Here is a 115,343-nt window from a genome sequence, read left to right on the forward strand (position 1 = left end):
TAATCAATTTTGGGTATCGCCCGGAACTTAGCAAGACAGGCTGGACAATTGATGCTTTCAGTACGCAGGAAATAGGAGAGAATGGTTATGCAACGAATATACTTGACAATAATTCAACAACCTTTTGGCACAGCAGATGGTCATCATCCCCAACTGGAGCCTATCCTCATTTTATCAGCGTAAACCTTGGAAGCAATAAAACTGCAAATGGTATTGCCCTGCAGCACCGTGCGGGATCGAGCCGTGCGATCAAAGATTTTGAAATCCTCACCAGTACAGATGGCATCAATTATACTTCAGGGGGTAGCTTCTCGACTGTTAAAAGTGATGGTAAACAATATTTTGCATTTGGATCGGCGCTAACATTTAAATTCTTTAAAATTGTGGCCAACACCTCATGGGATGGTACGCAAAATGCTGCTATTGCTGAACTGGGGTTGTATTAATCTCCTGTTAATCCATAACAATGCTCCCCTAAAGTATTTAACTTTTCGGGGGCATTCTGAAAGACCGCATTAACCTGACCTCTATAATCAAAAGAAGGATCCGATGAGGAGGATTCAGCTTCAAAATATTGGCTCGGGCTAAGGGGTTTCCTTCAATTCATTGCTTTGCGGATTGGTGTAACCCAAAATTCAAAATGATCTACGTCGCCTGTTTTTAGGTAGCGTAGATCACTTTGTTTAAATTCATTATTTGACTTGAACAGCGGCAAGCATCTCACTTTTTGCAAGTTCGTGTGCGGTATAATGAATGCTGAGCTCATGATTTGCATGAAGCTTTTCCAAATGCAATAATTCTTTTGCAGGTATTGCCATACTCAAATTGGAACCTGTGGCAGCATCTGCAAATCCGAATTTCTTTAATGTATTTCCCTTTTCGTCTTTTATCACAATGTTCCTGCCAGTGCCGACACCTTTTGTGTTGCAATGTGTATATGTGATATATAATTGGTCTTTGTCATTTGCCTTTGTGAGTTGCAGCACTCTTAAATTCAAAGGCTGGTTTATATTTTGCTTCAGTATCAGCTTTTTGTTCAGGTGGATCTCATAGCTGTCTAATCCCAGGTTTACAGTGAAACTGAATGCTGTAAAACATAATGTAATCAGTGCAAATAATCTTATAAACGCCTGATTGATTGTGATGTGTTTCATAATGATAATTTTAAAATGAATATTTCTGACTTATACTGAACAATATTAGGCTAAAAGACATTGGGGCGGAAAAATAGTAGAGCAACAACGAGAATAATAGACATCCGCCTTTTTATTGTTATATTTCATCTACTTTTTATGTAGTTGGTCGATATAATTTTTCGGGCTTTACCCTTTTGGTTTCCTTTACCCTGAAATGATGTATAAAAGAAAGTACTTGCTGATTCATTTTTGCTACTGGTTGCTAATTACTGGGTTCTTCATTTATGAAAAGAAATACCTGATATACAAGGCAAGCATGCCATATTTTGTGGCCTGTGTGAGCGTGCGTATTCTTTTGCTGATCATGATCGCTTACCTTAACCTGCATTATTTCCTGCCCCGGTTCCTGATGAAGAAGCGCTATTTTATATATGCTTTTGCAGTACTGCTGTCGGTAACCGGATATTTGCTGGCCCAGAGCCTCTTTGATTTTTACCTCTACGGTTATGTAGTGGGGCCACTGCGGAATAGCCGTTTAATGGAAGCCTTGTCCTATAACTTTTTCAGCACCTTATGGTATCTGGGATTAATGCTGGCAGTTAAATTAAGCATGGATTGGTACGAACAACAGGGTATCATTAAAGAATACAGAACTTTGAAAGTTCAGGCTAATAACGTTGAGCATGTTCCGGTGGGTGAAGATTTCATCTTTGTTAAAAGCGGTGTTCAGCGCATAAAGCTTCAGTTTAGCGAGGTCACGCACATCCAAGGACTGAAAGACTATGCCATCATTTACACACAATCAGAGAAAATCATATTGAAGGGATCAATTAAAGCGATGCTGGATATTTTTCCGCATAACCGTTTTATACGTGTACATAAATCGTTTATTGTATCGGTTGAAAAGATTGTCTGCCTGGAGCGAAACCGCATTGTACTGAATGATCATCAAATTCCAATAGGAAGAAATTTTAAAGCTGATTTGGAAAGGGCCGTGGTTACGAAATAGTGATGCAAAACAGCTTAAAAAAGCGTATACCCAATGAACTTGGATATACGCTTACTAATGATCGGTCTTATTGAAAGTACTGAGACAGATCAGTGACGGTAATGCCTAAACTGGTTGACCTGGGTACTGTGGTTTTAAGAAATTTGCCATCCCCGATTACCAGCAACTTTGATTTTCCGGGTTCAAATACGATTGGGTTACCATAGCGGCCAACATTTGGCTGATATGGAAGTGCAGCCGAGATGAAAGGCGCAACTGTTGCAGCAGCAGTATAAGGTAAATTATTAGTGCCTTTTTCGACAATATCGCAACCGTAAACAACAGTTGGACTGTTGGTGCTCAATGGTGGTAGTTCGATGTCGTTAAAATTGCCATTGGCAGAAAGCGCAAATCTGATCTCGGGGGTTATTTTGGTAGCTACCCCTGTTGCCGTGTTCCGCTCGTAAAAAAGAAGGTCGACATCAACTCCGCGATAATAACCCAGCGTTCCATAAAGACTTTGAAATTTAGCCGAAATCAACATGTTGGCCGGGTTTGCAGGTGGCCTTAATGCTACATTGTCGACGATATTTGCCCCATCAAAGAAGAAATTTAATGTCTGTTTCCCCGGCGTGGATGTAATTGTTTTTGAAAATAGTACGGTAGTTTCCCCTTTTTTGCGAATCTCTATTTCTCTGTTCGAACTTTCGTTCATCAGTACGTCCAGGTTCTCTTTGTTGATGCTACCTATTCCAGTATATATGACCTGCCCGCCAACCAAGAATTCCAGTTCACCGGAGAGGGCATAGCCCTTGATGAATAACTTGATTACTTTGTCATAGGCCTGGGTGCCGTCATAGTATAAAGTTAGGGTTTGATCAAACGGAGCAGCGGGAACAGTTTTAGTCTGGACAATTACCCCGGAGTTTTTATTCCTGATTTGAAGTTCCTTCTGCTTATCCTCAAAACCCATTATGGCTTGCGTATTAAAGTTCCCGCCAACAGTTGCTAGTACTTTATTATCAACAACGTATTCCAATGAGTCGGCAGAGTTGCCCTGAAGGGTAAGCCTTATAATGTGAGCCGTGTTTTCATTTAACAATTCTTTTTTGCTGCAGGAGAGCAGAAAGAATAAACATAAGCCTGAGAGGCTGATGGACATCAATTTTGTTTTCATATTATATTTAAAAATTATAGGTAATCACGGTACTGTAAGTGCGGCCAAACCGCTGAACAAATTTTAGGTAGTCACCATCTTCATATTTATCGGTGAAACCTGGTTTTAACCTAAAAACGGAACTGATATCGCCTGATTTAAAATCATAATCCGGATTGCGTTCATAACTCGCCTGGTTGATATAAAATGAAGATGCTGAGTTCAGCAGGTTGCCTGCATTAAATTTTAGCTCACATCGGTTTTTAAACAACTTACAACTCAGCTGTAGGTCGATCTGTTCACGAGGTCTTTCATATTCGATGAGTCCGGGATCAGCACTTACGATATATGTTTTAAGTCCTGATTTATTATATAGAAAATTAAAGCCAAACCGTTTCCCGGTGTATTGTATGCCAGCATTGACTAAATAAGGCGATTGACCATACATTGGCCGTTTTTGTTTGCTGGGTAACTCTATAGTGGATGGGGCGCCGGGTGTTTTGTCAGGATTCGTGATCCTGAATGTACCTACTACATCCGATTTTTGGAGCGTGAGGTTTCCATAGGCTGTCAGGTTTTTTATCAGTTCATTGTCCGCAATAAAACCGAAATTTTTTCTTGCCTCAAATTCGAAACCATATACTTTCGCATTATCGGCGTTTTTAATGTAGTATTGAATATTTCCGCTAGTGTTGTTTACAGTTAACTCTGCGGGTTTATCAAATTCTTTATAAAAGGCTCCGGCTGAAATGATTTCACCCAGACCTGGAAACCACTCAGTTTTGAAATCATAACTGCGGATACGTGTGCTGTATAATCCAAGATTACCAAATTGTGCCCCTAAATATGGACTATATTTAAGGAATTGGCTGTTTTCCATCATCTCCGGGCGTACAATGCTGCTGGAATATGCTGCCCGGATATTTACCTGAGTGCTGGGGCTATAAGTTAAATTGGCGGAAGGAAGCCACTGCCATGCTCTGTCCTTTTTAGGGATATATTCTGATGCCCCACGGATGCTGACTGGGTTTTTAATGTCGGTATAGCTGTAGTAATCGGCCCTTACTCCCCACACCAACCGAAGTTGTTCAAAAAACCGATGATCCAGCATCCCATATAAAGCATGCGTTTTACTTTTTCCTTCAAAGGTATCCAGCCAATAGGAGTTGATGGCATAATTGAGGCCATTAACTCCTAAGTTTTCGGGCTTTTGCATTTCCGAAACCGGAAGGTAGGCAACTGCCGGAGCGGTGGTAAGGCTACGTCCTAATGCGGCAATCTGCCAATTGAAACCCGCGTTTTTGCTGTTGCCGAAATACCCGGTTTTTATAGTGTTGCTGAAACCTGCCATCTTAAAAGGCAGAGTTACTGAGGCTGTCCATGAATAATGGTGTTCATCATTTTTGTAAGTGTGTCTTGAAAGGTTATTGCTGATTTCAGGCTGGTTGAAATTGCCTGGTATATAAAAGTATTGATAATCACCATTAACTAGCTGCGGAGCACTATTTGCTATCGTAAGGTCTTTTTCTTTACGCACGATCAGGGTCTTTGCCAATTCCCACTCAAATTTTGCGCTGCCCAGCTGGTGTTGTCCGCTGAGCTTATTTTGCAGCAAATCTGTAAAAGTAGGGTCATCACTTTCCTGTATACGGTTTGGTGTGTTTAATGGAATAAAATCACCACCTGTAACATTATCATAGCCGACGTTTCGCACCAGGATGTTATCGTACATATGGGTGAAAATATTGCGAAGCGTGATGCGATTTTTGCCGAATTGCAGCCCGGCATTTACTAAAGCACCTATGGTTGTATTAAAGCCATAAGCTTTTCCAGAATTATCAGTATTCAAATTCCAGTCACTTCTGTTTTGACGCTCAATTTCATTGGTATTCTGTGTATTTCGGTAGCTTAACGATGCCGTAAAGCCGAATCTTTTTTTATTCAAAGTATCCAATTCAAATAGTTTTCCTATGGTGAACTGATAGTTTTGCGATGGAGCGGCCTTATATTTATAAACAGTAAAGTTATCATTCGTAAACCGACGGCTCTGGTCTACAAGTTTCTGCTGGTATGTTTCATCAGACATTGATCTGTTAGGCTCAACTTGCTTATCGGTAACCAAAAGATTGGAGGGAGCGCCTCTTCCTCCGGCATCAATCCCCCAATAATCATATTTGCCACGCTGGTGGCTCAGGAAATCCTTCCCGGTACTTTGGTCATTGTATGAAGCACCTGCAGAAAAACTGATGAAGTTTTCGTTAGGGATATCTTTTGTGTTGACCTGGATCAGTCCGCCGGCAAAACTAGCGTTCATATCTGGTGTTATAGTTTTACTAACCACTACGTTGTCTACCAGGTTAGATGGGATCATATCGAAAGAAAAATTACGTGTCTGGGCTTCGGTGCTGGGCAATACCGTTCCGTCCAGCATAGCAGAATTATAGCGTTCGCCGATGCCGCGTACCAATACAAACTTGTTATCCACAGTACTTACACCGCTAATTCTTTTTAAGCTTTCGCCAATATTCTTATCCGGTGTACGGCCAATCTGTTCCGCACTGATGCCGTTGCTGATTTCCGAAGCATTTTTTTGACGGACCAATAATCCGTTGGTTGAGGCTTTTTTATATCCCGAAGTCACTATGACCTCTTTAAGGCCTTTGGCGCCAGCTTTCAGTGAAACATTCAGGACAGTGCTTTTTCCTTCGGTTACGATAACCCCAGTGATGCGCTGTGTTTGGAAGGAGATATAACTGACCTCCAAAGTATAGGTGCCCGGCTGAAGATTTAGAATATAACTGCCATCAACCGCAGATTGTACAGCCTCACCTGATTCTAAGACTTTTATGTTTGCGCCGGGTAAAGTTTGCCCTTTGTCGTCCAGGATCTTACCTGATATTTTTCCGGGTTTCGGAGCATCTGGGAGCTGGTTAACGGCAATCAAACTACCCAGTTGGGTAAATCTTAGGTGTCTGCCAGTGGCAAGTTCTTTTAATAACTCAGACAATGGTTTGTTATCGGCTGCTAAAGATTTGAGTATTATTCCACCTACTTTTTTGGTAAAGGAAAAAGTAAAGTCAGTCTGTTGCTCTATTTTATTCAATACTTCTGTAAGTGTTGTGTTTTGTGCTAAAAGTGTAATGCGGGCCTCATTAAGATTTTGAGATTTCACATCGGCCGCCATTAAGACGACTGTAAATGTCGTTGTGACTATCGTTACCAGCATGGCAAATCTTGTCATAGAGAACAGCAATTTAATTACGTTTATTTTTGTAGAATTGTACATAGTTTTTTAAATGGTTTATTGTCCTGAAAAATGATGGATCAGAAAACTTATGTATGAGCGGAAGTGTCCCACCACTTTCGCTCTTTTGCGTTTAATGATCTGATGATACCTGGATTCTTTTACATATGGCGCTCCCTTCTTTACTGATATTTATATTTGATTGTTTACCATAAGGTTATTTTATTGCCCTCAATTTTATATTGAAATTCACCTGAAATGCTGAGCGCTTTCATTACAGTAGTAATGCTTTGATTTTTTATCTTAAGGTTGATTTGCTTTGTCAGCAATGATTTGTTATTGAACTGGAATTTAACCTTATAATATCGCTGCAGCTCCCTGGTGATGTTTTCCAGCGTTTCATTCCGGAAAATTAATTTGCCCTTTTGCCATGAAGAAATATCCGCTATTGCCGTACGCGACTGACTGAACTTTGAGTTAGACCGGTTCCAGGTTAGCTGATCACCTGGCATCAGCAGGTAAGATTTGCTTTTTGTGGGCGCTGGTAGTATGCCAACCTTTCCGGAAGCGACCGAAACAGATAGCTCTTCATCTTCTCCATATGCCTTAATGTTAAAAGAGGTTCCAAGTACCTGCACCTTGAACTGATCTGTATGTACTTTAAATGGTCTGGAAGGATTGTGGGCGACTTCAAAAAATGCTTCTCCACTAAGAGAAACCTCTCTTACATTTCCTGCAAATCTGGGAGGGTATTTTAACCTGCTTTGGGTATTGAGGGTAATGCGGCTGCCGTCGGATAAGGAAATGATCTTCTTTTCACCGGTACGGGTGATGATTTCGGTCATAGCTATTGGATTGACGACGGACTTTCGGTTTTTGTCATTAAAATAAAAGAAACATGCTATGGCTGAGAGTACCAGCAGACTTGCGGCGATGGAGGGTATCCAGAACTGAAAACGTGTAATTTTTGCAGGCTGAATTTCCGCGGGAAAAAAATGACTTTTTAAGCCGTGTTGTGAAAGCTGTTGCCTGGCCTGCAACTGTTCGTCGCTGAGCGGTTCACTAATATTTAAATGAATGAGCCAATGGGCAATCAACGTTTTTTCTTCCTCGCTTACCAATCCTTGCTGGTATTTCTGAAAAAGTTCTTCTAAGTATTTTCTTTCCTTTTGCATTCTATAAGTAATAAGCAGGAGGAAAGTAAAAGGCCCAGAAATTAATCGTTAAAATTTTGTTATTTAATTGTTAACCAAATTAAGAACAGCAGTTCAAAGGCTGATGTAGATGTGCCTGAAGTTGCACTCCTGATACGATTGAGTGCAATGTTGATTTGATTCTTAACAGTTTTTGGGGAGATATTTAGTTTTTCGGCGATTTCAGCAATGGAATATTCGTTGCTGCGGCTCATGAGAAAAACCTCCCGCATTTTTATTGGCATTTCTTCTATTGTCCTGTTAATTACTTCCATCACGGCTTCATATTGCAGATCCATTTCCCTGATTTCCATTTCATCAAAATGGGTTGAGGCATCATGTTGCTGCTGAAGAAAGCCAGCGAAGTTTTTGAAATGTTTTTCTTTGAAGCCTTTGGCTCTGAAATAGCCGGAAAGCTTAAACCATAGCCGGTTTTTGAGGTAATTAGTTAACGGATTACTGATTGAAAATACAGTTCGCTTATCCCAAAGTTCAATAAACATATCCTGCATCAGATCATAAGCCTCATCATGGTCTCCGATCTTTTTAGCAGCTAAAGCAAAAAGGGACTTATAATAACGGCGATGAAGTTCTTCAAATGCAGCATAATTAGATTCCCTGATTAACTGCAAAAGTTCTTGTTCGCCGATATGTTTCATTTATTATCTGTGATTTACCTGCAGCAAAGGTACTGGCACAGATGTTAATAATATATTAAGGAACAAGGCATAGCAGCTCCACGTTTTATAACACATTTAAACATGATCTGCGTCATGCTTCTCAGGCTTTATCTCAGATTGGATGCTGTCTTTCTCAAATTTTTTCTTGTCTTTTATATTGCGCCTGATCAGCCATGTGATGAAAATAATCAGTGCTAAAACTAACAGACCAAGAAGGGCATAATCAATTTCCATAACGAAAGAATTAATACTTAAATATAGTCATAATTTGTTGGCTTATGTGCTGTAAGTCATTATTTAACAATAGTATAACATAAGTTTCGTGCGAGATGAACTTGGAGTAAATAAAGTCTTGGGGTTACTTTTTAATCTTTGCAGTATTAATGACTGAACTTATATCTAAAACAAAATTTTTATGAAAAATGTATTCAAATCTGGCTTCTTAGCATTAGTAGTTTCTTTAACAGTTGCCGCCTGTGGTGGTTCTGAAAAAAAAGCAGGTGATATGGATTCAACCAAGATGGATTCTACGATGACCATGAGCGATTCTGCAACGACTTCAATGGATACTACTGTTATTGTGGACACTACTGCAAAAGATTCAGTGAAAAAGTAACCTGACTTTGACCAAATTTAAAAGAGCCTGCAGATTTGCGGGCTCTTTTTATATGGGGATATGTTGATCTTCAGTTAACTTAAATATAAAACCATATGGATAGTTAAGGTGTTTATTTTAAATAACTTAGAATATAACTTAAAGACGATTTATATGAAAACTCAGGAAGTAGCTGACAAATTAGTGCAGCTTTGCCGTGAAGGCAAACACGAACAGGCTATAGACGAATTGTATGCCGACAATGTGACTAGCAAAGAACCCAAAGGTTCGCCGATGGAATTTACAGAGGGCAAGGAGGCAGTTAAAAACAAAACTGTACAATGGGAGCAAAGCGTTAAAGAAATACATAGTGCTTCATGTTCGGATCCTATTGTTGCGGATAATCACTTTGCTATGGTCATGGACATCGATGCCACTTATAAGGAGCATGGAAGAATGTCTATGAGCGAAATTTGTGTTTATGAAGTTAAAGATGGTAAAATTGTTGCAGACGAGTTTTTCTATAGAATGAGCTGAAAAAGCAAAGAGCCGTAATTGATGTTTGGTTAATATCGATAACTTACCTAATCTTGCAGAAATTTAGTAAATTAGTAACGGGGAAGGTAATTTAATAAACGTCATGGCTGCTTACAGCACTTATACAGATCAGGAACTGATTGCTTTAATGAGGCATGGGGATGAACGTGCCTTTAATGTTTTGTTTGAGCATCATCAGCAGCTTGTATTTAGTATTGCCATGAAAATGACGCATTCCAGATCTCAGGCTAAGGAAGTAGTGCAGGATGTTTTTTTGAAGGTATGGATAAAGCGGGGAGAGCTTGACGGTGTTGAGAATTTTGGCGCTTACCTGAACAGAACTGCAAGAAATCAGAGTATTGACGCATTAAGACGTATTGCCCGGGAAGCGCTGAGGACGGTGGAACTGAAGGAAGAGCAACTGGAAAATGGTGACGACCTTACTGAACAGATGTTAAATTACCATGAAATGGGGGGGATAATTGCACAGGCGGTTGAAACGCTTTCTCCACAGCAAAGAAAGGTATATCAGCTCTGTCATGAACAGGGATTGAAGTATGAAGAAGCTGCAAGCCAGCTTGGCCTAAGTGCAGGTACTGTTCATACTCATATGAAGGTCGCATTGGGAAATATCAGAAAGTATCTTAAAAATATGGACGCGATGCTGGTGCTGATCTTGTTGATGAATAAATAGGTTTCCTATTATAAATAAAAATATTTTACAGCCCACTACCCCGATGCCCTTATTCATTTCGTCAAGCTGTTGAAAGGCATTAAAATATGCCTGTAATTTATGACTGCTGATTCAGAATTTTCTTTATTGTTCCGTAAGTATGTGGATGGAACTGCATCACATGATGAACGACTGGCATTTTTAGAGCTGGTTAATCATGACAAAGTTCAGGCTGAGCTTGCTCAGCTGGTAGATGCAGAATTGAAATCCAGAAATGTTAGCTATAGTCTGGATGAAGATGAACAACAGGAAATTCTAAATAACATTTATAAGGCAGTTCCTGCGGTGCCGTCTGCCAATAGAAAAATAAAGCTATGGCCAGGTTTCGGGATGACTTTAGGAATGGCAGCACGTATTGCCGCTGTAGTTGGAGTCCTTGTTTTCGGACTCTGGTTTTTTAACTACAGATCTGATGACCTTCGCGATGACCTGAACGACAAGAATATATATGCAAATGATATAACACCGGGTAAGAATGGTGCGACTATCACACTTGCCTCTGGTAAAATAATTCAATTGAGTGGTGCGAAAACTGGAGTAGTAATAGGACAAGACTTAAAATATAGTGACGGCGAGATCCTTCGCGATGCTCTGGATGACAAAAAAGAGGATGACAAGGGGGACGTTTTGTCATCCCGAGTTTCGAGGGATCTAGTCGCTTCTACCACAAAAGGCCAGACCTACGAATTCACATTACCCGATGGTACCAAGGTATGGCTAAATGCGGCCAGTAAATTGCAGATACCTTCCAATTTTTCGCAGGGAGATGTAAGGAAAATTTATTTAGACGGCGAAGCTTATTTTGAAGTGACCAAGAATAAGAAGCGTCCGTTTGTAGTAGAAAGTAACGGGCAGCAGGTAGAAGTGCTTGGCACTCATTTTAATATCAACAGCTATGCTGATGAGGGTAGCGTGAAAACGACATTGTTGGAAGGATCTGTGCGTGTCGCTACACGCTCTGCGGGAGCAGAAAGCAGTGCAGTACTCAAACCCAACCAACAGGCAAGCCTGACTAACGATGTAATTAAAGTAAAAGAAGCAAATACTGAAGAAGTGCTGGCCTGGAAAAATGGCAGTATCGTATTTAGGGATAAAACGCTGGAAGGACTCATGCGGGAGTTGGCCAGATGGTATGATGTGACAGTTGTGTATGCCGATAATGCGCCTAAGAATGTCACTTTTAGTGGCGCAGTATCAAGAACCAGAAATATATCAACCGTACTGGAAAGGATGCAGACTACAGGAAGCGTGAAGTTTAAAATTGAGGAAAGAACTATAACGGTAATGAAATAATAATCAATCAGTCATATAAATCACTAACCTAAACAACCAATTATGAAAGAAATTCTACGCCACTAAGACCAAGAGAAACACGGGGGCTTTTAAATAAAAGGCCGAAAAGTGGTTCGAACACTTTCCGGCAATAGTTTGAGCAACCTTTCCTGAAAAATTTCAGGAAGAACAATTATTTGCTAACAATCAATTCTCAACTCAAACCAATTCAAACTTAGGCATTATTGCTTAACAAAGCAATAACGATGGTCTGTCGTCGACTTCCTGTGTTTGAATACAAAACAAAGACGAAGTATGGAAAACTATGCTTTAAATCGAGGTAAGCCTTTTAAGTGGCTGCCAACCAAAATTCTATTGATTATGAAGTTAATCATAGTGCTAATGACCACTTTTTTGATTCATGCAAGTGCTGCCGGCTATGCCCAGAAAGTTACTTTAAATGAAAAAAATGCTTCGCTTGGAGCGATAATTAATAAAATACGTTCACAAACCGGGTATGACTTTGTATTTAACTCTGAAGAAGTTAAAAACGCTAAAAAAGTAACCATTAGCCTGAGCAATGTAGAACTGAAAGATGCTTTGAGCGCAGTTTTTAGAGGTCAGGATCTTACTTATTCGGTAAAGGATAAATTTATAGTAATAGAACCCGCTAAGCCCTCTTTTATAGACAACTTAACTGCTTTTTTTTCAAACATAGATGTGCGTGGACGCGTGGCAGATAGCGCCGGCGATGCACTTGTTGGAGCTACTGTAATGGTTAAAGGACAAAAACAGGTAGTCAGAACAGGTACAGATGGTTCTTTTCTCCTTCAAAATGTGGATGATAATGCGGTATTGGTTATCACCTATACCGGATATAAAACCAGAGAGCTGGCAGCAACAAAAGATCTTGGAGTGATCCGCATGGAAGTAGCTGTGGGGAATCTCGAAGAAGTTGCGGTAACTGTTAACACTGGATATCAGAAGATCAAGCCAGAACAAAGTACAGGTGCCGTTTCGCAAATAAGCACCAAAGAATATGAATCAAGGGTAAGTACAAATTTTCTTGATGGTTTGGTAAACCGTTTACCGGGATTGTTGATCAACAACAGTGTACAGTTTACAAGTACTACTCCTGGCGTTGGTGAAACTACCAGGCCTTTGTTCAATATCCGTGGTATTTCTACCATGTCAGCCAACCAAAGTCCGTTAATTGTAGTGGATGGTTACCCAACAGAGTTAACGCTGGATATGATAGATCCAAATGAAATAAAGTCGGTGACGATTCTTAAAGATGCCGCCTCTGCCACTGTATATGGAGTAAGGGCGTCTAATGGAGTAATCATTATTGAGAGAAAGCAGGCTAGCCCTGGAGCTGCACAGTTTAATTTCAGGACTACATTGGGCCTTACACCAGAGGAAAATTATAGCCGCTACCGCTGGGATCCGGAGGCGTCGGGCATCAATGCCAGTTACATACGTGAAAGACAAGCGCTAATTGTTACGCCATCCAGCTGGACTGCCTTGTATGCGCCAGGATCTTTAGGGGGTAATGTACGTCGTTCTATTCCCTACTATATCCAGGCTCAGCTAGCCGCCGGTATTATTACACCTGCGCAGGCGGAAAGCTCTTTTGCAGAACTGGCTAATTATGACAATCTGGAGGATTACAGTCGCCTATTCCAGAGGACGGCAGTTGCGCAAACAAATACCTTGAACATTTCGGGTGGTGTGCCAAACGCGCTATATTATATCACGGCCAATTATACGGGTAACCGCAATAATTCAATTCTGAATGACAACAATAGATTTCAACTGACGGGCCGTACGACACTTAAACTCGCAAAACGACTGAGCCTGGAATTGACCACAGAATACCAGGAAAATCGTGCTAATGGTGCTCCGGTACCGGGGGCTGCTTCCTATGCGGGCTATGAACGCTATGAAGATGTAAATGGTAATCCTGCCGCCATCATTTCACAAAGCTATGCACCGGTTTATAATAATGTACTGCTGTCGCAAGGCTTGTTAGATCAAAACTATTACCCGCTAATTGAAGCGAATAAAGTAAGCAATAAAACACGAACACTGAATAACAAGGCCATTGCCAATTTTAACTATGATATTGGAAAAGGATTTAACCTGTTGTTCGGTGGGGTATATGAGACTTCCCGTACGGAGTTCAGGCACCTGGCCGGCCAGGGTTCGAATGAAGTGAATGCGTGGGTTAACAACTACACTGTTACGCCTACTACCGCTAACCCTTCGTTAGTATTCAAAAGAAATATTCCTGATGGAGATTTCCTGCGTCAGCAGAATACCACTTCAACTGGTTATACAGCACGGACGCAATTGAATTATAATAAAAGAATTGGCAACCATTCCCTAAACGGTATCGCAGGTGCTGAAATACGCAGCCTGGTAAATAAAAGTAATTTAGCATCTTATTTTGGCTATAACGATCAGAGTTTGCTACATCAGCCTGTCGATTATGCTTCTATAATTAACGGTGCAACGACAGTCAGAGGTACCTTGGTCACTTCTAATGCCCTTGGGGCCTTGAACAACTTCTTTAACCAGACTTATAGTGACGACCGTTTTTTATCGGCATTTGCTAATGTTGTTTATTCCTTTAAAGATACCTACTCCTTATCGGGAAGTATCCGCATTGACCAATCGAACCTTTTTGGTAGCGATCCAAAATATAAGTATAAGCCATTATGGTCATTAGGTGCAGCCTGGAACATTCATAAGGAAAGTTTTATGAATGATATAAAATGGCTTCACCAGTTGAAACTGCGCGGTGCTTACGGATTTAATGGGAATGTAGCGAAGCTTTCACTTCCGCAGGTAATTGCCCAGGCACAGAACAATACACAGAATACACCTACACTTCCATCGCTCATCTTATTCTCCAATGCCAATACAGGCCTTCGTTGGGAACAGACTGAGAACTTTAATTTGGGACTGGATTATAATGTTTTCAAAAATATCACAGGTAGCTTTGAATATTATACCAAAAAAACAACCGATGTGATGGGTAATTCTTCGATCGACCCAACGCTCGGTGCCAGTTCTGCCTTAGTCAATTATGCCACCATCAAAAATAATGGTTTAGAGTTTAGCCTGAAAGCAGATTGGATATCCACCAGGAATTTTAACTGGAATACGGGTATTGTGGTAGCTAAAAATAGCAGCAAGGTACTGGATGTTTATAGAACGGGACGATATGATCCACAGGTTCTTGATGTACTTGGATATGTAAGTGGTTATCCGGTAGGTGCTATGTTTTCCTATGATACGCGTGGACTCAATAATGAAGGTCATCCAATTATTTACGATCAGAGCGGGGCATCATATGTTGTAAATACCAGCTCTACGGGTACGCCTTTAGTTACCGCGATGTCAGATAAGAATTCAGGACTGGTACAATATTCAGGAACATCTATTCCAACTATTAGCGGTGGACTAAGTAACCGGGTTGATGTGGGCAATTTTTATTTCTTCGCGATGATCAACTATTATGGTGGTTTTAAAGTACGCGTGCCGAGGCCTACGCCCGAACAGAACAGACCTTTGGTAGGGTCAAATAACTATTGGAGGGTTGCCGGCGACGAGGCGAACACAGATATTCCGAACTTAACTGACCTGAATAGCTTTGCTCCGGGACTGGCTTACCGTTATAACAAGAACTATGTGGTTCATGGTGATTATATGACGTTAGGTGATGTAACGGTTTCGTACCGGTTAAATGACGTCAATTTCATAAAAAAGGCCGGCTTCAAGAACTTTGAGCTCAAAGCTCAGGCTTCAAACTTGTACTCCGTTGGATTTAACCGCTATAACTTTAGTATGGCTACGGGAAGTTACGCAAAATCGTATCTAACCCCTACGTATACGCTTGGTTTATTCACTAACTTTTAAAATTTTAAACTGATGAAGAAATTTAAATATATAGCCGTCCAGTTGCTTTTTTGCTGCATGGTTTTTAGTGGTTGCGATAAATATCTGGATGTTGAACCAAAGGGCAAGCAATTGCTGAAAACAACGAATGACTTTGATCTTTGGTTAAACGCATCAATATTCACAACTGAAATGAGCAGCCCTTATTTGGACTATATGACGGACAATATGGATTACTTAAGCGTTAATACTCCGCCAATTAATCTTGCTGACTTTGTTTATACCTGGGCGCCACAGTTTACGAATGACGTGGCAGCACCTGCCTATTTATGGGCTGACCACTATCAACGCATTAGTCTGTATAATACTGTGTTGTTAGGTATTGACGCTGCTGAGGGGGGTACCGCATCGCAGAGGAACAGTCTTAAGGCGGAAGCCTTGCTTGGCCGTGCATATTCTTATTTTTACCTGGTAAATGAATATGCCAAGCCCTACGACGCGGCAACTGCAGCCACAGATTTGGCTGTACCTTTTGTAACTTCAGATAATGTAAGTCAAAAAGCTCCACCAAGAACTACGACTGCTGAAATTTATAAACATATTCTGGATGATATCAATGCGGCTATCCCAAACCTTCCTGATGATAATAGCGGTGCAAGGTTTCGTGGCTCTAAGCCGGCCGCATACAGCGTATTGGCACGCGTTTATTTATGTAGAAGAGAATATACCGAAGCGCTGCGGTATGCAGAGCTGGCTCTGGCCAATACTCGTGCAACGATGATTGATTATACCACTCCTGCTTCCTTTCCCACGACGCAAAATGTAGTGTCTCATCCGGACGCAATTTACGGCAAGGGATATGCCGCCGCCGGTATCCCGATAGCCTTAGATTTTAAAGCTTCGTTTGCCAGCAACGATGCCAGGAGGACAATTCTTTATTCGAGCTGGACAAGTACCGCAAGAGGGGTGACTGCGTTTTACGCAGCTGCGGTTACACCAACTTTCCAGCTGACCAATTCCGGTACAACTGTGCAGGAAATGCGGTTAATTGCTGCGGAATGTGCCGCAAGGGCCAATAATCTTACAGACGCGCTAAACCATTTGAACATAGTTCGCAGAGCCAGGTATACCGGCACGAGCAGAGATTTCAGTTCGGCTGATCAAAACGTTGTGTTTACCGAAGTACTGGCAGAAAGAAGGCGTGAATTGCCTTTCCATAGTCTACGCTGGTTTGACATGCGAAGATTTGATATGGAGAACACGATGCAAGCAGTAACCCGTACCAATGCGCAGAATACAGTAATTGCCACGCTTGAGCCGCATAGCCCGAGATACACGCTGCAAATACCTATTCAGGTGACGGCCTTTAACCCAGATATGCCCCAAAATCCATAACTAGAAAATTAAGAGATGAAGACATATACATTAAATTTATTGGCAATATGCACGGTAGTGCTATTGTTTATGGCTTGCAAAAAAGACAAAACCGGCCGCGAACCCTTACCGGAAAGTAGGGTGACTTTTGATGTGCCGGCTTCAACAGAGGTAGTGGCGAGAGATTATGACATTAGAAGTGTTTCAGTGTTGAGCGTAGAAATGAAAGCGGCGTTACAAGGTAGTACGTCTTCGGATGTTCATTATGTTACTTTTGCCCCCGATACGACTAAAATAGCAGATTATAAGCTGAAGTATGGCAGTAATGCCCTTTTACTTCCAACCAAAAGTTATCTTTATTATAAACCAACGGTAGCCATCGCTCCGGGTACAAACCTTTCAGAAGCGGCAATACTAAACCTTAGTTTTCAGACCACACTGCAGCCGTTCACCACCTATGTGTTGCCGTTGACCATTGCATCTGTAGATGGCGTAGCGCAGGATCCGAAGACACGTAAGGTTGTTTATTATGTTTTTAACACAAAAGAACCACGTTATGTGAACCATACCGGATATACTCCTACTGCTACTGCATCTTCTACATTCGGAACTAACGTAGCAAGCAGAGCAATTGATGCAACTACCGGTACAACATTTTGGGCGAGTTCTAATACCGTGCCGCTGCCGCAGTTCTTGACTATTGATTATGGACGCAACGTTACCTTTCCTGGATTAGACTATTTTTTTCCAACTGCCTTAACCGCCGCCAATGGAGCTCAGACAACCTCTGCTAAAGTGGAAACAAGTATAGATAACGTAACATGGACAGACAAGGGTACGTATGCGATCAATATCAACAATACCGCTAAAATGCACACTATAACTTTGCCTTCATTAACTACAGCCAGGTACTTACGCTTCACCATTTTGGCAGCAAATCCATATGTAGCATCGGCAACAATCACTTATAACATAGGTTTTGTGGGTGGTATTTTGTTGTTAAACTAAAAAAGATAACTCTTAATCTATAAAAATAGAAAGATGAAAAAAACAATATTTTCAGTTTTGATGCTGCTACCCTTTGTGGTAGCAGCTCAAAAAAGCTATACGATATCAGGGAAACTACCTGCCGTAAAAGGTCAGGCTAAGGCATACCTTGTACTTTTGAGGAATAATGCCTGGAAGGAAGTCGATTCAACCGAAATCAAAGCTGGTAAGTTTCAGTTTACCGGAAGCGTAGATGAGCCTCAAAGTGCAATGATGGTCGTGAAGCGCAAAGGCGCAGCAGGTCCGGCATGGCAGCGTGACTCTCAGGGCTTTTTTATAGAGAACTCGAAGATCGCTATGGTTGGTGCCGACTCGATCAGCAATGCTCAAATCACGGGTTCAATTGCTGATTCTGAAGATCGTGAAAGAGAAGCGATGATTAAGCCGGTTACGGCTCAAATTATAAAACTGCAAAATGAATACGGAAAGAAAGCTGCAGACGGGAGTTATGTGAAATCATTGGAAGAACGTAAAATGGCGGGCGACAGTATTCAGAAATTAGTAGCTAAGAATAAGGACATCAGTCTGAAATTTGCAGAGAGTCATTTAAATTCTTTTATGGGGCTTTATACATTTAACATGTATGTGCTGGACAGTAAATTCGAAGCTTCAAAAGTAGAACCTTTGTTTCACCGCTTTTCTGCGGCACTAAAATCTTCTCCGCTTGGTCAACGTACCGCTGAGAAAATAGAAATTGGTAAGCGGCGCCAGGCTGGAGCCAAGGCAACTGATTTTACTCAAAATGATCTGAACGATAAGCCATTTACGCTTTCTTCTTTAAGAGGTAAATATGTTCTTGTAGATTTTTGGGCCAGCTGGTGTGTGCCTTGCCGTGCAGAAAATCCCAATGTGGTAAAAGCATACAATGCATTAAAGGGCAAAAACTTCGAGATCGTAGGTGTATCGCTTGATTATCCTGGTGGTAAAGCTGTCTGGGCAGAAGCGGTTAAAAAAGATGGTTTGCCATGGATTCATGTGAGCGATTTGAAAGGCTGGAAAAATGAGGTAGCTGTAATGTACGGGATCAACTCGGTACCTCAAAACCTATTGATTGATCCGCAGGGAATAATCATTGGTAAAAACCTGAGGGGCGAGGCGCTTACAGAGAAATTGAAGGAATTGATTAAGTAAAATGGAAGCTTACGGATCGTTTTTAAAGCGAACGTACTGAACACCACGTCATCCTGACCACGAAGTAGCTGCGAAGCAAAATAAATTCAGGATGACGATGAGCTAATTATAAGAAAATGATGAACTTAAGAAAAACAGTTGCTTTACTTCTGATGCTTTCGGCAGGGAGTAGTATGGCGCAGGATAAATTTGAAATAGCAGGTAAGCTCTCTGCTGCTGGTGGTGATAAAAAGGTAATACTGAGCTATGTGAATAAAGAAGGGAAGACTGTAAAGGATAGTACGCTGGTGAAGAACGGAAAGTTTGAGATCAAAGGTATTACCGCTTTCGGTAACAAAGCTTATTTATCACTGATGCCGGTAAAAAGAGATACCGCCAAAAAGAATTCAGGCGGAGATTATCAGGAATTTTACCTGGAAAAGGGTAATTATAAGGTGGCAGGTAAAGATATGGCCAATGCGGTTATTACCGGAACAAAGGTGCAGGCAGATTTCAATCAGTATAATGTCCAAACTAAGGCTTTGCTTGCTCAATTTAAAGAGATCACAGAAAGGTTTACCAAAGTATATTATGCGAAAGTGAAAGATACTGTTGAGATAAAAAAGATCCAGGCAGAAGCCAGACCTGTGCATGCTAAAATAGAAACGGCATTGGATTCTTTTATCTTTAGTCACCCCGATTCATATGTGACCCTTGACCTTATTAGCCAAAACAAGACGGCAGTGATCGATCCCGAAACTTTCGGCCGTTATTATGATCCGCTGAGTAAAAGGATACTGGCAAGCCCTACTGGTCAGAAACTGACAGCGAAGTATGATAAAGCGAAACAAATAGCGATAGGAAAGGCAGTTGATTTTACGCAGACAGATGATAAGGGGAATGAGTTTAAATTGTCGTCGCTAAGAGGAAAATATGTACTCGTGGATTTCTGGGCGAGTTGGTGTGTGCCTTGTCGTGCGGAAAATCCGCATCTATTGAAAGCTTATAATCAACTGAAAGATAAGAATTTTGAAATCGTGGGTGTTTCTCTTGATGAAACCAAGGCTGCCTGGCTGAATGCAGTGAAGCACGACGGTATGCCCTGGCTCCAGGTGAGTGATTTGAAAGGCTTTAAGAGCGATGTGGCTATTAAATACGGTATTAGTGCAATCCCTCAGAATTTCCTGATCAATCCGGAAGGAGTGATCATTGCGAAAAACCTGAGGGGCGAAGATGTGAATGAAAAAATAGCTGCTTTTATTAAATAATAGTATAGAGTACAGATTGCACTCTGATTATGGGTGCAATCTGTTGTAATCAAGAAAAGAGGGGGTGAAGTTTGACGGGATAAACCCTAAATATGTCGCAATTACGCCTTTACATTCTTTATAATCTTCCCGACCTTAGGTTAATATAAACCTTAACGATAAAGACATGGAAAGATTAACATTTAATACGACAATTGACGCTCCAAGAGAAAAAGTATGGGAGCTGCTCTGGAGTGATGAATCCTATAGGAAATGGACTTCTGCTTTCTCTGAAGGATCACGTGCAGAGACCGACTGGAAAGAAGGAAGCAGGGTTCTCTTTTTAGGTGAAGGGGAGGATGGAATGGTTTCTAAGATCGCCAGAAATATACCCAATGAATACATGTCCATAGCGCATTTAGGAATGCTAACAAATGGCGTGGAAGACCTGGATAGCGAAGAGGTAAGGAAATGGTCAGGTGCTTTGGAAAACTATACGTTGAAAGATGTAGGTGGAAAAACTGAACTCTTTATAGAAACAGACATGGATGAGAGTTATGTGGAGCAGTTTAAAGTAATCTGGCCAAAGGCTTTAGATAAATTAAAGCGCATGGCTGAGCAGTAAAAAGTACCTGTTTTAGTGTCTGTAATTCATTTTTTATTGGAAGCTTCATGAGTATAATTGTTCCCGGAAGACAACTGATATTAAATGTTTAAGATGAAAGACACAGGTCGTTTTAAAGAGGGAGGGTATATCACGCCCGACAGGAAATTGGTAATAAGACTAGAGGAACTAATTGAGCATTCTTTTAAGTTTGAACATCGCCCTAAGTTCTATGCAGATGAGATGAAAATTTCTATGAAACGTTTGAACAACTATACCATGTTTTATGTTGGTAAAACTGTAAACAGGATGATTGAGGATAGGATTCATGAAGAAGCAATACAACTGCTACGCTCAACAAAGTTTTCGATAAAGTATATTACCTATCAGCTTGGAGTCAATGACCCTTCCTGGTTTAGCCGCTGCTTTAAGAAGTATACCGGATATTCGCCAAAAGAATGGCGCTGTATGAATATGGATGTTTAAAAATCTTTGTTCAGTAATTTTTCCAGTTCCCCAAAAGAGACATTCATCCGCACACGGCCTTGTTTTGCGTATGCAATTTCTCCGGTTTCTTCAGAGATGATGACTGCAACGGCATCGGTAGTTTCGGAGACGCCTATTCCTGCACGGTGGCGCAAACCAAATTGAGGCGGTAGTTTATCATTGTCTGTAAGCGGAAGAATGCAACTGGCACTTTTGATTTTATTTTCAGCGATGACTACGGCTCCATCATGCAGCGGACTATACTTCTGGAAAATGCTTTCCAGTAAACGCTTTGATATTTTAGAGTCTATCATCTCACAGCTGTTGGCAAACAGCTGGTCATCATAAAACTTGACAAACACAATCAACGCTCCTGTCCGCGATTTCTTCATGCTCTTGCAGGCATCAATGATAGGTTTTATGCGAACAAGGTTGTCCCTTTCAATGTTTTTACTGCCAAACAAATATCCCCACCAGGCCTTATTCTGTTGCAGAAATGTGTTTTTACCAATGAGCAGCAGGAAACGCCGGATTTCCGGCTGGAATATAACAATCAACGCGATAATCCCCACACTCATGAATTTATCTATGATTGCAGTAAGCAATTCCATCTTTAGTTGTGTTACCACAAACCATATAATTGTAATGATCAGCATTCCCAAAAGAAGATTTACCGCCAGGGTATTCTTAATGAGGTTGTAGATGTAATAAATCAGCAAAGCGACAAAAACAATGTCTACGACATCTGTCACAGTTATTTTGAGGAAATCGAAATCAATAGTTTTCACTTCGTATTTATGATTTGGCTTGAGCTCTGTTAGCTCGTTTGTACCAAGGTAAGAATTTTTATAGTTTCAACAGCTTCTTTGACATCGTGTACACGCAAAATACGTGCACCTTTTTGTAAAGCGATAGTATTTAGCACGGTAGTTCCGTTTAATGCTTCTTCCGGTGTAATTCCAAGGAATTTATGGATCATCGACTTTCTGGATACGCCGACAAGTAAAGGTAATTGCGGTATTTGCAGATGTTCCATTTGCTGCAATAACTGATAATTGTGTTGAAGGGTTTTCGCAAACCCAAAACCAGGATCTATGATGATGTCTTTTACCCCCAGTTTTTTTAATGCCGCAATTTTATCGGAAAAGTAGTGTAATACTTCTAATCCTATATTTTCATAGTGAGGGTTTTTCTGCATTGTTTGCGGTGTTCCTTTCATGTGCATCATGATGTAGGGTACCTGCAGTTGCGCAGCCGTTTCAAACATGGCTTCGTCCATACCTCCGGCAGCGATGTCATTAATGATATGTGCTCCTGCCTCAATACTTTCTTTGGCGACCCAAGCTCTGAAAGTATCAACAGAGAGTATCGCTTCTGGTAACTTTTTTGTGATGGCTGTTATTACGGGCAGTATTCTTTTTAGTTCTTCTTCTGCACTTACCTCTGCTGCACCTGGTCTGGAAGAATATGCACCAATGTCTATAAAAGTAGCTCCATCCTTTAAAAAAGCTTCTGTTCTGCGCAAAGCATCGTCCACAGAGCTGCTGCGGCTGTTTCCGTAGAAGGAATCTGGTGTAAGATTCAGTATGGCCATAACCGCCGGGGTACTTAAATCTAATAGCCTTCCTTTAACGTTTAATGTGGTCTTTCCGTTTAAAAATGTATCTTTAGCCATTGTTTGAGTACAAACTTAGATAAATGTTTCTATATAAATTATTATTCTTTTGGCAACAAATACTTCACAGGAATACGACTTAGTAATAGCGGTTTGCAAATCGCTTTTTTTGAAGAAAACAAACGATTATGGCACCGCATGGCGTATCCTCAGACCATCATCTATAACAGATCAGATTTTCATCAAGGCACAGCGTATCCGTACGCTTGAAGAGAAAAAAGTATCGAAGGTAGGTGAAGACATTACTTCTGAATATATCGGTATCGTTAATTATTGTATCATTGGAATGATTCAGCTGGAGATGAGTGCTGAAGATCCCAATGAGCTTGAAGTAAAACTCGTGGAGCGTCTCTTTGATGAGAAAGCAAATGATACTAAAGAACTGATGTTTGCCAAGAATCACGATTACGGTGAGGCATGGCGCGACCTGCGGATCAGCTCTCTGACAGATTTGATCCTGATGAAAATTTTCAGGGTGAAACAAATAGAGGATAACCTGGGACAAACACTTGCTTCCGAAGGCATCGATGCAAATTATCAGGATATGCTGAACTATGCAGTTTTTGCATTGATCAGATTAGGTATAAAGTAGATATTGAAATAACTAAATGAAAAAAAGCTTACTAAATTTTTCAAGAATATTTGTCGGGGTACTGTTTATATTTTCAGGCCTCATAAAAGCAAATGACCCGCTTGGCTTTGGCTACAAGCTGCAGGAATATTTTGAGGTATTTCACATGGATTTTTTAAGTGGCTGGGCCACTGGAATAGCCATTCTGTTATGTGTATTTGAAATCGTACTTGGTGCGTTATTACTTTTTGGATTCTGGCGGAAACAGGTAACAACAGGTTTGTTGCTGGTGATCATATTCTTTACGTTCCTGACTTTTGTGTCGGCGGCATTTAAAGTGGTCACTTCATGCGGTTGCTTTGGTGATGCGATTCCTTTAACCCCATGGCAGTCTTTCTCTAAAGACCTGGTTTTATTGGTGCTGATCCTGATCTTGTTTAAGAATAGAGAACGAATCATGCCGGTCACGGAAAATAGGAGTGTTCAGAATACGCTGTTTGGACTGGTACTGGCGGGTTCTTTATTGTTTAGTCAGTATACCTACAGCAGGTTGCCAATCCTGGATTTCCTGCCTTATAAAATAGGCGCCAATTTACCTGAACTGATGAAAATCCCGGCGGGTGCAAAGCCTGATGAATACCAGATCATGTACAACCTGAAGCACAAAGAAACAGGGGAGAAGAAAGTAATGAGTGATAAGGATTACCTGAAAACTGAAATCTGGAAAGATGACAACTGGGAGATCGTGGGGACACCGGAGAGTAAATTGATTAAAAAAGGCTATCAGCCGAAGATTAAAGATCTGCTGATCACAGATGCTTCCGGAACAGATTATACCAAAGAACTGATTGAAAATCCATATTACAACCTGATCGTTGTAGCCTACAATTTAAAGGAAACAAATGATGACGGAATGTCTAAACTAAATGCGCTTGCTCTTAACGCGGCAGAGCAGTTCAACATCAGAGCAGTATTACTGACTTCAAATTCTGCCCAGGATGCTGATGCTTACAGTAAAAAAATGAAACTGTTTATGGAGGTTTTTTATGCGGATGCTGTGCCTTTAAAAAGTATGGTCCGCGCTAGTCCGGGTGTCTTGTTGTTGAAAAATGGTGTGGTAATCAATAAATGGCATTATAATAATGCGCCCGCTATAGATGAACTGGCAAAGGAGTATTTTGCCAAATAATTGATCAATTAGAAAGTTAAGGTAATGAAGATATTCCTGATTGGCTTTATGGGTTGTGGCAAAAGTACGCTGGGTAAGAAGCTGGCGACAAAGCTAGGCTATGATTTCATAGACCTTGACCAGCAGCTGGAAAAGGAGATAGGAGATAGTGTGGGAAATTATTTTGCTGCTCATGGAGAAGATGCTTTCCGCAGACAGGAAAAGAAAACGCTTCAGGATTACAATTACCCCGCTAATATCGTAGTCGCAACCGGAGGAGGAGCACCTTGCTATTTTGACAATATGGAGTGGATGAATGCCAATGGGAAAACAGTTTATATAGAAATGTCACCGGTGGCTCTGGCGAAAAGGCTGGAAAGCGGCAAAGAAAAGCGCCCTTTAATAAAGAATCTTAATGAAGCTGAATTGATCGCTTTTATAGAGGCTAAGCTTGCCGAGCGTGAAGTTTTTTATAAACAGGCGTCAATAAGCGCCAGTGGCATCAGCCTTACGGCCGATGCACTCAGGGCTATATTGTTGTCAGAAAGCTAAATAGCTTACCTGTAAATGGTTTGTTTTCTTTTCATTGCCTGATCTACTGAATAGGGACCCGAGCCTACTACCCAGAACAATACCAGCAGCAGAAGTACAATGATAGATAGCCATAATTCAGAGTTCAGTACTGAAAATCCCTGTGATAGATTGACGAAAAATACTGCGCAAAGAAGAATGGGGATCTGAATCACTACAGCAAATCTCGTAACCAGTCCGATGGCAATTAGAATGCCGCCAACCAGATGTACAAATCCTACGATGTGAATGGCTAAACTGGCCATCATTCCTGAAAAGCCAAAGACATTATTTTGCAGCAGCAGGTTCTGAAGGACTTCAGTATTACTCACGATGGCGATACCCTTGCCGAAAATGAGAATTCCTAAAACAATGCGGATTACATCGAGCCATTTGGCGTGGTGTACGTCGCCCCAATGCTCAATTTTTTGAATAACAGTCATAATGATGCCTCCTATTTATATTGGTCTATTAAAGCTAACGATAATAAAGTAAATTATCAATAGCAATAAATTAACAATCAGGAGCTTATAAAGTTCTCCAGGTAACGTCTGTTTGTTTCTGAAGAATGGATGAAAATTCTACTCTGGGAGGAAGGTTTAAGTAAGGGTAGGTGACTTTTGAAAGATACAACCCCTGGGGATGTGCGGGTGTGATGAGCTCAGGCGTGGTATTGGTGATCAGGTAATTTTCAAACTCATCCACGCTCAATACACCTCTTCCTATTTTCAATAGCTGTCCCATGATGATCCGGATCATTTTACTGAGGAATCGATTAGAAGAGATCTGGAAGCGTAATTTGTCGCCATTGGTATCTACAGCCAAAGATGCCGACATCACGTTACAGATCGTATGTTCGTATTTATCGGGACTGGTACAAAATGCCCGGTAGTCTTTGTATTTTGGTAAGACAGCAGCTGCCTGTTTCATTTTATCGAAATCAAGATGGTCTAACAGGTAGAAGGAACTTAATCCATTCAGAAAAGGATCTTTATAGGTGTGGATAAAGTAATCGTAAGAGCGCTGTACGGCATCGAAACGCGCATGAGGCAGTCCCTTCATGGGAATGATATCAAACACAGCAATGTTTAATGGCAGTAGTTTATTGAGCCTGAATTTGAGATCAAAATCCCATTCCTGTTCGATGTCCATATGAAAAAAGAACTGGCTGGCGTGTACGTGAGCATCAGTGCGCCCACATCCGTTGATGAATACCTCGGTCTTGAGCGCCTGACTCAGGTATTTCTCTAAAACACCCTGTACATTCAATACCCCTGGCTGTTTTTGCCAGCCATTGTATTGTAATCCATTATATCCGATGTGAACGAAGTATCTCAATGTTATTTTCTCCAGGCTCTTTTATTCAGTTCTTCTATAGGCATTACCATCATCCGGCCTACCGGTTTCTTACCTTTATAAGTGATCACTTTTAGGGTAGCAGCATCCTTAGGTTGGGTAATCTTCTCTGTGTATTTTGGATAGAACCGGTCCGGGAAAGAATTGTCAAAGCTATAGTAGATGTCTAGCCCCTGAACCTCTGTACTCAGTTCAATCATCAACTGCTTGTCGGCCGATCTGCTCACCGAGAATATCGGGTCATATACACTTGGTGCATATTTTGTTTCAGCGATATCGAGCCTTTTAAAGTGCTGTTCTACGCGGTTAAAGAAATTGTTCCAGTTCTTCTTCTCTGCAGGTGACCATACGGACTCAGCTATTGCGAAACCGCGTGGCCAGGTCATGTATTCGGCCTGACGGATATTGTAAACTTGTTCAGTCCATAGGTTTGCTTGTCCGCCTTTGATAAATTTAGGATCCACACCCGCAGGTATAGGGTCAAACTCATAGGATTTGCTCAACCTGAGCGAAGCATAAACTTTAGGTTCGGTGATGACATCAGCCTGCATGTAATCCAGGTAAGCATAAGTACTGGGACTCATGACTACGTCATGTTTCTTTTTGGCTGCATCAATACCATATTTCATACCCCGCCAGCTCATTACTGCAGCACTGGAAGGCATATCCCCATCCAGAATTTCATCCCAACCCATGAACTTCTTGCCTTTAGCCTCTACGATCTTCTGAATACGTTTTTCAAAATAACCTTGCACCTGGTGCATATTCTTTAAGCCTTCTTTTTGCATTAGCGCCTTGATGGCATCGCTTTTTTCCCAGAAATTAAAAGGAGCTTCATCGCCACCCATGTGGATATAATCAAAAGGGAACAACTGGGCTACCTGTGTAATGACTGTATCCAGAAAGCTGTATACCAGTTCGTTTGCCGGACAAAGCGTATTATCTACCAAAGCAGTAGGAGGTGCACCTCTGGACCAGTCCATGATCCGCTCACCAGAGCGCACCCTGTAATTTGGTGCGGATGGGGTACATGACAGTTCGGGGTATGAGGCAATTGCCGCGAGACTATGTCCGGGGACATCTATTTCAGGCATAATGTCTACAAATCTTTCTTTAGCATATTGTACCAGTTCCCTGATATCGTCCTGCGTGTAAAATCCTCCGTAGGTCCTGGGTTCGTCAGGGCCGGGAGTACTGAAGTTCCCAAATTCTCCAACCTTCTTTACGTTCCATGCGCCAACTTCAGTCAGCTTTGGATAGCCCTTGATTTCAATTCTCCAGCCTTCATCGTCTGTCAGGTGCAGGTGCAATAGATTGTACTTGTAGCGCACCATTGCATCAATATATTGCTTTACTTCTGCTTTTGTAAAGAAGTGACGGGCCACGTCAAACATCAGGCCTCTCCATCCAACGCGGGGATAATCTGTAATCTCAACACATGGCGCTATCCAGTTGACGTCTTCAACCGGCTCCTTGCTTTCTATTTCCTGAGGAAACAGTTGCATCAGGCTTTGTATGCCGTAAAATAGTCCGGCGGCTTTATTCGCTCTAATGGTGATATGATTGGGGGTCACTGAAAGCTGATAGCCCTCTTTTCCAAGAACAGAACTGGCCTTTTCATTGATGATCAGTTTAATGGTAGCAGCCTGGTTACGCGTATTTATTACCGATACAAAACTACCAGTGGGTATAGAAAGTCTTTCCTGAAGGAATGAGATGGCCTGTTTTAATTCCGGTAGGGCGGGTGCTTCTATTAATATGTTTTCGGGGATGACGAAATGTCCTTCACTTTTAATTACTGAAACAGGTTCAGGGATAATGGCTACCTCAGGGGCATTATTAAAAGAAGGTATGGATTCTGTAGTTGCTGAATTTTCAGGTGCTGCATTCTGGCTGAAGGCAGCATAGGTAATTGCATTAAAGCATAGCAGTAAAAAAAATCTCTTCATAAACGTTCTGCAAGTTATCATTTCTTATTTTAAAGCGTCGAGTACTTTAAACAGTTTTTTGTTAATTCCTGAGCCGGAATAGTTGTTTATATTGATGACGATGATGTATTTCCTGCCTGCATTATCGGTATAATATCCTGCGAATGCAGAAACATCATTTATGGTTCCGCTTTTCAACCTCATTCCGTTATTTTCAGGTAGAGATTCATAGAATGCCGGAAACCAGGTTTCTTTTTGAGATTGAAACAGCACGTTGGCCATTGCAGAGGTAGTCACTCTTGTGCCGGGAGAAAGACCGCTTCCATCCAGGATATTTAAGGCATTTCTATCAATTCCTTTAGACTCCCAGTAGTTGATTACAGTAGCGGCGCCATTTTTGGTGCTCACTTCCTTTCCGGATTTCCAGGCAAGTGTTTTCAGTAAATGTTCGCCGTAAAGGTTGACACTTTTTTTGTTGAACCAATAAACAATCTGGCTCAATGCAGGCGAACTGATGGTCGCCAGTTTCTGGACCCCTGAAGGTAAAGATTTTCCTTCCATACTAAGTAACCTGCTCGTTGAAGGATTTCCGGAAGAAGAAATTCCAATTCTTTCCAATGTATCCTGCAAACGGAAGGCAGCATCAAAAGCAGGATCTGGCAATGCTGCCGATATGCCGGATTTGGAAATTCCCAGCGCCCAGGTGCCTCTCAAATACGCAACGTTTCCTAAAGGGGGGAGATAAGCATAGACCCTGTCACCAGTACCCTCAGCACCTGCTTTCAGTTCGTTTATCACTTTAATATAAGGCATTTCGGGGACAGCTTTCAGAACCGTAACCGAACCATTTCCTCTGTTTGCCCTCAAGTGGAGATCAAATTGATTCTCTCTCCATGATAACGCAGAAGCACCGGCACCATAATAATTGCCTATATCCTGCCATATCCAGCCATCTGGAGTTATTTGCGATCCCCAGAGACTGTCATCACCTATCACGCTCCCTTCTACTTTTTTAATTCCGGCGGCTTTGATGGCTTTCACCCATTGATTCAATACAAATCCTTCTTTGCTACCTTCATAACGCCACGATCCTAACGTAGGATCTCCGCCACCAATAATGATCAGGTCGCCCTTTAACGTGCCATCAGCATCAATTTTTCCGCTGTAAGAAAGGGTCGTTTGGTATTGAAAGTCTTTCCCAAGTAAATTAAAGGCTGTAGCAGAGGTAATGGTTTTTAAAGTAGAAGCAGTTGCCAATCCTATATTTTCATTGCGTGCAAACAAGGTTTTTCCAGTGCTGGCATCCAGCACGCACAAAGAGGTGATTGCATATCTGGCTTGTGGATCAGCAATGAGGTTATTATAAGCTTGTTCCAGTTTTTGGACGGATGTCTGGGAAAAAGCAGTAGAATAAATGCTTACAGTCAGCAAAAAAAGGGTTAATGATCTCTTAAACATAGCTAGGCATTGTAGTGATGGTGTGCATTAAACTAAAAACGGTCGTTATCCTGAATTTTTCAGCAGTATTTGATGACGTTTTTGTCTTCAAGAACACTACGTGATTTATTTCAGGATGACGACCGCTATTGTATGTTTACTAATTTTATTATATCAGTTCCTTGCTTACAAGGTACTCAGCGATTTGAACAGTGTTCGTAGCGGCACCTTTACGCAGGTTATCGGCAACGATCCACATATTTAAAGTATTTGGCATAGACTCATCACGTCTGATTCTTCCAACAAATACTTCATCTTTTTCATGAGCATCTTTAGGCATTGGATATTTCAGGTTTGCGATATCATCAACAACAATTACTCCAGGAGTTTTAGTCAGGATATCCCTTACTTCGGCTACATCATAGTCATTCTCAAACTCTATGTTTACAGACTCTGAGTGTCCTCCCATAACCGGAATACGTACTGTAGTAGCCGTAACCCTGATGCTGTCGTCACCCATGATTTTACGGGTTTCAAGAATCATTTTCATTTCCTCTTTGGTATATCCGTTTTCAGTGAATACATCAATTTGAGGAATTACGTTAAGGTCGATAGGATAGGCGTAAGCCATAGGTCCGTCAGTGATTCCTTTACGCTCATTCATCATTTGTTCTACCGCTTTTACACCAGTTCCTGTTACAGACTGATAAGTAGATACGACCACACGTTTGATTCTATATTTATCATGGAGCGGTTTTAAAGCCACTACCATTTGAATAGTTGAACAGTTTGGATTCGCAATGATCTTATCATCTATTGACAATACATGACCATTTACTTCAGGAACTACCAGTTTTTTGGAAGGATCCATTCTCCAGGCAGATGAGTTGTCGATCACTGTTGTACCAGCTTCAGCAAAGCGAGGAGCATATTCCAAAGAAGTACCACCACCAGCAGAAAACAATGCGATATCTGGTCTCATTGCAATCGCTGTCTCCATGTTTACAACAGCAAACTTCTTACCCTTGAAGCTGATTTCCTTACCAACACTCTTTTCAGAGGCTACAGGGATCAATTCGGTCAACGGGAAGTTACGCTCTTCTAATACTTTTAACATTACGGTACCTACCAGTCCGGTGGCACCTACTACTGCAATTTTCATGTTTTCTTTAATTGTTTGTTGTTTTACTTATTTGTTTTTAATTATTTAATATGGTGTATTTTACGGTGAATAATAAGTCCCCAAAGATGCGGATTTTTTCAACATAAAAAAAGGGGAGTGGCCTTTTGTAAACCACTCCCCCTGTTATTGTTAAGATATTTATCTTAAATCAGTTCGCGGTTTACATAATCAAAGCTTTGCTTGATGCTTACGAATGGATCAATTGAGAAATTCTCCTGCTCCACAATCAGGTGCTTCAATCCAGCCTGTTTGGCCTGTTTATAAATTGGTTTAAAGTCAATTTTCCCGGTACCAACTTCTGTATTGATTCCATTATTAGCCTTATCCATATCTTTTACATGCCACATTGGGAAACGGCCAGGATGCTTCGCAAATAATGCAAGCGGATCGTTTCCAGACCTCACTACCCAATAAAGATCCATTTCAAACTGAACCAGTTTTTTATCAGTTTCCTGAAGCATGATTTCATATCCGGTGGTATCACCAAATTTTTTGAATTCAAAATCATGATTGTGGTAACCAAGCTGTAGTCCTGACTTTTTACAAAGTGCAGCTGCTTCATTCAACCGTGCAGCTGTTTTTTTGAAATCATCTGCAGTAGTTCTTAAAGATGGATCTAACCATGGACAAGTTAAATAGCTCATTCCGGCAACCGTTGCACCATCAATTAATGGCTTAAGGAGATCCAGATTACCGGTTTTGATGAAATCATCGATGCCAAAGTGCCCGCTTGGAGCTTTTAATCCATTACTGTCCAGTAAAGCCTTGAAAGCCTTGGCGTCGAGTCCCCAATAGCCATCTTTTGGAGAATAGCCATAAGTTTCGACCTCTTTATAGCCTGCTTTTGCTACTTTTTCTATTACGCCTTTTACATCCTGAGGGATCTGATCTCTCAATGTGTAAAGCTGAAGTCCAACTGCTTTAGCTGCTGTTGGAGATGTACAGGCAAAAGAAGGCATTAATAATGCTCCTGCAGCTGCAATCCCTGCTTGTTTTAAAAATATTCTTCTAGAATTCATATACTTCAAATTATACGTCACAAATATTTACTGCTTCTCTAAGAGATTTTATGCCATCTTTTTGCTTTGGAATAAATTCCTGTGCAAGATACCCTTTAAAACCTGTTGCCACGATAGCTTTGATGATTGCCGGATAAAATAACTCCTGTGTATCATCAATTTCATTTCTCCCGGGTACACCAGCAGTATGGTAATGAGAGATGTATTTATTGTATTTTTTAATGTTGGCGATGACGTTACCTTCATCGATTTGCATGTGGTAAATATCGTAAAGTAATTTGAAGTTTTCAGATCCTAAACGTTTACACAGCTCAGCACCCCATTCGGTATGGTCACACTGATAATCCTTATGGTCTACTTTACTGTTTAGCAGTTCCATCACCAATACTACGTTGTGTTTCTCTGCAATCGGAAGTATTTGTTTCAATCCTTCCACACAGTTGTTTAACCCTGTTTCATCATCTTTTCCTCTGCGGTTTCCACTAAAACAGATCAATTGTTTATAGCCAGCTTCAGCCACACGGGGAATCATTTCTGAATAGTTTTTGATTAGCGTGGCATGAAACTTCGGATCGTTCCATCCGTCTACCAGGTTAATTTCAGCACCATTGCACATAGATGAATCCAGACCATGCTTTTTTAATATGTGCCAATCATTGGGGCCCACTAAATCGATGGCTTTAATGCCTATTTTCTTTGCTTCTACACATAAAGTATCCAGGTCCAGGCTGCCGAAGCACCATCTGCATACAGAATGATTTACATTTCCTTTTAACATTGTTGATTTTTCTTCTTCAAAAGCAAAAACCGGCATTGCTGCCGATACCCCTAAAGCGGCGGTTCCGGCAACAATGGTTTTTAATGCATTTCTTCTGCTTAGTTCTGAACTCATTTTAATATCAGTTAAATTGCTTCAGCTTCAATTTTCTTGTTGTCGTTAAATAAAAATGTGAACAACAAAAACACGATAAAGGCTATTCCTGCTGGGATCATCCAGACCATTTTATAATCTATCACCCCGTCGGCGGATTTATAGGCGTCAGTAATCATTCCGGCTACTTCAAAACCAATGAGCATTCCTACTCCATAAGTAGCAAGAGTAATTAATCCCTGAGCAGAACTTTTGTATTTCTCTCCAGCTTTGGAGTTGGTGTAAATCTGTCCTGAAACAAAAAAGAAATCATAACAAATGCCATGAAAAGCAATACCGATATAAAGCATGAAACTAAGTTCCGCACCATTGCCAAAAGCAAATAATAAATACCTTACCGACCAAGCGAGCATGCCGACTAGAATCGTTTTCTTAAAACCGTATTTTTTGAAAAATACCGGGATTAAAAGAAGGAATAATGCTTCAGATATTTGACCTATCGTCATCTTACCGGTTGGACTAGGGATTCCTGCGTTTTCTAGAAATGGATGTGCTACCTGATAATAAAAGGCAAGTGGAATACAGATTAGAATTGCCGAAATAAAGAATACAGCAAAATTTTTATCTTTTAATAATTTCAAAGCATCTAGACCAAGGAGCTCACCAATCTTAACTTTCTCCTTTCTATCAACTTTTGGTGGAGTTTTTGGTAATGTAAAACTCAGCAGCCCCAGTGCCAGCGAGGCAATACTTGCCATAAGGAAGGTATTTCTCAGTAATCCGTCTTTAATCCCCTCTTCCGAGTCCCATACAAATGCATAGCTAATTAGTATACCAGCAAGTATCCATCCGATTGTGCCCCAAACTCTGATTTTACTAAATTCCTTTTCCGGGTCTTGCATCTGATTAAAAGATATTGAATTTACCAACGCCAAAGTTGGCATATATAAGATCATATAGCCCAATATATATGGGTATAATACATCTACATTTGGAGAATTGTAAGCTTGATAAAGCAGAACTGCTCCGATAAGGTGAATGACACCAAGAATCTTCTCGGCGTTAAAAAATCTGTCGGCTATCAATCCAATAATAAAAGGAGCAATGATGGCGCCCCATGATTGCGTGGAAAATATAGCGCCTGTATCGGCACCTGATGCAAGCAGATTTTTTCCTAAATAAGTGCCTAATGAAACAAACCATGAGCCCCAGATGAAAAATTCCAGGAACATCATGAAAGATAATTTAATACGGTTACTTGAGTTCATATTTGGTTTTTTGATTTGTCTTTAAATGTATTGATTATAGCTCTTTAATCATAATGTTACGGTACCACACACTATCACCGTGATCTTGCAGGGCAATTTTACCGGTTTTAAAGGTTCCCCAGTTTTCCCAGCCTTTAAATTTACTGCCATTGATCAGGGTTTTCCAATTGTCGTCCCATAATGTGGTAGAAACAACTTTTACGCCATTCAAATACTGCTCAAGTTTACCATTTTTACTAATGATCTCTGCACTGTTCCATTCTCCAACGGCTTTAACCGGTTCAGAACTGCTTTTGATCAGGTCATACAGATCTCCTGCACGGTGCTTGGTGATCTTTCCATCAGGATGACCATCGTTATCCAGTACCTGCATTTCCAGACCAGTGCTATAGGTTGCGCCATATTTGGCTTTATCTTCGTGTACGTAGAAAATCAGACCACTGTTTGCCTTAGGAGCAACTTTCCATTCGTATTTCAGATGGAAATTGCTGTATTCCTTGTCCGTTACAAGATCGCCACCACCGTCGCCAGGCCCATTTGGATCAAGGTGCAAAGCACCGTCTTCTATCTTCCATTTGGCGCCCGCAGTAGTTTTACCGTATGTATGCCATCCTGTTGTTGTTGTACCGTCAAACAGTCTTGTAAAACCTTTGGTGCCAGTTTGGCTTTTTGTACTGCTGCAGCCCAGCATTGCCGTAATGGCCAGCGCAGATACTGCAGAGAAAATGTATCGTTTCATTTATGTATTTGTTTTAAATTTTTAAACTCCCAGTGTCCACCCTTTACGGTATTCACGTTTTACAAATTGATTTACGTCGTCCAGGTTGGTTACCCTCATTTTTTCATTATCCCAAAGCAATTTGATATTGCGTCCAGGATAAATGATATTGCCTTTTTCGTTTTTGCGTTGAACATCAACACCACGAATGGCAAGGTTGGCCATTAATAATGCTTCTGTCAGCGGTCCTGCAATTTCAAAAGGAGAGCTTACTTCCTGTTTGCCATAACCTGCGATTGCAGCTTCAACCCATTGTTTATAATGTCCGTTTGCACCGCCGGGTACGCGGGCAAAGCTTTGTTTTACATTGATGTCATTATTTCTACTCAGCGGAAGCAGTTTAGGGTCTGCACTGTAAGTACTTGCCATCATTTTACCTTTTGTTCCGATAAATAAAGTTCCGTTACCACCATCACCAAAAGTTTCATTAGCCTGCAATTCTTCAGGTCTCTCCGGCTGTATACCTCCGTCCATCCAGTGTACTGTCACATCACCTAATGTTTTATTGGTTTTCGGGAACTTTAAAGTCACGTGACTTGATGGAGGGCAGCTGTCAGGGAAATAACCTCGCTTGAATTCATCTACATATACAGAACCCACACTTGCCTGTACTTCGCTGGCGTATTTTAGGTTAAGTACGCTAAAAGGAGCTTCAAGCAAATGACATCCCATATCGCCTAATGCGCCTGTTCCGTAATCCCACCAGCCACGCCAGTTAAACGGAACCAGTTTGTCTACATAATCCTTATAAGGCGCCGTACCCAGCCACAGATCCCAATTCAGATCAGCAGGAACCTGAGCTTTATTTGCCGACCACGGAACACCCTGAGGCCATACGGGACGGTCAGTCCAGGCATATACGGTATGTACATCACCAATTAAACCTGCGTCATACCATTCTTTCATCTGACGCGGACCATCGTTTGACGCGCCCTGATTACCCATTTGTGTGACCACTTTATATTTGCTAGCAGCAGCAGTAAGTGCCCTGGCTTCATAAATATCGTGGGTTAAAGGTTTTTGCACATACACATGCTTACCGAGCTGCATAGCAGCCATAGCCTGCACCGCATGGTTATGATCCGGAGTAGAAATAGAAACTGCATCAAAGTTTTTTGATTCCTTTTCAAACATTTCACGCCAATCCTTATAATACTTTGCTTTTGGAAAAGCCTTTACACTTTTAGCAGCCCTTGAGTCATGTACATCACAAAGAAATCCAATGTCTGCTTTACCGCTTTTATAAAAAGCATCAATATCTGACTGCCCTTTACCACCCACACCAACACCAGCGATGATCAGCCGGTCACTTGGCGCCAAAAAACCTTTTCCCCCCAGCACATGTCGGGGAACAATCATGAATGCGGAAGCGGCAATAGCCGTCGTTTTTAGAAAGCCACGTCTTGATGTAGCATTCTGATCTTTTTTCGTTTCTTCCATGGTTTCTGGTTCAGGAGTTGAGACTGGTTCTTTAGAAGCAATCTCAACTGGTTTAGTTTTTTTAAGGGTTATGATATTCCTAAGATCTTGTTGTTAAAATCATCATTTCCACCGGATGCTGCAAAATCATCAAATGCTCTTTCTGTCACTTTAATGATGTGTTTTTTTATGAATTCTGCACCTTCAGCAGCACCTACCTGCGCGTCTTTAATGCAGCATTCCCATTCCATCACAGCCCATCCTTTGTAGTCATATTGTGCAAGCTTGCTGAAAATTGTTTTAAAGTCTACCTGCCCATCACCGGGAGAACGGTATCTGCCAGCCCGGTTTGCCCAGCTTTGATAACCACCAAAGGCTCCCTGCTTACCGGTTGGATTAAACTCTGAATCCTTTACGTGGAATGCTTTGATACGCTCGTGGTAAAAGTCGATGTACTGAATGTAATCCAGTTGCTGAAGTACAAAATGCGAAGGATCATACAGCAGACAGGCGCGTGGATGGTTGTTTACCTTTTCGAGGAACATCTCATAAGTGACACCGTCAAAAAGATCTTCACCGGGATGGATTTCATAGCATACATCTACACCACAGCTGTCAAATTCATTCAATATCGGCATCCACCTTTTTGCAAGTTCGGTAAAACCAGCATCAACCAATCCCTCCGGGCGTTGCGGCCAAGGGTGAAACATGTGCCATAGCAAAGATCCGCTAAACGTTGCATGCGCATTTAAACCGAGATTTTGTGAGGCTTTGGCGGCATATTTCATTTGCTGTACAGCCCATTCAGTACGCGCCTTAGGATTGTTTTTATACTGATCAGGTGCAAAAGCATCAAATGCCAGATCGTATGCAGGATTAACTGCTACAAGCTGACCCTGCAAATGCGTAGATAACTCAGAAATCTCCAGTCCGTATGATGCCACTTTACCTTTCAGCTCATCAGCATAGGTTTTACTTTCCGCAGCTTTTTGCAGGTCGATAAACCTGGCATCAAGCGTAGGCATCTGAATTGCTTTAAAACCCAATCCGGCTGCCCATTCGCATATGGTATCTAAAGAGTTAAAAGGAGCTTCATCACCAATAAATTGTGCGAGAAAAACTCCGGGTCCTTTAATCGTTGTCATCTGTTAATTATATCTTAAAATCAAACCATTTTTGATCCGATGCACTTGAAGCTACTACGGCATCTATAAATGCCATTCCTCTTACACCATCTTCCACTCTTGGGAAATCCAGCATGGCTTCAGTAGGTTCTGTGCCATTTATTTTTGCGGATACAGTAAGTGCAAAATTCCTGTAGATGTTTGCAAATGCCTCAAGATAACCTTCAGGGTGTCCGCCCGGTACACGGGTATTGTGTTTCGCGATATCAGATAAATACGCCTGTCCGGTACGATAAACCTGGGCAGGTTCATTCAGCCATTTTAAAATTAAAGTATTTGGCTCCATCTGATGCCATTCCAGACCGCCTTTTTCGCCATATACCTTAATTTTTAATGCGTTTTCCTCTCCGGCAGCAATTTGAGAAGCTACAAGTACGCCATTGGCACCATTGTCAAATTTCAACAATACGTTTCCATCATCATCTAATCCCCGTCCCTGAACTACGATATTCAGGTCTGCACAAAGTTTGCTGATTTTCAGTCCGGAAATGTATTCGGCCAGTTGCGCGGCATGTGTACCTATATCGCCCATACAGCCACTTTTGCCGCTTTTGCTTGGGTCAGTACGCCATGCAGCCTGCGCATTTCCTTCTCTTTCTGTCAGCGTGCTTAGCCATCCCTGAGGATATTCAACCATTATTTTTCTAATGGCACCCAGTTTTCCTTCTTTTACCATTGCCCTGGCTTGTTTTACCATAGGATAGCCAGAGTAAGTATGGGTCAGGCATAAGATCAATCCCGTTTCTTCCACTTTTTTCTGCAATTGTTTTGCTTCATCAAGCGATAAAGCGATAGGCTTTTCAATTACCACGTTAAAGCCATATTCCAAAGCCAGCATTGCGGGAGCAAAGTGAGCAAAATTTGGGGTTACAATCGTCACGAAGTCGATGCGTTTGTCAGCAGGAAGCTTACTTTCCTTTTCGATCATCTCTTCAAAATTCATGTAAATCCTGTCTTCAGGAAGAAATAACATCCGACCTGATTCTTTAGCTACTTCCGGGTTGATGCTCAGGGCACCGCAGCAAAATTCTACCTGCCCGTCCATGTTTGCGGCAATGCGGTGAACGGCTCCGATGAAAGCATCTTTACCACCGCCAACCATGCCCATTCTAATTTTTCTATTCATTATTATAGATTACCTTTTTTTAATTCACTTACAGCAAAATCACAGGCTCTTGCTGTTAAAGCCATATATGTTAATGATGGGTTCTGACACGCCGCTGAGGTCATGCACGATCCATCTGTCACGAATACATTTTTTACCTCATGCATCTGGTTCCATTTGTTCAATACAGAAGTTTTAGGGTCATGACCCATCCGGGCTGTTCCCATCTCATGTATTGCCATGCCTGGAGCAGAGCCATTGTCATAGGTTTTCACATCTTTCATGCCCGCAGCTTCCAGCATTTCAGCAGCGTCATTCATCATGTCAACACGCATCTTGCGCTCATTGTCTTTGAATTCACAATCAATCGCCAAAACAGGTTGTCCCCATTTGTCTTTTTTGCTTTTATCGATGTAAACCTTGTTTTCAAAATGAGGCAGAGATTCTCCAAATCCGCCAAGGCCCATGCTCCATGCACCCGGAACGGTCATCTGATCTTTAAATTCGGCACCAAATGCCATTTCTGCAACATCAGCATGCCAGTTTCCACGACTTGCACCACCCTGATAGCCAAAGCCCCTCAGGTAGTCACGTTTATCGCCGTTCATGTTCTGGTATCTTGGAATGTAGATCCCGTTGGCGCGACGGCCATAGGTGTATTTGTCTTCAAAGCCTTCCGCTTTTCCTGATGCCCCGCAACGGAAGTGATGATCCATCAGGTTGTGGCCCAGTTGTCCGCTACCGTTGCCCAATCCGTTAGGATGTTCATCTGATACAGAATTTAGCAACAGGAAGGTTGATCCCAGCGTAGAGCCGTTTACAAATACAATTTTAGCGAAGTACTCTATGGTCTCCTTCGTTTCAGAATCAATGACCACTACACCCTTAGCTTTTTGGGTCTCTTTATCGTAGATGATCGTATTTACCAAAGAAAATGGACGTAGGGTTAGGTTTCCGGTAGCTACTGCAGCCGGCAGGGTAGAGGATTGCGTACTGAAATAAGCGCCGTATGGGCAGCCTCTGCTGCAGAGGTTTCTGTACTGACAAGAACCTCTTCCGCCATGAGGTACAGTTAAGTTGGCTGTACGTCCCATGATCATGATCCTGGATTTCTTCCACTTATCTTCAATGCGTTTTTTTACATCCTTTTCTACACAGTTCATTTCCATAGGAGGAAGGAAATGTCCGTCAGGTAGTGCCGGCCAGTTTTCTACTGAACCGCTGATCCCTGCAAATTTTTCTACATGATCATACCATGGTGCCAAATCCTTGTAGCGGATGGGCCAGTCTACACCATATCCGTCTTTAAGGTTGTCCTCGAAATTCAGGTCACTTAAACGGTAACTCTGTCTGCCCCACATCAGCGACTTACCACCTACGTGAAAGCCACGGTACCAGTCAAAACGTTTCACCTCAGTATATGGGCAATCCAGGTCATTTACCCAGAAGCTTTCATTAAACTCCTGATAAGGATAATCCCTTTTTTGCACAGGATGGGTTTCTTTTTGTGCCTCCGTTAATTTGCCCCTGTGTTCAAATTCCCAGGGGTTTTTCATTGCGGTGGTATAATCTTTTATATGTTCAATGTTTCTTCCTCTTTCGAGTAACAAAACTTTTAATCCTTTTTCAGTTAGTTCTTTTGCTGCCCAGCCACCGCTTATTCCAGATCCCACAACAATGGCATCATAGGTATTATTGGCTGTAGCCTTAATATTCAAATTGCTCATTTTAATTTTATTGAAGATTTATGATGCCCAAACTCTTTGACCCGGTTTCAGATCTGCACAGCCGTCATATCGGCCTGGAACCTGAATGTATTGATAAGCTTTTGTACAGCCGATCTCTGAAGTGAAATAGCCAAGTAAAGTAAGGTCCCTTACAATCGCAAAAAAGTGGGGTTCCGTTTTAGGCTTGTCCTTCGGAAGAATAGAGATCACCCCGGCATTTTCAGTTTGGGATTTGGCTTTCTCTGCATTTGTTTTCTGCTTTTCAAGCTCTGCCTCCTTCTGTTTGTCTAGGGTTTCTTTCTCTGCTGTCGTTGCAGCGATAGTGGCTTCTCTGAGTTTACCAAGCAATTGCTGACGTTGCTCTACGGAAATTTCAATAAATGATTTCTTAAACTCTTCTTTAGATTGTTTTTCAAGGTCTTCCAATCCTTTAACGAAAGCTTTCTGAGCATCATCCGGGTAACAGTCCTTGACCATCATAGCGATGAATGGCCCTACACCTGCTGCCTTGGCACCTGGTGAACTTGTTGTAGGGATGATGATGTCGGCAACTTCCGTAATCAGCAATTGCTGGTCATCAGTAAATAAGCTGCCATCGGTTTTTGTAGATGGAGAATTGCAACCCTCAAGGAATACTCCGATCGTAGTTGCTGATAATGCGCCTCCCATTAGAAAGGCCATATTCTTCACTGCTGCTCTTCTGTCCATATTTGGCGTTTTAGGTGTTTTGGTGTGCTCTAACTGTGTTTTGTTTTGTAATATTAAGAAAAAAATAATAGTTAGTGTTCAAAATACACAATTAAAGTAAAGATATAATGTTTTTGTTACTAAAAGAATTGAACGCTGAACATGCCCTATATCTTATGTGAAATTTCTATTCATATAGCTTCTAAACAGTTAAATATTAGTGCTTAAATATTGTGTGCAATAAACATTTTTTAATAGGTTTGTCCATTTAATTACTTTTGCCAAAATCCACATAAAATCAATGACAGAAAAAATAGTAGTATTAGGTTCCAATGGTCAGATAGGTACCGAACTGGTAACAGCTTTACGTAAAACATATGGTGAGAGCAATGTTGTTGCCTGTGACATCCGCCGACCTGATTATGACATCAAGAACTCAGGCCCTTTTGAGTTTGTAAACGTGCTTGAAAAAGACATCTTAAACGATATATTTCAAAAATACAAGCCAACTCAGGTATACCTTCTGGCGGCATTGTTATCCGCAACTGGAGAGCAAAATCCGAAGCTGGCCTGGGATCTGAATATGAACGGACTACTTAATATCCTGGATCTGGCAATCACTTATAAAACTGCAAAAGTTTATTGGCCAAGCTCAATAGCTGTATTCGGACCTAATTCTCCAAAGGACAACACACCTCAGTTTTGTGTAATGGACCCCAACACAGTTTATGGTATCAGTAAACTTGCCGGCGAAAGATGGTGCGAATACTACAATCAGAAATTTGGTTTAGATGTGCGCAGTATTCGTTACCCTGGGCTAATCAGCTGGAAAGCGGCTCCGGGTGGTGGTACAACGGACTATGCAATCCACATTTTCCATGATGCGTTGAAAAAAGGAAGCTATGCTTCTTTCTTAAATGCAGAAACTGAATTACCGATGATGTATATGGATGATGCCATTCGTGGTACAATTGAATTAATGGATGCAGAGGCAAGTAAAATTTCCATCCGTTCAAGCTACAACTTTACTGGTGTAAGCTTTACTCCGGAGATTTTAGCTGCTGAGATCAGAAAACATATTCCGGATTTTAAACTAACTTACACAGACAATGATCCGCGCCAGGCAATTGCAAACAGCTGGCCGAGATCTATTGACGATAGTGTCGCTGTAAAAGATTGGGGCTGGAAACCTGAATTTGATCTTGCAAAGATGACAGTAGATATGTTGGATAATTTAAAGAGCAGCAAATAATACATTAAGAAAAATGGGAAGAGCATTTGAGTTCAGAAAAGAAAGAAAATTTAAACGTTGGGCCAAAATGGCCGTGCAGTTTACCAGGATAGGTAAAGATATTGTAATCGCGGTGAAAGATGCAGGTCCGCATCCCGAAACGAATTCGCGTTTGCGTACGGCCATACAGAATGCGAAAGCAGTAAATATGCCGAAAGACCGTGTTGATGCAGCCATAAAAAGGGCTTCTGATAAAAGCATGGCCAACTATGAAGAAATCGTTTATGAAGGATATGCACCCCATGGTGTTGCAGTGCTAATAGAAACTGCCACTGACAATACCAACCGTACGGTTGCCAATGTGCGCAGTTATTTTAACAAAACTAACGGTACTTTGGGGAAAACAGGTTCCCTTGACTTTGTATTCAGCAGAAAATCTATTTTCAGATTCGTACCTGCCGAAAATCTTGATCTTGAGGAACTGGAATTTGAACTGATTGATGCAGGTCTGGAAGAATTGTATGTTGAGGCAGATGAAGATGGAAATGATATTGCAGTTGCGCAGGGCGCATTTGAAAATTTTGGTCCTCTTCAAAAGGCTTTAGAAGAAAAAGGCATAGAGCTGAAAAGTTCCAAACTGGAGCGGATTGCACTTTCTCATCACGAAGTGACAGAAGAGCAGGCTGTAGACGTATTAAAATTAATTGATAAACTGGAAGAGGACGATGATGTTCAGGCAGTTTATCACAACATGGCAGAATAAGTTTACTTTTTCTGATTAGAAAATAACCAGGGTAATAGTTGGGGTTCTGCAAAAGCGGAATCCCAACTATTGTGATTGGCCTCCGGGTATAAAGTGAGCTTAGGCTCATATCCCAATACTTTCAGTTGATTGGCTACGATCAGTGAATTCACAGAAGGTACCACATCGTCTTTCTCTCCATGAAAAATCCATAGTGGAACTTTCTTGTATTTCTGAACATTAGCTACATTATCTCCGCCGCAAATGGCAAATGCCGCTGCAAAGGTTCTTGGCTTTCGTCTTAACATTTCATAAGTACCCATACCTCCCATAGAAAGGCCACCAATATATACCCGCTTTTTATCTATGAATGGTTTGTCCAGAAAATCATCAACCATTCCCAATAGCGCGTGCATGGCTTTGCTGGGTTTTCCTCCTTTTGCAAAATTGAATTCACGTTTACCATTGACAGTAGTGATGTTCACATTGGCCCAATAGCTATCAGATCCGCATTGAGGGAACACTACGATGGCAGGATATTTTTTACGGAATTTATCTTCTAAAAACTGTTTTGCTCCATGAGTCAGTTGTTTCTGATTGTCTTTTCCACTTTCACCTCTTCCATGAAGGAAGAAAAGGATTGGGTATTTTTGCTTCGGATCAAAGTTTTCAGGAAAAAGGATCCTGTAGGAAATGCTGTCTTTCCCTTTAATAAAACTTCCTTTATCGTACTTATTGAGATCCTGAGCTTTACTGTTCAATCCAAAAAGCAAAACTATAATAGTTGTTAATGTAATCTTGTTCATTATACTAAACTAAACAAATTTGAAATGTTTTAAAAATGAGAGGATATGGGCATGACGAGTTCTTAAAGCTATCGTCATCTCGACTATAGGAGAGATCTTTTAAACTATGCATGAACAAGAGATCCCTCGGTTAATCGGGATGACGACGTGTGCTGTAGCATCGGGTCTCAGTATAATGATCGCTTTAGCGCAGCGTAAACTTAATCATACTTACATCCCTTGAGTTAGGGCCAATAAATAAATTGAAGTCTCCCGGTTCAGCAACAAATTTTAATGCAGAATTGTAGAACTTCAAATCTTCTGCACTAATTTTAAAGGTTACCGTTTTACTTTCTCCTGCCGCTAAGCTGATTTTCTGAAAGCCTTTTAATTCCTTGACCGGACGCGTAGAAGATCCCACAAGATCTCTGATGTAAAGCTGTACCACTTCCTTTCCTGCCCGTTGGCCGGTATTCTTAACGCTGATGCTTGCGGTGATACTTTCTCCCGGCTTGAAACTGGATTTACTCAACTTGAGGTCACTATAAGCGAATGTTGTGTAGCTTAACCCATATCCGAACGGATAAAGTGGCTCATTGCTGACATCGAGGTAATTGGAACGGAATTTACTGAACCATTGGCCATCAGCAAGAGGCCTTCCGGTATTCTTGTGTGCATAGTACATTGGTATTTGGCCAACATTCTGAGGGAAAGTAGCGGTAAGTTTTCCTGAAGGGTTAACATCACCAAACAACACATCCCTGATGGCCTTTGCAGTTTCAGTGCCACCAAACCATACGTTCAGGATGGCAGGTACATTTTCATTTTCCCAGTTTAGTACCAGCGGTCTTCCGGTAAAGAGTACCAGTACCACTGGCTTACCGGTTTTAAGCAGTGCCTGCAACAGTCTTTTTTGTACATCAGGAATTTCAAGATTGGTACGGGAAGAGCTCTCGCCACTCATTTCAGAAGATTCTCCAAGCGCAGCAACAACTACATCTGATTTTTTTGCAATGTCAACTGCTTCTTTGATGATCTCCTCTTCGGGTCTGCTGTCTCTCGGAATGTCGCGGCCAAACATGGTCGCTCTTTTCTGATATTCTGCATCTGCAATCAGGTTAGAACCCAGGCTATGCAAAATTTTCACATCAGTACCCAAAGTTGCTTTCATGCCTTCTAAAAGAGAGGCCGTATTGCCCAGGTCACTGTTTACACTCCATGTGCCCGGCATATTCGCACCTGAATTGGCCAAAGGCCCAATTAGTGCTATAGTGCCCGTTTTCTTAAGTGGGAGTGTCTGATTGGCATTTTTAAGCAATACAAAAGACTGAGTAGCGGCCTCACGTGCGAGCTGCAGATGCTCAGGTTTTAATATCTCCGTTTTGGCCCGCTCGTCATTACAGTAACGGAATGGATCATCAAACAGACCCAGTTTGTATTTAGCTTCAAGGATCAGCCGGCAGGCATTGGTAATTTGTTGTTCTTTTACTTTGCCTTTCTGAACTGACTTTTTCAATGTAGTCAAAAATCCTTCGCCCACCATATCCATTTCGACGCCTGCATTTAATGAAAGTGCAGAAACAGTTTGCAGGTCACCCATACCATGGTCTATCAATTCATTTACAGCAGTATAATCCGTCACTACAAAACCTTTAAAGCCCCATTGTTTACGCAGCAGGTCTGTCATCAGCCATTTATTAGCTGTAGCTGGTATCCCGTTAATGTCATTGAAAGAGGTCATGACGCTCCCCGCACCAGCATCTACTGCTGCTTTATAGGGAGGTAGATATTCATTGTACATCCTGTCCAGACTCATGTCTGTGGTATTGTAATCCCTTCCGGCCTCAGCTGCACCATAGAGTGCAAAGTGTTTTACACAGGCCATCATAGTATTGTATTTTGAAAGATCATCACCCTGGTAGCCTCTTACCATTGCTTTTGCAATTTGCGAGCCCAGATAGGTGTCTTCTCCTGAACCTTCAGATATTCTGCCCCATCTTGGATCTCTGGAAATATCTACCATAGGAGAGAAAGTCCAGTTGATCCCATCCGCTGTTGCCTCTATAGCCGCAATACGTGCAGTTTTTTCAATGAGTGACATGTCCCAGGTGCTGGACAATGCAAGCGGAATAGGGAAGGTCGTTTTGTAGCCGTGAATCACATCCTGACCAAATATAATAGGGATTTTAAGTCTTGTTTGTGTAACTGCGATCTCCTGGGCCTTGCGGATCTTTTGAGGGGTGGTAAAACTAAACATACCGCCGACCTGACCTTTTTTGATCTTATTCTCCACATCCATACTCATTACCGATCCGGTGGTTGCTTCACCACCAGTCAGCAGATTCAGTTGTCCAATCTTTTCGTCCAGTGTCATTTTAGACAACAGGTTAGTGATAAAGGTGTTCATTTTCTGATCGGCTGCCGAAACACTCTTTTTTTGTTGTGCTTTTAAGCTTAGCGAACTAAAAAATATGCTCAGGATAAGTAAGTATGTTGCTTTCATTTTATTGTATTTATTCGTGTGTATTTAATTAGGGCTTGATCACTGCGGGCTCATATTTTTTTAATGCCGGACTGGTAAAGCCCAGGCGCATTAGTCCATTTACCGCCGGTAGGCTTTTCATGAAAAGATTCCATAATAAACCTGTCCTGTAATTTTCTATCATCACAATGATAGGCCCCTGATCAATTGCGAGATGCGATTTTGCATACCAGTTTTTCTCTTCACTAAATGCATCTATAAATCCGTATTCACTCCATAGCTTGTCACCAAGATCAAAATAGAAATGTTTTAAAGCCTGCATAGAATATTCCGGTGTATAGGGGAACGATGACAACGCGGCAGTAGGCGTAATTACCCCATGATCATTTGTTGGAGAATGCGCATCGTATCCAGACCAGCTGTCGGAGGCTGTCAGACCCCAGCTGTTGGCACCATAACCCTTAAATTTCTTTGGATTGTCAATGCAATAAGCCCTGTTGATCAGTGTATGGTTTTTGTTTTGCTCCCAGTAATCGGCATATTGATCTTTCAAGCCCCTCGGATCAAGCCCTGTAAAGGAATAATGGCTAAAAAATAGGGGGCCTCCGAAATCCATCCCCAGGGGAAGATTGATGTCGTAATACTTTTTGCCGTTTAAAAAATGTCTGCCCTCTGCCCAGCCATCAGCATATACGGGTCTGTTTACAGGAAAGCGTTGTGCGCCCGCGGCCAGAATGTAAGTAATCAGGCACTCATTGTATCCCCTGATCTGGTGGTTCATTGCCCATCCGTTATTCGGACTCCAGTGCCAGTACAATATGTTCTGATTTTGGGTAAACCAATTCCATTCTATTGCCTCCCACAATTGACTGATCTTACTTCTGATGCTGTTCTCCACCGGGTTCTTTTCAGTATAATATTCCCTTGCGGTCAATAACCCCTGAAATAGAAAGGCAGTTTCTACAATATCGGCCCCATCATCTTTCAAGCTAAAGCGGATGGTTTTGCCGGTAGCCCCATCCAGCCAATGAGGAAAAGCACCATGGTACATATCTGCTTTATACAGGAAATCTACAATCTTTTTAGTCCTGGCTGCCGCCTGTTCACGGGTAATGAATTTACGCTCAGCAGCAACAATAATAGACATGACACCAAATCCAGTGCCTCCGGTGGTAACCACCTCGCTGCCATAATTGAAAGATTCATTGCTTCGTTCCCGCGCCATTCCGCTTACCGGATGTCCAAAATCCCAGAAATACCTGAACGTCTGTTTCTGCACCAGATCCAGCAGCTGATCGTCCGTCAGGTTTTTCTGAATCTTCATTTCAGGTTTTATGCTTTCATTTTTATTGCCCTCCGTTTTTTTCTGGGCGCAGGCAATGTTAGCAAGCAATGTTACAGCAAGTAGCGTCGATGTAAAAAGTAAGTGTCGTTTCATGTTCATAAATTAAAGATTGGGGCTGCTGAAACCCAGTTTTAGCATACCTGCTTTTACCTCAGGTGCGCTCATAAATAAATTCCACAGCAGTTTGCTCCTGTGGTTTTCTATCATCACAATGATAGGGCCCTGATCAATAGCAAGGGTAGAAGTAGCAAACCATTGTTCCTGCAGAGAAAATGCATCTACAAATCCATAATCTTTAAAGAGCTTGTCGCCCAGTTTATAGTAAAAGAATTTGAGCGCCTGCATGGATTCTGCAGGGGTGTAAGGAAATGAAGATAGTGCTGCGGTAGGTGCAATTACGCTCCTGTCATTCTCAGGCGAACTGGCTGTATAGCCATTGGGGATATCGCTGGCGGTAAGCCCCCAGCAATTTTCACTATATCCTGCATATTTTTTTGGATTGGCTACGCAGTATTTATAATTGATGAGTGTATGCGCACGGGTTTGTGTATCGTAATTGGCATAGGCATCGGTTAGACCGTTAGGATTGATGCCTAAAAATGAATAATGAGAGAAAAAGAGCGGACCTCCGTTTGCTGAACCCAAGGGCAATTGCACACCATAGTAACTATTGCCGTTTTTTATGGCCCCGTTTCGTGCCCAGCCATTGTCGTACACTGTTTTCGGGATCGTATGGGTTGTAGAAGAAGCGGCCATTACATAAGTAATCAGGCATTCGTTCCAACCGCCTATAGGCAGGTTCATCTCCCAATTGTATTGCGGGCTCCAATGCCAGTACAGCACATTACCATTGTCTTTTCTATACCAGTCCCATTCCACACCATTGTATATGGCTGTAATGTCATTTCGTAAAGTTATTTCAGCAGCATCAGCGTTAGAAAAATATTGCCTGGCAGTGATGAGTCCCTGCATCAGTAAAGAGGTCTCTACAAGATCGCCACCATTATCTTTCGTGCTGAAAGGCAGGGCAGCGCCTGTATTTCCATCTATCCAGTGAGGATAGGCACCATGAAACCTGGTGGCCTTGTTTTTTAGAAAATCTACGATCTTTTGCATCCTTGCAAGCCCTTCAGCACGCGAAATGAAGTTGCGGTGAACACCTGTAACCAGGGCCATAACGCCAAAACCAGAACCGCCTGAAGTAACGGTATTGCCTGAAGTATTTCTTTCTCTGGCCAATCCGCTTACCGGATGTCCAAAATCATAGAAGTACTTAAATGTTTTTTGTTGTACGAGTGTCAATAACTCGTCGTCAGAGATGCGGGGGAATTTATCGGTATCGTCCATACCGGTATTCAGGATGATGTTGATGGGATTGATCAATTTACCCCCTTTAACTGAGAGGAGTGAATTGCTGACAGATAAGGTATACTTTGAAAATCCGGGTAAATTGTTTTGAGGTGTGATGGTGATCGTTTTATCAGCATCCTGAAAAGTAGAAGTATAGCTTATCGCATTATTGCTATTGTCGGCCATTTTAATTGCTGCAGCTATGGTGGAAGTATTTATTGCTTCAGTAAAGTTGATTTTAATTACAGGTTTTGCACTTACAGCATAATTTAACGTGCCGTTATACACGCCATCAACAGTAAATGACAAGGAAACATCAGCAGAGCCCGATGCAGGTGTGCTGTTTTTTTTACAGCCTGAAATGACAGAAAGCAGGAGATAGCATAACAAAGAAAGCCTGATCGGATTTTTCATAGAATGAATTTTATAAAAAGGTATCCTGTAGTCCCAAAAAGACCGCAGGATACCTGTTGAGGTTGTTTACTTACCGGCTTTACCCAGATTGAATAAAGCTTTAATATGAGAATCAGGCAGGTTTATATTGTATATTCTGAGCTCATCTATGTTGCCAGTCATCGCTGCATAATTGGCATCCGCATTGACAGCTTTGCCAGGTATCACATTATAATTTCCGCCAATAATTACTTCGCTTGGCTCGTAAGATTTAAACAGGCTATTACCGGTTCCCCTGCTTGAAAATGCACCGATTTGAATGCCATCAGCCCAGATATAAAAAAAGCCTGTAGTTCCATTGTAAGTAAGGGCAATATGTGTCCATTTGTTCATCCCTATCTTAGGAGTCAGATAAGGAAAGTAGTTGACATCTCCTGGATTATCCCTTTTGGTATTTACGTTGTCCTGGGTGCCGCCACCAATGGTTGTAAATGTTGGGTTAATCTTCAGTTCATCTGTGTTGGTAGCAGGGAAAGCGTTTGTATTCAGGATAAAGTTGATGTTTCCTGTAAATATTCCCGGTCTAGCCAGTTGGAAAAGCATGGTTCTTTTGGAACCATTATTCAGGATCTGAACCCAGGCACTGATCGTAAAACTTTTAAATGCATCAGTTTTCAGTGTATTGAACTGAGTTGCATAATATAGGTAACCAGCATTCAGGCTGAGCGCCTTGCCTCTTACTCCGGTAGCTACAAAAGCATCATTGGCTGTCGCAGTTGGTGCAGCTCCTGAGATTTTTTCATTTTTTGTATCGTCAAAAGACCAGTAGGCTACCAGGTTTTTGGAGAACACTTCATCAGAAGTTGTAAATCCGTCAACCTTGCCGGCATAATCGTCCGGACTTACCTCTGGGAGATTATTTGGATTGCCATCTTTCTTACAAGATGCGGTGGTAAAGAGTACTATACCCAGTACCCAGCCGATTTTATATAAATTTGAGAATTTCATCTTTCTAAATATTAATTAGGATATCCAAAGTTTTGAGTCAATACATTTTTACTCAAGTCGATTTGAGTCTGTGGTATCGGAAGCAGGTTATCGCGGCTTGCTGAGAAACCAGTTTTACCCGCTGCAGCCATCGCATCTCCTGAAATTCCCCACCTCACAATATCGAAGAAACGATCATGTTCCATCGCCAGTTCGATTCTTCTTTCATGACGAATGGCCTTTCTGGCAACTTCCTGATCGGTGGTTACCACATCAGGTAAAACTGTTGTGCTTGTCCCGCGTGCTCTTTTCCTTACTGAATTTAAAGCTGCAACAGCCTTGGCAATGTTGTCTGCCCCTCCCAGTTCATTTGCGGCTTCAGCGTACATCAGAACAACATCAGCATAACGCAGGATACGCACATTCATCCAATAGCCCATGTTGCTGTTGATCCTTGATCTGAAAGAAGGATTGGTATACACCTTATTATTATATTTAGGATTCGGTACTATAGTAGGATATACAGGCATTGGCTCACCATATATAGTTACATTTGTAGTCGTATTGGTACTTGAGTATAAGATCGTTCTCGCTTTGCGCGGATCTCCCGTCTCATATGCTGCTTCCAGTAATGCACTTGGCATGTTCCATCCCCAGCCCATGTTGAAACTGCCTGTTCCTCTTACGCCCTGAATACTGGTGTACTGAACGCCGTTTTTTTCTTTTTCTTCCGCGCTGGCAGTCGCCTGAACTTCAAATACAGATTCTTTACTGTTTTCTCCATCCTCACGGAAGATTTTGTCGTACGGGGTAGATAGGTCATATTGTCCTGAACCCATTACCATGTTGGCGGCTTGCATAGCAGCACCCCATTTCTGTTGTGTCAGGTACACTTTAGCCAGCATTCCATTTGCCGCTCCGCTGGTTATCCTGCCTGGAAAGCTCGATGGCCATGAAGGTAATAAATTAGCCGCAGCAAATTGAAGGTCTTGTTCTATGAAGGTATAAATCTGCGCAGGCTGACTTTGAGGAACGTTACTTTGTTCGACAGAAAGCAGTTTATCTACCAATGGAACCCTGCCAAACAGCCTCACCAGCATAAAGTAGGAGTATCCTCTGATAAAGCGTGCTTCAGCCTCAGCTGCAGTTTTCTGCGGGACAGTAGCTTCAATCGTAGGGTCATTATTGATCTTGTCCAGCACCGTATTAGCTCTGTTGATCAGTCCATAATAAGCTACCCAAAGTGAATTTGCTCTGCCGCTTGTTGCCAATACTGGGAAATTATCCATACTGATTACATCAGCGCCTCCATCAGAAGCAGTACTACCTTTTTCTGCATCGTCACTCCTGATACTTGTGGCTACAACGAACCCATCTGCATGTACATTATAGTCTCTCAGGAAGTTGTAGGCCGAATAGAGGTAAAGGTCATAAGGACCCGAGGTTCCAGGGTAAGGGTAGTCATCTGTCCGGTAAACTCCCTGTTTCTGAGTGTCCAGGAACTTACGGCAGCTGGTGACTGTTGAAATGAGTAATATGGCCATCATGGCGATACTAAAATTTCTATATGTTGTGTTCAATGTTTTCATCTTTTTATATCTTAAATCACTTAAAACGTCACATTTATACCAAAAGAATAAATTGCAGGTATAGGGTAAACTCCATTGTCAGAACCACCGCCAAGAATATTACCTACCTGAGCTTCAGGACTGTATCCGGTTACCTTGCTCCATGTTTTTATGTTCTGTCCGCTTAAGTAAAGACGGATATTTTGTATACCTGTCTTGCCTAATGCTTTGGCGCCAAACGTATAACCCAGCTGTAAGTTACGCAGGCGGAAATAATCACCTGGCTCAAGGAAATAGCTGCTGAATAAATAGTTGTTCCCGCGGGTGTTATCCAGAATAGGTTCTACGTTTGAAGTGCCGGGGGCAGTCCAGGCATTTAAGCGGTTTGTTTCATAATTTAATACAGCAAAGTTAGAAGTACGTCTTTGTGTGTATATCTTATTGCCTGCAACACCTTGTCCCTCTATTTGTGCATCAAAGCCTTTGTATCCAAAGGTTAAGTTCAACCCATAGCTGTAAGGAGGGAAAGGAGTACCAAGGTAGGTTCTGTCAGCTGTTGAAATCACCCCATCTTTGTTGATATCCTCATAGGCAATGTCACCAGGTAAAGAATTAGACATGGCTGGCATCTGACCAAGATCATATGACGACTGGTAAATCCCAATTTGTTTGTATCCGTAGAAGTAACCAATGGATTTTCCGGATTCAGTGACGTTTACACCACCATTGCCAAGAATTTGAAAGTTGGTGGTATTACCAAGGGAATTTACCACGTTTTCATTGTAGCTAAAGTTTCCCGATACCCCATAGCTGAAGTCTTCTCCGACTTTGTCATTCCATCCCAGGCTCAGCTCGATACCTTTGTTGGTGATTTTACCGAGATTGGTGAAATAAGTCAGGCCTCCTTCAGATGCCGGAAGAGGGTAGGTTGTAATGATGTCTGAAGTTGTTTTGTTATAAAGGTTCAGTTCAGCATTTAATCTGCTATTGAGGGCCCTTACATCCAAACCAAGGTCTATACCCTGAACGATTTCGAAATGGAAATTAGGGTCAGGTCTGTAGGCCGGTTGTATGGCCGGGTAAATGTTATCGCCGAAAACGGCACCTGATGAATTGGCAATCTCAATCTGATACCTATTGTTAGGAGCTCCGTTTGAATTGCCCAGTCTGCCCCATGCACCGCGAAGTTTCAAAAAGTCGATTCCTTTCACATTGTCTTTAAAGAATCCCTCTTCACTCACAACCCATCCAAGACCCACACTACCGAATGTTCCCCACCTGTTTTCCGGAGAAAACAAGGAAGTTCCATCCCTTCTTACTGTACCATTGAACAGGTATTTGTTTTGATACGCATAGCTGATTCTGGCAAAAGCACCTGTATTGGATTCATCAGCACCGCTACCGCCAGCTCTTTGTACATTCTGCTCACCTACAATACCCAGAAACCATAGGTTAGGATCACGTGGGATGACAAGGTTGCTATCTATCCTTGTTCCATTCAATGCAGTATTTGATGTCCTCAGGGTAGTAAAACCAGCAAGGGCTGTAACCCTGTGTCCACCTTCAAATTCTTTATCATAAGTAAGCGTGTGATCTTGCTGATACCTGCGGCCTTCAAAGCTATTCTGACTTACGCTCGTTCTAACTGTATTGTCAATAGAAGTTTGATTCGCTCCACCATTTTCGCCTATATCAATTACTCTATATGCAGCAGGGGAGTAGCTCCTTGAATTGTTAAAACCAAGATCTGTATATACTGTGGACCTCCATGTGAAATCTTTCAGGAATTTTATTTCAGCAAATAAGCTTCCACTAAACCTGTAACCTTTATTGATGGAGTTTCCGCTGTTTCTTTCCAGTGCCAGCATTGGGTTGGCCACCTGTGCTCTCTGGAAAGAAGGCATGCTGTAAAACAGGCCATTTTCTTTTGTCGAAGGAACGATAGGAGCTCCCCAAAGCGCATTGTTTACACTTATTGCCAGCGGATTATTGATCCAGTGAAAACCTGTAAGGTTTGCACCCATTTTGATGTTGTCATTGAGCTTGATCTCCTCATTTAATCTGGCAATGTATTTTTGGTAACCGGTAGTTTTAACAACACCATCCTGTTTGTTATAACCAAGGCTGATTAAAGTAGTCGTTTTTTCGCCGGTATTGGAGATGGTCAGTGAATTTGTATTGATCGCTGCATTCCTGATCAGTAATTTCTGCCAGTCTGAATCTCCATGGTAATTGGAAAAATCAAATGGTGCCGCACCTAAATTCGCCAGTTGTGCTGAATATAATTTTTCAAATCCTGCAGCATCGGCAACAGCAATTGTATTGGTGATACGTTGCATACCAACCATGCTTTGTAAATTGATGCTGGTCTTGCCCTTAGCGGCTCTTTTAGTGGTTACGGCAATAACTCCGTTGGCACCTTTCATACCATAAATGGCAATTGAAGAAGCATCTCTGAGCATGTCGATTGTCTCTATATCACCAGGGTTCAGGTAATCTATGTTATCCTGAATGATGCCATCCACTACATAAATAGGGTTGGCACTGTTTGTACTGTTTACCCCTCTGATACGTACAGTAGGACTCCCGCCCGGTGTACCCGATGGGATTACAGTCAGGCCCGCTACCTTACCCTGCAGTGAAGCAATGGGATTAGTACCAGGTTGTTTGGCAATCTCATTTCCACTCACGCTGGAAATTGAGCCCGTAAGGTCTTTCCTTTTCTGTGTACCATAACCCACCACTACTACAGCTTCAAGATCTTTTGAAGCTTCCGCCATAGCCACATTAATAGTTGTCTGATTGTTTACCGGAATCTCCCTGGTCGTGTAGCCGATGTAAGTAAATACCAGTGTTGCGTTTGAGGGTGCGCTCAGTGTGTAGCTTCCCGATGCGTCTGTTGTCGTACCCGTTGTAGTCCCTTTTACCAAAACACCAACTCCCGGCAGAGGCAGCTTATCAGCTCCGTCGGTAATTACACCTTTCACAGTTATGTTCTGTGCAGATGCCGCGTTCATAAAAAGTAGACATAGAAAAGTAAGAACAGAGAATTTTGTAAAGATTCTTTTCATGCTGCTTGAGTTTATTTTTAGTTGATTAAATTTCCGTTAGTATTAACGCTAAACCAAATAAACTACCTCTACATTAATACATCAGTACGAATATTTCTACTATCTCAAACAAATAAAGGAAGGCTGTTGTTTTGCTGAAAACGTTGTTTTTGATCAATCAGATGAACAACATGCACCACACAACAGCGGCTGGAAAAAGAGAAAATAATTAAAAGAAAAAGGAAGGTATGAGAGGTAATGATGTAGTGTTATAGCTCCATCAGGAACTCAACCAGGTTCTTGTCGTGGGGTACATCCAGCTTTTTACGCAGCCTGTAACGTCTGATTTCGACACCCCTAAGGGAAATGTTTAAAAGAGATGCCATTTCTTTGCTGCTCATGTTCATGTGAAGGTAGGCACAAAGCTTCAGGTCATTCGGCACCAGGTCTGGATGGTTGGCCTTTAATTTCTTAAAGAAGCTTTCATGGGCCTCATTGAAACTGCTCTCAAAAAGATTCCAGTCACGCTCGTCATTCATCCCATCATCAATCACTTTTTGGATTTTCCTCAATTGATCCTCAGCAAGGGGTTTGCCATTTGAATCTTTTAATTTCAGGATTTCCTGACTCAACTTTTGAAGCAGCTCGTTTTTATAAACCAGGCTCATTGCCGAATTGGCCAGCTCCCTGTTTTTTCCGGCCAGCTCTACTTGTAGTTTTTCTGTCTGCAGTTTGATGATCTGTCTTTCCGTAGCTTCTGCCTCCTTTTTAAGGTAGGCTTCTTTTTCTGCCTGCAATTTATTGGTGATCGCCTGTTTGTCTTTTTTTAGTTTCTTTTCATATAAGCGCTTAGATGAAATCAACAGCAGTACAATGACAATAAGATAGCATAAGATCGCCCAATTGCTCGCGTAAAAAGGAGGAAGTATAGTAAACTCAAACTCCGTAACGTCACTTACAATACCTTCGCTGATCTTAGCTTTTACTTTTAGGGTGTATGTGCCCCGGCTTAAGTTGGTGAAATCTTTCTGCGATGCCGGACTCCAGTCTGACCATTGTTTGGAATACCCTTCCAGAAAATACTGAAACTCAATTTTAGCCTGTCTGTAATAGGGCAGTGTGTAAGAAATCCTGATGTTATTTCTACTGAAAGGGATTTCTATCTCTGCGCCAGAGTTCCCAACTTCACTGATCGTGCTGTAAGTATCCGTGACATCCTCAATCTTACGTATCAGTACTTTTGGAAGCCTTATCTTTGATGAAGTTTGTTGTTCGTTGGTCGCATTATAAATCACAAAGCCATCATCCACGCTGATCAGGTAAATGTCATTGCTGATCTTACTGATGTTCTCATAATACTGAACCATGCGCCCATCCAGGATACTAAAGCGGTTGGAGTCTATTTCTATTTTTCCTGGTTCCTTTAGATGTACCAGACCCATCTTTCCATGGTTGATGAACCAATACCTGCTATTTCCCGCCTGGATGATTTTATTGGATGATGAAAATCCCCCAAGTTCTTTATTGAGTTCCTGATAAAGCGAAAAGCGGTTGCTGATTTCATCATAGATGAAAAATCCTTTGGCAGATGAAAAGATCAGCCGGTTTTCAATGGTGAAAATATTGATGTTATAGTCACTGGGAAGGCCATTCTTTTCATTGTAACTTTTTGTACTGATGACCTTTTTCAGATCGGCACTAAGCGTCAGTTTGTAGAGCCCTTTGTAAGCATGACTGACCCATATGTCTCCTCTGGCATCCTGTTCTACATACCTGGAAGGCTCACCAAATCCTTCTATTTTGTGGTGGAATTTCCATTGCCCGGCAGCATCTTTGGCAAATAAGACCAATCCGTTGTAGGTGCCCTGTATCAGGTAATCAGGATTAGATTTCAGTTTTTTAATTGTCCAGCCACCTTTTATAGTGGATATACTTTCCAGGCTATTTCCGTTTACTTTAAACGTGCCATCATTGTGCCCGCAAAAAAGTTGTCCGTCTATTTGTGTCAAGTCCCATACCTGTCCCTGGGAATTAGGAATGATTTTGAAATCAAATGCATTAAATATATTACTACCCGTCCATGCGCTATAAAATAAACCCTGATTGGTACCCAGGTAAATGTTGTTTTTATAGATCAGACTGGAATACACGGTGCCAAACTGCCCGGCTTTGTCGAAATAGAAATATAGCGGGGAATTCAGTTCTATCCTGTCAATGCCATTATCCAGACCGACCCACAGGTTTTGATCATCATCAGCATAGACGCTAAGTACCGTATTGTTTTGTAGTCCGCTGGACTTGTTGATGCGCTGGACCGTATTCCCATCCTCATCTATGATGATAATCCCATTCAAGATGGTTCCAAATGCATAGTACTTATTGAGGATCCTCGTGCCATTGTTGAGCTGATATGTCTTAAGAAAAGCGTTTGCAGGCGTATTTAGCGAACTGAAACTTTGTCCGTCGTAGAGGAACAAACCATCTTTACTCGTCCCGATCAGTAAGCCGCTGTTTTTATAGGGCAGAATAGTCAAAATTGCAGAAGGGTTAATTGCAGAACTGTTTTTGAGTGCGACCAATTTGTTTCCCGACAATTCAAATAATCCTTTACCAAGGGCTTCCACATAAAATTTGCTGCCTACTTTATGCAGGAACAAGAAAGCAGATGGCCCCTTGATGACAGCTATCTTTTGATTTTCATAGATATAAATGCTCGAAAAAGACTGAAAGATCACACGTTTTCCATCAATATGAATCTTCCAGATCTCGTCCTTGATGCTAAAAGGCTTAGGGATTAATTTGGTGAGCGAGGTGTAGGAAAGGTGTCTGTTTTTATTAGACCAGAACCCAAATTCTCCGAAGCCACCTGCATAAATTATCCCCTGTTCATCTGCAGCTACAGCTCTGACGATTTGTTGGTTGGGCATTTGATACTGCTGCCAGTACCTGCCATCGTAGGTGAGGAGTCCCTGTGCATTGCCAAAATACATGATCCCGTTTTTATCCTTTGTGATAGACCAGTTCTGGTTGCCGGAAAGGTATACTGATTTGGGATAATTCTGGATATAAGGTACACCAATGCTCTTGATCTCATCGGCCAGTGTGGTCACTGAAATGAAACAAAATACCGCGAGCAGAAAGTATTTGATGTACCTGTTGTGCATTAATAGCTAAGATAGGTATTAAAAGCAACTATTTCTTTGCTGCGTTGACAGGCTGGGGAACTTTCACATAATAACCCGTGCCATCATATGTACGCTTGCGCGGATTGGTTGTACAAGCTACTGAACAACATCCCTGTAATTCATCACCGCATTCATCACACTGCGTCACATGTTCATTGCATTCAGGATTAGCACAGTTGATCATCTTAGGCGTTACCTTTCCGCAGTTGTAGCAGGTAGATATGACTTTTGGATTCACAGCGTTTACATCAACTGCAATCCTGTTGTCAAATACATAGCATTTTCCTTCGAAATCCTCTCCGCCTGCTTCCTTACCATATTTGATGATCCCTCCGTGAAGCTGGTACACATCATTAAATCCATGATGTAATAACAGTGCTGAAGCTTTTTCGCACTTGATCCCGCCTGTGCAGTAGGTCAGTACTTTTTTGTCTTTATATTTTGCCAGTTCATTGATCTTCTCAGGAAAATCCCTGAAGTTCTCGATATCCAGCGTTACTGCATTTTTAAACTTACCGAGGTTGTGTTCATAGTTGGAGCGTACATCCAGTATCACTACATCTTCCTGATCAATCATTTTCTGGAATTCTGCAGGTTCCAGGTGCTTGCCTGTTTGCTTATTTGGATTGATGATATTGGGGTCTCTTAGTCCTGAATGCACAATTTCCGACTTGTAGCGGCAGTGCATTTTGATAAACGAAGGCTCAGCTACGTTGTCGATTTTAAAGTCAGTTTTAGCAAACCTTTCGTCGGCGTGAATAGCGGCCATATAGGCCTCGCAAGATTCCTGAGTGCCCGATACCGTTCCGTTTAAGCCCTCGTCGGCGACAATAATACGGCCTACAAGATTTAAAGATTTACAAAAAGTAAGGTGATCAGCAGCAAATTGTTCTGCATCAGCTATAGGACTATAGCAATAGTAAAGTAAAGTCTGGAAATTATTCATAATTCATTGATACCGGTGCAAATGGCGTTTAATGCGATGCAAAAGTAGGGAAATTTACATTCTCTTCAAAGACGGAAAAAATTTACGTTCTCTTCAAAGACGGAAAAAATTTACGTTCTCTTCAAAGACGGTGAAAATTTACATTCTCTTCAAAGGCTGCACAATTTCGCTGGAAAAGCGAAAAGGTGCTATGCCTTTTCTGAGAAGCAAATTTTTTAGGGTAACAAAAAATGGCATTTTGAAGAGTTCGTAGCCGGGTTAGATTTTTAGCAGATTTCATACGGATGCTAAACGGGTTTGGAGCGGGTTTTAGCCGTACCAAACCCGCTCCAAACCCGTAGCAAATCCGCTGCAAACCCGTAACAAATAAGAAGGCTTCTACAACACACGTTCCAGCGAGCTTATCTTCACATTTACCGGGCATATATTAGTATATTTATTTGAAATTAATTTTTGATGATGCAAAACTATAAAAATCACATCCGTTATTATGCACCTCACCATTTTGTGTTTTATCCAATTATTGGAGTTTTAATTGCCATTACAGTGAGGCAGGCAATTGTTGATGAAGCCAATTCACTATTGTGGATCTTTCTCTCGATTAGCTTTTTAATAATGGGCTGGTTGTCTTTTATGGTTAGACAGCATTATGCGCTTACACTTCAGAATCGGATTGTAGTTCTGGAAATGCGCTTTCGATATTATACACTAACAGGCCAGAGGTTAGAGCCGCTGGAGGAACGTTTGAGTTTCGGGCAAATTGCCGCCCTTCGTTTTGCTTCGGACGAAGAATTGCCGGGGCTGGTGGAAAGAACTTTGAAGGAACAATTGTCTTCGGGTCAGATCAAAAAGGCAATAAAGAACTGGCTGCCGGATAACAGCCGGGTTTGAAGTTGTTTAAGTGCCGGAATCTCGAAGACTGAAAAGTTTGCAATCCAAATCAAAAAAATATTTTGTTTATCTTTTATTGGTTAAAATATAATTCTAAATTTTTTATTATTTTAAAATAAAATTTTATATCTCAAAGATTTGTTTATCTTTGGATATAATTTAAATAAAATACAATGCAACAAGGAACAGTAAAATTTTTCAATGAAACAAAAGGTTTTGGATTTATCGTACCAGCGAATGGTGATAGCGAAATCTTTGTTCATTCTTCTGGTTTAATGGACAACATTCGTGAGAATGATTCAGTAAGCTATGACATCGAGCAAGGTAAAAAAGGCTTGAATGCAATTAATGTTAAGATCAGCTAATTAGATTTCAATTATAATTGATAAAACACCTGCCAGAAGCAGGTGTTTTTTTTGTCTATCCAGTTTTTTACTGCCTGTCCCAAGGGCTTTTATTTTACCGTTGTAGAATGGATAAAAGATCAATTATTCGGGAACAGGCTCTTTGGGCATTTGAACTTTCAGATATTTCATAATCAGGTTTGCCGTCAGTCCATGCATAATGATGGATAACAACAAGGTGAAAGCGACAATTGCCCAAAGTTCGCCTTCATTTCCAAAGGAGGCATGTCCCAGAGCAAATGCCAGATAATAGACAGAGCCGATACCCCGAATTCCAAAAAAGCTGATGGCAAGTTTTTCCTTCCAGTGAACCGACGTGCCGTATAAGGACAGATAAGCAGATATAGGTCTGATGAGTATTAAGAAGCCAAAGGAAAACGCCGCCATCTTTAAAGTGAGTGGCGATAAAATGCCGGAGACCAGCGTTCCCCCGAAGAATATCAGTAGGATACCCAATAGTGCGCGTTCGATCTGGTCTGTGAAAGCATGAAGTTCCTTATGGTATTTATGTGTTTTTTCTGCATGGCGTAGGGTTAGGGCGGCAACGAATACCGCGATGAACCCGTAACCGTGAAACAACTCAGTTAGCCCATAAGTGAAAAGCATCAGTGAAATGGCCAGGAAGCCGTCGGTGGGTTTAAGTAACCTGTATTTTTCTGAAATGTTGAAGACCAGAAAGGCTGTTAATTTTCCTGATAGCCATCCAAGGAGGAGTCCGGCAGCAATTTTGTAAAAGAGGTGATAACTCAGCCAGTCGAGCACAGATGCGGATTGCAGTCCAGTTGTTGCTGCCAAAATAGCGAGCCAGATAAAAGGGAAAGCGAACCCGTCGTTCAGTCCGGCTTCCGAAGTCAGCGCGAACCTGGCTTCGGACTTGTACTTTTCGTTTGGGGGACCTACCTGCACGTCAGATGCTAAGACCGGATCAGTAGGTACCAGAACCGCTCCTAGCAATAAAGCAGCGGGTAGCGTCAGGTTTAGCATAGACATTCCCAGCAACACGCAGGTTGTGATACACAAGAGCATAGCGATTCCGATCAGTCTGAGTGGAGAAGACCAGTTGCTGAATGAAAAGCGCCTGTCAATCTTGATACCGGTTCCCATTAGTGAGATGATGACAATTATTTCTGTCAGGTGGGTAGTAAGCTCAATGTTTGAAGCGGGTAAAGGAGAAGGCAACCGGTCTCCAAGCAATAGATAAATCACGACGCCGGCTACGAGGTAGATTAAAGAGTACGATACGCCCGTACGCTTGGATATAGCCGGCATAAAGGCCATGCCTAAGCTGGCCAGACCCGAAATTAATAAGACGGGGAGATAATGATCCATAGTAGGGTTGATGATTAACAACAAACCTGGTACGGATATGTTCTACCATGATGATGTTCTTCGGATATTGCACCTCTAATTCCTTTTTAGCAATAAGAACTTAAATCTATTTTCTTCTGTAATTGGTCTATATGGAAATAATTTCAGTACAGATAAGCACAAGCAGATTGCCCAGACCTTCGAAACGAAAATTACCCTGCCATTTTGAAAGGGTATTGTTTTATCATTTTTCCCTTTCAAAATAATTATTGTGCGTTTTTTGAATGTTGAAGTATGTTTTTTGTTCTCAAGGGAAAAGAGGCACCGCTTTTGGAACACGTGTTTCAATCAAGAAATCAAAAATGAACAATCAAATGATATTTGTGCGTATTGCTACCATAAATGATATCAGATACGCTGGTGAAATCATCAGGGAAACAGAGGCCTCAGCAATTGCAAGAGGAACTGGCATTGCCAAACGGACACCTGAATCTGTTGCTCAGAAAATGCGGGATGGAAAAGCCGTTATTGCATTGACCAGCAATGGGAAATGGGTGGGGTTTTCTTACTTTGAAGCCTGGGAGCAAGGAAAATTCGTTTCCAATTCAGGCTTGATCGTTGCCCCTGAATACAGGCATTCCGGTGTGGCCAAATCTATTAAGGACAGGATCTTCAAAATCTCCCGCAGGATGTACCCTTCGGCTAAAATCTTCAGCATTACATCGGGAACAGCAGTTATGAAAATGAATTCCCAGTTGGGCTTTCAACCGGTGGCTTTTTCGGAGATCACCCACGACGAGCAGTTTTGGGAGGGCTGTAAAAGCTGCCCAAACTATGATATCCTGGAACGCAAAAACAACTGCAACTGCCTGTGTACCGCCATGCTTTTTGATCCGTTAGTATCAGCTAGCCATAGCATATTGCCTGGACAGGATCTCTCTCAAGATATGCGCATGATGCAGTTATCAATCATTAATCCTAAAACATTTTGTGTATGAAAAAATTATATGAACAGGCAGTAGCCCTGCTTGAAAAGTTAATCAAAACCCCATCTTTTAGCGGAGAAGAAAGCTTCGCTGCTGACCATGTCGAAACCTTTTTAAATGAACGCGGTGTAACTACCATACGCAAATTCAACAACTTATGGTGCTATAATAAATATTTCGATCTATCGAAGCCCGTTATCCTGCTCAATTCACATCTGGATACCGTAAAACCAAATTCTCAATATACGAACGATCCCTTTACACCACTCATCAGAGACGGTAAGCTTTATGGTCTGGGCAGCAATGATGCCGGAGGTCCGCTAGTCTCACTCATTTCTGCTTTCCTCTATTTTTATGAAAGAGCTGACCTTCCTTTTAACCTTTGCCTTGCCGCGACAGCCGAAGAAGAGAACTCCGGACAGAAGGGCATCAAATGCATCTTAGATGATCTTATGCCAATCAATTTTGCAATAGTTGGGGAACCGACAGGTATGCAGATGGCAATCGCAGAAAAAGGATCTATGGTTCTGGATTGTGTATCGACCGGCCGATCCGGTCATGCGGCAAGAGAAGAAGGGGATAACGCGATCTATAAAGCAATCAGGGATATTCATTGGTTTTCAAGTTATACTTTCCCGATGGAGGCCGATCTTCCGGATCCGGTGAAAATGACCGTTACCCAGATCAATGCGGGGTTACAGCACAACATCATACCCGGGGAATGCAGCTTTACCGTTGACATTAGGTTTGATCACAGCTATACTGCGAAAGAAATCCTCAATACCATTAAAAATCATACTTTCTGCGACACGACTTTGCGTCCGAATGTAATGACCCCTTCTTCAATTGACATTATGCACCCTATTGTAAAGGCTGGTTTGGCCATTGGCAGAAAGACCTACATGTCGCCTACCAGTTCAGACCAGGGGTGGTTAGATATGCCTTCGGTAAAAATGGGCCCGGGTGACTCAGCGCGCTCCCATACTGCCAATGAATACATTTACCTGGCAGAGATCAGTGATGGGATTACCATTTACGTCGACCTGCTGAATTCTATATTTCCGCATCTTGCAAACAATCCCACACTGGATCTGCAGATTTATGAATCACAACACCAATAGAACGCCGGTTATGCAATGCAGCCTAGCGATTTGATTTTATTTTGAATACCTCCGATATGATAAATACCCTTCCATTTTGGAAGGGTATTTTTGGTTTAAAATCGGTTATTTTTATTTTTTAACGAATCAATTATTTGATTTTCAAATGGTTATGAAGTGGTTTAAATAAATGGCATTCGGATTGGCATAGGGTATTCAAAAATAAAATATTATGCTAATAATCCTACTATTTCTGGCCCTGCTGATCTTAAGCTGGGTGTGTTACAAATCCATCGACTGGTTCGAAAAAATCTAAAAATTATGACTGCATTATTTGTTATCGCCATCGCCGTCTTCATTTACATGATCTACGTGCTGATCAAACCCGAAAAATTTTAATTAAACACTCATGAACACTGAATTACTTGGAATCATAGCCACCTACGGACTCACGCTGGTGATCGCTATTCCGCTGGGCAGGTACCTGGCTAAGGTATTTGCCGGAGAAAAAGTCTGGACAGACTTTTTAAAACCTATTGAATCCGGGATCTACAAACTCTCGGGCATTAACCCTAAAGAAGAGATGAACTGGAAGCAGCACATGAAAGCACTGCTCACCATCAATCTTGTATGGTTAGTTTATGGCTTTTTTGTGCTGATGTACCAGGATAAATTGCCGCTAAATCCCGACGGCAACCCGGGTATGACACCTGATTTATCCTTTAACACCATTATTAGTTTCGTAGTGAACTGCAACCTGCAGCATTACTCAGGAGAATCTGGTGTGACTTATTTCACTCAACATTTTGTATTGATGTTCCTGCAGTTTGTAAGTGCTGCCACGGGTATTGCCGCTGCTGTGGTGTTCTTTAAGGCATTCCGGGACAAGACTAGTGTTAAACTGGGCAACTTCTGGGAATTTTTCGTAAAATCGATCACCCGCCTGTTACTTCCTTTATCATTGGTTATGGCAATCATTCTTGCTTTTAACGGTACGCCAAGCAGCTATGAGGGTAAAGATCAATTTATATCGGTTCAGGGAGATACAGTGAATGTATCCAGAGGTCCGGCAGCCGGTTTTGTTGCGATAAAACACCTGGGTACAAATGGCGGAGGTTGGTTTGGAGTAAACTCCTCACACCCATTGGAAAATCCGAATTACATCACCAATACCGTTGAGCTAGTTGCACAGGTAATTATTCCTATTGCCATGGTCATCGCATTTGGTATTTTCATCAGACGCAGGAAACTGGCCTGGGTAATTTTTGGTGTCATGACCATTGGTATGCTGCTCCTGCTGATCCCTACCGTAAGTTCTGAACTTGGCGGAAGCCCGGCAATTGCGAAAATGGGCATTTCGCAAGCTACAGGAGCCATGGAGGGTAAAGAGGTGCGTTTTGGACCGGCCATATCTGGTTACTGGAGTACAGTTACGACTATCATTTCGACTGGTTCAGTAAACAGTATGCACGATAGTACTATGCCGCTTACCGGATTATGGCAGCTGCTGGGCATGATGATCAACTCTTTTTACGGCGGTTGTGGTGTCGGCGTACTGAACTATTTCATTTACCTGATCATAGCCGTATTTATATCGGGGCTGATGGTGGGAAGAACGCCAGAGTTTCTGGGTCATAAAGTTGAGGCGCGTGAGGTGAAGATCGCTGCGCTAATCACACTTTTAAGCCCTTTTCTGATCCTAGCCGGAACAGCTATCGCAAGTTATGTATTTACTTCGCATGGTGAGGCTGCATGGGCGGTACAGCCAAAGAATTGGTTAAATAACCCGGGCTTCCATGGTTTTTCAGAGATGCTCTACGAGATGACTTCATCCAATGCCAACAACGGATCAGGTTTTGAAGGTCTGGGAGACAACAACATATTTTGGAATGTGGCTACCGGTTTTGTTTTGCTGCTTGGACGTTTCCTTCCAATTATCGGGCCTATTGCCATAGCAGGTTTGCTGGGAGCTAAAAAATACATTCCTGAATCTGCAGGAACACTTAAAACAGATACCATGACTTTCGCACTGATGACCTTTGCAGTAATCGTCGTGCTGAATGCACTTTCTTATTTCCCTGCCCTGGCTTTGGGTCCACTGGCAGAATACTTTACCATGCTTAAATAGATTACGAGATTATGAAAACCTCATCAAATAAATTATTTGAACCTGCTTTGGTGCAAACCGCACTAAAACAGTCCTTCATCAAGCTTGATCCAAGGGTGATGATCAAAAATCCGGTCATGTTTACCGTAGAGATCGGAACCCTGATTATGGCTTATGTAACGGTTTACTCTATGAGTAATGCCGGTCAAGGCTCTCCTGCATACAATTTTATTATTTTCCTTATCCTTTTGCTGACTGTATTGTTTGCTAATTTCGCGGAGGCGATTGCCGAGGCAAGAGGGAAAGCACAAGCGGATTCCTTAAGAAAAACAAGAGAGGAAACACCGGCCAAGGTAGTTTTGGCTAATGGAAAAACTGAAATCCGGTCTTCTTCATTACTTAAAAAAGGTGATGTATTTATGTGCGAAGCCGGTGATACCATCCCAACAGACGGAGAGATCATTGAAGGCATCGCAACCATTGATGAATCTGCCATCACAGGCGAATCAGCTCCAGTGATCCGTGAGTCAGGAGGTGATAAATCATCGGTGACCGGTGGTACCAAAGTGCTTTCAGACCAGATTAAAGTGCAGGTAAATACCCAGCCTGGTGAAAGTTTCCTGGATAAAATGATTGCTTTAGTTGAAGGGGCATCCCGCCAGAAAACACCCAATGAGATTGCGTTAACGATCCTATTGGCCAGTTTTACACTGGTATTTATCATCGTGTGCGTGACTTTAAAACCATTTGCAGATTATGCAAATACCCCAATCACGATTGCTGCGCTGATTTCACTATTTGTATGTTTGATCCCTACCACTATCGGGGGGCTGTTATCGGCGATCGGTATTGCGGGTATGGACAGGGCATTAAGGGCTAATGTGATCACCAAATCGGGTAAGGCGGTTGAAACAGCAGGCGATATCGATGTGCTGCTTTTGGATAAAACGGGAACGATCACCATCGGTAACCGTAAGGCTACCAGTTTCTATCCTGCCCCTGGTATTGAAATGAAAGCCTTTATCGAAGCCTGCGTGATGAGCTCACTTGCTGATGAAACTCCGGAAGGAAAATCTATTCTGGAATTAGCCGCAGCGCAGGACTTTAAAGTCACCTCAGCACCGGCAGGATCTACGTTTATCAAATTTACAGCAGAAACACGTTCAAGTGGTCTGGATACGGCAGATGGCAAAAGAACCCGTAAAGGCGCATTTGATTCGATCCGCAATATGGTATTGATGGCCGGAAATCCATTTCCTATGGAGACAGAAGATCAGGTTAAGAAAATCTCCAGCAATGGAGGGACACCACTTGTGGTTGCGGTCAATGAAAAAACAATGGGTGTGATTGAATTGCAGGACATCATTAAACCTGGTATCAGCGAACGTTTTGAGCGTCTTAGAAAAATGGGTGTGAAAACCGTGATGGTAACCGGTGATAACCCGCTGACTGCAAAATTCATTGCTGAAAAGGCTGGTGTGGACGATTTTATTGCGGAGGCCAAGCCAGAAGATAAAATGAACTACATCAAAGAAGAACAGGCATTGGGCAAACTGGTTGCCATGATGGGTGACGGTACCAACGATGCTCCGGCCCTTGCCCAGGCAGACGTGGGTGTAGCCATGAACAGTGGTACGCAGGCAGCTAAAGAAGCTGGAAATATGGTGGATCTGGATAACGATCCGACCAAACTGATCGAAATTGTTGAGATCGGTAAGCAGCTTTTGATCACCAGGGGTACGCTGACTACCTTCTCGATTGCCAATGATGTTGCTAAATATTTTGCTATCGTGCCGGCTTTGTTCATTGCATCGATTCCGGCATTGCAAAGCTTGAACATCATGGGATTACATAGCCCTGAAAGCGCCATTCTATCGGCTGTGATCTTCAATGCGATCATCATCCCAATCCTGATCCCGCTGGCTTTAAAAGGCGTGGAATATAAACCAATCGGTGCCAGCGCATTGCTCCGCAGGAACCTTTTAATCTACGGTGTGGGTGGTGTAATTGCACCTTTCATTGGAATCAAACTCATCGATTTACTGGTAGGCTTATTTGTGTAAGCCATTTAAAAATATAGAAATTATGAAAAAGTACATCTTACAATCCATACGCTTAACTGCAGTTTTAATGGTACTGCTCTGCGTTGTCTATCCGCTTGTTGTTGCTTTTGCCGGAGGGTTTTCTAAAGGCAAGGGTGGTGGTGAAAAGCTCACCAAAAACGGAAAAGTAGTGGGTTATGCCCTGCTTGGCCAGTCCTTTACCAAACCGGAATATTTCTGGGGCAGGCCATCTGCTGTTGGTTACAATGCGGCAGGATCTGGGGGTTCAAATAAAGGCCCGTCTAATCCGGATTACCTGCAACAGGTATCTGATAGGATCGACACCTTACTAAAATACAATCCGACCATTAAAAAAGCAGATATCCCGGCAGATATGGTTACTGCTTCAGGTAGCGGGTTAGATCCTAATATTTCTGAGCAAGGTGCCATTATCCAGATTAAAAGAATTGCAGCTGTGCGTCAATTAGAAGAAAGAACGGTAGCAGAGCTGGTGGTTAAAAATACACAGGGACCTTTGTTAGGTATGTTTGGCCCGACCTCAGTAAATGTATTGAAACTCAACCTTGCTTTGGACGAATTAAAGAAATAACGATAAAAAATAACATGAAAAAACTATTAGTATTAGCTGCAGCATTAACAACAGGATCTATTGCCTACGGACAGGAACAAGAACAAAAGATCAAAGTAAGTGGATACCTGGAAACTTATTTCGGTTACGATTTGAATAAACCAACAGATAACAACAGGCCTGGATTTATCTATTCTCACAACCGCCATAACGAAATGAATTTAAACCTGGGTTTCATTAAGGGGAATTACGACAACGGAACCATTAGGGCAAATGTAGCGGTAATGGCGGGAAGTTATACCAATGCAAATTTAGCAGCAGAACCTGGAGTATTAAAAAACATCTATGAAGCAAATGCAGGGGTGAAACTTTCCAAAACGGCAAATTTGTGGCTGGATGCAGGGATATTCTCCTCACATATCGGCTTTGAAAGTGCTATTTCCAAAGATTGCTGGGTATTAACCAGAAACATCTCATCAGAGAATACCCCTTACTATGAATCGGGGGCAAAAATCACCTACGGTACAGCAGATGGAAAATTTACCGCCGCAGCCCTTTATTTGAACGGGTGGCAAAGAATTGCCCGTCAGAATGGGAACAGCCAACCTGCCGGTGGTGTACAGTTGACATGGAAACCAACAGATAAAATTACGGTCAACTATAGCAACTACCTGGGAACGGAAGGTGCCGACTCTATACGGGTAACACGGTTCTATCATAATGTTTATGGGGTATTCCAGGTAACCGATCAGTTTGGATTAACCCTTGGTTTTGACTATGGAACGCAGCAGAAAACAAAAGGAAGCAGCGATAAAAATGAAGTGCTTTCGCCTGTTGCCATTGCCCAATACAAGATCAACAGCAACTGGGCGATTGCTGGAAGAGCCGAATATTACCAGGATAAAAATGGTGTTTTTATTGCCACAGGAACACCTAATGGCTTTAAGACTACGGGTTATTCACTGAATCTGGATTATGCACCGGTTAGTAATGCGGTGATCAGACTGGAGGGAAAAATGTATAGCAGTAAAGACAAAATATTTACACGCAATTTAAACGCTGTGGACAACAATGGTGCAATTACCGCAAGCATTGCAGTCTCGTTTTAAACTTAGCTCATTGTAATTCAGACTTACGGAACTCCTTTAAAAACAGGAGTTCCGTAATTGTTAAAATAATGTATATGCTATGAAAAAATGGACATTCCGGGATTTTATTAACCACCCTTTGGGCAAGCTGATACTTTGTTTTGGTATCGGGTTGATTATCGGTGGATTATGGTATTTAACGAGTAACCACTATATCATTATTAAATGGTAAATTAATACATGGAAGAAGAAGATAAAGCAGGATCTGTAAGGAAATTCCTTGACCTGGTCAAAAAATCCAGACGTGGAAAATTTAAGGTGTATATAGGCATGAGTGCAGGCGTAGGCAAGACCTACCGCATGCTGCAGGAAGCCCATGCGCTGTTGAAAAATGGCATTGACATACAGATCGGCTATATTGAAACCCATAACCGGACAGAGACACATGCGCTTCTAGATGGTATTCCGTTGATTCCCAGGCGGCGGTTGTTTTACAAGGGAAAAGAACTGGAAGAAATGGATGTTCAGGCGATCATCAATAAACATCCTGAAGTGGTGATTGTTGATGAACTCGCCCATACCAATGTGGAAGGCAGTAAGAACGGCAAAAGATGGCAGGATGTTGCAGATATTCTTGATGCAGGAATCAGTGTGATTTCCGCTGTGAATATCCAGCACCTGGAAAGCATGAACGAGGAGATCGAGACCATTACCGGTATACCGATTACTGAAAGGATACCAGACAAGATTCTGGAAACAGCTGACGAGATCGTTAATATTGATTTAACTGCTGATGAGCTGATAGATAGGTTGAGGGCGGGAAAGATTTATGACCAGACCAAGATCAAGCGTGCGCTGGATAATTTTTTCCAGCCGGAAAGGATATTGCAATTGAGGGAATTGGCATTGAAGGAAGTGGCGCACCATCTGGAAAGAAAGATCAATGTGGAAGTCCCCAAACAGATCAAGCTGCGGCCCGAAAAATTCCTGGCCTGCATTTCCACCAATCATGAAACAGCAAAGATCATCATCCGTAAAACAGCAAGACTGGCCTCTTATTACCGGTCGCCCTGGATCGTACTGTATGTGCAGCGCAGCCATGAGGGAGGAGACCGGATCAAGCTGGATCTGCAGCGGCACCTGATCAATAACTTTAAACTTGCAACCGAACTTGGTGCGGAAGTACTTAAAGTAAAGAGTGAAGATGTGACAGAGACGATAACCAGGATTGCAGCTGAAAAAGAAATTACGACGATTTGTATCGGTAAGCCACATTTGAATTTGTTTCAGGTGATCATGCGAACCGCTATCTTTAACAAACTTTTAAAAAACATAGCTGAAACGGAAACGGATCTGGTGATTTTGAGTTGAGTGATATTTGCAGCATGGTAGAAATTGGATAATTAATAAAAATATAATCATGAAGATAAAAACTAAACTTCGCCTCGGATTCGGATTCTTATTCGTGGTAGTCATCTTCTTCGGGGGCATATCCCTGTATTACATGAATAAGATCTCCATCAGCTCGAAAGTTATTCTGAAGGACAACTATGAAAGCCTGAAATATGCCCGGGAGATGCGGACGATACTGGATGACAATGAACTGCCGCTTGTCCCGACTGTTAAAAATAAATTAGCAGCCCAGCTGCAGCTCGAACAAAAAAACATCACGGAGAAGGGAGAAGCCAGGGCTGTTGCCGCACTTGCCAAAGCCTTTGGAGAATTGACACTACCGGGCTTAGGGCTGGAAGCCCAGCGGGCGGCAGTCCGTAAAATGCACCTGCAACTCCGGATTATTGATGAAGTCAACATGCAGGCCATAGTAAGGAAAAATGATGCTGCCCAGGCTAGTGTAGAGAAAGCAGCTACTTACCTGATGTTTGCCGCCTCGTTGTGTTTCATCATTCTGTTCTCTTTTAGTGTGAACTTCCCGGGTTTCGTGGCCAATCCTTTGAGAGAATTCTCTGAGGCGATCAAAGCCATCAGCAGGAAAAATTACAAACAGCACCTGGAATTTAAGGGCAATGACGAGTTTTCCGAACTGGCAGAAGAATTCAATGCCATGACTGCCCAGCTCAATAAATGGGAGAACAGTAACCTGGCCAAATTGCAGTCTGAAAAGATGAGGATAGAGGCCATTATCGGACAGATGCAGGATGCGATCATTGGGCTGAACGAAAAAAACGAGGTGCTGTTTTTGAATCAGGTAGCGGGGCAGCTTCTGAATCTGAACGAGAAAGATGTAATTGGGTCAGATGCGCTGGAACTCATGAAAAAAAATGACTTGCTCAATACCCTGATGCAATCAGGAGGTAATACCAAACCGATGAAGATTTATGCAGACGGTAAGGAATCTTACTTTAAGCTGGAGCGCCGTGAGATCCTGGTACCTGTTTTTGAGGACCAGCATGACACTGTGATCAAAGAGTCGAGAAGAACAGCAGGTGAAGTCTACATTCTTAAAAACGTAACCGAATATAAAGAACTGGATGAGGCCAAAACTAATTTTATTGCTACCGTATCACATGAACTCAAAACCCCGATCTCCTCTATCAAAATGAGTCTAAAGCTGTTGGATGACGAGCGTGTAGGTGATATGAATAAAGAACAGAAAGAACTGATCCAGCACATTAAGGAGGATTGCGGCCGTTTGCTGAAGATTACCAGTGAGTTGCTGGATCTGTCACAGGTAGAAACCGGCAACCTGCAACTGAATTTCGTGAAGTCCGATCCGCGTAAGATTGCCATTTATGCGATGGACGCGGTCAGGTTCCAGGCAGAACAGAAAACTATAGAACTGGAGCTGATTTCAAGAAATGACTTGCCGAAGGTAAATGTAGACACCGAGAAAACGGCCTGGGTACTGGTCAATTTCCTGTCCAATGCGATGCGTTACAGTTCCCAAAAATCAAAAGTAGTTATCCAGATTATAGAGAGCGGGAGCGACATCGAGTTTTCTGTGCGGGATTTCGGGAAAGGTATAGATGAACAATATCAGAAACGGTTGTTTGACCGCTACTTCCAGGTGCCGACTGATGGCAACAACAAGTCCGGATCGGGACTGGGACTGGCGATTTCAAAAGATTTTATTGAAGCGGAAGGTGGGAAGATCTGGGTGGAGAGCGAGATTGGTGAAGGAAGCAGGTTTTGCTTTTTATTACCAATAGCAGAATAGAAAAAATGAACCCTATAGATGAGTTTGATTTACAGATTTTAAAGCAACTGGAGAAAGACGGACGTATGGCGTATTCAGTTATTGCCCTGACTTTAGGTGTATCGAACACCATGGTCCATCAACGGGTTTCAAGGTTGTTGGAGAACGGGATATTAACAGGAATTAAACCCACTGTAAATGAAAAGAAACTAGGCTATGACTGGGGAGCTTTTACAGGCATAGCACTTGAAAAGGATCATAATTCAAACGAGATCATTGAAACTTTAAAGAACATTCCGGAGGTAACAGAGTGTTATTATATTACCGGCGTTTATACCTTATATATAAAAATTGTTGCCAAAAATCATGAACACATGAGACAACTGCTATCGGAAAAAATAGACAACATTCCCGGGATTGCTAAAACAGATTCTATTATTGAGCTTGGCTGTGCATTCAAACGAAATATTATCGGATAGTATTGCCGTCTTAGAGAAACGGCGGGGTATAAATATCCCGAATAGCGGTTATTTTAGTTTGCTCAAGATATGCTGGTTTCGCGTTGTCTTTGATGTCCTTTCGGCCTGTGTTCGTGTAACTACACTCAAAATGAAATCACTATGCAATTCCTACATAACCGTTTGAAAAGCCGTAGCCCTTCCAACCCTTGAGCAACTCCTATGAAGGGGTTGTGATGTGCTCTTGTCGATACGAATGCATACCGAAGGCATGTAAGAAGGACAGCGAAGCTACAATCTGATCCTTGGTCTTTTTTTTCTCGGTAAATCCGTCTGGGTTTCTTTTTGTAGATTTTGTAAAGCCGGTACTTCAGTCTCCTGTAAGGACATTCTTTTAACTGGTTTTTGTTTATTGAAAGCGGCTTTAACACTAATTTTCCTATCCCCTATATTTGATCCGTCTAATGCTTCTATCGCTTTATCTGCTGCATCTTTTTCCGGGAACATCACAAATCCATAACCCAAACTTTTACCTGTTTCCTTGTCTATAATTATATTCACCCAGCCAATCTCTCCAAAAGGATCAAAAAGTGCTTTTAAGGCAACCTCATCCGTCTCAAACGGAAAGCCCACAACAAAAACCTTTGCCATTACCGTATTCTTTTATGATGCAAATATAAGAATTCTAGTTTCTCGTGTAGTTTGTTTTCTAATCCGTTTTAGCAATAAAAAACTAAAATTTATTTTTCGTTGTAGTTGGTTTATGAGTAAGAACTTATATAATCTTGCAAAAGAAATTGCTTAACTTTAAAGTAACGGGGCTTATTCATAAAATTCATGGCGACTTACAGCGCATATTCTGATCAGGAACTGGTAGCATTGCTAAAGAATGGAGATCATATGGCTTTTGGAGAGATCCATAAGCGGTATTATCCTGTGTTGTATAGCCATGCTTATAAACGCTTGCCTTATCGCGAGGAAGTTAAAGATATATTGCAGGAGCTTTTTGCATTTATCTGGACTAATCGTGAATCTCTTTATTTTACCTCCGGACTCTCTGCCTATTTGTATACTTCAGTTCGTAACCGTGTGATCAATGTCTTTTCCAAGGATAAGATCAGGCACGAGTATGCGAGTTCTTTTGCAAAGTACAGCGAGGAGGGGGATAATGAAACGGACGAACTGCTAAGGCATAAAGAACTGATCGCGCTTATAGAGAAAGAAGTAGCGGCTCTTCCTGATCAAATGCGCAAAGTTTTTGAGATGAGCAGATTTCAGCACCTGTCGCATAACGAGATTGCAGAGATCACGAATACCAGTCCGCTTACGGTAAGAAAACAAATCCAAAATGTGCTTAAGATATTGAGGACAAAACTCAGTTCGGCGATATTCTTCATATTATATTAATTTTTTTTAATCTTCAATACTCTATACCCCGGTTTGACCTGTCTAATATGTATAAAGCGGGATAATGTATTTTACAAATTAGGTTATGACAACTAAACAGGCAGAGGAAATCATCCTGAAATTCGAAGCAGGAACTGCAACCGAGGAAGAAAAATCAAGGTTGGAAACCTGGTATGCCCGCTTTAAAGACAAATCAGGGAATGTTCCGGTAGACGAATTATTGCAAGACCAGCGCGAAAGCTGGATGCTTCTTGAAAAAGAATATTTAAATAGTAAGCAAGTTAGCTTGTGGCCAAGGATCGCTGCGGTTGCAGCGGCCGTGACGGCTATCACTTTAGGCGTATGGTTTTACAACATCTCTAACACACCACGTCATCCTGATACTGAAACAAGTTCAGCACAGGCTGCGGTCAATGACATAGCACCGGGTAAAAACGGTGCGACGATTACCCTGGCCAATGGTAAAGTCATTCAGTTGAGCGATGCGAAGAGTGGGGTTGTGATAGGGGAAGACTTAAAGTATAGTGACGGTGAGATCCTTCGCGATGCTCTGGATGACAAGGGGGGCGTTTTTTCATCCCGAGTTTCGAGGGATCTAGTCGCCAGCACTACCAAAGGCCAGACTTACGAATTCATTTTACCCGACGGTACACATGTATGGTTGAACGCCGACTCAAGAATTTCGTTTTCTTCTCAATTTATTGGAAAAACACGCAAAATTTTGTTAGAAGGTGAGGCATATTTTGAAGTGGCAAAGAATAAAAAAGTTCCTTTTATAGTACAGACAGATCAACAAACTGTTGAGGTGCTGGGCACTCACTTCAATATAAATAGCTATAAGGATGAGGGAAGCGTAAAGACGACGCTGCTTGAAGGCTCAGTACTTGTCTCTTGTCTTCCCGCTACTGCAAATAATAACAACTCCTCTCTCCATAAGGGTGTCTCTCCTCAGGGAGGAGAGAGTGGCGTAGTGCTTAAACCCAACGAGCAGGCCAGTTTAACTGCCAATAAAACTATAACAGTAGATGAAGTAAACCCAAATGAAGCCATTGCCTGGAAAAACGGCAAGTTCATGTTTAATGATGAGTCTTTAGAAAGCATTATGCGTAAAATAGAAAGATGGTATGATGTGGATGTTGAATATCAAGGGGTAGATCCGAAGGAAACCTTTGGTGGAAGTGTTTCGCGATTTGAAAATGTTTCTAAAGTGCTGAAAAAGTTGGAGCTGACGGGAGGTATTCAATTTAAAATTGAAGGAAGGAAGATTGTAGTGAGTAAGGGCAGGAAATAAGAATCATCAAAGATGGAGCTAACCACTCCTGTAACTAACATAAGTATCAACTAATCTTAACCAACTAAGAAATGAAAAAATTCTACAGAAATGATCCTTGAATGGACGCTTTAAAATAACAAAGCCAAATCCCGGTAACCGGAACCTGGCTTTTGTTTGGATTATTAATAAAAACAAGTTTATCAATTGAACTGCGAGTGCCCCTGCTTCGAAACTAAAGGCATTTCGCATCACCAAACTAAACACTAATGTACAGAATAAATCTCAAAGAAACAGGGATACCAATTGGGTATGTCCATAAAATATGGCTTGTTATGCGCTTAACCACCGTTATATTGATAGCTACTTTGATGCAAGTGAGTGCCGCAAGCGTGGCTCAGAAAATAACTATGCAGCAGAAGCAAGCCAGCTTAAAAGAAATATTTACTCAAATTAACCTGCAAACAGGTTATGATGTAGTCTGGAAATCTGAGCACCTGAAAAATACAAAACCAATAACAGTTAATTTCATAAACAAGGAAGTAACTGCCGTATTGGATGAAATATTGCCTGATCAAAGTTTAGTCTATACTGTAGAGGATAAAACCATCGTAATATCTAAAAATCAGGATAAATCGCCGTCAGGCCCGAATAAGATATTACCAATACGTATAAAAGGCCGCGTGGTGGATGAGCAGGGACAGCCTCTTGTTGGTGTAACTGTTAGTATCGTAGGTACCAATATCGGGACAGTTACCGACCAAAACGGAAATTATGAAATTGATGGAGAATCCGATGGCATCTTGATCTATACATTTGTAGGATTTCAGGCCATGCAGATCAAGATCAACAATCAATCAGAAATAAACTTAACATTGATCGAATTCACTAGTGAGTTAAAGGAAACTGAAATTAAAGGATATTACAATACAACCAAAAAACTAAATACAGGCAACGTAATTACTGTCACGGCAGAGCAGCTACAGCGTCAACCAATTAGCGATCCTATTAATGCACTTCAAGGATTAGTACCAGGTCTTTTCGTGCGCCAGACTTCCGGCGTTGCTGGAAGAAAAGTGAATACTAGGATTCGTGGCACAAACAGCCTTGCCAATGGAAACGACCCCTTATTTATTGTAGATGGTGTGCAGTTTACCTCAACTGAATTTAACGCAGGCAGTGCAAATACATTCACAGCGGGTGGAACAGCGAGTCCCTTCAATTACCTCAACTCTGCGGATATAGAGTCCATTACAATATTAAAAGACGCAGATGCTACGGCGATCTATGGTAGTCGCGGTGCAAACGGTGTTATTCTCATCACCACCAAAAAAGCAGAACTAGGTAAGCCGAGACTCACATTGAACATCTACACAGGGCTTGCCAAGGCTGATCAACGATTGCAGTATATGAACACCGAAGAATACTTGAACATGAGAAGGCAAGCATTGAAAAATGATAACCAGCCCGTTCATGACTATGACATAGATTTAAATGGAATTTGGGACAGCACAAAGTATACCGACTGGCAGGACTATTTCATTGGTGGAAGTTCGCAAATCACGGAATCTAACCTTAGCTACTCCGGTGGAACTCCACAATTAGGTTTTAGGATTGGTGGGACATATCGTGAAGAAGGGACAGTTTTTCCAGGGAATTTTAAAAATAAGAAAGCCGCATTTAATTTCGCCCTAAATCATAGGACTGCAGATGAGAAATTTAACCTTTCATTCAGGGGATCTTTCATAGCGAACGGAAATAACCTACCTGCAGCAGGAATCGAGACCAGGCTTGCGCTCGCTCCGAATGCTCCTGATGTCTACAATCCTGACGGCACATTGAACTGGGCAAATTCAACCTGGGAAAACCCCATAGCCGCATTCCTAACAAAGGTTGATGAAAACTCAAAAAATCTTATCGGGAATCTTGTTGCAGGATACAAAATATTAAAGAATTTAGAATTCAAAAGCAGTTTCAGTTATAATTATATTGATTTCTCACAAGTTAACGCGACCCCGGCAACGGCTTTTGATCCTACCTCCACAATCCCTATTGCGTTTCGGCGAACCCGACGCGAAATTAACAGTGGTATAACTACATGGGTAGTTGAGCCGCAACTAAACTTTAGTAAGGCGATTTTTAATGGCAAACTCGATATCCTAATTGGATCAACTTTTCAGTCAACCGATAGAAAAAATGAAGCAATAAGCGGCACGGGATATTCTAGCGATCAATTATTAAATACGCTTGCAGCCGCATCCAGCGTAACCGGAAGGGTTAGCACCCCAACAACGTACAGATACAACGCAATATATGCCAGGGCTGGATATTCCTATCAAGAAAAGTATGTTCTAAACCTTACTGCCCGTCGTGACGGTAGCAGTCGTTTTGGTCCGGGTAGGAAATTTGGAAATTTCGGTGCACTTGGACTTGCGTGGGTGTTCTCTGAAGAAAATGCCATAAAGAAGAATCTTACATTTCTGTCCTTTGGGAAACTCAGGTTCAGTTATGGAGTTACAGGAAATGATCAGATTGGAGAGTATAAATATCTGGATACGTACACCACAACAGCAATTTCCTATCAGGGTGTTTCGCCGCTTATTCCTAAACAGGTTACCAATCCAAATTATGGATGGGAACGAGTAGATAAAAGAGAAATAGCACTCGAGCTCGGTATATTCGAAAATAGAATTATGGTAAATACTAGTTTGTATCGTAATAGGACTAAGAACCAACTTGTAGATTACGGAATTTCAGCGGTAACCGGTTTCGGTACGGTAAAAGCAAATATACCAGCCGTTATTCAAAATAGTGGAATCGAGATAGATGTATTATCCAACACTTTCGAAGGGAAAACCTTCGAGTGGTCAACAGCAATAAATCTCACAGTGCCAAGGAACAAACTCGTTTCCTATCAGAACTTGGAAGCTTCAAGTTACGCGACTAGATATATTGTTGGTCAGCCAATTAATTCTCTATCATCACTTTATACATACTTGGGTAAAGATGAAACAACTGGAATGTATAAATTTCAGGATTACAATGGTGACGGTACCATTACATCTACCCAGGATCAGAAACTACGTTTTATCGGCCAGAAATTCTACGGTGGATTGAACAATCATTTTAGATACCGTAAGTTCGAGGCAGACATATTGTTCCAGTTCACAAAGCAAAATGGGTTGGCATATTATATGACAGGACAACCTGGCCTTTTGAATCTGGGATATGGTAACGAGTTTTCGAACAACTCAGCCAGCGCCATTCGTCCACCACTAACTCAAGCAAATCCATCTATTTTTGAGAATACCAGTCAGTTTTTGTCAAGCGATGGACAAGTTACCGATGCCTCTTACCTACGCCTTAAAAACGTATCTATAGCTTACAATTTCCGTTTCAACAAAGCGAGAGTTTCCTGCTCGATTTATGCTCTTGGACAAAATCTATTTACTGTTTCAAACTATGTTGGTTTTGATCCGGAGATCCCCTCCAATGGAATTGTCCTTCCTAATCTAAAGACAATAACGTTCGGTGTGCGGCTTACCCTATAGATGTTTTACTTAATTAAATCCAAACCATGAAAAAATTAATCTCAACATTAAGCATATTATCTGTTTTTTTCCTAACCGGTTGCGAAAAATTTGTAACAGTGGACCCGCCCGACAGCGAATTGGTAACTAAAACTGTATTTACAAGTGATGAGACAGCGATCTCAGCAATAACCGGTTTATATGGAAATATGATGAGGTCTAACATTGCCCTGTCTTATTATATATCATTTTATTCAGGTGTTTACAACGACGAACTGGACTATCGTTTAACAGGCGCATTGCCGTTGACAGTCTATAAATATGCACTTAACGCGAAGGATGCACCGACTAATACATTCTGGATAAATGGCTACAATTTTATCTTTAATGCCAACAGTATAATTGAAGGCCTAAATACATCAAATGGAATGTCGGATGCTGTTAAAAATCAATTAATGGGAGAAGCTCTCTTCATTAGGGCTTTTTGGCATTTCTATCTAGCAAGTTTTTACGGCGATGTACCCTGGGTAGAAACTACCAATTACGTTGAAAACTCGCGGGCAAAAAGGACTCCATATGCAACTGTATTGAATAAAGTCACAGGTGACCTCAATGAAGCTAAATCTTTTCTATCTGAGAAATATGTAGCCGCAAATTCCATTAATGAAAGCTCAGAGAGGATACGTCCGAATAAAGCAACTGCCTCGGCACTCTTGGCCAGAGTTTACCTAGTGCAGGGCGACTGGCAGATGGCGGAAAAGGAAGCAACATTGGTAATAAATAACCCTTTGTACACAATAGAAGCTATTAAAGCGGTCTTTAAGCGGCCAAGTAAGGAGGCCATATGGCAACTAGAACTGCCAGCTAGTACTACTTTCTATAATTCCTATGAAGGTAACTACTTTCCGCTAACTCGCAAGCCAAGCGGAACTTCCTCTTTCAGGTGTTCAACATTATCGAAAGATTTACTGGCGACATTCGGAACAAAAGATTCCAGGCGTCTTAATTGGATAGGCACCTTTTTAGACCAAACTACTGTGCCAGCCACTGAGTATGTATATCCCGCGAAATACCGCGCTGCGACTTCGACGACAGTAGATGAATATACGATTTGCTTTCGCCTTTCTGAAATGTACTTAATCAGAGCCGAAGCCAGGGCAAAGCTTTCAAATATCGACCTTGCAATTTCAGATACTGATATGATACGTAACAGGGCAGGTCTTGACCAGCTGAAAATTATTCGGCCATCGATAGGGCAAAGCGAACTGGTAGATTCCATTTCAAACGAAAGAAGAAGAGAATTTTTCAGCGAATGGGCAATAAGGTGGATTGATATCAAGCGAAAACCAAACATGGATGAGATCATGGCTAAGATCGCTAATAGCAAGGGAGTGTTGTGGAAACATGAAATGGCATTTTGGCCACTACCGCTAAATGAAATAGTTAACAATAGCAATTTAAAACAAAATGATGGCTACAAATAGAAGCAAAGTAGAAGGTGTAGTCATGGGTATGTTCAAAAGACCTTTTAAAGTGTTGACGGGAATATTGATCCAATTGATAATACCAATTATTGCGGTTGCCCAAAGCAAATACTATCCGGAGATCGGCAAAAGTGTTCCGCCATTTGAATTTACAAAGTTTGAAGGACCTGTTAAACGTGAATTGAGTAATAACGGGTTAAAAGGTAGATTTGTAATCCTCGATTTCTGGAGTACAGGGTGTGGAGCATGTATAGCCAGCATGCCCAAAATGTACAGTCTGAGCGAAAAATTTAAAGACAAGGTAGATATAATCTTAGTCGGGATGGAGGAAAAGCAACGAAGTATCAGCGGGTTATATAAAGTAATTAAAGAAAAGAACAATCTGGATTTAATTTCCGCTTACGATTCTTTGTATTTTCATAAGTTTGTTCATTCTACTGTGCCATACCTGGTGTGGATAGATCCCCAAGGTATTGTCAAAGCCATTACGACTAATGTTGAGGCAACCGAAGAAAATTTGATTAATTTTATCTCTGGTTCATCGTTTGCATTTAAAGATGTCAGCTTTGCCGCTTTAGGAAACAAGACCTTCACTATTGACTACCATAATCCACTTCTTGAGGATGGAAACGGTGGACTAAATCCAAAGCAATTATTTCGCTCGGTTTTATATAAGTGGGAGTTAGAAATGGGAAATGGACGCTACTCTGATGTGGATCAGTTTTTGCGATTATATAGCAAAAACAGGTATCAAACTACAAGAGCTAACCTGTTTTTGCTCTATCGGCTTGCATACTTTGGAACAGGTAGCTATTTGGCTAATGACATTAGCCCTAAAGTCGTGTTAAAAACTCGTGATACCTCCATGTTTTCATTCAGTTATTCGGGTAATGGTAAAGGGCTTTATAATTATTCTGTTGAGGTTCCAATAGAGGAAGCAAGCACAGACAGAATCATGAGGGTGATGCAGGAAGATCTTCATAAATATTTCGGATTTAAAGTGAAGATTATTGATTTGGAAACACCTTACCTTGCCTTAGTGGTAACGGATAAAAAAAAGGTAGCAAAAATAATTGGAAAAAATGGAAATGAAGATAGTAATTGGGGGCCGGAACTTCGGAAAGCTATATTATTTAATTTCCCAGTAGAGCAGCTAAAGGTTTATATTGGTAAATACCTTCCCGACAAAAATGTTATATACGATGAGACAAATCTGCAAGGATATATAAACATTAGTATGCCTGGCAAGCAACTGACAGAACTTGCAACTTTAAGAGCATCTTTAAAAAAAATTGGTCTTGATCTTAAGCCATCCCATAGGACGATGAAAACTTTAGTCATAGAAGATGATTCGAATTAAATCAAATTATTGAGGGGAACGTTTGAAAATCCTGATAATTCAAGTACCCTTATAAATGAGCGATAGACCGATCATGATCATGATCGGTCTATCGTTTGCAAAAAATGTTCTTACAAAACTTTCGCCATTTATTATGGTTCAGTAATACTGTAAGGGTCAATACATTCCAGCAGTTGAGTTTCCGGATTAAGTACTCTAGCGGAGTAGATGATCGCTGAAACTGCAGGGCCTGATGGTGGTGTTACAAGTTTAGAGCAATCAGGCAGATTGATAAATGGACACGCAACGTCAACAGTACCTTGCAGGCATGGAGCTGTTGGAGATACTTTGTAGAATACTGTAACCAGCCTAGTTGCCTTTGCTGTGGCAAACGCGCCTACTGTAGCAATTACAACCAGCATAAGTGCAGCGATGAGATTTCTGAGTTTCATAATGTTAACAATTTTAAATTTAAAATATTCCTACTCTGTTTGGAAAGGGTTTTCGGATACTCCCTTGTTGCGCGCAATTAATATAAAAAAAGCAATCAATTCTCTAGAACATGTGCGACTCGTCTCTGTATATTAAATGGATCTATAAATTACGATTGGTGAGTGAATAGTGTCAAAGTAAGTAGCGATACTGATTTTTAGACGCTTCAACATAATTTTTATTTTAGTCGCTCCTGTGATTCAGGGTGCTGGTTCGGTATCGCTATAGGGGTCAGCGCATTCAAATTGATTTGTACGAGGACTAAAGACCCTAGATGCATAAATCGGTGCAATTATTGGTGGACCCGAAATTGGTGTAATTACACGAAAGCAATCTGGAATATTAATAAATGGGCAAACAGATAATACCGTCCCTTGCAGACATGAACCAGTGCCAGTGGTCTTGTAAAATATATTTATAACGCGTACATTTTTAGTTGTTGCAAAAGCTGCGGCAGAACTTACTAATATTGATATTATTGCTACTATACAATTTTTGTATTTCATCTAACATAGTTTTGAAGTAGTTAATCAGGAGATAGGATTTTATCCAATTATCTGGGCCTTACCGTGCTGAAATTTTCGGGTGTACCACTTCGCCGGGACATTACCCAACCTATTGTGGCCAGAGCCGTGAAGAATATATTAAATATTAGGTGTTGTGGCCACGAAAGTTCACGTATTATGCCGCCGCATGTGCATGGCAGCTCCTCTGAAAATCCAAGTACTACCGCGACATAAATCGTAAAAATGGTCATCAGAATGAGCGAGAACATTAACCCAATCTTCCTTTTTGCCGGCATGAGCAACAGTACCGAACTAAGTATCTCGGCTCCAGGTATAATGATTGATATGGGAAGCGCAAGACTTCCTAACCACGGTGAACGCTGTAGATCGTGCAGGTAGAATGAATAGGTAAACAGCTTGCTTAGCGCAGTGTAGAGAAATAATAATACGAGTGCATAGGCGATAATGTCAATAAATGTTTCCTTGCGCATACTTGTGGATTTAATTGATGATTTTCTTCAAATCGCTCATTTCCGGTTTTCCTACGAATTGGCCGATAAGGTATTTATCCTTGTTATAGACGAGTGTGAGAGGTGTGCCCCTCGTATTATATTTTCTCGCAAGGATACCTGCATCCTCAATTCCAACAATTATATTCCTACAGGTGTCAAGTTTCAGGTGGTTGTAAAAAACCATCAATTCATCATAAGAGTGCCTCGTCACCATATAGATATTCGTGTGCGCAAAGTTCTGCATGTTTGCTAAGATATATTCCGTTTCTTCCTGGCATTCCCGGCATGCTGGATCAAACTGAATTAAAACAATGGTCTTTCCATAAGGAATATCCTTAGAATGGAAAACCTTAGTAGTATCTGGCAACTTGATCGAAAACTCTGGAATAGATTGAGGCATTTCCCCATTTTGACAACTTAGCGTGCCAAGAAATAATATTGTTAGAATCAATAAATGACTTCTCATTATTTACTGCGGTGTTTGAAAAATATATAAAGTAAGTGAAAGAACCATCCATGGCGGATACTCAAGACTGAACGCCCTTAGATGAATAGCTTACTTGCTATTAAAAGACTATAAACAAAACTTAAACATGTATTCAATAATTGGAAAATGTTAAAAAGCTAAATATGGTTACTGAGTCTAATGTTATACTAAATGGTCCTTCGGGTTATTTGATCTGTTGTCTATCTGTGTCTGTAGATGCAAATTAAAACGGAATTGGCAAATAACAATGAATTATCACCTATCCGAAATCGGATTTTTTAACTGCATTATTTTTGCAGCATAATGCTGACTGGTGGGTTAACGAAAACCTTCTTAAAAGCCCGCGAAAAGTTTTCTGGAGACGTATACCCTAGTATTATGGCAACTTCTTTAACTTGTTTCCCCCCTTGCAATAACGCTAAAGCATATTCCATAGTTATGCATAGATGATAGTGGAAGTAGAAACGTTGTGCATGGGCAAGAAAGATGTTCAAATATTGGTCAGCTTGATAGCACATGCACAACGTTTAGAACGGCATCTGAATGAGGAACGAACTATTCGCTGATAAATTATGCAAATAGGCGATAGTAAACGTCTATTTACGGATCACCTCTCTTACCTTTGGTCTTCTCTCCTTATTAAGGAGAGATATTGGTTCCTCTCCACCTTTCAGGGGGAGATACTGCTCGCAGGAGAGGGGGTGCTGAACCAAACTTAATTATCCCGTGTTAACCAACCGAATTATCTTTGCGCGGTTCTAAACCGGATTGAAGTAAAAGAGTTTTCATCAGATTTGGCTTTAGGCTTAATATCTGAAATAGATTTCCAGTGAGTTTTGCTTATCTTATCAGCATAATCAAATTAACCATATGAAATCATTAGTACAATTTCTGCTAGAAACCGAGCAGGAGAATCTACAACAATTCCTAGTCTGCAGAAACCAGGAACTTGCAGGAATCAAAGAATCAACTTATTTCAATCGATATTCTATTCAGCTAATTGTGACGGGCGATCCAGAAATGCTAATGGAGCACCAGATGTATCGCAAATTTGCGAAGACAAATAATCTTTATACGGTTCATCCAGAGGATAAGAACGTCCCCGTCAAAAGGCATTACCATATTGTTGATAAGCATAAACGAGAAATCTATGCCATCAATACAGACGGAACAGCACATCATAGGTCCAGCTCAGGTGTCACTATACCAAAAAAGGAAGCCGAAGAATTAGAAAAGTTAGGTGTTGTGATTCCAGAAAACAGGCTTATCGAATCGCAGGATCAAAAGATAAATGAATGCATTGAGCATAGCTGGAGCATAATACTAATTATCTATGGAGAGTAGTAGAGGACTATTCATATGTTATCATCAAGCCCCTAACGCGATCTGCTCATTTGCAATTTGTGCATCTGCCATAATCGTTCAGTGTTGTTTTCCTGGTTTTCCCATTCCTCCTTGGCTTTAAGTAATTCCTTCATAATGCCGTCGACCCGTACTGACCATTCACCATTTATAGTAGTTTTTATAAAGGCGCTGCGCGGTATTCGTGCGAGTGTTGCCCTTCTTGCAAAACGTACAGGAAATAAGCAGTAAAGCGGATTCCTGGAATCTAAATGATTATTCACCGACCCAGTACCCAGAAAATCAAAAAGAACAGGGACTGAACTGTTGAGCCATGCTGAAGGAAGGCATTTATCTGGATGGGAAATATGGGAAATTCCTAGTTGGCTGGTAGGTAGAATATGGTTCTGGCCCTTAAGAAAGCGTGGGTAGTCATGGACAAGGCGTGTACCATTAACCACCCAAACCATGTTCTGATAAAAGTTCTCCCTGGCCGTACGCTCTTCTGGTTTTAAGTGAGAATGCTGAAACTCTATGACCAGACCATGATCAGTTCGGACATCTGCAATATGTTTTTCACCTGTCTGTATATCCGGCATGAAGCATTCCTGCCAGAGGTGGGGAAAGTTGTTTTTCCAGGAGCGGTGCCATTCCGTTTCAGTTTCCCACCACTTATCGCACATTTCCAAGCTCTTGTGTGCCCAATGGTGGACCCTAACCGTCCCGCATTTTGCGATAACAAGCTCCCCGCAACCCCGACAGGAACCATTTAGCCCTGTTTGGGCCTCTACAAGTTCATCATTATTTAAGGCAAAGTGCATGTGCTGTATTAGTTGGATGCTTTAACGGGGTAGTGGGTGTTATTTTCTCTTCGTGGAATCCCTACCTTTGCGTACCGCTATTTTATTTAGGCTATCTGTTTTTAGGACCACAATCGATTTTAGACTGTCATTGCTATATTTCAATTTCTCTTTCTCAATTCCCAGGACAACGTTTGATCGTTTTAATTCAAAAGACTCGTTATTAGACCTGGTGTTTTCTACGAGCACCCCAATGCCAAAAGAACCACCCAAAATCGCAAGTAGGATTCCAATAACAGTAACTAACTCGCCAGTCGGAAGGTTGACAAAAGCAGTCCATAACTTTTTGAATGAAACACTGTCTAACTGAATAGTTTCTGTTTCCAAACGATTAATCTCCGCATCCCGTGCTTCAATCTCATTTAAAAGTTCTTCCTGTGAGGTGAGTGCAGAGTCATAATTTTTTATTAATTCGTTATAACCAGGGACGAGTTCATTCCAATCTTTTAATAGATCATTATATTTTCCTTCAAAACCTTTCTCGAAAGCCGCCTTCTTTACAATTGCTATTTCAGCGTAGTCTTTTATAAATTGAATATATGAGGCCACTAGCTTTTTGGCAGTATCTTTACCTTCATTTAGCACCCTATTTTGGTTTGCCGTAATATAAGTATCAAATCTTATCGAGCTGACTTGCAACCATTGTGTACCATACTGGAATATCTCCCGTAAATCTAAAACAGTTCTATCTACCCAGGCTTTTGGATTAAATGGATAATTATCAAGTTCGCGAAGTCTGTCGCTCAAAATCTTGATGGCGCTATTTGGAGGTATGCTCAGTTTCATTTATAATTATTGTAATAAATATCTTATTTAATTAAAGGTTACACTGTTAAATGTGTGCGGGTTGTTTCTTAATTAATTTGTATCAAACTACCTATAGGATATATGGAACACGATTTTTTTCACGATCTGCATACAAGGTTGTATAGTCCGGCACCTTAAGAGTGAATAAAAGCCTTCTATTTTTCGACTATTCGCGGATTTGGTACATAATACAAATTTCCATTTGCATTTTTACCATCAGCATCTGTCGGGATAGCTGTTAGAAACCATTTAACCGAGCTGATAGGTGCTGAATTTCGGATTGAGTATTCTATTTCTGCAGGGCGATAAATATCTATCACCTTCATTTTTGAATTGTTCATGGGATTTTTAATATAGATATTATCGCTAAATACATTCATTCTTCTATAAGGAATAACAGTATTGTTTCGCTCTGTATATTTTTTGTTTACAATCTGATCTGCCATTACATTTCGGGAATCATAGGCCATATTTGTTAGTGCAGAAATAGAACTTTTTATATCTTGTACATAGATCTCGGTCTTTGCGAAATCTGATGGTTTTACGACAGAGAGACTAATACTACCATACCCATTTTCAATATTATAACCTAAAAGATAAGATTCAATTGCGGTTGGCATTGGAGGATCGGTAGGATCATCAAGATTGATATCTAAGACTTTTTTTTCATCATAGATGATGCTTATTACCCTAAAATTTCTCGTTGTGCCTGTTGATGGATAAAGTTTGGCATAAACCCCTAAAGAAAAAACATCGTCGCATCTAAAAAATCTGCGGGATGTAATGGGATCATCTACTGAAGAATCATGAAAGATCATAGTATTGGCCTCTATAACATACTGGGAGTTGGGTTGGGCTGCATTTGAACTTTTACTTGCGCTGTTTTGTCCCGCCGACTCAGTTGTCTTTGAGTTTTGAGTACACGCTCCAAGTAGTAGGATGCCGAGTGTCAATAAGTAAAGATATTTCATAGTTGATTCGTTTGGTTTTTAGAAGGTACTAATTTTATTGTGATTGTAAAATAAATTTCCCTGATTTTTCTGCATTACCAACAATAGAATTGCTATTGTGTATGGAGGGGGGTACTTGGGCCTACCTCATTACAGACGAATAAGATCGTGCTTACTCGAATTTATCATTTATTACTTTAATAAATCTTTCCCCGAATGGTGTAATCTTAACTGTAACAGCTTCCTTGTCAAATTTATCATGGTCAATAAATGTCATCGGCAATAGATCTTGTGTTGCAGTTTTTACATCAGTTATTCCAAACGAGTGAAACTGAAATAAAGACGGGTCGCTGCGTGTAGATGGGTAGCCATACAAAGAAGGAGATTTGTGCTCTCCACCTTGCAGGGGGAGATGTCACGGTGTGACAGAGGGGGTAAGAAATAGTTTGGTGCCTGGAAAAAATCCGACATGGTTATTGTAGAAGAAATTTTGTAAATTTGTAACAGATCAAAAGCAAAGTATATGACTTCATTATCACTATACACAAAATTAGAGACATTACCTCCCGAACTTAAATCGGAAGCTAGTGACTTTATTGACTTTCTGATTGAAAAAGCTAAAAAGAAAAAGCTAAAAGCACCCACACCTAAATTTGGTAGTTTAAAAGGTAAGATTAAACTTTCAGATGATTTTGATGCACCATTAGAAGATTTTAAGGATTATATGTAATGGCGTATTTGTTGGATACCCATACATTCTTATGGTTTCCACTTAGCTTCGATCATACTTCAGGAGTAATTGACTTACCCCTTCACCATAGGGATCCATTTGACAGGATGATCATCTCGCAAGCTATTACTGAAAACTTAACTATTATTTCGAGAGACCAACATTTTCCAGATTACCCTGTTGATGTATTTTGGTAACTTAAACACTCTGTAAAGATGAATTACATGTTGCTTGTCTGGTAAGCAGCCTTAGCTACGTACCATATAATTGCCCTTCTGTATTGGTACTTGGCCGATAGACATCGCTATGCTTTTGATAGTTCCCTATTCTACAAAATTAGTCCCGATACAAATACGTTTGAACGCCCTTTAATTGCCATTTATGCTCCGTTCTTTCAAAATACCATGCCATATTAGACCCAGAAGATCTATTAGGTGAATATAGTGCCGCTATGATTAGCACTTTACTATTGTCTGCAGAAAAAAGTGCTGGAGCAAAAATTAAAGTCTGGGAACCCGGGGTAGCCGTTTTTACAGCGCCATTGGATTGTTTTTTCACCCACTTCAAAGGGTAGTCTTTAACTGCTCCGGTGTCTACATTGCTCAGGAATTCAATCCATTCTTTTTTATTCCAGGGTTTTTCCGGTGATTGATCTAGGTTGCTTGTTGCTTTGAAATCGAAGCCGTCAAAAGATCTTTTCTTGGTCGATGGGAAAACATTCAATTTGTTTCCTTCAGCTTTCAAGTTTTTTAGAACATATTGATGGACCAAGGTTCTATCATCCGAGTGTTTGCTTTGGGCAAAACCTGAGTTGCTGGCGATTAGCAGTATTACTATTATAATTCTCATTTTAACATCCTTTTTTATTGGTGGAACCTGCGGCATTGTTTTGTTCTTTTAATAGGGTAACCTGTATTCTTGACTTATTTGGTGCATATTTTCTGTAGGCTTTTGTCTCTGAGAGTCCACCCCACGCTAGATCTTTGCAATATTCTTTCAAAGACAATGTAGGATTTGGTGAGGTGATTCCCCGGCTTATAGCGTAGTACTCAAGCATTACGCCCAGTTTGTCGACGTATTTAGCGGCAATAAGCTGATGTTGCGCATTGTTTTGATTATCAAAAGGAGTGCCGTCTTTTTTAAAAAGCAGATCATTTGCCTCAACAAATTCCGCATAAGCAGGATCTGTTGGTTTGCTGATGCCATAAACAAAATAGGCATGCATCAACTCATGTATCATTGTTCGAGCAACCGCCAGGTCTGTCGCCTGATTAAGATAATTCTTATTGAAAGTAACGCTCACAACTCCACCCACCGCTCTTGTTCTGGCATTAACCCTTGTTATAGCTCCTGTTTCTGCATCTGTTTCATCCGCGATTACCTCTTCCCTGATTTTAACATTCCAGTCATTAGAGTTGGAGAGTCTCACTATCATTCCTGCTACTGTGTTATGATCTGTGATATCGGAAAAAATGCTTTCATAAGCTGAAACAATGGTTCCGCTTATACTGACGTTTGAAGCAATTGAACTTAGACATGGCCTAGCTTCGGAGTCAATTTTCAGATCATAGCCCGCCCAGATATTTGCTGCCTCTGTTCCGGTGCTTCCCCCATTTCCATTACCTGGTCCATATGGATCGGAAGGTGAAGACCCACCTCCTTGAGGAATACAGCTTGTGTAATTGAGTATAGCATTTAGTGCGGTTTGCGCGGTCTCATCACAACCACCAAACGCTCTGACTAAATCAAAAACTGCATTAGAAAATGCGTTATAATAGTTTTCACAGACTTCTCCCTTGTTACTCTTTTGAGTCGTTGGGGATACAGGGGTATACATCGGGTCAAGACCATTCCTGATATAATCAAGGTACTGTGGCCCATAATAAGTATCAATCCAAACCTTCAGCCCGTGCGGGATATAACATCCTCCCCTAATTACTACTTCTTCCAGATTATCCCCAGTCATCCTTTTATTAGAATTCTGAATGCTCTGAATTTTCCCAAACGCTGTTTTATTATTGAGGTTTAGTTTCCGGGTAGAGATTTGTTTATACTTTTCATATAATATGTCCATGTCTTTACGAAGGGCCAGACTGTTGTTGATTTGATCATAGTTTTTGGAATAATAGCTACGAAGCCATTGCTGTTGGTCTTCGAGAGTTCGGAGAGTCTCAACAGAAATGTTTTCGGAATAATAAGCAGTTGCATCATTTATCGGTTGCAGGTAACTCCCTAGAAGCAGGAATATTTCCTCGGCATTTGCTTGAGGATGTTCCTGCTTGATTTTGCCTAAGAGATATGGTAACCATCGCCCGTTATGAGCTTGTCCCCAGTTAAAAATGATGTTTTCATTCGGTAGTTCTTTAGTTACCTGATCAGGAGCGTCATTTTCATTTTTTTTACAAGAACCGATAAATAGAGTGCATAACAATAGTGTAATGATTGAAAGTGATAAATTGATTTTCATAGAGGTTGTAAAGTACAATGGTTGTAGTCTTAATTTATGAAGGTGGGCGCTTGGAAAAATCTAATGAGTCTATTGACAAGTTTCGTTAGATAAGAAGAAACATTCATGGAGCGGGTTATTTCGTTTGAGGTTATAACGAACAATAGCGTTGGAACAGGAAGATTTTTTTATTAAAGTTTAAACCTGCATCGAGAAAGTATAACGGCGGAAAGTGTAGTCAAAAAATATAATTGAAAAGAATTATTTAAGAACGGAATACTCTATAAGCACCTCCCGACTGTCTAAGGTTTAATGAATCTATGAAAAGGAAAGGGAGAGTTACAATTTAAACTTAATGGAGCAGGATTGTTGATCAGGCTCTCCCGCCTTTTCTAGCACTGAATTACAAAAAATATGATAGAAATAATCAAAAAATTGACAAGCTTGAGTTTACTGGATTTCTTGATGAGGGATAGGGAACTTAAGGTATTTACCAATAAGCATGTGATTAGCATCTGTTCTTATGAACCTGGAAAAGTTACGCTGTGCTATCTGCTACAAGACCAGACTGATGATGATATGAGAGAAGTAAGGCTCTGGTCTGATGATATATGTGTAGAAGAGTTTATAAAGGAATTTGGTGTAGAGGTATTTGAGGATTTGGAAAAGATAAGGCTTGAAGATGTGTGGGCGCTTTACAGGGCAGATCGTGGTTATTTGACTTTGTTTGATGGTGTGGATGATGTAGACATGAGGATTACTGATGGTGTGAAGACTTTGGAGGAAGTATTGGTGTTTGGAGTCAGGTCGTTTGAATGAAAGAGATAGCGAAAGTAGAATTGTTTTATTAAAATTTGGGTTATGAGATTTAGTTATAAGAAACTTTACGAATCGGTAATCTCGGAACTGGAGTTTCTGAAAAAGGAAAGAGAGAAATTGAAGGAGGAGAATAATTTATTGGATCGCATACGTGAGATACAGGCGAAGCATTTGCTGGACAGAGAAAAGAAGATAAAGGAGATGGGAGGGAAGATTTAGAATAGGGGAAAACTGGTGAGGGCGTCATCAGGGTTTGGTTCGGGATCAGTCGCGATTTGAGAGCATAGCGACTGCCGGGCTAAGCCAAGTAAAGTCAAAGTTTTGATAAATGGTAATGATAATTGAATAAAATATAAAAAGATAGTAAGACCGGGATTCTGACCTGTAGCGCAGCGGAAAGATACGTAGTAAATAAGTTCAGGATGACGTAACGACAAGGTCAGCACAGGCTGGCCACCGCAAAAAAGAGACCGCATAGGAAATGCGGTTTTTTTAGTGATAATATTTAGTTGTGAAATTTTTTAACATAAAAAGCAATTAAATATATATAATGAATAAAATGAACAGCCTGATTAGGCATTTCTGGGTTTCTTCGCATTCGCTCTGAATGACAAGGCCTCGGGAAAAATCATCAAATAACAAATAATAATAAATTAATGCTAAACAACAGAAAACCCTTTGGAAAACTAATGAATGTATTACACGGTATAAATCCTGATATGCCATTGCCCGGGCCACTGGAGCCTTATCTGTGGGAGAACATGGGGCCTGGCCCTTTTTGTAAAGTGGGACGCACGCTGGAGTACGAAGGAGAGGTACCGAAGAATGCCTATTATGTAGTCAGTGGATTTGTAATCGTATATGGTTACAACAGTAAAGCTGATCGTTATGTGATGCGGATTTATGGTGAGAACACCATCGTGGCAATGGATTGTTTTATGAGACAGCAGGTTTCTAAATATACCATTGTGGGCTGCAAGGATACGCTGGTCTGGAGTATCAGCAACACTCACATGCAGCAGATCTATAAAGATTTAGAAGGCATGAAGGATGTGGCCTGGCAAACGGCTTCTAAGTACAGTGATCACATGGAAGAAATGAAAAACCGCCTGCTCAGCAAAACGATGGAGGAAAGGGTATTGAAGTTCTACAAGTATTTTGATAGGTTGCTTCCGGCGACTAAGAGTCCTGTAAGGGATGTGGATATTGCTGATTATTTACAAATGAGCGTTGCCTCACTGAAGCAGCTCAGAAGAGTCTTGAAAGATCAAGGGTTGTTGTAGTGGGATGCAGCGGAGGTTGCCAACCTCCGCTGCATTGAATGAAAAACTCTCTCCGGCCCTTAAAATATTGTTGTTGTGAAGAGGAATTTGTGGGAGAAGCCAAAATACTGGCAAAGTATTTATTAATTTGTAATTAATTACAATTAATTAATTCTGATATTTTATTAATTAATAGTTTGTTTGTTTCTGAGATTTTTGCGATGTTTACTAGAAATAAATTTTAAGGTATGAGAGAGATACAATTGGCATTTGAAGCAGAAGGGATTAAAACAGAAATTATGACGTTTCGGGGGAAACGGGTAATGATTGACAGGGATTTGGCAAAGTGGTATGATATAGAGATAAGAGTTTTGAATCGAGCCGTAAAGAGAAGTACAGAACGGTTTCCTGTAGATTTTATGTTTCAGTTGACTCAGGAAGAGAAACAAGAACTGGTAACAAATTGTGACCGGTTCGCCTCCTTGAAGCATTCGTCGTCAAGGCCCTATGCTTTTACCGATCTTGGCGTCGCTATGCTTTCTTTTGTACTGCGTAGCGATACTGCGGTTAAAATGAGTATTAATATTATTGAAGCTTTTTTCAATATGCGTAGATTCTTAAAAGAAAATCCTCAGGTATGTTCGAAGCTTAGTGATTTGGAACGTCAGCAATTAAAAATAGACGAGAACTTTGAAAAGGTCTTGGATGCTTTAGATAGCTGTAGCGTTTAAACTTGGGTATTAACTTGCTATATTAGATTTATATGGATATCAAACTGTTTGAAAGTAAACGAATCCGTTCGGAATGGAGTGATGCTAACCAGAAATGGTATTTTTCTGTGATTGATGTAATTGAAGTTTTGACGGAGAGTAATGATCCGAAAGACTATTGGTACAGAATGAAAAAGCGAGAGAAATTGTCTGGAGTTGAGTTATCGACACTTTGTCGACAACTGAAGTTAGAATCCTCAGATGGAAAAAAATACGCTACGGATTGTAGTGATACAGAAAGCTTATTGCGTATCATTCAGTCAGTACCCTCACCCAAAGCAGAGCCTTTTAAAATGTGGTTGGCTAAAGTGGGCTATGAGCGGATGCAGGAGATATCTGATCCTGAGCAAAGTCTGGATAGGGCGAGGGAAAACTGGCAGAAAGCGGGAAGAAGCGAAAAATGGATTCAGCAGCGTATGTCGGGTCAGGAAACCCGGAACAAATTGACTGATTATTGGCAGGAGCACGGTGTGCAAAGGGGTGATGAATTTGCTTTGCTGACCAATATTATTCATCAGGAATGGACCGGGATGACGGTAAAGACACACAAGGATGTGAAAGGTCTGGAACGTCAGAATCTGAGGGACCACATGACTGAGGCGGAATTGCTGTTTACTGCACTGGCTGAGCTGTCGACCAGGCAAATTGCAGAAAGTGATCAGGCAGAAGGTTTGAATGAAAATGCGATAGCCGGTAAAAAAGGGGGTAAAATAGCAAAAGATGCAAGACAGGCATTAGAAGCAAAGACTGGAAAGAAAGTGATATCTGAAGAGAATTTTTTACCCGCTGCCAAACGGCCTAAGAAGTTGAAGTAATGTGTTCAGAAAATCAGTCTGTGCTATTGCTGTTCCGGCATCTTGATTTGAGTGGGCCTGTGTAAATATTATCTGCAGATGAACAAGGATTGTTATAATCCGGGGTTTCGGTATAATATTGGCTCATTGTAGTGAAGCTCCCTTCTTACTTTTGATCATCAAATATTTATTAACCCTATGAGCAAGAAAGTAAGAAGGGAGCAACCCTTTAACATCAGTATTTATAAGAAACCGGATAATAAGGCTTCGTTGGTATTTAGGAAAAAGGCGATGTTGTTTCGGATCACAACCATTGAACGGGCAAAGGAATTTGCCAGGCATGTGAATGAATACCTTGATGACTTGAAGAAGGGATGCGCTGATCCTTACTTTATCCTTCAGTTTCAAAGTCCAAGGAATAAGAGCTGGGTACTGGAAATTGGCATGAAGGAAGATAGTCTGATGGAGCTGAACCTCTGGTTGGATGAAGGCATCAAAAGTATGAAGCGCTGCTTCAAATGGATTGGTGATGTAACGGATTTAACGCGTCTCTCTCTGCCTTTTTAATAAGGCATCTCCTATTAGGAGTAAAGCAAAATTCACCATCATAAAATAAGAAACGATGGGAAAATTAACAGGAGGTCCGTACTACCATTTGGTGGGCAGGACAGGTAACAACGTTGGCCGGGTTGTAAAAGGCAAGAATGTCTTTTCTATGCGCCCGGCAAAATCTAACAGGCCGCCAAGTGAATTGCAGCTGAACCAAAGGCTGAAATTTGGTATGATCACAAAGTGGCTGGGAAGTGGAATCAGCGATTTTGTAGCGCTTGGATTTCAGGATTTTGATTCGGAAATGACCGGTTTTAATGCTGCAGTGCAGTACAATCTGGATCATGCGGTAACGGGTTCGGCACCGAATTATGTGATCGATTATCCGAATGCGAAGCTGAGCCGTGGTAAGCTGAGTTTGCCGGCTACACCGGAAGTGGCTGCAGTTGCGGGACAGGCATTGGAATTTACATGGGGTGCTACAGTAGGTTCGCTGAATGCGAAGCCTGGAGATCTGGCGGTGTGCATCGCTTATTGCGATATGCTGGACTTGTTTGTGATGAGTGTTGGTGCAGTGACACGTGTGGCATTGGAGTATGAGCTGGATTTGCCTGCGGATTTTGCAGGGGAGTCTGTGCATTGCTGGCTGGCTTTTTTGAGTAGTAACAAGAAACTGGCTAGTATCAGTGCTTACTTAGGGGCTGTTACGGTGACGTAGGGTTTAAGACCTTGAGGCAGGCTCCCATTCGGGAGTCTGCTTTTTGGTTTTACCTTTCTCTTCCGGGGTCCTGAAACGAGTTCAGGATGATGATCGCCTTAGGATGATAAGACGGTGAAAAATGGCCAAACAAGCCAGTCGCTGTTTTTTTACATAAATGTTGTGGTATGCTTGTGCAGTTTATTTAAGTTTGCACGTTATATAACAAAAAGTACAATACTAACTTTAAACATAAATGACTAAAACTTCAATGAAATCATTGTGGATGGCTGCAGGCCTTCTCCTTGGATCTACTGTAGGCTTTGCACAAGACAACCTTGTAAACTCACTGAAAAATAATGCAAGTGAGGGAAGCAAAAACAGTTTTACTTTTACTCCTGTGATCAATGCTGAAGCGACTTCAGTTAAGAATCAAAAATCTTCAGGTACTTGCTGGAGCTACAGCACAAACTCATTCCTGGAATCAGAAATGATCCGTATGGGTAAAAAGCCAGTGGATCTTGCTGATCTTTTTACAGCACGTAATGCTTACATCGAAAAAGGAATCAACTATGTTCGTATGCATGGTGCATTGACTTTAGGAGATGGTGGTGCTTGTCATGATGTGACAAACATGTTTGCTAAATATGGTGCTTTGCCTCAGGAAGCTTACAATGGTAATGATTATGGTAGTCCGGGTTCTTCTGATAGAATGAACAAACTGACAGAAGCCATCCTTAAGAAAGCGGTTTCTGGTAAATTTGATCCTAACTGGAAAGCAAAGTACATCGCAACTATTGATTCTTGCATGGGCGCTGTTCCGGAGAAATTCACTTATGAAGGAAAAGAATATACTCCTAAGACTTTTGCTAAAGAAGTTGTAGGTCTTAATGCTGCTGATTATGTTGAGCTTTCATCTTTCAATACTTCTCCTTACTACGAAAAAGCAGTATTGATGGTGCCTGATAACTGGTCATACGATCAGGTATATAATGTGCCAATGGATGATATTACAAAAATCATTGATAATGCATTAAAAGGTGGCTTTACTGTAGCATGGGCTACTGACGTAAGTGAGAAAGGCTTTAGCTGGAAAAACGGTGTGGCATTTGTTCCGGAGAAGGATTTTGCAAGCATGAGCGATGATGAGAAAAAATCAATGTTCAATGGTCCGAAACCAGAGAAAGAAATTACTGTAGATATGCGTCAGGCTGCTTTTGATGATTATGAAACTACTGATGATCATGGTATGCAGATCACTGGTTTAGCTAAAGATCAGAATGGCAAAGAATACTATATCGTTAAAAACTCATGGGGTGCTACTAATGATTACAAAGGTTATTTATATGTAAGTAAGAACTTTGTTAAATACAAAACCACTGCGTTTTTATTACATAAAAAAGGAATTCCTTCTGATATCAGAAAGAAACTGAGTATTTAAGATTTTCTTTTTTTACAGTTCGTCATCCTGAATTTATTTCAGGATCCCGTTTGAGCAGGTTTTTAAATGACATGTTCGGGATCCTGAAATAAATTCAGGATGACGTGTTTTATAAGGGATTTTTTTATTCTATTACTTTGTGATATTTTGAGATTCAATGCGAATAATTGAGTGAGTTAAAAAAGTATAACTTTATTCTAAGCATATGCATTACAATGGATACTCTTAAACAAAAGGAGCAATTTGTGTCGGTAATTGAACAGAACAAAGGCATTATTTACAAAATTGCCAATTCTTTTAATAGAGACGAGGAGGACAGGAAAGATCTGGTTCAGGAAATTATATTTCAATTGTGGCGTTCATTTCCAGGATATGATAGCAGGAGCAAGTTTACTACCTGGATGTACCGTGTTGCTTTAAATGTTGCGATTACTTCTTATAGAAAAGAGAGGAAGAAAACAGCGCTAATCAGTCCAATCTCAGAAAATGTAATAGCGCTTTTAGAAGATGATGTGCCAATTGATAATGAGGTCAATCTAAAACTGCTGCAGCAGTTTATCAATGAATTAAAAGAGCTTGACAGGGCATTGATGCTACTTTATCTCGAAGAAAAGAGCCAGAAAGAAATGGCTGAGATCCTGGGCCTTTCGGAAACAAACATTGGAACCAAAGTAAGCAGAATTAAAGAAAAATTGAAACAAAGATTCTTAAGTATTAGCAATAATTAACAACCGGAAAAATGGAAGAGTTAGATATAAAACAGTTGTGGAGTAGCTATGATGCAAAGCTGGAAAGATCATTAGCCCTTAATTTGAGAGTAATGAAGGAATTGCAGACCCAGAAAGCTGAGCATAAGTTGCGCGCTTTTCGTAAAAATCAGGTTATTGGCGTAATCCTGGGTGTGGTATGGATCGCTTTTTTAGTCTTTTTAGTGGTCAATACTTTGGATAACATCTATTTTGTGATATCTGTGGGCTTTATTATATTGTTTAATGTATTTGCCACATTCGCTTATATCAGACACATTGTAATGCTAGCAGAAGTAAACATTGAAGACAGCATCACAGAGTCCCAAAGAAAAATAACTGAAATCCAATCGTCGTTTACTAACGTCGGCAGGATATTGGTTTTACAAACTCCATTTTATTGTACGTTTTGGTACAATCAGGAGTTGGTAGCAAATGCGGGCATTGGTTTTTGGCTGATTCAATTGGTAATTGTTTCGTTTTTTACCTTTGGCTCGATATTCCTGTTTAAAAAACTTACATACAAAAACATTCACGTAAAATGGGTTAAAGCTGCTCTGGAGAGCTTCGGCGGAAAAACTTTGACCAAAGCAATGGAGTTTCTCAATGAGATTGAGGAGTATAAGACTGAACGGCCATAAATTTCTAAAACCCGTAACTCAACCTAAATCCATGATTCACACGCTTATTTCCATCGTAAGCAAAACCATAAGTCGCTCTGAAGATCAACCGCTGAAGGCCGAAATAAAACTCATAATAGTTTCTTTTTACCGGTTGGCTCAGATAGCTGGCACCTACAACTTCTTCCAGCTTTAATTTACGCAGCAAGGGAATTTTATTTGTAAATAAACCAGAGAAATTATGTTCGAAATGGGCCTCTACATACTCCCTGTCTGTGCTGAATAAGTAAAAATCAAGGAACAGGAAGCGTCTGAGATTAGGGAGGGTGAATAAGGAGTTGCTTCCCCAAAAATGTTTGGCCTCGGGATAGAATACCTGGTTATTGTTCAGGAACTTTCCGACGCCTGCAACAAAGGAAGAATATCCCCATAAGCCTGAACTAATTCTGTTTTGCGAAACTTCTAAGGTAACGAGATCATAATCTACGTCACTATTTAATATCCCGTGTACCCCTTTTCTATAAGAAAGATCGATTGTAGGGTATTTGGACGGCTGATAGAAGCGGCCATCTGGACGGGTGATATATTTCTGTCCTATGGTGTAATTTAAAGAAGCTGTGATGGTAAATGCTTCATAGGTGGGGAATAGTGGTAGTTCGAAATCGGGATTGAAGGGATTGTTTGAGGTGAATTCCTCTCCTTTAAGATCCTTGATCTTGAAGTGAGTGGTGTTAACGAGGTTATAATTGCGGGAATATCCTGCTCCAAGACTGGCTTGCAAACCGACGGCCAGCTCTCTTGTCGTACCAATATTTGCAAATTCCTTTTTGTAGAATTTAGAGAAATTGGTTTCGAACAACAGGGAGTTGATGGTATTCCCCAATAAGGTCATAGAGCCATAATTATTTAAGTCATATATGCCTGACCCTCCTGAAATATAGATGTTGGCACGCTTAACAGGGTCGTAAACGTAGTTTGCAGACAGACTCCCGGTGAGGGTCTTGTTTGAAAAGCCGTACCTGATTTCAGGCCTGATGCTGTACCGTCTGCTGTCTTCCAGTCTTTTAGTATAGGTGGCGCCGTATTTTATTGCAAATCCTTCTACTGTATTGTAAAAGACAGCCTTATATAGTGGGTCAAAACTAAAAGACGTTCTTTCGTAGCGGTTGTTAATGGTATATCCGCTAGCAATCAATTTAACTGCTCCGAACTTATTGTTCGCTTTTTCCAGCGAGTCCAGGTAGCGTTTGGAAGTTTTTAGGGCGGCGATGCTGTCTTTTCGGACATAGTCACGGCTTTCTTCACCCGTAAGTGGAATAGGTCGGTTATTGAGCCAGAATAAAGAATCTTTTTTGTTTACAGCTTTGGTGATCTTTAGAATTTCGCCGTTAAAATAGTGCTTAGGGAAATCAGGATGCAAATTATAATTACTATAGACACCTACATAATAGCCTTCAAACTTGAATCCAAATATGTTTCCGTTGAACTGAAAGTTGATGTTCGAAGGCATATAAGTGTCTTCCACCTTTAAGAACTGCTGTTTGATGTTTAACGTGTCAATGAGATTGATGCCTGAGCTTTTTGTAAGGAATACCTCTGCATTGACCAGGTGCCATGAATCATCCTTTATGTAGATAATTCCGTTAAAGACCGGATCGTACCCCCTGCGTGGAATAATCTGTATCTTATTTATAGTGGCTCCGTTTTCATTACTCACACCCAGGAGTTTATACCTGTAGTACAGCATGGCATTGTCAGAGATGGGCGAAACAAAGCCTCTTGAGCTCAAGGTGTTCTCTAACAGTATGTTTTCATAAAAATTGATGATCAGGTCTGAAGCTTTATTGAAGCTAAAGGCATTGTTTTGACCGGCGGTTTTAGAAGAAATCATTTCCTCATGTATCTTGTCCGGGCGCTCATAGGCAAAAGTTGATGTAGATTCAGACAGGTAAAGGATTCCTTTTCTATTGGTGTCCAGGTCGAGTGTTTTTTGAATGTCGCGTCCAAAGAATCTTTTAGGAGCACCTACCAGTTTTTGTACACCTTTAATGTAGACATTAGTTGTGTATGCCGCAACTTCAGTTAAATGCTGTTTCCTTGCTTTTATAGCCTGTCTGATGATCTCATAAGCCGGATCTTCTGCATTTGCTTTTATTGTAACATTATTTAGTGTGTAGGTTTCGGCAGACAAAGTGATGTTCTGAGTTGTATTTTCATTGAGCTCAATACTTTTTTCAATCGCTTTGTATCCAATGGCCCGGTATACAATGATTACTGTTCCCTGATTTACAGCAAAAGAATAAACCCCATCTACATTGGCAGATGTTCCGGTTGTGGTATTTTTGATGTATACTGAAGCAAATGGTACAGGCTGTCCGTCTGTATCGCTGATTGTTCCGCTGATTTTGAATTGCTGTGCAAAGCTATTTAGAGCACCCGTAAGGATAAGTAGCGTTATATATATGTTCTTCATTACAAGGTTTAAAGCTTAAATATCGGTTTTGTTATTTAAGAAAACACAATTATTATGCTAAAGTTTTTTAGCATCATTTAATTCCGTTCTATGTAGAAGATGATATTTTTATAACTTTGGTTGCAATAATTAAAAATACATATGTACAAAACACTACAACCTGCTCTGCAACAGGAGTTGGAGCAAATAGAAAAAGACGGTTTATTTAAACGTGAGCGTATTATTGTAACCCCACAAGGTGCAGATATTAAAGTCAGCACAGGTCAGGAAGTAATCAATTTCTGCGCGAATAACTATCTGGGATTATCTTCAGATCCTAAAGTTATTGATGCAGCAAAGAAAGCTATTGATAAATATGGCTACGGAATGTCGTCCGTTCGTTTCATTTGCGGTACCCAGGATGTACATAAGGAACTGGAAGAAAAACTTTCTAAGTTTCTCGGAACAGAAGATACGATTCTATATGCTGCGGCTTTTGATGCCAATGGCGGTGTTTTTGAACCGTTATTTAATGATCAGGACGCGATCATCTCCGATGAGCTGAACCATGCTTCGATTATTGATGGTGTGCGTTTGTGTAAAGCGAAACGTTTCAGGTACAAAAATGCAGATATGGCTGATCTTGAGCAGCAGCTGATTGCAGCTAAAGATGCAAGACACCGAATCATCGTTACCGATGGTGCATTTTCAATGGATGGTGTTGTAGCTCCTTTGGATAAAATCTGTGACCTTGCTGATAAATATGAAGCATTGGTTATGATCGATGAATCACACTGTACCGGTTTTATTGGCAAGACGGGCCGTGGGACACATGAGCATTTCAACGTAATGGACAGGGTAGATATCATCACCGGTACTTTAGGCAAAGCCCTTGGTGGTGCATCAGGTGGTTTTACATCAGGTAAAAAAGAAATCATTGATATGCTTCGTCAGCGTTCACGCCCTTATTTATTTTCTAATACTTTGGCTCCGGCTATTACTGGTGCTTCTGTTGCGGTGCTGGATATGCTGAGTGAGACTACTGACTTAAGAGATAAATTGGAGCGCAATACAGTTTATTTCCGTAAGAAAATGACCGAAGCTGGATTTGACATCAAAGAAGGTGTACATCCGATTGTTCCGGTAATGCTTTATGATGCTAAACTGGCGCAAGAATTTGCAGCTAAAATGCTGGAAGAAGGTATTTATGTGATTGGTTTCTACTATCCGGTAGTAGGTCAGGGCAAAGCAAGGATTCGTGTACAATTGTCGGCAGCACATGAACAACATCACTTAGATAAAGCAATTGCTGCGTTTACAAAAGTAGGTAAAGAACTGGGCGTACTTAAGTAGGTCGCCCCTGCAAGTATATAAAATAGTCAGACTGAGTTCATTTTCTTCCATGAAGCATACTTCAAGTTGATTTTTGAACTCAGTCGCTACTTTTTTATTCTATAAATTGCTGTATATTTGGCGCATGTTACAAGATAAGATAACACAGTATACTGCAGAAATAAATGCGTTTTCTACTGATAACGCTGATGAATTAGAACAATTCCGCATTAAATTCCTTGGTACCAAGGGAATAATCAAAGATATTTTTGATGAGTTTAAAGCTGTTTCACCTGAAGAGAAAAGAACTTTGGGTAAAGTTTTAAATGAATTTAAGCAATTGGCAGAAGCCAAATACCAGACCCTTAAAGATCAAAGCAGCTCGACTGAAAGTCAGAAAGACTCCGGTCTGGACCTGACTTTGCCAGGAGAAGGCTTTGAAGTAGGTGCTCGTCATCCGCTGGCATTGGTAAGAAGGGAAATTATAGAAATATTTAACAAGCTTGGTTTTGTTGTAGCCGAAGGCCCTGAGATTGAGGACGACTGGCACAACTTCTCTGCACTGAACTTTCCGGAAGAGCACCCGGCACGTGATATGCAGGATACTTTCTTTATTAAAAAAGGAGGTGAAAACGGCGACATTGCTTTGCGTACACACACCTCGTCTGTGCAGGTGCGTATGATGGAGGCAGGAAAGCCACCGTTCAGAGCGATCATGCCAGGAAGAGTGTACCGTAATGAAGCCATTTCTGCAAGGGCACATTGTTTCTTCCATCAGGTAGAAGGCCTTTATGTGGATGAAAATGTTTCGTTTGCCGACCTGAAACAAACTTTATTTTATTTTGTACAGGAGCTTTATGGTGAGGGCACAAAAGTGCGTTTCCGCCCTTCATATTTTCCATTCACAGAACCATCTGCAGAAATGGACATATCTTGTACGATCTGCAAGGGCGCAGGTTGCCAGATGTGTAAGTATAGCGGATGGGTTGAAATTCTTGGCTGCGGTATGGTAGATCCCAATGTACTGGAAAACTGCGGCATCGACAGTAAGAAATATAGTGGATTTGCATTTGGAATGGGCATAGAGCGCATTGCTAATCTTAAGTTTGAGATTAAGGATCTGCGTCTGTTCTCAGAAAACGATACCCGCTTCTTAAAGCAATATAAAACTTCATTAATATAATGATCAGAAAGATATCAGGTATGTTTTTGCTGGTGCTGACTTTCGTCGGCTGTGGGAAAGACAACCTGGTAATTCCGAATGTTCCTGTGAATTTCAGTGCACCGCTGACTGACCCGAGATTGATCCGGTTAAGTAGTCCGGGGGGAGCCGTGGCATTCTCTGATCATGGTGTAGCCGGGATAGTAATTTACAGAACTACGAATGGTAATTATGTAGCCTACGACCGGTGCAGTACTGTAAATCCACAGAAAATGTGTGCAGTAGAGTTAGATGAACCGAGTTTCACAGTGACCGATAAATGTTCGGGAGCAAAATACCTGTTAGAAGACGGCAGCCCTGCTAAAGCTCCGGCAGAGATTGCGCTAAAAAAATATACTACTTATATAGCAGGGAATACATTACATGTAACTAATTAATGGAACCAGAGAAAATAAAAGAAAGCATAATTAGGGCTGCTAAAGAGTTGTTCAGGAAATACGGCTATCATAAAACCAGTGTGAATGAGATCGCTAAAAAGGCCAGAATAGCAAAAGCTACGATATATAAGTATTTTGAAAGTAAAGAGCAGATCCTGGATGCGATCCTGATGAATTATCTGGATCTGAACCTGCATGAGATCCTGAAAAATAAAGCGCAGTTTGCAGATGAAGAAGAACATTTGAAAGCTTTAGTGATGAAGACCTGCAGATTGACATATACCGTGTGTAACGAGTTTATTGGCTGGGATTTCGTCCGTGAAAATGCAAACTCACAGGAGTTTTTAAAACATTTGTCTGACCAGCTGGAATCACTGCTGCTGTCCGCATATCTGGAACTTGATCATTTTAAAAATAACCCTTCCCGAAAAGAAGGACTGGCCTTTTTGCTAAAGGCGAGTAAAAGTATCTGTTTTTCTTTTGCCTTTACTTCGGTGAGTGATGCCGATGTCCGCAAGAACTTTGTAAGTTTTCAAAAAGAGCTATTGCCATTTCTTGTAAAAGCGGCACTATAGTTTTCTTTACAATCTCTTAACTTGTACCGTTTTGGTATTTGGTATAAAAGGGCTTATATTTGACTGTATCAGTCATATAACTATGAGTAAAGAGGTTTTAGAGATTTCCGTATTGGTAGAAGAGAAGTTTGACATGAGCTTTAACCTGGTTGAAGGTGTTTTTGGTTTAATCCTTAAGATCTTTGGCAAGTAAGGTTTGATATTCTGATTTTCTTCACCCTACGGCACCGCCAGGTGCCTGTCTGAAATTCCTATGTCTGAAAAAAATCCTGTAAGTTTGCATTATAATGAGTAGAAATAGAAAAGCCGGAACGGTAACCATCATTCCAAATCTAAGTATTATTGATATTGCCGAAGAGGGCAAAGGGGTTGGTAAGGCAGATGAATTGGTCATATTTGTAGACAAAGCAGTACCTGGTGACGTGGTTGATGTCCGCATTGTAAAGAAGAAAAAGAATTTTGCTGAGGCTGTTATAGAAAGCTTAAATACAGCATCTGAATTGAGGACAGACCCTTTTTGTCAGCATTTCGGAACCTGTGGCGGCTGCAAATGGCAACACATGGGCTATGATTCCCAATTGAAATTTAAACATAAGAACGTCGAGGCTGCATTACAGCGGCTGGCAAAAATAGATACTTCAGCTATGGAGCCCATATTGGGATCTGCGGAGAATAAATATTACAGAAATAAGCTGGAATATACATTTTCCAACAAACGCTGGCTGAGCAAGCAGGATATGGCTGAAAGGCCGGAAGATCTGGAAGGGCCAAATGAAGATCTGGAAATGAATGCGCTTGGATTTCACGTGCCTTTAAGGTTCGATAAAATATTAGATGTACAACACTGTTATCTGCAAGCTGAACCTTCAAATTCAATCAGGAATAGTGTGAGGACTTATGCCTTAAATAATGGGTTGAGCTTCTATGATCTGCGCAACCATGAAGGCGCATTGAGAAACCTGATCATCCGTACATCATCTACAGGTGAGGTGATGGTGGCTGTTGTTTTTGCTTATGTGGAGCAGGTACAAGCGGATGGATTGATGGAGTTTCTTAAAGTTAATTTCCCTCAGATTACTTCTCTGCTGTACATTATCAACCAAAAGAAGAATGATACCATATTTGATCAGGAGGTAATTACTTACTCGGGCAGAGACCATATTTTCGAAGAAATGAACGGTCTTAAATTTAAGATCGGTGTCAAATCATTTTACCAGACGAATTCTGATCAGGCACATGAATTGTATAAGATCACCAAAGAGTTTGCAGGGTTTTCGGGAGATGAGCTCGTATACGATTTGTATACAGGAGCCGGAACGATAGCCAATTTTGTGGCGGGGAGTGTAAAACGGGTAGTGGGTATTGAGTATGTGCCTACCGCTATTGAAGATGCTAAGTTTAACTCAGCGCTTAATGAAATTGACAACACCATTTTTTATGCCGGAGACATGAAGGATATTCTGACAAGAGATTTTATAGCTGAGCATGGCAAGCCGGATGTTGTGATTACTGATCCGCCAAGGGCAGGTATGCACGCTGATGTTGTGGAAAGACTGCTGGAAATGGAGGCGGAAAAGATTGTTTATGTGAGCTGTAATGCTGCTACGCAGGCAAGAGATTTGGCCTTGTTAAAGGAAAAGTATGAAGTGGTACGGATTAAGCCGGTGGATATGTTTCCACATACCCAGCATGTTGAGAATGTAGTGTTGCTGAAATTTACAGGCAGCAGCAATTGATTGTTTAAAGAATAAAAGATTAGCATGGATATAGAAGAATTATTGCCTCAGCCTGAGCAGGAAAAACCTGAACAAAAGAAGCAAAGCCCTCTCGTAAGTTTAGAAAAGGATCTGGAACTGTATGCAGATTCAATAAAGGAAGTTGCGGTAGAGATCATGGTTCAGGGCATTTCATCAAACCCGATTTTTATTGCCCATCAGTATACAGTAAGTATTGGAGAGGTTATTCTGGATAGAAAAGAACTAAATACGGAGTGGACTATCCAGGCATCAACTGTTGAAGAGTTTGTAGAAAAAGGAATTATACAGCCCGATAAAAAGGCTTTGTTTTTAAAGAATTACAAAAAGCCTGAAGATTTTATGTGCGTTTTTGTAATTGTACCCGAAGGAGCGAATTTTATTTTCTATCCTTACAAGGCAAGAAATTAATTAAAAAACCCTGTCATACATCCATATGGCAGGGTCTACTAAAAACTAAACTCTAAATTTTAATTGATTCTGCTTACGTCTCCGCTCTTACCCGAAGAGGTTTTTCTAACCGAAGCATTTCCTTTATAATTGATGTCACTGCCGCCACTTGCATTTGCCTCAAGTGCTTTTGTCACATTGATATTTGTATCTGAGCCACCGCTCGCATTTACCTTTGCATATTCTACCACAAATTCCAACGCGTCTATATCGCTGCCACCACTTATGTCAATTTGCATGTTGGAAGCCGATCCTTTCAGGTCAATATCGGCACCGCCACTGCTGTTGATGTCAATGTTCTTTACCATGGCATTCAGTTTTAAATCCGCGCCACCTGAGGCATTGATAGATAATTTATCCGCTTTTAAAATGTTTTGAGTATATACATCACTGCCACCGCTTGCATTGATTGATTGAAGCTGTTTGTAGTTGACATACACCTTGATGTCCTGCCCCTTAAATAACTTGGACCAGCTGATGTTGTTTTTGTATTTGACATGCAGCGTAGTTCCTTCCTTTTCTATGACCACATTTTTTAAAAGATCAGGATGTGCAGATACACGGATATTTTCTGCAGTACCTTGTGTAAGGTAAAGATCTATGCCGCTGGAGACCGTAATTTGATTGAAATTACTAATCGGAACGGTTTTGCTTTGTTGTGCATTCGCTACTATAGCGATTGAAAGCAGTGTAAGAAATGTGAAAAGAGATTTCAATACATAGGGATTTTTCATGGCGGTTATAGTTTTTGATTTTATGAAGCGATCATGAAAAGGGATGATGGTTTCATGTAGTTTTAGTTAGGTTATATTAATAAGACGCACTTAGGTGCCAAACGTTGCAGAAATTTTAATTTATTTTTATCTAAGTTTGAATATGAACCTTAAAATCGTTCTTTTTGTAGCATAAACAATGTGATAACAGATGGCAGAATCTCAATTACTAATTCTTGATAAAAAACAGATACAGCAAAAAATCAACAGGATCGCTTACCAGATCCTGGAGGATAACCTGAATGAAAAAGAAGTCGTACTGGCCGGAATATGGGATAGGGGATATAAGCTTGCATTGAGATTGAAAAAGGTGCTGACCAAGATCTCGGATATCAAGGTGACCATGCTGAAAGTCGAATTGGATAGAGTGAGTACCAAATTGATTGCCAGTACAGATCTGGATGAATCACATTGGAAAAATAAGGTGATCATATTGGTAGATGATGTGCTGAACAGCGGTAAGACCCTGGCATATGGACTTGGTGTTTTTCTGAATACCCCGCATAAAAAAATCCGTACAGTAGTGCTTGTTGACAGGAGCCACAAAATATTCCCTATCGCAACAGATTTTGTCGGGCTACAGATGGCTACTGTTTTAAAGGAGCATGTAGATGTAATTATGGATGTAGAGGGAGAAGAAGACCGCGTTTATTTGAGTTAGTCATTTGGATTTGAGGCTATTTTTTCTCATTTTAGAGGGATGCACCAGTCCCGAAAAAGCCCTGTAATCTATAAGATCTTTTCCTGGTATATCACTTACATTATCAAAAGGGATTTCTCTGCTTATACTTTTAATGCAATAGATACAGATAGAAATGAAGCAATATTGCTTTTTTCTAATCATTTCAGCTGGTGGGACGGGTTTTTAATGTTCCAGCTAAACAAGGCCGTTTTTAAAAAGAAATTTAATGTACTGGTAACCAGTGAGGACTATGCCAAACACTGGTTCCTGAAATATCTAGGTGCTTTTGCTGCCGATACCAGAGGTAAAGATGTGGTTGAAACCCTAAACTATGCCGGGCATTTGTTGAACGACCCCGATAATCTTGTGCTGATGTTTCCACAAGGAAAATCCTGCAGCAGTTATGTAAGTAGTATTGGTTTTGAAAAAGGGGTGATGCAGGTCATGAACTCCTCTAAAAAGAAATTTCAGATTGTTTTTGCAGTCACCCTTTCAGATTATTTTGGAAGGAGAAAACCAGAAATGACAACTTATGTGGAGAAATGGGAGGCTGAAGAATATATGAGTCTGCAGTTGTTGAAGAGCGAATACAATAAGCACTACAACAGGGCGTTAAAGAGCCAAAACAGTAAGGAATGATCACTTTTGTATATGCCGTTCTCGTTTTTCTGGTACTCAGGTTTTCCGTAACACTTTTTAATTTTTTGTCCAACCCTAAATTGGGCTATTATGGGAAACACTTTACGGATAAGGTATCTATTGTCATTGACGGAGATAGAAAAGATGCTGGTCTCTTGCTGGAATCAGTAACAATTCAGGATTATGAAAATATCGAAGTGTTTTTTAAGCAGGAGCTGGAAGCCGATTCAGGAGTTCTTGAAGTAACTGGTAAATACATCTTGTTTACAACTGTAAATACAACGATCGGGAAGGGATTGATCAATAATATGATTTATCGTGTAAAGGTATTTAATCTGGACTTGTTGAGTGTGATTCCCAATCGTGAAATTTCTGGCTTGTGGTCCTGGGTTTGCTTTCCACTGAATGATTTTCTGCTGCTTAGTTTGTTTCCGTTAAGATTTATTAAGCGCAATCAGCTCACGCTTTCGATGGTAAATGAGGCTTGTATTTTTTATTCAGCAGAAAGTTACAGGAGGATGAACAGGTTTTCGGTAACTGGTAATGATCAGCAAAAATTAAAGATGGAAGTTCTGCTTGCAAATAAATTCCTCTATGTTCGTGAGCCCTTTAATAGCGGAAAAGTTTCTGAACAGCTGATCAAAACATTGGGGAATAACGTACTTGTGGTACTTATTTATCTGACGTTGGTGATTGCAGGCCCGATATTGATTTTCTTCAGGTACGAACCAGCTTTCCTTTTCCTCCCGGCAGGGTTGATTTTTTTGACCCGGGTGATGAATTCTTTTCTGACTGCTCAAAATCCTTTTCTGAACGCAGTACTGCATCCAGTACAAATGTTGATGATGTTGGTTTTACTTATGAAAGGGATTTCGAAAAAGTTGTTTACTTTTTTGTCTACTTTTGTATTACTATAAGTTTTTCAGATAAGAGATGAAGTACGATTTAACCGTAACTATAGATAAGGCATCAGGATTTTGTTTTGGCGTCGTTTATGCGATCGACATGGCAGAAGATATTCTGGCCAATGATGAGTATTTGTATTGTCTTGGAGATATTGTTCACAATGATGAAGAGGTTAAGCGTTTAACAGATAAAGGCCTTCGTATCATAGATCATGAGCAACTGCGAAACCTGCATAATGAAAAAGTATTGATCAGGGCACATGGAGAAGCTCCCTCTACTTATCAGCTTGCTCTTGAAAACCAGTTGACACTTATCGATGCTTCCTGTCCCGTTGTCCTCAAGCTGCAGAACAGGATCAAAAACTCTCACGATGAAGATGAGCAGATATTGATATTCGGGAAGCATGGACATGCCGAAGTAGTAGGGTTGCAAGGTCAGACTGATGGCAAAGCTATCGTATTTATGGATATTGCCGAGCTTGACCATGTAGAACTCCCGTCTAAATTCACTTTATATAGCCAAACTACCAAAAGCACAGATAAATTCTACCAGATAAAAGACGAACTGATCAGCAGGGGATATGAGGTGAAAGCCAATGATACAATTTGCAGGCAAGTATCCAACAGGTATGGCGACTTGGAGAAATTTGTGGTCAACTACGATAAAATCCTGTTTGTTTCCGGAAAGAAATCTTCAAATGGAAAAGTACTGTATGACGTTTGTAAGAAGTACAATGACCAGTCGTACTTTATTTCCAATATCGAAGAAATTGATAAAAATTGGTTTGCCCCGAATGATAAAGTTGGAATCTGTGGCGCTACATCAACCCCTATGTGGCTCATGGAACAGGTAAAACAAGAGTTACTCTCTTTTTAAGCATATTTATTCATCATTAAAAAGTAAATTCCTTTTTTGTAGGAGGATACAAGATTATAATCAGTTAATTTCGCGCCATAATGGGAAAAAAGGGTATATTATTAGTGAATTTAGGAACTCCGGATAGTCCGGAGGTAGGCGATGTACGTAAATATCTCGATCAGTTTCTGATGGACGAAAGGGTGATTGATGTGAATGCCCTGAAACGTACTTTACTTGTAAAAGGGATAATTGTTCCTTTTCGTAGTCCTAAAACTTCTAAACTGTATAAAGAAATCTGGGATGAGAATGGCTCCCCTTTGCTTTATTTCAGTAAAATACAAATAGCACTTGTTCAGGAACAACTGGGGGATGACTACCATGTAGAACTGGCGATGCGCTATCAAAATCCATCCATCCTTTCTGCCTTGGAAAAGATGAAAGCAGGTCTTGTGGAGAGTATTAAGGTGATCCCTATGTTTCCTCAGTATGCATCAGCGAGTACAGGTTCTGTGATTCAAAGTGTGATGGAAATTGTGAGCAAGTGGGCCACAATACCACCCGTTACCTTCGTTAATTCTTTCCACGACAACGAACTGATGATTGAGACTTTCGCTGATAACGCGAAGAAATATCAACCCGAGACTTATGATCATGTATTGTTTAGTTTTCATGGTTTGCCGGAGCGTCAGCTGCTAAAATGTGATCATACCGGGCACTATTGTCTGAAAAAGGACAACTGTTGTGATACGATAAATGATACCAACAAATTTTGCTATTCGGCTCAGGGACATGATACCGCCAGGCTGATTGCTGAAAAATTGAACATCAAAAGAGAAGACTATACAGTTTGTTTTCAATCGAGATTAGGTAAGGAGCCATGGGTACAGCCTTATACTACAGATGTGCTGAAGAAACTTGCAGGAGAAGGCAAAAAACGTTTGCTGGTATTTAGTCCTGCTTTTGTTGCAGATTGTCTGGAAACCCTGTATGAGATTACCGTAGAATATCACGAGGAGTTTAAAGAACTGGGTGGGGAGCATGTACAGCTCGTGGAAAGCTTAAACGATAATCCTAAGTTTATAACTGCTTTGGTTGATATGGCTAAGGCCTAGAAATATTTAGAAATATACTTTAAGATTTGGTCAGTTGATCCTGTTTTAGACATAACATATTTTCTGGCCCTGTCCCCCGAATCATTTCCACTAAGCTTTTTAAAAGCATCAGTCAGCTCTTCAAAGTTACTTATAGAAGATGCAGCGCCTATAGAAATGAGGTCTTTCGCTTCCAGAAACTTGTCGTATTTAGGGCCGAATATAACAGGTATTCCAAACGCGGCTGCTTCAAGTGTGTTGTGTATACCTACGCCGAAACCACCTCCGATATATGCGATATTGCCATATCTGTAAATCGAAGATAGCATGCCAATGTTATCTATGATTAGGACCTGGGATTCTTTGGGATTGGATAATATTTCTGTATATCTGATCGCATTTGGAATAAGCTTTTGTATTTCAAAGATGTGAGCATTGTCAATCTCATGAGGAGCAATGATGAATTTCCAATCTGCATTCTTTACAATTAGCCTGCTAAGTAATTGTTCATCAGCAGGCCATGTGCTTCCTGCAATAAATACCTTCGATGTGCCACAGAAATTTTCAATGGACGGTATGCTCTTTAGTTCAGCAGCATTTTGGGATACCCTGTCAAATCTTGTATCGCCGCTGATACTTGCATTCCTTATACCAATATTGTTTAGCAACTCCAGGCTTTCCTGGTTTTGAACAAAGAAGTGATTGACATAACTGAGGATCTTCCTGTTAAATCTACCATACCATTTAAAAAAAACCTGTTTTGGCCTGAATATTCCAGAAATAATAAATATTGGAATGTTGCGGTCATTTAAAACTTTAAAGTAGTGAAACCAATATTCATATTTCGTAAAAACCGCCAGTTCGGGATTGAATAAAGCGATGAGTTTTTTTGCATTTGAAGGGGTATCCAGAGGAAGGTAAAAAATGCCATCTGCAAGGGCGTAATTTTTTCTGATTTCATAGCCTGAAGGCGAGAAGAAAGTGATGACGATCCGCTTTTGCGGGTATTTGTCTTTTATAGCTTCAAGTACAGGCCTTCCTTGTTCAAATTCGCCCAAGGAAGCAAAATGAAACCAGATATAAGAGGAAGAAGCATCCAATTGAGTTCGGATTTTTTCAAAGATATTTGTCCTGCCTTTTATAAAAAATGCGGCCTTACTGTTGAACATAGAAAAGATCCTGACCACAATCCCATAAAATTGAATTCCTATATTATAAAGCAAAAGCATTTTGTATGTTTATTTCTTATCTTAGCCGAAGATAGCTTAATAAAATTAAAACGGGATTAATCTATGAAACATCATCGTTAGTACTTGCAAAAGTAGTGTTTATGCGCTATGATCGTTTCATTGCCCTTAAAAAATAAAACAATATAAAAGATGAAGATAGCCGTAATAGGAACAGGATATGTAGGTTTAGTTACCGGTACTTGTTTGGCTGAAACAGGCAATACCGTGATTTGTGTGGATGTGAATGCAGCCAAAGTTCAGAAAATGCAGGAGGGAGAGATCCCTATTTATGAGCCAGGACTTGATGTTTTATTCCACAGGAATATTGCACAGGACAGGCTGACTTTTACAACAGATCTTGCTGCAGGAATCAAAGATGCACAGATCATTTTTATGGCGCTGCCAACTCCTCCCGGAGGAGATGGAGCTGCGGATCTTTCCTATATACTCGGAGCTGCAAAGGATATCTCTAAGCTGGTGACAGACTATAAGGTAATTGTAAATAAATCTACAGTGCCTGTAGGTACTGCCGATAAGGTACAGGCAGTTTTTAAAGAACATACTTCGGTGGAGATAGATGTGGTTTCTAACCCTGAGTTTTTACGTGAGGGAGTAGCAGTAGATGATTTTATGAAGCCTGACAGGGTAGTTATAGGAACAAAGAGCGAACGTGCAAAGAAGCTGATGGCAGAATTGTACGGTCCCTATGTAAGACAGGGAAATCCTATCTTATTTATGGATGAACGTTCTTCTGAACTTACCAAATATGCTGCTAATTCATTTTTAGCTACTAAAATCACTTTCATGAACGAGATCGCTAATTTATGCGAGATCGTTGGTGCAGATGTGGATGCAGTACGTAAAGGTATTGGATCTGATGACCGTATCGGTAAACGTTTCTTATTCCCTGGTATAGGTTATGGAGGAAGTTGTTTCCCTAAGGATGTTCAGGCACTGGCCAAGTCGGCTGATGAAAACAGCTATGATTTTCAGATTCTGAAAGCTGTAATGGAAGTGAATGAAAGGCAGAAAACCATACTGGTAGATAAGCTTTTGAAATATTATAAAGGTGATTTAAAAGGCAAACATTTCGCCCTATGGGGTTTGGCTTTTAAACCAGAAACTGATGATATCAGAGAGGCACCTGCATTATACATTATTGATGACCTGATTAAACATGGGGCTACGGTAACAGCTTTTGACCCGGAAGGAATGGAGAATGTGAAGACTCTGCTTGGGGATAAAATCAGCTATGCAAGCAATCAATATGATGCGCTAAAGGATGCTGATGCATTGCTGATCGCTACAGAATGGTCGGTATTTAGAAATCCTGACTTTGATAAAATGGAAGAGTCCCTGAGCAATAAGGTTATTTTCGATGGACGTAATTTGTATGATCTGCAGAAAATGATCGATTTGGGTTATTATTATAATAGTGTTGGCCGTAAGCTTATCATCTAATGGAACGTAAAAGAGTATTAATAACCGGCGCAGCAGGTTTTTTAGGGTCGCACCTGTGTGATAGGTTTATCAAGGAAAACTATCATGTAATTGGTATGGATAATCTGATTACCGGAGATCTGCAGAATATTGAGCACTTGTTTGGATTGGAAAACTTTGAATTTGCTCATCATGATGTCTCAAAATTTGTTTATGTCTCAGGTAAGCTGGACTATATCCTGCACTTTGCATCGCCGGCAAG

The 115,343-nt window shown here is 41.0% G+C and carries 107 protein-coding genes (2 of these 107 cut by a window edge); 62 read left to right on the top strand and 45 right to left on the bottom strand.

What is annotated here, in order from left to right:
- Positions 1-446, top strand: the 3' end of a protein-coding gene (locus R2Q78_RS10010; protein ID WP_316791350.1) for a discoidin domain-containing protein. It extends 1,138 nt beyond the left edge of the window; 446 of the gene's 1,584 nt are visible here — the last part of the coding sequence; its start codon lies beyond the left edge, outside the window; it ends in the stop codon at positions 444-446.
- A gap of 246 nt (positions 447-692) precedes the next feature.
- Here the strand turns inward: R2Q78_RS10010 and R2Q78_RS10015 are convergent, their stop codons facing one another.
- Complete coding sequence (locus tag R2Q78_RS10015) at positions 693-1,154, bottom strand: hypothetical protein (protein ID WP_316791351.1); 462 nt, start codon at positions 1,152-1,154, stop codon at positions 693-695.
- A 196-nt stretch (positions 1,155-1,350) separates the two neighbouring features.
- Here R2Q78_RS10015 and R2Q78_RS10020 point away from each other — a divergent pair, with 196 nt between their 5' ends.
- Complete coding sequence (locus tag R2Q78_RS10020) at positions 1,351-2,145, top strand: LytTR family DNA-binding domain-containing protein (RefSeq protein WP_316791353.1); 795 nt, start codon at positions 1,351-1,353, stop codon at positions 2,143-2,145.
- Positions 2,146-2,212: 67 nt separating this feature from the next.
- Here R2Q78_RS10020 and R2Q78_RS10025 read toward each other — a convergent pair whose 3' ends face one another.
- The 5 genes from R2Q78_RS10025 to R2Q78_RS10045 all read right to left on the bottom strand — a co-directional run bounded on the left by R2Q78_RS10025 (position 2,213) and on the right by R2Q78_RS10045 (position 8,631).
- A complete protein-coding gene (locus tag R2Q78_RS10025) occupies positions 2,213-3,301 on the bottom strand; it encodes a hypothetical protein (protein WP_316791355.1) in 1,089 nt (362 codons plus the stop codon).
- A gap of 7 nt (positions 3,302-3,308) precedes the next feature.
- Positions 3,309-6,521 carry a TonB-dependent receptor gene (locus R2Q78_RS10030; protein WP_316791357.1) on the bottom strand — a complete coding sequence of 1,071 codons (3,213 nt, stop codon included), beginning with the start codon at positions 6,519-6,521 and terminating at the stop codon, positions 3,309-3,311.
- Positions 6,522-6,730: 209 nt separating this feature from the next.
- A complete protein-coding gene (locus R2Q78_RS10035) occupies positions 6,731-7,699 on the bottom strand; it encodes a FecR family protein (protein ID WP_316791358.1) in 969 nt (322 codons plus the stop codon).
- Between the two features lie 59 nt (positions 7,700-7,758).
- On the bottom strand, positions 7,759-8,376 hold the full coding sequence (locus R2Q78_RS10040; RefSeq protein WP_316791360.1) for a sigma-70 family RNA polymerase sigma factor: 618 nt from the start codon (positions 8,374-8,376) through the stop codon (positions 7,759-7,761).
- Positions 8,377-8,472: 96 nt separating this feature from the next.
- Positions 8,473-8,631: a hypothetical protein gene (locus R2Q78_RS10045; protein WP_316791362.1), complete on the bottom strand. Its 159-nt coding sequence runs from the start codon at positions 8,629-8,631 to the stop codon at positions 8,473-8,475.
- 181 nt (positions 8,632-8,812) lie between these two features.
- Here R2Q78_RS10045 and R2Q78_RS10050 point away from each other — a divergent pair, with 181 nt between their 5' ends.
- The 11 genes from R2Q78_RS10050 (at position 8,813) to R2Q78_RS10100 (ending at position 21,305) form a co-directional block, all read left to right on the top strand.
- Positions 8,813-9,013: a hypothetical protein gene (locus tag R2Q78_RS10050; RefSeq protein WP_316791364.1), complete on the top strand. Its 201-nt coding sequence runs from the start codon at positions 8,813-8,815 to the stop codon at positions 9,011-9,013.
- Between the two features lie 153 nt (positions 9,014-9,166).
- Positions 9,167-9,529: a nuclear transport factor 2 family protein gene (locus tag R2Q78_RS10055; RefSeq protein WP_316791366.1), complete on the top strand. Its 363-nt coding sequence runs from the start codon at positions 9,167-9,169 to the stop codon at positions 9,527-9,529.
- A gap of 103 nt (positions 9,530-9,632) precedes the next feature.
- Positions 9,633-10,223 (top strand): RNA polymerase sigma-70 factor, encoded by a 591-nt coding sequence (locus R2Q78_RS10060; protein ID WP_316791368.1) that lies wholly within the window; start codon positions 9,633-9,635, stop codon positions 10,221-10,223.
- 99 nt (positions 10,224-10,322) lie between these two features.
- Positions 10,323-11,555, top strand: a complete 1,233-nt coding sequence (locus tag R2Q78_RS10065; RefSeq protein ID WP_316791370.1) for a FecR family protein — start codon at positions 10,323-10,325, stop codon at positions 11,553-11,555.
- 360 nt (positions 11,556-11,915) lie between these two features.
- Positions 11,916-15,458, top strand: coding sequence for a SusC/RagA family TonB-linked outer membrane protein (locus tag R2Q78_RS10070; protein ID WP_316791371.1), 3,543 nt, complete (start codon positions 11,916-11,918; stop codon positions 15,456-15,458).
- 12 nt (positions 15,459-15,470) lie between these two features.
- The gene (locus R2Q78_RS10075) at positions 15,471-16,832 is read left to right on the top strand and encodes a RagB/SusD family nutrient uptake outer membrane protein (RefSeq protein WP_316791372.1); all 1,362 of its coding nucleotides are present in this window, start codon (positions 15,471-15,473) and stop codon (positions 16,830-16,832) included.
- A 15-nt stretch (positions 16,833-16,847) separates the two neighbouring features.
- Entirely contained in the window at positions 16,848-17,819 is a 972-nt protein-coding gene (locus tag R2Q78_RS10080) for a discoidin domain-containing protein (RefSeq protein WP_316791373.1), read from the top strand.
- A gap of 33 nt (positions 17,820-17,852) precedes the next feature.
- Positions 17,853-18,989, top strand: coding sequence for a TlpA disulfide reductase family protein (locus R2Q78_RS10085; protein ID WP_316791375.1), 1,137 nt, complete (start codon positions 17,853-17,855; stop codon positions 18,987-18,989).
- 116 nt (positions 18,990-19,105) lie between these two features.
- Positions 19,106-20,236, top strand: coding sequence for a TlpA disulfide reductase family protein (locus R2Q78_RS10090; protein WP_316791377.1), 1,131 nt, complete (start codon positions 19,106-19,108; stop codon positions 20,234-20,236).
- A gap of 166 nt (positions 20,237-20,402) precedes the next feature.
- Positions 20,403-20,840: an SRPBCC domain-containing protein gene (locus R2Q78_RS10095; protein ID WP_316791379.1), complete on the top strand. Its 438-nt coding sequence runs from the start codon at positions 20,403-20,405 to the stop codon at positions 20,838-20,840.
- Positions 20,841-20,933: 93 nt separating this feature from the next.
- Entirely contained in the window at positions 20,934-21,305 is a 372-nt protein-coding gene (locus R2Q78_RS10100; protein ID WP_316791381.1) for an AraC family transcriptional regulator, read from the top strand.
- Here the strand turns inward: R2Q78_RS10100 and cdaA are convergent.
- Both cdaA and folP read right to left on the bottom strand, forming a co-directional pair.
- Positions 21,302-22,093, bottom strand: coding sequence for a diadenylate cyclase CdaA (gene cdaA / locus R2Q78_RS10105; protein WP_316791382.1), 792 nt, complete (start codon positions 22,091-22,093; stop codon positions 21,302-21,304). The genes R2Q78_RS10100 and cdaA overlap by 4 nt on opposite strands.
- A gap of 29 nt (positions 22,094-22,122) precedes the next feature.
- Positions 22,123-22,980, bottom strand: a complete 858-nt coding sequence (gene folP, locus R2Q78_RS10110) for a dihydropteroate synthase (protein WP_316791383.1) — start codon at positions 22,978-22,980, stop codon at positions 22,123-22,125.
- 49 nt (positions 22,981-23,029) lie between these two features.
- Between folP and R2Q78_RS10115 the strand changes: the two genes are divergently transcribed.
- From R2Q78_RS10115 to R2Q78_RS10125, 3 genes are read left to right on the top strand one after another with little or no spacing between them, the layout of a single operon-like run.
- Entirely contained in the window at positions 23,030-23,572 is a 543-nt protein-coding gene (locus tag R2Q78_RS10115; RefSeq protein ID WP_316791385.1) for a DUF1599 domain-containing protein, read from the top strand.
- Between the two features lie 16 nt (positions 23,573-23,588).
- Positions 23,589-24,740 carry a BT_3928 family protein gene (locus tag R2Q78_RS10120; RefSeq protein ID WP_316791387.1) on the top strand — a complete coding sequence of 384 codons (1,152 nt, stop codon included), beginning with the start codon at positions 23,589-23,591 and terminating at the stop codon, positions 24,738-24,740.
- A gap of 24 nt (positions 24,741-24,764) precedes the next feature.
- A complete protein-coding gene (locus R2Q78_RS10125) occupies positions 24,765-25,271 on the top strand; it encodes a shikimate kinase (protein ID WP_316791389.1) in 507 nt (168 codons plus the stop codon).
- Positions 25,272-25,276: 5 nt separating this feature from the next.
- On the opposite strand, the gene R2Q78_RS10130 is transcribed toward R2Q78_RS10125, so the two are convergent.
- The 14 genes from R2Q78_RS10130 to R2Q78_RS10195 form a co-directional block, all read right to left on the bottom strand.
- Positions 25,277-25,732, bottom strand: a complete 456-nt coding sequence (locus R2Q78_RS10130; RefSeq protein WP_316791391.1) for a DoxX family protein — start codon at positions 25,730-25,732, stop codon at positions 25,277-25,279.
- An 85-nt stretch (positions 25,733-25,817) separates the two neighbouring features.
- Positions 25,818-26,627, bottom strand: a complete 810-nt coding sequence (locus R2Q78_RS10135) for a tRNA pseudouridine synthase A (protein WP_316791393.1) — start codon at positions 26,625-26,627, stop codon at positions 25,818-25,820.
- Between the two features lie 2 nt (positions 26,628-26,629).
- The gene (locus R2Q78_RS10140) at positions 26,630-28,594 is read right to left on the bottom strand and encodes a beta-N-acetylhexosaminidase (RefSeq protein WP_316791395.1); all 1,965 of its coding nucleotides are present in this window, start codon (positions 28,592-28,594) and stop codon (positions 26,630-26,632) included.
- A gap of 24 nt (positions 28,595-28,618) precedes the next feature.
- A complete protein-coding gene (gene dacB, locus R2Q78_RS10145) occupies positions 28,619-30,031 on the bottom strand; it encodes a D-alanyl-D-alanine carboxypeptidase/D-alanyl-D-alanine-endopeptidase (RefSeq protein ID WP_316791397.1) in 1,413 nt (470 codons plus the stop codon).
- Between the two features lie 148 nt (positions 30,032-30,179).
- Positions 30,180-31,172: an aspartate-semialdehyde dehydrogenase gene (locus R2Q78_RS10150; protein ID WP_316791399.1), complete on the bottom strand. Its 993-nt coding sequence runs from the start codon at positions 31,170-31,172 to the stop codon at positions 30,180-30,182.
- Positions 31,173-31,336: 164 nt separating this feature from the next.
- Entirely contained in the window at positions 31,337-32,212 is an 876-nt protein-coding gene (locus R2Q78_RS10155; RefSeq protein WP_316791401.1) for a sugar phosphate isomerase/epimerase, read from the bottom strand.
- A 10-nt stretch (positions 32,213-32,222) separates the two neighbouring features.
- Positions 32,223-33,104: a hydroxypyruvate isomerase family protein gene (locus R2Q78_RS10160; protein WP_316791403.1), complete on the bottom strand. Its 882-nt coding sequence runs from the start codon at positions 33,102-33,104 to the stop codon at positions 32,223-32,225.
- Between the two features lie 11 nt (positions 33,105-33,115).
- Complete coding sequence (locus R2Q78_RS10165) at positions 33,116-34,351, bottom strand: nucleoside permease (RefSeq protein WP_316791404.1); 1,236 nt, start codon at positions 34,349-34,351, stop codon at positions 33,116-33,118.
- Between the two features lie 34 nt (positions 34,352-34,385).
- A complete protein-coding gene (locus R2Q78_RS10170; protein ID WP_316791406.1) occupies positions 34,386-35,090 on the bottom strand; it encodes a DUF1080 domain-containing protein in 705 nt (234 codons plus the stop codon).
- 21 nt (positions 35,091-35,111) lie between these two features.
- On the bottom strand, positions 35,112-36,569 hold the full coding sequence (locus R2Q78_RS10175) for a Gfo/Idh/MocA family oxidoreductase (RefSeq protein ID WP_316791408.1): 1,458 nt from the start codon (positions 36,567-36,569) through the stop codon (positions 35,112-35,114).
- Positions 36,570-36,637: 68 nt separating this feature from the next.
- On the bottom strand, positions 36,638-37,693 hold the full coding sequence (locus tag R2Q78_RS10180) for a sugar phosphate isomerase/epimerase (RefSeq protein ID WP_316791410.1): 1,056 nt from the start codon (positions 37,691-37,693) through the stop codon (positions 36,638-36,640).
- 7 nt (positions 37,694-37,700) lie between these two features.
- The gene (locus tag R2Q78_RS10185) at positions 37,701-38,858 is read right to left on the bottom strand and encodes a Gfo/Idh/MocA family oxidoreductase (protein ID WP_316791412.1); all 1,158 of its coding nucleotides are present in this window, start codon (positions 38,856-38,858) and stop codon (positions 37,701-37,703) included.
- 2 nt (positions 38,859-38,860) lie between these two features.
- The gene (locus tag R2Q78_RS10190) at positions 38,861-40,564 is read right to left on the bottom strand and encodes a GMC family oxidoreductase (RefSeq protein ID WP_316791414.1); all 1,704 of its coding nucleotides are present in this window, start codon (positions 40,562-40,564) and stop codon (positions 38,861-38,863) included.
- Positions 40,565-40,582: 18 nt separating this feature from the next.
- Positions 40,583-41,272 (bottom strand): gluconate 2-dehydrogenase subunit 3 family protein, encoded by a 690-nt coding sequence (locus R2Q78_RS10195; protein WP_316791416.1) that lies wholly within the window; start codon positions 41,270-41,272, stop codon positions 40,583-40,585.
- Between the two features lie 280 nt (positions 41,273-41,552).
- Between R2Q78_RS10195 and R2Q78_RS10200 the strand changes: the two genes are divergently transcribed.
- Together R2Q78_RS10200 and R2Q78_RS10205 are read left to right on the top strand one after the other, a co-directional pair.
- Positions 41,553-42,503 carry an NAD-dependent epimerase/dehydratase family protein gene (locus tag R2Q78_RS10200; RefSeq protein ID WP_316791418.1) on the top strand — a complete coding sequence of 317 codons (951 nt, stop codon included), beginning with the start codon at positions 41,553-41,555 and terminating at the stop codon, positions 42,501-42,503.
- A 13-nt stretch (positions 42,504-42,516) separates the two neighbouring features.
- Entirely contained in the window at positions 42,517-43,245 is a 729-nt protein-coding gene (locus R2Q78_RS10205; RefSeq protein ID WP_316791420.1) for a YebC/PmpR family DNA-binding transcriptional regulator, read from the top strand.
- A 2-nt stretch (positions 43,246-43,247) separates the two neighbouring features.
- Here the strand turns inward: R2Q78_RS10205 and R2Q78_RS10210 are convergent, their stop codons facing one another.
- The 9 genes from R2Q78_RS10210 to R2Q78_RS10250 all read right to left on the bottom strand — a co-directional run bounded on the left by R2Q78_RS10210 (position 43,248) and on the right by R2Q78_RS10250 (position 59,315).
- Positions 43,248-44,030 (bottom strand): prolyl oligopeptidase family serine peptidase, encoded by a 783-nt coding sequence (locus R2Q78_RS10210; protein ID WP_316791422.1) that lies wholly within the window; start codon positions 44,028-44,030, stop codon positions 43,248-43,250.
- A 184-nt stretch (positions 44,031-44,214) separates the two neighbouring features.
- On the bottom strand, positions 44,215-46,512 hold the full coding sequence (gene bglX, locus R2Q78_RS10215; protein WP_316791424.1) for a beta-glucosidase BglX: 2,298 nt from the start codon (positions 46,510-46,512) through the stop codon (positions 44,215-44,217).
- A gap of 28 nt (positions 46,513-46,540) precedes the next feature.
- A complete protein-coding gene (locus R2Q78_RS10220) occupies positions 46,541-47,929 on the bottom strand; it encodes a glucoamylase family protein (RefSeq protein ID WP_316791426.1) in 1,389 nt (462 codons plus the stop codon).
- Between the two features lie 9 nt (positions 47,930-47,938).
- A complete protein-coding gene (locus R2Q78_RS10225; protein WP_316791428.1) occupies positions 47,939-49,600 on the bottom strand; it encodes a glucoamylase family protein in 1,662 nt (553 codons plus the stop codon).
- A gap of 66 nt (positions 49,601-49,666) precedes the next feature.
- Positions 49,667-50,587, bottom strand: a complete 921-nt coding sequence (locus R2Q78_RS10230; RefSeq protein WP_316791430.1) for a LamG-like jellyroll fold domain-containing protein — start codon at positions 50,585-50,587, stop codon at positions 49,667-49,669.
- Positions 50,588-50,598: 11 nt separating this feature from the next.
- Complete coding sequence (locus tag R2Q78_RS10235) at positions 50,599-52,155, bottom strand: RagB/SusD family nutrient uptake outer membrane protein (protein WP_316791433.1); 1,557 nt, start codon at positions 52,153-52,155, stop codon at positions 50,599-50,601.
- A gap of 20 nt (positions 52,156-52,175) precedes the next feature.
- On the bottom strand, positions 52,176-55,205 hold the full coding sequence (locus R2Q78_RS10240; RefSeq protein WP_316791435.1) for a TonB-dependent receptor: 3,030 nt from the start codon (positions 55,203-55,205) through the stop codon (positions 52,176-52,178).
- Between the two features lie 248 nt (positions 55,206-55,453).
- On the bottom strand, positions 55,454-58,348 hold the full coding sequence (locus R2Q78_RS10245; RefSeq protein WP_316791437.1) for a two-component regulator propeller domain-containing protein: 2,895 nt from the start codon (positions 58,346-58,348) through the stop codon (positions 55,454-55,456).
- A 28-nt stretch (positions 58,349-58,376) separates the two neighbouring features.
- Positions 58,377-59,315 (bottom strand): rhodanese-related sulfurtransferase, encoded by a 939-nt coding sequence (locus R2Q78_RS10250; protein WP_316791439.1) that lies wholly within the window; start codon positions 59,313-59,315, stop codon positions 58,377-58,379.
- Between the two features lie 456 nt (positions 59,316-59,771).
- Here R2Q78_RS10250 and R2Q78_RS10255 point away from each other — a divergent pair, with 456 nt between their 5' ends.
- Positions 59,772-60,206: a DUF6526 family protein gene (locus tag R2Q78_RS10255; protein ID WP_316791441.1), complete on the top strand. Its 435-nt coding sequence runs from the start codon at positions 59,772-59,774 to the stop codon at positions 60,204-60,206.
- A gap of 173 nt (positions 60,207-60,379) precedes the next feature.
- The gene (locus R2Q78_RS10260) at positions 60,380-60,571 is read left to right on the top strand and encodes a cold-shock protein (protein WP_048905418.1); all 192 of its coding nucleotides are present in this window, start codon (positions 60,380-60,382) and stop codon (positions 60,569-60,571) included.
- Positions 60,572-60,694: 123 nt separating this feature from the next.
- On the opposite strand, the gene R2Q78_RS10265 is transcribed toward R2Q78_RS10260, so the two are convergent.
- Positions 60,695-61,939 carry a cation:proton antiporter gene (locus tag R2Q78_RS10265; protein WP_316791445.1) on the bottom strand — a complete coding sequence of 415 codons (1,245 nt, stop codon included), beginning with the start codon at positions 61,937-61,939 and terminating at the stop codon, positions 60,695-60,697.
- A 341-nt stretch (positions 61,940-62,280) separates the two neighbouring features.
- Here R2Q78_RS10265 and R2Q78_RS10270 point away from each other — a divergent pair, with 341 nt between their 5' ends.
- The 10 genes from R2Q78_RS10270 to R2Q78_RS10315 all read left to right on the top strand — a co-directional run bounded on the left by R2Q78_RS10270 (position 62,281) and on the right by R2Q78_RS10315 (position 73,463).
- Entirely contained in the window at positions 62,281-62,916 is a 636-nt protein-coding gene (locus tag R2Q78_RS10270) for an N-acetyltransferase (protein ID WP_316791447.1), read from the top strand.
- The gene (locus R2Q78_RS10275; protein ID WP_316791449.1) at positions 62,913-64,025 is read left to right on the top strand and encodes a M20 family metallo-hydrolase; all 1,113 of its coding nucleotides are present in this window, start codon (positions 62,913-62,915) and stop codon (positions 64,023-64,025) included. The genes R2Q78_RS10270 and R2Q78_RS10275 overlap by 4 nt, the downstream gene beginning before the upstream one ends.
- Before the next feature lie 300 nt (positions 64,026-64,325).
- Positions 64,326-64,403: a potassium-transporting ATPase subunit F gene (locus tag R2Q78_RS10280; RefSeq protein WP_136836037.1), complete on the top strand. Its 78-nt coding sequence runs from the start codon at positions 64,326-64,328 to the stop codon at positions 64,401-64,403.
- A 10-nt stretch (positions 64,404-64,413) separates the two neighbouring features.
- Positions 64,414-66,132 carry a potassium-transporting ATPase subunit KdpA gene (gene kdpA, locus R2Q78_RS10285; protein WP_316791451.1) on the top strand — a complete coding sequence of 573 codons (1,719 nt, stop codon included), beginning with the start codon at positions 64,414-64,416 and terminating at the stop codon, positions 66,130-66,132.
- A gap of 11 nt (positions 66,133-66,143) precedes the next feature.
- On the top strand, positions 66,144-68,174 hold the full coding sequence (gene kdpB / locus R2Q78_RS10290) for a potassium-transporting ATPase subunit KdpB (RefSeq protein WP_316791453.1): 2,031 nt from the start codon (positions 66,144-66,146) through the stop codon (positions 68,172-68,174).
- Between the two features lie 22 nt (positions 68,175-68,196).
- A complete protein-coding gene (locus tag R2Q78_RS10295; protein ID WP_316791455.1) occupies positions 68,197-68,763 on the top strand; it encodes a K(+)-transporting ATPase subunit C in 567 nt (188 codons plus the stop codon).
- 14 nt (positions 68,764-68,777) lie between these two features.
- Positions 68,778-69,851, top strand: a complete 1,074-nt coding sequence (locus R2Q78_RS10300) for a porin (RefSeq protein WP_316791457.1) — start codon at positions 68,778-68,780, stop codon at positions 69,849-69,851.
- 219 nt (positions 69,852-70,070) lie between these two features.
- The gene (locus R2Q78_RS10305) at positions 70,071-71,201 is read left to right on the top strand and encodes a sensor protein KdpD (protein ID WP_316791459.1); all 1,131 of its coding nucleotides are present in this window, start codon (positions 70,071-70,073) and stop codon (positions 71,199-71,201) included.
- A 49-nt stretch (positions 71,202-71,250) separates the two neighbouring features.
- Positions 71,251-73,005 carry an ATP-binding protein gene (locus R2Q78_RS10310; protein ID WP_316791461.1) on the top strand — a complete coding sequence of 585 codons (1,755 nt, stop codon included), beginning with the start codon at positions 71,251-71,253 and terminating at the stop codon, positions 73,003-73,005.
- A gap of 5 nt (positions 73,006-73,010) precedes the next feature.
- Positions 73,011-73,463 (top strand): Lrp/AsnC family transcriptional regulator, encoded by a 453-nt coding sequence (locus R2Q78_RS10315; protein ID WP_316791462.1) that lies wholly within the window; start codon positions 73,011-73,013, stop codon positions 73,461-73,463.
- A gap of 270 nt (positions 73,464-73,733) precedes the next feature.
- Here the strand turns inward: R2Q78_RS10315 and R2Q78_RS10320 are convergent, their stop codons facing one another.
- Positions 73,734-74,093 (bottom strand): hypothetical protein, encoded by a 360-nt coding sequence (locus R2Q78_RS10320; RefSeq protein ID WP_316791464.1) that lies wholly within the window; start codon positions 74,091-74,093, stop codon positions 73,734-73,736.
- 186 nt (positions 74,094-74,279) lie between these two features.
- Between R2Q78_RS10320 and R2Q78_RS10325 the strand changes: the two genes are divergently transcribed.
- From R2Q78_RS10325 to R2Q78_RS10345, 5 genes are all read left to right on the top strand, one after another.
- Complete coding sequence (locus R2Q78_RS10325; protein ID WP_316791466.1) at positions 74,280-74,849, top strand: RNA polymerase sigma-70 factor; 570 nt, start codon at positions 74,280-74,282, stop codon at positions 74,847-74,849.
- Between the two features lie 85 nt (positions 74,850-74,934).
- Complete coding sequence (locus R2Q78_RS10330) at positions 74,935-76,140, top strand: FecR family protein (RefSeq protein ID WP_316791467.1); 1,206 nt, start codon at positions 74,935-74,937, stop codon at positions 76,138-76,140.
- A 248-nt stretch (positions 76,141-76,388) separates the two neighbouring features.
- Positions 76,389-79,670, top strand: coding sequence for a SusC/RagA family TonB-linked outer membrane protein (locus R2Q78_RS10335; RefSeq protein ID WP_316791468.1), 3,282 nt, complete (start codon positions 76,389-76,391; stop codon positions 79,668-79,670).
- A gap of 26 nt (positions 79,671-79,696) precedes the next feature.
- Positions 79,697-81,133: a RagB/SusD family nutrient uptake outer membrane protein gene (locus tag R2Q78_RS10340; RefSeq protein ID WP_316791469.1), complete on the top strand. Its 1,437-nt coding sequence runs from the start codon at positions 79,697-79,699 to the stop codon at positions 81,131-81,133.
- A complete protein-coding gene (locus R2Q78_RS10345) occupies positions 81,117-82,493 on the top strand; it encodes a TlpA disulfide reductase family protein (protein ID WP_316791470.1) in 1,377 nt (458 codons plus the stop codon). Before R2Q78_RS10340 ends, R2Q78_RS10345 begins: the two co-directional genes overlap by 17 nt.
- Positions 82,494-82,624: 131 nt before the next feature.
- Here the strand turns inward: R2Q78_RS10345 and R2Q78_RS10350 are convergent, their stop codons facing one another.
- The 4 genes from R2Q78_RS10350 to R2Q78_RS21900 all read right to left on the bottom strand — a co-directional run bounded on the left by R2Q78_RS10350 (position 82,625) and on the right by R2Q78_RS21900 (position 84,987).
- Positions 82,625-82,924, bottom strand: a complete 300-nt coding sequence (locus tag R2Q78_RS10350) for a hypothetical protein (protein ID WP_316791472.1) — start codon at positions 82,922-82,924, stop codon at positions 82,625-82,627.
- A gap of 593 nt (positions 82,925-83,517) precedes the next feature.
- A complete protein-coding gene (locus R2Q78_RS10355) occupies positions 83,518-83,961 on the bottom strand; it encodes a MauE/DoxX family redox-associated membrane protein (protein ID WP_316791474.1) in 444 nt (147 codons plus the stop codon).
- Between the two features lie 10 nt (positions 83,962-83,971).
- Positions 83,972-84,448: a hypothetical protein gene (locus tag R2Q78_RS10360; protein WP_316791476.1), complete on the bottom strand. Its 477-nt coding sequence runs from the start codon at positions 84,446-84,448 to the stop codon at positions 83,972-83,974.
- A 308-nt stretch (positions 84,449-84,756) separates the two neighbouring features.
- Complete coding sequence (locus R2Q78_RS21900; protein ID WP_410478482.1) at positions 84,757-84,987, bottom strand: helix-turn-helix domain-containing protein; 231 nt, start codon at positions 84,985-84,987, stop codon at positions 84,757-84,759.
- A gap of 352 nt (positions 84,988-85,339) precedes the next feature.
- Between R2Q78_RS21900 and R2Q78_RS10365 the strand changes: the two genes are divergently transcribed.
- The gene (locus tag R2Q78_RS10365) at positions 85,340-85,813 is read left to right on the top strand and encodes a hypothetical protein (RefSeq protein ID WP_316791478.1); all 474 of its coding nucleotides are present in this window, start codon (positions 85,340-85,342) and stop codon (positions 85,811-85,813) included.
- A 32-nt stretch (positions 85,814-85,845) separates the two neighbouring features.
- On the opposite strand, the gene R2Q78_RS10370 is transcribed toward R2Q78_RS10365, so the two are convergent.
- From R2Q78_RS10370 to R2Q78_RS10380, 3 genes are all read right to left on the bottom strand, one after another.
- A complete protein-coding gene (locus R2Q78_RS10370; RefSeq protein ID WP_316791480.1) occupies positions 85,846-86,631 on the bottom strand; it encodes a competence protein CoiA in 786 nt (261 codons plus the stop codon).
- Positions 86,632-86,670: 39 nt separating this feature from the next.
- Entirely contained in the window at positions 86,671-87,456 is a 786-nt protein-coding gene (locus R2Q78_RS10375) for a hypothetical protein (protein ID WP_316791482.1), read from the bottom strand.
- 176 nt (positions 87,457-87,632) lie between these two features.
- Positions 87,633-88,448, bottom strand: coding sequence for a hypothetical protein (locus tag R2Q78_RS10380; protein WP_316791484.1), 816 nt, complete (start codon positions 88,446-88,448; stop codon positions 87,633-87,635).
- Positions 88,449-88,950: 502 nt separating this feature from the next.
- Here R2Q78_RS10380 and R2Q78_RS10385 point away from each other — a divergent pair.
- Positions 88,951-89,157, top strand: a complete 207-nt coding sequence (locus tag R2Q78_RS10385; RefSeq protein WP_316791486.1) for a DUF2281 domain-containing protein — start codon at positions 88,951-88,953, stop codon at positions 89,155-89,157.
- Entirely contained in the window at positions 89,157-89,354 is a 198-nt protein-coding gene (locus R2Q78_RS21905) for a type II toxin-antitoxin system VapC family toxin (RefSeq protein WP_410478483.1), read from the top strand. Before R2Q78_RS10385 ends, R2Q78_RS21905 begins: the two co-directional genes overlap by 1 nt.
- Positions 89,355-89,493: 139 nt before the next feature.
- Here R2Q78_RS21905 and R2Q78_RS10390 read toward each other — a convergent pair whose 3' ends face one another.
- Together R2Q78_RS10390 and R2Q78_RS10395 are read right to left on the bottom strand one after the other, a co-directional pair.
- Positions 89,494-90,006: a hypothetical protein gene (locus tag R2Q78_RS10390; protein WP_316791487.1), complete on the bottom strand. Its 513-nt coding sequence runs from the start codon at positions 90,004-90,006 to the stop codon at positions 89,494-89,496.
- A gap of 1 nt (position 90,007) precedes the next feature.
- Positions 90,008-91,624 carry a hypothetical protein gene (locus R2Q78_RS10395; protein ID WP_316791488.1) on the bottom strand — a complete coding sequence of 539 codons (1,617 nt, stop codon included), beginning with the start codon at positions 91,622-91,624 and terminating at the stop codon, positions 90,008-90,010.
- A gap of 393 nt (positions 91,625-92,017) precedes the next feature.
- Here R2Q78_RS10395 and R2Q78_RS10400 point away from each other — a divergent pair, with 393 nt between their 5' ends.
- The 10 genes from R2Q78_RS10400 (at position 92,018) to R2Q78_RS10445 (ending at position 99,322) form a co-directional block, all read left to right on the top strand.
- Positions 92,018-92,422, top strand: a complete 405-nt coding sequence (locus R2Q78_RS10400) for a hypothetical protein (RefSeq protein ID WP_316791490.1) — start codon at positions 92,018-92,020, stop codon at positions 92,420-92,422.
- A gap of 42 nt (positions 92,423-92,464) precedes the next feature.
- Positions 92,465-92,641 carry a hypothetical protein gene (locus tag R2Q78_RS10405; protein WP_316791492.1) on the top strand — a complete coding sequence of 59 codons (177 nt, stop codon included), beginning with the start codon at positions 92,465-92,467 and terminating at the stop codon, positions 92,639-92,641.
- A gap of 437 nt (positions 92,642-93,078) precedes the next feature.
- A complete protein-coding gene (locus R2Q78_RS10410; protein WP_316791493.1) occupies positions 93,079-93,705 on the top strand; it encodes a Crp/Fnr family transcriptional regulator in 627 nt (208 codons plus the stop codon).
- A gap of 227 nt (positions 93,706-93,932) precedes the next feature.
- Entirely contained in the window at positions 93,933-94,415 is a 483-nt protein-coding gene (locus R2Q78_RS10415) for an ORF6N domain-containing protein (RefSeq protein ID WP_316791494.1), read from the top strand.
- A gap of 32 nt (positions 94,416-94,447) precedes the next feature.
- Positions 94,448-95,269: a Bro-N domain-containing protein gene (locus tag R2Q78_RS10420; protein WP_316791495.1), complete on the top strand. Its 822-nt coding sequence runs from the start codon at positions 94,448-94,450 to the stop codon at positions 95,267-95,269.
- Between the two features lie 177 nt (positions 95,270-95,446).
- Positions 95,447-95,815 (top strand): hypothetical protein, encoded by a 369-nt coding sequence (locus tag R2Q78_RS10425; protein WP_316791496.1) that lies wholly within the window; start codon positions 95,447-95,449, stop codon positions 95,813-95,815.
- A gap of 55 nt (positions 95,816-95,870) precedes the next feature.
- A complete protein-coding gene (locus tag R2Q78_RS10430; protein ID WP_316791497.1) occupies positions 95,871-96,515 on the top strand; it encodes a DUF6266 family protein in 645 nt (214 codons plus the stop codon).
- 235 nt (positions 96,516-96,750) lie between these two features.
- On the top strand, positions 96,751-97,935 hold the full coding sequence (locus R2Q78_RS10435) for an aminopeptidase C (RefSeq protein WP_316791499.1): 1,185 nt from the start codon (positions 96,751-96,753) through the stop codon (positions 97,933-97,935).
- A gap of 215 nt (positions 97,936-98,150) precedes the next feature.
- The gene (locus R2Q78_RS10440; protein WP_316791501.1) at positions 98,151-98,663 is read left to right on the top strand and encodes a sigma-70 family RNA polymerase sigma factor; all 513 of its coding nucleotides are present in this window, start codon (positions 98,151-98,153) and stop codon (positions 98,661-98,663) included.
- 11 nt (positions 98,664-98,674) lie between these two features.
- Positions 98,675-99,322, top strand: coding sequence for a hypothetical protein (locus R2Q78_RS10445; protein WP_316791503.1), 648 nt, complete (start codon positions 98,675-98,677; stop codon positions 99,320-99,322).
- A 4-nt stretch (positions 99,323-99,326) separates the two neighbouring features.
- On the opposite strand, the gene R2Q78_RS10450 is transcribed toward R2Q78_RS10445, so the two are convergent.
- Complete coding sequence (locus tag R2Q78_RS10450) at positions 99,327-101,774, bottom strand: DUF5686 and carboxypeptidase regulatory-like domain-containing protein (protein WP_316791504.1); 2,448 nt, start codon at positions 101,772-101,774, stop codon at positions 99,327-99,329.
- Positions 101,775-101,915: 141 nt separating this feature from the next.
- On the opposite strand from R2Q78_RS10450, the gene kbl reads away from it, so the two are divergent.
- The 7 genes from kbl to R2Q78_RS10485 all read left to right on the top strand — a co-directional run bounded on the left by kbl (position 101,916) and on the right by R2Q78_RS10485 (position 107,424).
- Positions 101,916-103,106: a glycine C-acetyltransferase gene (gene kbl / locus R2Q78_RS10455; protein ID WP_316791506.1), complete on the top strand. Its 1,191-nt coding sequence runs from the start codon at positions 101,916-101,918 to the stop codon at positions 103,104-103,106.
- A gap of 124 nt (positions 103,107-103,230) precedes the next feature.
- Entirely contained in the window at positions 103,231-104,268 is a 1,038-nt protein-coding gene (pheS, locus tag R2Q78_RS10460) for a phenylalanine--tRNA ligase subunit alpha (RefSeq protein WP_316791508.1), read from the top strand.
- The gene (locus R2Q78_RS10465; protein ID WP_316791510.1) at positions 104,268-104,684 is read left to right on the top strand and encodes a hypothetical protein; all 417 of its coding nucleotides are present in this window, start codon (positions 104,268-104,270) and stop codon (positions 104,682-104,684) included. The genes pheS and R2Q78_RS10465 overlap by 1 nt, the downstream gene beginning before the upstream one ends.
- Positions 104,684-105,259, top strand: a complete 576-nt coding sequence (locus R2Q78_RS10470) for a TetR/AcrR family transcriptional regulator (RefSeq protein ID WP_136837440.1) — start codon at positions 104,684-104,686, stop codon at positions 105,257-105,259. The genes R2Q78_RS10465 and R2Q78_RS10470 overlap by 1 nt, the downstream gene beginning before the upstream one ends.
- Before the next feature lie 82 nt (positions 105,260-105,341).
- Complete coding sequence (locus tag R2Q78_RS10475; protein ID WP_136837441.1) at positions 105,342-105,452, top strand: phenylalanyl-tRNA synthetase subunit alpha; 111 nt, start codon at positions 105,342-105,344, stop codon at positions 105,450-105,452.
- Positions 105,453-105,546: 94 nt separating this feature from the next.
- Positions 105,547-106,995, top strand: a complete 1,449-nt coding sequence (gene rlmD, locus R2Q78_RS10480) for a 23S rRNA (uracil(1939)-C(5))-methyltransferase RlmD (RefSeq protein WP_316791513.1) — start codon at positions 105,547-105,549, stop codon at positions 106,993-106,995.
- A gap of 24 nt (positions 106,996-107,019) precedes the next feature.
- On the top strand, positions 107,020-107,424 hold the full coding sequence (locus tag R2Q78_RS10485) for a hypothetical protein (protein WP_316791515.1): 405 nt from the start codon (positions 107,020-107,022) through the stop codon (positions 107,422-107,424).
- A gap of 59 nt (positions 107,425-107,483) precedes the next feature.
- Here R2Q78_RS10485 and R2Q78_RS10490 read toward each other — a convergent pair whose 3' ends face one another.
- Positions 107,484-108,197, bottom strand: coding sequence for a head GIN domain-containing protein (locus tag R2Q78_RS10490; RefSeq protein ID WP_316791517.1), 714 nt, complete (start codon positions 108,195-108,197; stop codon positions 107,484-107,486).
- A gap of 190 nt (positions 108,198-108,387) precedes the next feature.
- Here R2Q78_RS10490 and R2Q78_RS10495 point away from each other — a divergent pair, with 190 nt between their 5' ends.
- From R2Q78_RS10495 to hemH, 5 genes are all read left to right on the top strand, one after another.
- Positions 108,388-108,897, top strand: coding sequence for a phosphoribosyltransferase family protein (locus R2Q78_RS10495; protein WP_316791519.1), 510 nt, complete (start codon positions 108,388-108,390; stop codon positions 108,895-108,897).
- 39 nt (positions 108,898-108,936) lie between these two features.
- Positions 108,937-109,557: a 1-acyl-sn-glycerol-3-phosphate acyltransferase gene (locus R2Q78_RS10500; protein WP_316791520.1), complete on the top strand. Its 621-nt coding sequence runs from the start codon at positions 108,937-108,939 to the stop codon at positions 109,555-109,557.
- Complete coding sequence (locus tag R2Q78_RS10505) at positions 109,554-110,474, top strand: hypothetical protein (RefSeq protein WP_316791522.1); 921 nt, start codon at positions 109,554-109,556, stop codon at positions 110,472-110,474. The genes R2Q78_RS10500 and R2Q78_RS10505 overlap by 4 nt, the downstream gene beginning before the upstream one ends.
- 16 nt (positions 110,475-110,490) lie before the next feature.
- Positions 110,491-111,339 (top strand): 4-hydroxy-3-methylbut-2-enyl diphosphate reductase, encoded by an 849-nt coding sequence (locus R2Q78_RS10510; RefSeq protein ID WP_316791524.1) that lies wholly within the window; start codon positions 110,491-110,493, stop codon positions 111,337-111,339.
- 80 nt (positions 111,340-111,419) lie between these two features.
- Entirely contained in the window at positions 111,420-112,433 is a 1,014-nt protein-coding gene (hemH, locus tag R2Q78_RS10515) for a ferrochelatase (protein ID WP_316791526.1), read from the top strand.
- Here hemH and R2Q78_RS10520 read toward each other — a convergent pair.
- Positions 112,430-113,641, bottom strand: a complete 1,212-nt coding sequence (locus tag R2Q78_RS10520) for a 3-deoxy-D-manno-octulosonic acid transferase (RefSeq protein ID WP_316791528.1) — start codon at positions 113,639-113,641, stop codon at positions 112,430-112,432. The two genes, hemH and R2Q78_RS10520, sit on opposite strands and share 4 nt — an antisense overlap.
- 150 nt (positions 113,642-113,791) lie before the next feature.
- On the opposite strand from R2Q78_RS10520, the gene R2Q78_RS10525 reads away from it, so the two are divergent.
- Complete coding sequence (locus tag R2Q78_RS10525) at positions 113,792-115,102, top strand: UDP-glucose/GDP-mannose dehydrogenase family protein (RefSeq protein ID WP_316791531.1); 1,311 nt, start codon at positions 113,792-113,794, stop codon at positions 115,100-115,102.
- Positions 115,102-115,343, top strand: the 5' end (the start) of a protein-coding gene (locus tag R2Q78_RS10530; protein ID WP_316791532.1) for a UDP-glucuronic acid decarboxylase family protein. It continues 748 nt past the right edge of the window; only the first 242 of its 990 coding nucleotides appear in the window; the start codon lies at positions 115,102-115,104; its stop codon lies off the right edge, out of view. Before R2Q78_RS10525 ends, R2Q78_RS10530 begins: the two co-directional genes overlap by 1 nt.

It is taken from the genome of Pedobacter frigoris (assembly GCF_032678645.1).
Classification (GTDB): Bacteria; Bacteroidota; Bacteroidia; order Sphingobacteriales; family Sphingobacteriaceae; genus Pedobacter; species Pedobacter frigoris_A.

Excerpts from the sequence above, each read along its gene's own strand:
- R2Q78_RS10015 (WP_316791351.1), bottom strand. The coding sequence starts at position 1,154 with ATGAAACACATCACAATCAATCAGGCGTTTATAAGATTATTTGCACTG.
- R2Q78_RS10020 (WP_316791353.1), top strand. The coding sequence starts at position 1,351 with ATGATGTATAAAAGAAAGTACTTGCTGATTCATTTTTGCTACTGGTTG.
- R2Q78_RS10025 (WP_316791355.1), bottom strand. The coding sequence starts at position 3,301 with ATGAAAACAAAATTGATGTCCATCAGCCTCTCAGGCTTATGTTTATTC.
- R2Q78_RS10030 (WP_316791357.1), bottom strand. The coding sequence starts at position 6,521 with ATGACAAGATTTGCCATGCTGGTAACGATAGTCACAACGACATTTACA.
- R2Q78_RS10035 (WP_316791358.1), bottom strand. The coding sequence starts at position 7,699 with ATGCAAAAGGAAAGAAAATACTTAGAAGAACTTTTTCAGAAATACCAG.
- R2Q78_RS10040 (WP_316791360.1), bottom strand. The coding sequence starts at position 8,376 with ATGAAACATATCGGCGAACAAGAACTTTTGCAGTTAATCAGGGAATCT.
- R2Q78_RS10045 (WP_316791362.1), bottom strand. The coding sequence starts at position 8,631 with ATGGAAATTGATTATGCCCTTCTTGGTCTGTTAGTTTTAGCACTGATT.
- R2Q78_RS10050 (WP_316791364.1), top strand. The coding sequence starts at position 8,813 with ATGAAAAATGTATTCAAATCTGGCTTCTTAGCATTAGTAGTTTCTTTA.
- R2Q78_RS10055 (WP_316791366.1), top strand. The coding sequence starts at position 9,167 with ATGAAAACTCAGGAAGTAGCTGACAAATTAGTGCAGCTTTGCCGTGAA.
- R2Q78_RS10060 (WP_316791368.1), top strand. The coding sequence starts at position 9,633 with ATGGCTGCTTACAGCACTTATACAGATCAGGAACTGATTGCTTTAATG.
- R2Q78_RS10065 (WP_316791370.1), top strand. The coding sequence starts at position 10,323 with ATGACTGCTGATTCAGAATTTTCTTTATTGTTCCGTAAGTATGTGGAT.
- R2Q78_RS10070 (WP_316791371.1), top strand. The coding sequence starts at position 11,916 with ATGAAGTTAATCATAGTGCTAATGACCACTTTTTTGATTCATGCAAGT.
- R2Q78_RS10075 (WP_316791372.1), top strand. The coding sequence starts at position 15,471 with ATGAAGAAATTTAAATATATAGCCGTCCAGTTGCTTTTTTGCTGCATG.
- R2Q78_RS10080 (WP_316791373.1), top strand. The coding sequence starts at position 16,848 with ATGAAGACATATACATTAAATTTATTGGCAATATGCACGGTAGTGCTA.
- R2Q78_RS10085 (WP_316791375.1), top strand. The coding sequence starts at position 17,853 with ATGAAAAAAACAATATTTTCAGTTTTGATGCTGCTACCCTTTGTGGTA.
- R2Q78_RS10090 (WP_316791377.1), top strand. The coding sequence starts at position 19,106 with ATGATGAACTTAAGAAAAACAGTTGCTTTACTTCTGATGCTTTCGGCA.
- R2Q78_RS10095 (WP_316791379.1), top strand. The coding sequence starts at position 20,403 with ATGGAAAGATTAACATTTAATACGACAATTGACGCTCCAAGAGAAAAA.
- R2Q78_RS10100 (WP_316791381.1), top strand. The coding sequence starts at position 20,934 with ATGAAAGACACAGGTCGTTTTAAAGAGGGAGGGTATATCACGCCCGAC.
- folP (WP_316791383.1), bottom strand. The coding sequence starts at position 22,980 with ATGGCTAAAGATACATTTTTAAACGGAAAGACCACATTAAACGTTAAA.
- R2Q78_RS10120 (WP_316791387.1), top strand. The coding sequence starts at position 23,589 with ATGAAAAAAAGCTTACTAAATTTTTCAAGAATATTTGTCGGGGTACTG.
- R2Q78_RS10125 (WP_316791389.1), top strand. The coding sequence starts at position 24,765 with ATGAAGATATTCCTGATTGGCTTTATGGGTTGTGGCAAAAGTACGCTG.
- R2Q78_RS10130 (WP_316791391.1), bottom strand. The coding sequence starts at position 25,732 with ATGACTGTTATTCAAAAAATTGAGCATTGGGGCGACGTACACCACGCC.
- R2Q78_RS10140 (WP_316791395.1), bottom strand. The coding sequence starts at position 28,594 with ATGAAGAGATTTTTTTTACTGCTATGCTTTAATGCAATTACCTATGCT.
- dacB (WP_316791397.1), bottom strand. The coding sequence starts at position 30,031 with ATGTTTAAGAGATCATTAACCCTTTTTTTGCTGACTGTAAGCATTTAT.
- R2Q78_RS10150 (WP_316791399.1), bottom strand. The coding sequence starts at position 31,172 with ATGAAAATTGCAGTAGTAGGTGCCACCGGACTGGTAGGTACCGTAATG.
- R2Q78_RS10155 (WP_316791401.1), bottom strand. The coding sequence starts at position 32,212 with ATGAATTCTAGAAGAATATTTTTAAAACAAGCAGGGATTGCAGCTGCA.
- R2Q78_RS10160 (WP_316791403.1), bottom strand. The coding sequence starts at position 33,104 with ATGAGTTCAGAACTAAGCAGAAGAAATGCATTAAAAACCATTGTTGCC.
- R2Q78_RS10165 (WP_316791404.1), bottom strand. The coding sequence starts at position 34,351 with ATGAACTCAAGTAACCGTATTAAATTATCTTTCATGATGTTCCTGGAA.
- R2Q78_RS10170 (WP_316791406.1), bottom strand. The coding sequence starts at position 35,090 with ATGAAACGATACATTTTCTCTGCAGTATCTGCGCTGGCCATTACGGCA.
- R2Q78_RS10175 (WP_316791408.1), bottom strand. The coding sequence starts at position 36,569 with ATGGAAGAAACGAAAAAAGATCAGAATGCTACATCAAGACGTGGCTTT.
- R2Q78_RS10180 (WP_316791410.1), bottom strand. The coding sequence starts at position 37,693 with ATGACAACGATTAAAGGACCCGGAGTTTTTCTCGCACAATTTATTGGT.
- R2Q78_RS10185 (WP_316791412.1), bottom strand. The coding sequence starts at position 38,858 with ATGAATAGAAAAATTAGAATGGGCATGGTTGGCGGTGGTAAAGATGCT.
- R2Q78_RS10190 (WP_316791414.1), bottom strand. The coding sequence starts at position 40,564 with ATGAGCAATTTGAATATTAAGGCTACAGCCAATAATACCTATGATGCC.
- R2Q78_RS10195 (WP_316791416.1), bottom strand. The coding sequence starts at position 41,272 with ATGGACAGAAGAGCAGCAGTGAAGAATATGGCCTTTCTAATGGGAGGC.
- R2Q78_RS10200 (WP_316791418.1), top strand. The coding sequence starts at position 41,553 with ATGACAGAAAAAATAGTAGTATTAGGTTCCAATGGTCAGATAGGTACC.
- R2Q78_RS10205 (WP_316791420.1), top strand. The coding sequence starts at position 42,517 with ATGGGAAGAGCATTTGAGTTCAGAAAAGAAAGAAAATTTAAACGTTGG.
- R2Q78_RS10210 (WP_316791422.1), bottom strand. The coding sequence starts at position 44,030 with ATGAACAAGATTACATTAACAACTATTATAGTTTTGCTTTTTGGATTG.
- bglX (WP_316791424.1), bottom strand. The coding sequence starts at position 46,512 with ATGAAAGCAACATACTTACTTATCCTGAGCATATTTTTTAGTTCGCTA.
- R2Q78_RS10220 (WP_316791426.1), bottom strand. The coding sequence starts at position 47,929 with ATGAAACGACACTTACTTTTTACATCGACGCTACTTGCTGTAACATTG.
- R2Q78_RS10225 (WP_316791428.1), bottom strand. The coding sequence starts at position 49,600 with ATGAAAAATCCGATCAGGCTTTCTTTGTTATGCTATCTCCTGCTTTCT.
- R2Q78_RS10230 (WP_316791430.1), bottom strand. The coding sequence starts at position 50,587 with ATGAAATTCTCAAATTTATATAAAATCGGCTGGGTACTGGGTATAGTA.
- R2Q78_RS10235 (WP_316791433.1), bottom strand. The coding sequence starts at position 52,155 with ATGAAAACATTGAACACAACATATAGAAATTTTAGTATCGCCATGATG.
- R2Q78_RS10240 (WP_316791435.1), bottom strand. The coding sequence starts at position 55,205 with ATGAAAAGAATCTTTACAAAATTCTCTGTTCTTACTTTTCTATGTCTA.
- R2Q78_RS10245 (WP_316791437.1), bottom strand. The coding sequence starts at position 58,348 with ATGCACAACAGGTACATCAAATACTTTCTGCTCGCGGTATTTTGTTTC.
- R2Q78_RS10250 (WP_316791439.1), bottom strand. The coding sequence starts at position 59,315 with ATGAATAATTTCCAGACTTTACTTTACTATTGCTATAGTCCTATAGCT.
- R2Q78_RS10255 (WP_316791441.1), top strand. The coding sequence starts at position 59,772 with ATGATGCAAAACTATAAAAATCACATCCGTTATTATGCACCTCACCAT.
- R2Q78_RS10260 (WP_048905418.1), top strand. The coding sequence starts at position 60,380 with ATGCAACAAGGAACAGTAAAATTTTTCAATGAAACAAAAGGTTTTGGA.
- R2Q78_RS10265 (WP_316791445.1), bottom strand. The coding sequence starts at position 61,939 with ATGGATCATTATCTCCCCGTCTTATTAATTTCGGGTCTGGCCAGCTTA.
- R2Q78_RS10270 (WP_316791447.1), top strand. The coding sequence starts at position 62,281 with ATGAACAATCAAATGATATTTGTGCGTATTGCTACCATAAATGATATC.
- R2Q78_RS10275 (WP_316791449.1), top strand. The coding sequence starts at position 62,913 with ATGAAAAAATTATATGAACAGGCAGTAGCCCTGCTTGAAAAGTTAATC.
- R2Q78_RS10280 (WP_136836037.1), top strand. The coding sequence starts at position 64,326 with ATGACTGCATTATTTGTTATCGCCATCGCCGTCTTCATTTACATGATC.
- kdpA (WP_316791451.1), top strand. The coding sequence starts at position 64,414 with ATGAACACTGAATTACTTGGAATCATAGCCACCTACGGACTCACGCTG.
- kdpB (WP_316791453.1), top strand. The coding sequence starts at position 66,144 with ATGAAAACCTCATCAAATAAATTATTTGAACCTGCTTTGGTGCAAACC.
- R2Q78_RS10295 (WP_316791455.1), top strand. The coding sequence starts at position 68,197 with ATGAAAAAGTACATCTTACAATCCATACGCTTAACTGCAGTTTTAATG.
- R2Q78_RS10300 (WP_316791457.1), top strand. The coding sequence starts at position 68,778 with ATGAAAAAACTATTAGTATTAGCTGCAGCATTAACAACAGGATCTATT.
- R2Q78_RS10305 (WP_316791459.1), top strand. The coding sequence starts at position 70,071 with ATGGAAGAAGAAGATAAAGCAGGATCTGTAAGGAAATTCCTTGACCTG.
- R2Q78_RS10310 (WP_316791461.1), top strand. The coding sequence starts at position 71,251 with ATGAAGATAAAAACTAAACTTCGCCTCGGATTCGGATTCTTATTCGTG.
- R2Q78_RS10315 (WP_316791462.1), top strand. The coding sequence starts at position 73,011 with ATGAACCCTATAGATGAGTTTGATTTACAGATTTTAAAGCAACTGGAG.
- R2Q78_RS10320 (WP_316791464.1), bottom strand. The coding sequence starts at position 74,093 with ATGGCAAAGGTTTTTGTTGTGGGCTTTCCGTTTGAGACGGATGAGGTT.
- R2Q78_RS10325 (WP_316791466.1), top strand. The coding sequence starts at position 74,280 with ATGGCGACTTACAGCGCATATTCTGATCAGGAACTGGTAGCATTGCTA.
- R2Q78_RS10330 (WP_316791467.1), top strand. The coding sequence starts at position 74,935 with ATGACAACTAAACAGGCAGAGGAAATCATCCTGAAATTCGAAGCAGGA.
- R2Q78_RS10335 (WP_316791468.1), top strand. The coding sequence starts at position 76,389 with ATGTACAGAATAAATCTCAAAGAAACAGGGATACCAATTGGGTATGTC.
- R2Q78_RS10340 (WP_316791469.1), top strand. The coding sequence starts at position 79,697 with ATGAAAAAATTAATCTCAACATTAAGCATATTATCTGTTTTTTTCCTA.
- R2Q78_RS10345 (WP_316791470.1), top strand. The coding sequence starts at position 81,117 with ATGATGGCTACAAATAGAAGCAAAGTAGAAGGTGTAGTCATGGGTATG.
- R2Q78_RS10350 (WP_316791472.1), bottom strand. The coding sequence starts at position 82,924 with ATGAAACTCAGAAATCTCATCGCTGCACTTATGCTGGTTGTAATTGCT.
- R2Q78_RS10355 (WP_316791474.1), bottom strand. The coding sequence starts at position 83,961 with ATGCGCAAGGAAACATTTATTGACATTATCGCCTATGCACTCGTATTA.
- R2Q78_RS10360 (WP_316791476.1), bottom strand. The coding sequence starts at position 84,448 with ATGAGAAGTCATTTATTGATTCTAACAATATTATTTCTTGGCACGCTA.
- R2Q78_RS21900 (WP_410478482.1), bottom strand. The coding sequence starts at position 84,987 with ATGTGCTATCAAGCTGACCAATATTTGAACATCTTTCTTGCCCATGCA.
- R2Q78_RS10365 (WP_316791478.1), top strand. The coding sequence starts at position 85,340 with ATGAAATCATTAGTACAATTTCTGCTAGAAACCGAGCAGGAGAATCTA.
- R2Q78_RS10370 (WP_316791480.1), bottom strand. The coding sequence starts at position 86,631 with ATGCACTTTGCCTTAAATAATGATGAACTTGTAGAGGCCCAAACAGGG.
- R2Q78_RS10375 (WP_316791482.1), bottom strand. The coding sequence starts at position 87,456 with ATGAAACTGAGCATACCTCCAAATAGCGCCATCAAGATTTTGAGCGAC.
- R2Q78_RS10380 (WP_316791484.1), bottom strand. The coding sequence starts at position 88,448 with ATGAAATATCTTTACTTATTGACACTCGGCATCCTACTACTTGGAGCG.
- R2Q78_RS10385 (WP_316791486.1), top strand. The coding sequence starts at position 88,951 with ATGACTTCATTATCACTATACACAAAATTAGAGACATTACCTCCCGAA.
- R2Q78_RS21905 (WP_410478483.1), top strand. The coding sequence starts at position 89,157 with ATGGCGTATTTGTTGGATACCCATACATTCTTATGGTTTCCACTTAGC.
- R2Q78_RS10390 (WP_316791487.1), bottom strand. The coding sequence starts at position 90,006 with ATGAGAATTATAATAGTAATACTGCTAATCGCCAGCAACTCAGGTTTT.
- R2Q78_RS10395 (WP_316791488.1), bottom strand. The coding sequence starts at position 91,624 with ATGAAAATCAATTTATCACTTTCAATCATTACACTATTGTTATGCACT.
- R2Q78_RS10400 (WP_316791490.1), top strand. The coding sequence starts at position 92,018 with ATGATAGAAATAATCAAAAAATTGACAAGCTTGAGTTTACTGGATTTC.
- R2Q78_RS10405 (WP_316791492.1), top strand. The coding sequence starts at position 92,465 with ATGAGATTTAGTTATAAGAAACTTTACGAATCGGTAATCTCGGAACTG.
- R2Q78_RS10410 (WP_316791493.1), top strand. The coding sequence starts at position 93,079 with ATGCTAAACAACAGAAAACCCTTTGGAAAACTAATGAATGTATTACAC.
- R2Q78_RS10415 (WP_316791494.1), top strand. The coding sequence starts at position 93,933 with ATGAGAGAGATACAATTGGCATTTGAAGCAGAAGGGATTAAAACAGAA.
- R2Q78_RS10420 (WP_316791495.1), top strand. The coding sequence starts at position 94,448 with ATGGATATCAAACTGTTTGAAAGTAAACGAATCCGTTCGGAATGGAGT.
- R2Q78_RS10425 (WP_316791496.1), top strand. The coding sequence starts at position 95,447 with ATGAGCAAGAAAGTAAGAAGGGAGCAACCCTTTAACATCAGTATTTAT.
- R2Q78_RS10430 (WP_316791497.1), top strand. The coding sequence starts at position 95,871 with ATGGGAAAATTAACAGGAGGTCCGTACTACCATTTGGTGGGCAGGACA.
- R2Q78_RS10435 (WP_316791499.1), top strand. The coding sequence starts at position 96,751 with ATGACTAAAACTTCAATGAAATCATTGTGGATGGCTGCAGGCCTTCTC.
- R2Q78_RS10440 (WP_316791501.1), top strand. The coding sequence starts at position 98,151 with ATGGATACTCTTAAACAAAAGGAGCAATTTGTGTCGGTAATTGAACAG.
- R2Q78_RS10445 (WP_316791503.1), top strand. The coding sequence starts at position 98,675 with ATGGAAGAGTTAGATATAAAACAGTTGTGGAGTAGCTATGATGCAAAG.
- R2Q78_RS10450 (WP_316791504.1), bottom strand. The coding sequence starts at position 101,774 with ATGAAGAACATATATATAACGCTACTTATCCTTACGGGTGCTCTAAAT.
- kbl (WP_316791506.1), top strand. The coding sequence starts at position 101,916 with ATGTACAAAACACTACAACCTGCTCTGCAACAGGAGTTGGAGCAAATA.
- pheS (WP_316791508.1), top strand. The coding sequence starts at position 103,231 with ATGTTACAAGATAAGATAACACAGTATACTGCAGAAATAAATGCGTTT.
- R2Q78_RS10465 (WP_316791510.1), top strand. The coding sequence starts at position 104,268 with ATGATCAGAAAGATATCAGGTATGTTTTTGCTGGTGCTGACTTTCGTC.
- R2Q78_RS10470 (WP_136837440.1), top strand. The coding sequence starts at position 104,684 with ATGGAACCAGAGAAAATAAAAGAAAGCATAATTAGGGCTGCTAAAGAG.
- R2Q78_RS10475 (WP_136837441.1), top strand. The coding sequence starts at position 105,342 with ATGAGTAAAGAGGTTTTAGAGATTTCCGTATTGGTAGAAGAGAAGTTT.
- rlmD (WP_316791513.1), top strand. The coding sequence starts at position 105,547 with ATGAGTAGAAATAGAAAAGCCGGAACGGTAACCATCATTCCAAATCTA.
- R2Q78_RS10485 (WP_316791515.1), top strand. The coding sequence starts at position 107,020 with ATGGATATAGAAGAATTATTGCCTCAGCCTGAGCAGGAAAAACCTGAA.
- R2Q78_RS10490 (WP_316791517.1), bottom strand. The coding sequence starts at position 108,197 with ATGAAAAATCCCTATGTATTGAAATCTCTTTTCACATTTCTTACACTG.
- R2Q78_RS10495 (WP_316791519.1), top strand. The coding sequence starts at position 108,388 with ATGGCAGAATCTCAATTACTAATTCTTGATAAAAAACAGATACAGCAA.
- R2Q78_RS10500 (WP_316791520.1), top strand. The coding sequence starts at position 108,937 with ATGCACCAGTCCCGAAAAAGCCCTGTAATCTATAAGATCTTTTCCTGG.
- R2Q78_RS10505 (WP_316791522.1), top strand. The coding sequence starts at position 109,554 with ATGATCACTTTTGTATATGCCGTTCTCGTTTTTCTGGTACTCAGGTTT.
- R2Q78_RS10510 (WP_316791524.1), top strand. The coding sequence starts at position 110,491 with ATGAAGTACGATTTAACCGTAACTATAGATAAGGCATCAGGATTTTGT.
- hemH (WP_316791526.1), top strand. The coding sequence starts at position 111,420 with ATGGGAAAAAAGGGTATATTATTAGTGAATTTAGGAACTCCGGATAGT.
- R2Q78_RS10520 (WP_316791528.1), bottom strand. The coding sequence starts at position 113,641 with ATGCTTTTGCTTTATAATATAGGAATTCAATTTTATGGGATTGTGGTC.
- R2Q78_RS10525 (WP_316791531.1), top strand. The coding sequence starts at position 113,792 with ATGAAGATAGCCGTAATAGGAACAGGATATGTAGGTTTAGTTACCGGT.